This is a genomic window from Microbulbifer mixtoriginis (SeqCode) (genome assembly GCF_052466765.1).
Map to the genome: position 1 here is coordinate 3,650,243 of NZ_CP174289.1, position 115,343 is coordinate 3,765,585.

At 52.7% G+C, this 115,343-nt stretch carries 109 protein-coding genes, 3 tRNA genes and 1 other RNA gene (2 of these 113 running past the window's edge); 61 read left to right on the forward strand and 52 right to left on the reverse strand.

The window, feature by feature from the left end; translation table 11 throughout:
* From ACJJIV_RS15890 to ACJJIV_RS15905, 4 genes are all read left to right on the forward strand, one after another.
* Positions 1-179, forward strand: the 3' portion of a protein-coding gene (locus ACJJIV_RS15890) for an alpha/beta fold hydrolase (RefSeq protein ID WP_444889601.1). The gene continues 628 nt to the left of window position 1, outside the view; only the last 179 of its 807 coding nucleotides appear in the window; its start codon lies beyond the left edge, outside the window; it ends in the stop codon at positions 177-179.
* 140 nt (positions 180-319) lie between these two features.
* Positions 320-1,711, forward strand: a complete 1,392-nt coding sequence (locus ACJJIV_RS15895) for a S41 family peptidase (protein WP_444889602.1) — start codon at positions 320-322, stop codon at positions 1,709-1,711.
* Between the two features lie 346 nt (positions 1,712-2,057).
* Positions 2,058-2,765: a SapC family protein gene (locus ACJJIV_RS15900; protein WP_444884007.1), complete on the forward strand. Its 708-nt coding sequence runs from the start codon at positions 2,058-2,060 to the stop codon at positions 2,763-2,765.
* Positions 2,766-2,916: 151 nt separating this feature from the next.
* A complete protein-coding gene (locus ACJJIV_RS15905; protein WP_444889603.1) occupies positions 2,917-3,984 on the forward strand; it encodes a sulfite exporter TauE/SafE family protein in 1,068 nt (355 codons plus the stop codon).
* 138 nt (positions 3,985-4,122) lie between these two features.
* On the opposite strand, the gene ACJJIV_RS15910 is transcribed toward ACJJIV_RS15905, so the two are convergent.
* The 11 genes from ACJJIV_RS15910 to ACJJIV_RS15960 all read right to left on the reverse strand — a co-directional run bounded on the left by ACJJIV_RS15910 (position 4,123) and on the right by ACJJIV_RS15960 (position 12,910).
* Positions 4,123-4,197: transfer RNA gene (locus ACJJIV_RS15910), tRNA-Gln, on the reverse strand.
* Between the two features lie 39 nt (positions 4,198-4,236).
* Positions 4,237-4,313 (reverse strand) — tRNA-Met (locus ACJJIV_RS15915).
* 91 nt (positions 4,314-4,404) lie between these two features.
* Positions 4,405-5,358, reverse strand: coding sequence for a DMT family transporter (locus tag ACJJIV_RS15920; protein WP_444889604.1), 954 nt, complete (start codon positions 5,356-5,358; stop codon positions 4,405-4,407).
* A 63-nt stretch (positions 5,359-5,421) separates the two neighbouring features.
* On the reverse strand, positions 5,422-6,513 hold the full coding sequence (ychF, locus tag ACJJIV_RS15925; RefSeq protein WP_444889605.1) for a redox-regulated ATPase YchF: 1,092 nt from the start codon (positions 6,511-6,513) through the stop codon (positions 5,422-5,424).
* Positions 6,514-6,718: 205 nt separating this feature from the next.
* Entirely contained in the window at positions 6,719-7,315 is a 597-nt protein-coding gene (gene pth, locus ACJJIV_RS15930; protein WP_444884009.1) for an aminoacyl-tRNA hydrolase, read from the reverse strand.
* A gap of 5 nt (positions 7,316-7,320) precedes the next feature.
* A complete protein-coding gene (locus ACJJIV_RS15935; RefSeq protein WP_444889606.1) occupies positions 7,321-7,944 on the reverse strand; it encodes a 50S ribosomal protein L25/general stress protein Ctc in 624 nt (207 codons plus the stop codon).
* A gap of 190 nt (positions 7,945-8,134) precedes the next feature.
* A complete protein-coding gene (locus ACJJIV_RS15940) occupies positions 8,135-9,064 on the reverse strand; it encodes a ribose-phosphate pyrophosphokinase (protein WP_286037025.1) in 930 nt (309 codons plus the stop codon).
* Positions 9,065-9,427: 363 nt separating this feature from the next.
* A tRNA-Gln gene (locus tag ACJJIV_RS15945) sits at positions 9,428-9,502 on the reverse strand.
* A 10-nt stretch (positions 9,503-9,512) separates the two neighbouring features.
* Entirely contained in the window at positions 9,513-10,415 is a 903-nt protein-coding gene (ispE, locus tag ACJJIV_RS15950) for a 4-(cytidine 5'-diphospho)-2-C-methyl-D-erythritol kinase (RefSeq protein WP_444889607.1), read from the reverse strand.
* A 64-nt stretch (positions 10,416-10,479) separates the two neighbouring features.
* Positions 10,480-11,118 (reverse strand): lipoprotein insertase outer membrane protein LolB, encoded by a 639-nt coding sequence (gene lolB / locus ACJJIV_RS15955; RefSeq protein ID WP_444884011.1) that lies wholly within the window; start codon positions 11,116-11,118, stop codon positions 10,480-10,482.
* Positions 11,102-12,910, reverse strand: coding sequence for a tetratricopeptide repeat protein (locus tag ACJJIV_RS15960; protein WP_444889608.1), 1,809 nt, complete (start codon positions 12,908-12,910; stop codon positions 11,102-11,104). The genes lolB and ACJJIV_RS15960 overlap by 17 nt, the downstream gene beginning before the upstream one ends.
* Positions 12,911-13,144: 234 nt before the next feature.
* Between ACJJIV_RS15960 and hemA the strand changes: the two genes are divergently transcribed.
* Genes hemA through ACJJIV_RS15980 form a run of 4 tightly spaced genes read left to right on the forward strand, consistent with a single transcriptional unit; the run spans position 13,145 to position 17,315 of the window.
* Positions 13,145-14,422, forward strand: a complete 1,278-nt coding sequence (hemA, locus tag ACJJIV_RS15965) for a glutamyl-tRNA reductase (protein ID WP_444889609.1) — start codon at positions 13,145-13,147, stop codon at positions 14,420-14,422.
* Entirely contained in the window at positions 14,419-15,501 is a 1,083-nt protein-coding gene (gene prfA / locus ACJJIV_RS15970) for a peptide chain release factor 1 (RefSeq protein ID WP_252083027.1), read from the forward strand. Before hemA ends, prfA begins: the two co-directional genes overlap by 4 nt.
* Positions 15,502-15,539: 38 nt before the next feature.
* Complete coding sequence (gene prmC, locus ACJJIV_RS15975; protein WP_444889610.1) at positions 15,540-16,370, forward strand: peptide chain release factor N(5)-glutamine methyltransferase; 831 nt, start codon at positions 15,540-15,542, stop codon at positions 16,368-16,370.
* A 39-nt stretch (positions 16,371-16,409) separates the two neighbouring features.
* Complete coding sequence (locus tag ACJJIV_RS15980) at positions 16,410-17,315, forward strand: cation diffusion facilitator family transporter (RefSeq protein WP_252083025.1); 906 nt, start codon at positions 16,410-16,412, stop codon at positions 17,313-17,315.
* Between the two features lie 4 nt (positions 17,316-17,319).
* Here ACJJIV_RS15980 and ACJJIV_RS15985 read toward each other — a convergent pair whose 3' ends face one another.
* From ACJJIV_RS15985 to ACJJIV_RS15995, 3 genes are all read right to left on the reverse strand, one after another.
* On the reverse strand, positions 17,320-18,822 hold the full coding sequence (locus ACJJIV_RS15985) for a succinylglutamate desuccinylase/aspartoacylase family protein (protein ID WP_252083024.1): 1,503 nt from the start codon (positions 18,820-18,822) through the stop codon (positions 17,320-17,322).
* An 86-nt stretch (positions 18,823-18,908) separates the two neighbouring features.
* Positions 18,909-20,300, reverse strand: a complete 1,392-nt coding sequence (locus ACJJIV_RS15990) for an MATE family efflux transporter (protein WP_252083023.1) — start codon at positions 20,298-20,300, stop codon at positions 18,909-18,911.
* Positions 20,301-20,516: 216 nt separating this feature from the next.
* Positions 20,517-21,230 (reverse strand): alpha/beta fold hydrolase, encoded by a 714-nt coding sequence (locus ACJJIV_RS15995; protein WP_252083022.1) that lies wholly within the window; start codon positions 21,228-21,230, stop codon positions 20,517-20,519.
* Between the two features lie 126 nt (positions 21,231-21,356).
* On the opposite strand from ACJJIV_RS15995, the gene ACJJIV_RS16000 reads away from it, so the two are divergent.
* The 3 genes from ACJJIV_RS16000 (at position 21,357) to ACJJIV_RS16010 (ending at position 24,952) form a co-directional block, all read left to right on the forward strand.
* Positions 21,357-21,974: an HvfX family Cu-binding RiPP maturation protein gene (locus ACJJIV_RS16000; protein WP_252083021.1), complete on the forward strand. Its 618-nt coding sequence runs from the start codon at positions 21,357-21,359 to the stop codon at positions 21,972-21,974.
* 49 nt (positions 21,975-22,023) lie between these two features.
* Entirely contained in the window at positions 22,024-23,556 is a 1,533-nt protein-coding gene (rhlB, locus tag ACJJIV_RS16005; protein ID WP_444889611.1) for an ATP-dependent RNA helicase RhlB, read from the forward strand.
* A gap of 265 nt (positions 23,557-23,821) precedes the next feature.
* A complete protein-coding gene (locus tag ACJJIV_RS16010; protein ID WP_444889612.1) occupies positions 23,822-24,952 on the forward strand; it encodes a hypothetical protein in 1,131 nt (376 codons plus the stop codon).
* Between the two features lie 37 nt (positions 24,953-24,989).
* Here ACJJIV_RS16010 and ACJJIV_RS16015 read toward each other — a convergent pair whose 3' ends face one another.
* From ACJJIV_RS16015 to gatC, 6 genes are all read right to left on the reverse strand, one after another.
* Complete coding sequence (locus tag ACJJIV_RS16015) at positions 24,990-26,093, reverse strand: glycosyltransferase family 4 protein (protein ID WP_444889613.1); 1,104 nt, start codon at positions 26,091-26,093, stop codon at positions 24,990-24,992.
* Between the two features lie 148 nt (positions 26,094-26,241).
* Complete coding sequence (gene cysZ / locus ACJJIV_RS16020) at positions 26,242-27,075, reverse strand: sulfate transporter CysZ (protein WP_252083017.1); 834 nt, start codon at positions 27,073-27,075, stop codon at positions 26,242-26,244.
* 32 nt (positions 27,076-27,107) lie between these two features.
* Complete coding sequence (locus tag ACJJIV_RS16025; RefSeq protein ID WP_444884018.1) at positions 27,108-27,407, reverse strand: PA4642 family protein; 300 nt, start codon at positions 27,405-27,407, stop codon at positions 27,108-27,110.
* A 64-nt stretch (positions 27,408-27,471) separates the two neighbouring features.
* Positions 27,472-28,923 carry an Asp-tRNA(Asn)/Glu-tRNA(Gln) amidotransferase subunit GatB gene (gene gatB, locus ACJJIV_RS16030; protein WP_444889614.1) on the reverse strand — a complete coding sequence of 484 codons (1,452 nt, stop codon included), beginning with the start codon at positions 28,921-28,923 and terminating at the stop codon, positions 27,472-27,474.
* 11 nt (positions 28,924-28,934) lie between these two features.
* Entirely contained in the window at positions 28,935-30,380 is a 1,446-nt protein-coding gene (gene gatA / locus ACJJIV_RS16035) for an Asp-tRNA(Asn)/Glu-tRNA(Gln) amidotransferase subunit GatA (RefSeq protein WP_444889615.1), read from the reverse strand.
* 71 nt (positions 30,381-30,451) lie between these two features.
* Positions 30,452-30,739 carry an Asp-tRNA(Asn)/Glu-tRNA(Gln) amidotransferase subunit GatC gene (gene gatC, locus ACJJIV_RS16040; RefSeq protein ID WP_444889616.1) on the reverse strand — a complete coding sequence of 96 codons (288 nt, stop codon included), beginning with the start codon at positions 30,737-30,739 and terminating at the stop codon, positions 30,452-30,454.
* Positions 30,740-31,094: 355 nt separating this feature from the next.
* Here gatC and ACJJIV_RS16045 point away from each other — a divergent pair, with 355 nt between their 5' ends.
* The 7 genes from ACJJIV_RS16045 (at position 31,095) to msrB (ending at position 40,751) form a co-directional block, all read left to right on the forward strand.
* The gene (locus ACJJIV_RS16045; protein WP_020412569.1) at positions 31,095-32,129 is read left to right on the forward strand and encodes a rod shape-determining protein; all 1,035 of its coding nucleotides are present in this window, start codon (positions 31,095-31,097) and stop codon (positions 32,127-32,129) included.
* A 129-nt stretch (positions 32,130-32,258) separates the two neighbouring features.
* Positions 32,259-33,101: a rod shape-determining protein MreC gene (mreC, locus tag ACJJIV_RS16050; protein ID WP_444884021.1), complete on the forward strand. Its 843-nt coding sequence runs from the start codon at positions 32,259-32,261 to the stop codon at positions 33,099-33,101.
* Positions 33,088-33,567 (forward strand): rod shape-determining protein MreD, encoded by a 480-nt coding sequence (gene mreD / locus ACJJIV_RS16055; protein ID WP_252083011.1) that lies wholly within the window; start codon positions 33,088-33,090, stop codon positions 33,565-33,567. Before mreC ends, mreD begins: the two co-directional genes overlap by 14 nt.
* 96 nt (positions 33,568-33,663) lie before the next feature.
* Positions 33,664-34,275, forward strand: a complete 612-nt coding sequence (locus ACJJIV_RS16060) for a Maf family protein (protein WP_444889617.1) — start codon at positions 33,664-33,666, stop codon at positions 34,273-34,275.
* Positions 34,272-35,759 (forward strand): ribonuclease G, encoded by a 1,488-nt coding sequence (gene rng / locus ACJJIV_RS16065; protein ID WP_444886974.1) that lies wholly within the window; start codon positions 34,272-34,274, stop codon positions 35,757-35,759. The genes ACJJIV_RS16060 and rng overlap by 4 nt, the downstream gene beginning before the upstream one ends.
* 78 nt (positions 35,760-35,837) lie before the next feature.
* Positions 35,838-40,109, forward strand: coding sequence for a YhdP family protein (locus tag ACJJIV_RS16070; protein ID WP_444889618.1), 4,272 nt, complete (start codon positions 35,838-35,840; stop codon positions 40,107-40,109).
* A gap of 108 nt (positions 40,110-40,217) precedes the next feature.
* Entirely contained in the window at positions 40,218-40,751 is a 534-nt protein-coding gene (gene msrB, locus ACJJIV_RS16075; protein ID WP_252083007.1) for a peptide-methionine (R)-S-oxide reductase MsrB, read from the forward strand.
* A gap of 150 nt (positions 40,752-40,901) precedes the next feature.
* Here the strand turns inward: msrB and yjgA are convergent, their stop codons facing one another.
* The 12 genes from yjgA to ACJJIV_RS16135 all read right to left on the reverse strand — a co-directional run bounded on the left by yjgA (position 40,902) and on the right by ACJJIV_RS16135 (position 50,296).
* The gene (yjgA, locus tag ACJJIV_RS16080) at positions 40,902-41,411 is read right to left on the reverse strand and encodes a ribosome biogenesis factor YjgA (RefSeq protein ID WP_252083006.1); all 510 of its coding nucleotides are present in this window, start codon (positions 41,409-41,411) and stop codon (positions 40,902-40,904) included.
* A gap of 64 nt (positions 41,412-41,475) precedes the next feature.
* Complete coding sequence (mgtE, locus tag ACJJIV_RS16085) at positions 41,476-42,843, reverse strand: magnesium transporter (RefSeq protein WP_444889619.1); 1,368 nt, start codon at positions 42,841-42,843, stop codon at positions 41,476-41,478.
* Between the two features lie 106 nt (positions 42,844-42,949).
* Positions 42,950-43,219 carry an HPr family phosphocarrier protein gene (locus ACJJIV_RS16090; RefSeq protein ID WP_252083005.1) on the reverse strand — a complete coding sequence of 90 codons (270 nt, stop codon included), beginning with the start codon at positions 43,217-43,219 and terminating at the stop codon, positions 42,950-42,952.
* 20 nt (positions 43,220-43,239) lie between these two features.
* Complete coding sequence (rapZ, locus tag ACJJIV_RS16095) at positions 43,240-44,100, reverse strand: RNase adapter RapZ (protein ID WP_252083004.1); 861 nt, start codon at positions 44,098-44,100, stop codon at positions 43,240-43,242.
* 127 nt (positions 44,101-44,227) lie between these two features.
* Entirely contained in the window at positions 44,228-44,689 is a 462-nt protein-coding gene (gene ptsN, locus ACJJIV_RS16100) for a PTS IIA-like nitrogen regulatory protein PtsN (protein WP_252083003.1), read from the reverse strand.
* A 3-nt stretch (positions 44,690-44,692) separates the two neighbouring features.
* Positions 44,693-44,983: a ribosome hibernation-promoting factor, HPF/YfiA family gene (hpf, locus tag ACJJIV_RS16105; protein ID WP_252083002.1), complete on the reverse strand. Its 291-nt coding sequence runs from the start codon at positions 44,981-44,983 to the stop codon at positions 44,693-44,695.
* A 181-nt stretch (positions 44,984-45,164) separates the two neighbouring features.
* Positions 45,165-46,610, reverse strand: coding sequence for an RNA polymerase factor sigma-54 (locus ACJJIV_RS16110; protein WP_444889620.1), 1,446 nt, complete (start codon positions 46,608-46,610; stop codon positions 45,165-45,167).
* Positions 46,611-46,803: 193 nt separating this feature from the next.
* A complete protein-coding gene (lptB, locus tag ACJJIV_RS16115) occupies positions 46,804-47,529 on the reverse strand; it encodes an LPS export ABC transporter ATP-binding protein (RefSeq protein ID WP_252083000.1) in 726 nt (241 codons plus the stop codon).
* Positions 47,530-47,621: 92 nt separating this feature from the next.
* Positions 47,622-48,170, reverse strand: a complete 549-nt coding sequence (gene lptA / locus ACJJIV_RS16120) for a lipopolysaccharide transport periplasmic protein LptA (RefSeq protein ID WP_252082999.1) — start codon at positions 48,168-48,170, stop codon at positions 47,622-47,624.
* Complete coding sequence (lptC, locus tag ACJJIV_RS16125; RefSeq protein WP_252082998.1) at positions 48,157-48,723, reverse strand: LPS export ABC transporter periplasmic protein LptC; 567 nt, start codon at positions 48,721-48,723, stop codon at positions 48,157-48,159. The genes lptA and lptC overlap by 14 nt, the downstream gene beginning before the upstream one ends.
* Positions 48,723-49,262 carry a KdsC family phosphatase gene (locus ACJJIV_RS16130; RefSeq protein ID WP_444889621.1) on the reverse strand — a complete coding sequence of 180 codons (540 nt, stop codon included), beginning with the start codon at positions 49,260-49,262 and terminating at the stop codon, positions 48,723-48,725. The genes lptC and ACJJIV_RS16130 overlap by 1 nt, the downstream gene beginning before the upstream one ends.
* 62 nt (positions 49,263-49,324) lie before the next feature.
* Positions 49,325-50,296, reverse strand: coding sequence for a KpsF/GutQ family sugar-phosphate isomerase (locus ACJJIV_RS16135; protein WP_252082996.1), 972 nt, complete (start codon positions 50,294-50,296; stop codon positions 49,325-49,327).
* A 413-nt stretch (positions 50,297-50,709) separates the two neighbouring features.
* On the opposite strand from ACJJIV_RS16135, the gene ACJJIV_RS16140 reads away from it, so the two are divergent.
* The 6 genes from ACJJIV_RS16140 to ACJJIV_RS16165 all read left to right on the forward strand — a co-directional run bounded on the left by ACJJIV_RS16140 (position 50,710) and on the right by ACJJIV_RS16165 (position 56,214).
* The gene (locus tag ACJJIV_RS16140) at positions 50,710-51,363 is read left to right on the forward strand and encodes an MlaC/ttg2D family ABC transporter substrate-binding protein (RefSeq protein WP_252082995.1); all 654 of its coding nucleotides are present in this window, start codon (positions 50,710-50,712) and stop codon (positions 51,361-51,363) included.
* Positions 51,364-51,450: 87 nt separating this feature from the next.
* Positions 51,451-51,684: a BolA family protein gene (locus tag ACJJIV_RS16145; protein WP_444884033.1), complete on the forward strand. Its 234-nt coding sequence runs from the start codon at positions 51,451-51,453 to the stop codon at positions 51,682-51,684.
* A 42-nt stretch (positions 51,685-51,726) separates the two neighbouring features.
* Positions 51,727-52,989, forward strand: a complete 1,263-nt coding sequence (gene murA / locus ACJJIV_RS16150; protein ID WP_252082993.1) for a UDP-N-acetylglucosamine 1-carboxyvinyltransferase — start codon at positions 51,727-51,729, stop codon at positions 52,987-52,989.
* A 59-nt stretch (positions 52,990-53,048) separates the two neighbouring features.
* Positions 53,049-53,684, forward strand: a complete 636-nt coding sequence (hisG, locus tag ACJJIV_RS16155; protein WP_444889622.1) for an ATP phosphoribosyltransferase — start codon at positions 53,049-53,051, stop codon at positions 53,682-53,684.
* 16 nt (positions 53,685-53,700) lie between these two features.
* Positions 53,701-55,008, forward strand: a complete 1,308-nt coding sequence (gene hisD / locus ACJJIV_RS16160; protein WP_444889623.1) for a histidinol dehydrogenase — start codon at positions 53,701-53,703, stop codon at positions 55,006-55,008.
* A gap of 42 nt (positions 55,009-55,050) precedes the next feature.
* Positions 55,051-56,214, forward strand: coding sequence for a hypothetical protein (locus ACJJIV_RS16165; protein ID WP_444889624.1), 1,164 nt, complete (start codon positions 55,051-55,053; stop codon positions 56,212-56,214).
* Positions 56,215-56,238: 24 nt separating this feature from the next.
* Here the strand turns inward: ACJJIV_RS16165 and ACJJIV_RS16170 are convergent, their stop codons facing one another.
* Positions 56,239-56,673, reverse strand: a complete 435-nt coding sequence (locus tag ACJJIV_RS16170; RefSeq protein WP_444886960.1) for a nuclear transport factor 2 family protein — start codon at positions 56,671-56,673, stop codon at positions 56,239-56,241.
* Between the two features lie 27 nt (positions 56,674-56,700).
* Positions 56,701-57,843, reverse strand: coding sequence for a S1C family serine protease (locus tag ACJJIV_RS16175; protein WP_444884038.1), 1,143 nt, complete (start codon positions 57,841-57,843; stop codon positions 56,701-56,703).
* Between the two features lie 623 nt (positions 57,844-58,466).
* Between ACJJIV_RS16175 and sat the strand changes: the two genes are divergently transcribed.
* The gene (sat, locus tag ACJJIV_RS16180; RefSeq protein WP_444889625.1) at positions 58,467-59,657 is read left to right on the forward strand and encodes a sulfate adenylyltransferase; all 1,191 of its coding nucleotides are present in this window, start codon (positions 58,467-58,469) and stop codon (positions 59,655-59,657) included.
* A 90-nt stretch (positions 59,658-59,747) separates the two neighbouring features.
* Here sat and ACJJIV_RS16185 read toward each other — a convergent pair whose 3' ends face one another.
* Positions 59,748-60,188: a Z-ring associated ZapG family protein gene (locus ACJJIV_RS16185; protein ID WP_252082986.1), complete on the reverse strand. Its 441-nt coding sequence runs from the start codon at positions 60,186-60,188 to the stop codon at positions 59,748-59,750.
* 357 nt (positions 60,189-60,545) lie between these two features.
* Here ACJJIV_RS16185 and zapE point away from each other — a divergent pair, with 357 nt between their 5' ends.
* From zapE to ACJJIV_RS16230, 9 genes are all read left to right on the forward strand, one after another.
* Positions 60,546-61,670 (forward strand): cell division protein ZapE, encoded by a 1,125-nt coding sequence (zapE, locus tag ACJJIV_RS16190; RefSeq protein WP_444889626.1) that lies wholly within the window; start codon positions 60,546-60,548, stop codon positions 61,668-61,670.
* 127 nt (positions 61,671-61,797) lie between these two features.
* Entirely contained in the window at positions 61,798-62,226 is a 429-nt protein-coding gene (gene rplM / locus ACJJIV_RS16195; RefSeq protein WP_152454552.1) for a 50S ribosomal protein L13, read from the forward strand.
* Between the two features lie 15 nt (positions 62,227-62,241).
* A complete protein-coding gene (gene rpsI / locus ACJJIV_RS16200) occupies positions 62,242-62,634 on the forward strand; it encodes a 30S ribosomal protein S9 (protein ID WP_252082984.1) in 393 nt (130 codons plus the stop codon).
* A gap of 301 nt (positions 62,635-62,935) precedes the next feature.
* Entirely contained in the window at positions 62,936-63,535 is a 600-nt protein-coding gene (petA, locus tag ACJJIV_RS16205; protein WP_444884041.1) for a ubiquinol-cytochrome c reductase iron-sulfur subunit, read from the forward strand.
* The gene (locus ACJJIV_RS16210; RefSeq protein ID WP_444884042.1) at positions 63,532-65,733 is read left to right on the forward strand and encodes a ubiquinol-cytochrome c reductase; all 2,202 of its coding nucleotides are present in this window, start codon (positions 63,532-63,534) and stop codon (positions 65,731-65,733) included. The genes petA and ACJJIV_RS16210 overlap by 4 nt, the downstream gene beginning before the upstream one ends.
* Before the next feature lie 104 nt (positions 65,734-65,837).
* Positions 65,838-66,464 carry a glutathione S-transferase N-terminal domain-containing protein gene (locus ACJJIV_RS16215; protein ID WP_252082981.1) on the forward strand — a complete coding sequence of 209 codons (627 nt, stop codon included), beginning with the start codon at positions 65,838-65,840 and terminating at the stop codon, positions 66,462-66,464.
* Between the two features lie 25 nt (positions 66,465-66,489).
* On the forward strand, positions 66,490-66,885 hold the full coding sequence (locus ACJJIV_RS16220; protein WP_252086012.1) for a ClpXP protease specificity-enhancing factor: 396 nt from the start codon (positions 66,490-66,492) through the stop codon (positions 66,883-66,885).
* Positions 66,886-67,130: 245 nt separating this feature from the next.
* Complete coding sequence (locus ACJJIV_RS16225; RefSeq protein ID WP_444889627.1) at positions 67,131-68,231, forward strand: GGDEF domain-containing protein; 1,101 nt, start codon at positions 67,131-67,133, stop codon at positions 68,229-68,231.
* 106 nt (positions 68,232-68,337) lie between these two features.
* Positions 68,338-68,961 (forward strand): Yip1 family protein, encoded by a 624-nt coding sequence (locus tag ACJJIV_RS16230; RefSeq protein WP_444889628.1) that lies wholly within the window; start codon positions 68,338-68,340, stop codon positions 68,959-68,961.
* 19 nt (positions 68,962-68,980) lie between these two features.
* Here the strand turns inward: ACJJIV_RS16230 and ACJJIV_RS16235 are convergent, their stop codons facing one another.
* Positions 68,981-70,876, reverse strand: a complete 1,896-nt coding sequence (locus ACJJIV_RS16235; RefSeq protein WP_444889629.1) for a M48 family metallopeptidase — start codon at positions 70,874-70,876, stop codon at positions 68,981-68,983.
* A 3-nt stretch (positions 70,877-70,879) separates the two neighbouring features.
* Positions 70,880-71,476: a LemA family protein gene (locus ACJJIV_RS16240; protein WP_444889630.1), complete on the reverse strand. Its 597-nt coding sequence runs from the start codon at positions 71,474-71,476 to the stop codon at positions 70,880-70,882.
* A 178-nt stretch (positions 71,477-71,654) separates the two neighbouring features.
* Here ACJJIV_RS16240 and ACJJIV_RS16245 point away from each other — a divergent pair, with 178 nt between their 5' ends.
* Positions 71,655-72,845, forward strand: coding sequence for a thiolase family protein (locus ACJJIV_RS16245; RefSeq protein ID WP_444886954.1), 1,191 nt, complete (start codon positions 71,655-71,657; stop codon positions 72,843-72,845).
* A gap of 128 nt (positions 72,846-72,973) precedes the next feature.
* Here the strand turns inward: ACJJIV_RS16245 and ACJJIV_RS16250 are convergent, their stop codons facing one another.
* From ACJJIV_RS16250 to ACJJIV_RS16265, 4 genes are all read right to left on the reverse strand, one after another.
* The gene (locus tag ACJJIV_RS16250; protein WP_252082975.1) at positions 72,974-73,564 is read right to left on the reverse strand and encodes a BON domain-containing protein; all 591 of its coding nucleotides are present in this window, start codon (positions 73,562-73,564) and stop codon (positions 72,974-72,976) included.
* 3 nt (positions 73,565-73,567) lie between these two features.
* The gene (locus ACJJIV_RS16255) at positions 73,568-74,158 is read right to left on the reverse strand and encodes an SIS domain-containing protein (RefSeq protein ID WP_226645585.1); all 591 of its coding nucleotides are present in this window, start codon (positions 74,156-74,158) and stop codon (positions 73,568-73,570) included.
* 63 nt (positions 74,159-74,221) lie between these two features.
* Complete coding sequence (locus ACJJIV_RS16260; protein WP_252082974.1) at positions 74,222-74,584, reverse strand: YraN family protein; 363 nt, start codon at positions 74,582-74,584, stop codon at positions 74,222-74,224.
* Complete coding sequence (locus ACJJIV_RS16265) at positions 74,571-76,484, reverse strand: penicillin-binding protein activator (protein ID WP_444889631.1); 1,914 nt, start codon at positions 76,482-76,484, stop codon at positions 74,571-74,573. Before ACJJIV_RS16265 ends, ACJJIV_RS16260 begins: the two co-directional genes overlap by 14 nt.
* A 39-nt stretch (positions 76,485-76,523) precedes the next feature.
* On the opposite strand from ACJJIV_RS16265, the gene rsmI reads away from it, so the two are divergent.
* The 21 genes from rsmI to mutT all read left to right on the forward strand — a co-directional run bounded on the left by rsmI (position 76,524) and on the right by mutT (position 101,784).
* Positions 76,524-77,366 carry a 16S rRNA (cytidine(1402)-2'-O)-methyltransferase gene (gene rsmI, locus ACJJIV_RS16270; RefSeq protein WP_444889632.1) on the forward strand — a complete coding sequence of 281 codons (843 nt, stop codon included), beginning with the start codon at positions 76,524-76,526 and terminating at the stop codon, positions 77,364-77,366.
* Positions 77,367-77,435: 69 nt separating this feature from the next.
* Positions 77,436-77,803: RNase P RNA component class A (gene rnpB, locus ACJJIV_RS16275), an RNA gene on the forward strand.
* 465 nt (positions 77,804-78,268) lie between these two features.
* Positions 78,269-78,712, forward strand: a complete 444-nt coding sequence (gene mraZ, locus ACJJIV_RS16280; protein WP_252082971.1) for a division/cell wall cluster transcriptional repressor MraZ — start codon at positions 78,269-78,271, stop codon at positions 78,710-78,712.
* A 12-nt stretch (positions 78,713-78,724) separates the two neighbouring features.
* Complete coding sequence (gene rsmH, locus ACJJIV_RS16285; RefSeq protein ID WP_444889633.1) at positions 78,725-79,657, forward strand: 16S rRNA (cytosine(1402)-N(4))-methyltransferase RsmH; 933 nt, start codon at positions 78,725-78,727, stop codon at positions 79,655-79,657.
* Positions 79,658-79,661: 4 nt separating this feature from the next.
* Positions 79,662-79,937, forward strand: a complete 276-nt coding sequence (ftsL, locus tag ACJJIV_RS16290; RefSeq protein ID WP_444889634.1) for a cell division protein FtsL — start codon at positions 79,662-79,664, stop codon at positions 79,935-79,937.
* Positions 79,938-80,102: 165 nt separating this feature from the next.
* A complete protein-coding gene (locus ACJJIV_RS16295) occupies positions 80,103-81,863 on the forward strand; it encodes a peptidoglycan D,D-transpeptidase FtsI family protein (RefSeq protein WP_444889635.1) in 1,761 nt (586 codons plus the stop codon).
* Complete coding sequence (locus tag ACJJIV_RS16300) at positions 81,860-83,389, forward strand: UDP-N-acetylmuramoyl-L-alanyl-D-glutamate--2,6-diaminopimelate ligase (protein ID WP_444886948.1); 1,530 nt, start codon at positions 81,860-81,862, stop codon at positions 83,387-83,389. The genes ACJJIV_RS16295 and ACJJIV_RS16300 overlap by 4 nt, the downstream gene beginning before the upstream one ends.
* Positions 83,386-84,765: a UDP-N-acetylmuramoyl-tripeptide--D-alanyl-D-alanine ligase gene (locus ACJJIV_RS16305; protein ID WP_444889636.1), complete on the forward strand. Its 1,380-nt coding sequence runs from the start codon at positions 83,386-83,388 to the stop codon at positions 84,763-84,765. The genes ACJJIV_RS16300 and ACJJIV_RS16305 overlap by 4 nt, the downstream gene beginning before the upstream one ends.
* On the forward strand, positions 84,765-85,850 hold the full coding sequence (mraY, locus tag ACJJIV_RS16310) for a phospho-N-acetylmuramoyl-pentapeptide-transferase (protein ID WP_252082965.1): 1,086 nt from the start codon (positions 84,765-84,767) through the stop codon (positions 85,848-85,850). Before ACJJIV_RS16305 ends, mraY begins: the two co-directional genes overlap by 1 nt.
* A 7-nt stretch (positions 85,851-85,857) precedes the next feature.
* Positions 85,858-87,240, forward strand: a complete 1,383-nt coding sequence (murD, locus tag ACJJIV_RS16315; RefSeq protein WP_444889637.1) for a UDP-N-acetylmuramoyl-L-alanine--D-glutamate ligase — start codon at positions 85,858-85,860, stop codon at positions 87,238-87,240.
* Positions 87,237-88,469 carry a putative lipid II flippase FtsW gene (gene ftsW / locus ACJJIV_RS16320; RefSeq protein WP_444889638.1) on the forward strand — a complete coding sequence of 411 codons (1,233 nt, stop codon included), beginning with the start codon at positions 87,237-87,239 and terminating at the stop codon, positions 88,467-88,469. Before murD ends, ftsW begins: the two co-directional genes overlap by 4 nt.
* Positions 88,469-89,566: an undecaprenyldiphospho-muramoylpentapeptide beta-N-acetylglucosaminyltransferase gene (gene murG / locus ACJJIV_RS16325; RefSeq protein WP_444884055.1), complete on the forward strand. Its 1,098-nt coding sequence runs from the start codon at positions 88,469-88,471 to the stop codon at positions 89,564-89,566. The genes ftsW and murG overlap by 1 nt, the downstream gene beginning before the upstream one ends.
* Positions 89,567-89,621: 55 nt before the next feature.
* Positions 89,622-91,064 (forward strand): UDP-N-acetylmuramate--L-alanine ligase, encoded by a 1,443-nt coding sequence (gene murC, locus ACJJIV_RS16330; RefSeq protein WP_435583648.1) that lies wholly within the window; start codon positions 89,622-89,624, stop codon positions 91,062-91,064.
* 6 nt (positions 91,065-91,070) lie between these two features.
* Complete coding sequence (locus ACJJIV_RS16335) at positions 91,071-91,877, forward strand: cell division protein FtsQ/DivIB (RefSeq protein WP_444889639.1); 807 nt, start codon at positions 91,071-91,073, stop codon at positions 91,875-91,877.
* A gap of 112 nt (positions 91,878-91,989) precedes the next feature.
* Positions 91,990-93,225: a cell division protein FtsA gene (gene ftsA / locus ACJJIV_RS16340; RefSeq protein ID WP_444886942.1), complete on the forward strand. Its 1,236-nt coding sequence runs from the start codon at positions 91,990-91,992 to the stop codon at positions 93,223-93,225.
* A gap of 88 nt (positions 93,226-93,313) precedes the next feature.
* Positions 93,314-94,573, forward strand: coding sequence for a cell division protein FtsZ (gene ftsZ, locus ACJJIV_RS16345; RefSeq protein WP_252082958.1), 1,260 nt, complete (start codon positions 93,314-93,316; stop codon positions 94,571-94,573).
* Positions 94,574-95,001: 428 nt separating this feature from the next.
* Positions 95,002-95,913 (forward strand): UDP-3-O-acyl-N-acetylglucosamine deacetylase, encoded by a 912-nt coding sequence (gene lpxC, locus ACJJIV_RS16350; RefSeq protein ID WP_252082957.1) that lies wholly within the window; start codon positions 95,002-95,004, stop codon positions 95,911-95,913.
* A 201-nt stretch (positions 95,914-96,114) separates the two neighbouring features.
* Positions 96,115-97,050 (forward strand): M23 family metallopeptidase, encoded by a 936-nt coding sequence (locus ACJJIV_RS16355; RefSeq protein WP_252082956.1) that lies wholly within the window; start codon positions 96,115-96,117, stop codon positions 97,048-97,050.
* Positions 97,051-97,212: 162 nt separating this feature from the next.
* Positions 97,213-99,957, forward strand: a complete 2,745-nt coding sequence (gene secA / locus ACJJIV_RS16360; RefSeq protein ID WP_444889640.1) for a preprotein translocase subunit SecA — start codon at positions 97,213-97,215, stop codon at positions 99,955-99,957.
* 216 nt (positions 99,958-100,173) lie between these two features.
* Positions 100,174-101,376 carry a bifunctional glutamate N-acetyltransferase/amino-acid acetyltransferase ArgJ gene (argJ, locus tag ACJJIV_RS16365; protein ID WP_444889641.1) on the forward strand — a complete coding sequence of 401 codons (1,203 nt, stop codon included), beginning with the start codon at positions 100,174-100,176 and terminating at the stop codon, positions 101,374-101,376.
* Between the two features lie 9 nt (positions 101,377-101,385).
* Entirely contained in the window at positions 101,386-101,784 is a 399-nt protein-coding gene (mutT, locus tag ACJJIV_RS16370; protein ID WP_444889642.1) for an 8-oxo-dGTP diphosphatase MutT, read from the forward strand.
* Positions 101,785-101,836: 52 nt separating this feature from the next.
* On the opposite strand, the gene yacG is transcribed toward mutT, so the two are convergent.
* The 5 genes from yacG to pilB form a co-directional block, all read right to left on the reverse strand.
* Positions 101,837-102,052, reverse strand: a complete 216-nt coding sequence (gene yacG / locus ACJJIV_RS16375; protein WP_444889643.1) for a DNA gyrase inhibitor YacG — start codon at positions 102,050-102,052, stop codon at positions 101,837-101,839.
* 73 nt (positions 102,053-102,125) lie between these two features.
* Positions 102,126-102,722 carry a dephospho-CoA kinase gene (gene coaE, locus ACJJIV_RS16380; protein ID WP_444889644.1) on the reverse strand — a complete coding sequence of 199 codons (597 nt, stop codon included), beginning with the start codon at positions 102,720-102,722 and terminating at the stop codon, positions 102,126-102,128.
* 134 nt (positions 102,723-102,856) lie between these two features.
* Positions 102,857-103,735: a prepilin peptidase gene (locus ACJJIV_RS16385; RefSeq protein WP_444889645.1), complete on the reverse strand. Its 879-nt coding sequence runs from the start codon at positions 103,733-103,735 to the stop codon at positions 102,857-102,859.
* 12 nt (positions 103,736-103,747) lie between these two features.
* Positions 103,748-104,965 carry a type II secretion system F family protein gene (locus ACJJIV_RS16390; protein WP_252082949.1) on the reverse strand — a complete coding sequence of 406 codons (1,218 nt, stop codon included), beginning with the start codon at positions 104,963-104,965 and terminating at the stop codon, positions 103,748-103,750.
* Positions 104,966-105,121: 156 nt separating this feature from the next.
* Positions 105,122-106,834, reverse strand: coding sequence for a type IV-A pilus assembly ATPase PilB (gene pilB, locus ACJJIV_RS16395; protein WP_444889646.1), 1,713 nt, complete (start codon positions 106,832-106,834; stop codon positions 105,122-105,124).
* Positions 106,835-107,213: 379 nt separating this feature from the next.
* Between pilB and ACJJIV_RS16400 the strand changes: the two genes are divergently transcribed.
* Positions 107,214-107,639: a pilin gene (locus tag ACJJIV_RS16400; RefSeq protein ID WP_444889647.1), complete on the forward strand. Its 426-nt coding sequence runs from the start codon at positions 107,214-107,216 to the stop codon at positions 107,637-107,639.
* Positions 107,640-107,979: 340 nt separating this feature from the next.
* Here ACJJIV_RS16400 and ACJJIV_RS16405 read toward each other — a convergent pair whose 3' ends face one another.
* The gene (locus tag ACJJIV_RS16405) at positions 107,980-108,963 is read right to left on the reverse strand and encodes a Y-family DNA polymerase (RefSeq protein WP_444889648.1); all 984 of its coding nucleotides are present in this window, start codon (positions 108,961-108,963) and stop codon (positions 107,980-107,982) included.
* Between the two features lie 20 nt (positions 108,964-108,983).
* Entirely contained in the window at positions 108,984-109,691 is a 708-nt protein-coding gene (gene imuA / locus ACJJIV_RS16410) for a translesion DNA synthesis-associated protein ImuA (protein WP_444889649.1), read from the reverse strand.
* A gap of 204 nt (positions 109,692-109,895) precedes the next feature.
* Here imuA and dcd point away from each other — a divergent pair, with 204 nt between their 5' ends.
* Genes dcd through ACJJIV_RS16425 form a run of 3 tightly spaced genes read left to right on the forward strand, consistent with a single transcriptional unit; the run spans position 109,896 to position 111,889 of the window.
* Complete coding sequence (dcd, locus tag ACJJIV_RS16415; protein ID WP_152454498.1) at positions 109,896-110,465, forward strand: dCTP deaminase; 570 nt, start codon at positions 109,896-109,898, stop codon at positions 110,463-110,465.
* A 28-nt stretch (positions 110,466-110,493) separates the two neighbouring features.
* Entirely contained in the window at positions 110,494-111,702 is a 1,209-nt protein-coding gene (locus ACJJIV_RS16420; RefSeq protein WP_444889650.1) for a BaiN/RdsA family NAD(P)/FAD-dependent oxidoreductase, read from the forward strand.
* Position 111,703: 1 nt separating this feature from the next.
* A complete protein-coding gene (locus ACJJIV_RS16425; protein ID WP_252082943.1) occupies positions 111,704-111,889 on the forward strand; it encodes a hypothetical protein in 186 nt (61 codons plus the stop codon).
* Positions 111,890-112,031: 142 nt separating this feature from the next.
* On the opposite strand, the gene ACJJIV_RS16430 is transcribed toward ACJJIV_RS16425, so the two are convergent.
* The gene (locus ACJJIV_RS16430; protein ID WP_444886930.1) at positions 112,032-112,301 is read right to left on the reverse strand and encodes a YMGG-like glycine zipper-containing protein; all 270 of its coding nucleotides are present in this window, start codon (positions 112,299-112,301) and stop codon (positions 112,032-112,034) included.
* Positions 112,302-112,453: 152 nt separating this feature from the next.
* Between ACJJIV_RS16430 and ACJJIV_RS16435 the strand changes: the two genes are divergently transcribed.
* Positions 112,454-112,663 carry a DUF3820 family protein gene (locus ACJJIV_RS16435; protein WP_252082941.1) on the forward strand — a complete coding sequence of 70 codons (210 nt, stop codon included), beginning with the start codon at positions 112,454-112,456 and terminating at the stop codon, positions 112,661-112,663.
* A gap of 577 nt (positions 112,664-113,240) precedes the next feature.
* Here the strand turns inward: ACJJIV_RS16435 and ACJJIV_RS16440 are convergent.
* The 3 genes in view from ACJJIV_RS16440 to ACJJIV_RS16450 are tightly spaced (at most 12 nt apart) and all read right to left on the reverse strand, a layout consistent with a single transcriptional unit that may run on beyond the window.
* A complete protein-coding gene (locus tag ACJJIV_RS16440) occupies positions 113,241-113,789 on the reverse strand; it encodes a Tll0287-like domain-containing protein (RefSeq protein ID WP_252082940.1) in 549 nt (182 codons plus the stop codon).
* 12 nt (positions 113,790-113,801) lie between these two features.
* On the reverse strand, positions 113,802-115,154 hold the full coding sequence (locus ACJJIV_RS16445; RefSeq protein ID WP_252082939.1) for a cytochrome c3 family protein: 1,353 nt from the start codon (positions 115,152-115,154) through the stop codon (positions 113,802-113,804).
* A protein-coding gene (locus tag ACJJIV_RS16450; RefSeq protein WP_444889651.1) for an FAD-dependent oxidoreductase crosses the window boundary here: on the reverse strand, positions 115,155-115,343 show its 3' end. It continues 1,842 nt past the right edge of the window; only the last 189 of its 2,031 coding nucleotides appear in the window; its start codon lies off the right edge, out of view — the gene reads right to left on this strand; the stop codon is at positions 115,155-115,157. It lies immediately after the preceding gene.

The window sequence follows — 115,343 nt, forward strand, 5'->3', positions numbered from 1 at the left end:
TTCTTTTCTTTACTGATGAGGCTCGGGATAGGTGGGGGGAGTTACATTCAAATTGGGCCCATGCATTTCCACAGGGGCGGGTTGTTTTGACTGAGAAGAGCTATCACTATCCTCAAAATGATGAGCCGGATATGGTAGTAAATGAGGTTCTGGCACTTATTTCCAGGACCTATAAATAGATGGTGAAGTCAAATAAAAAGCAAATGTAGCCATATTGCATTTCATATTTGACAAATTGCAGTCTTATAAAGGTGGTCTGTATTGACCATCCATCCCCTAGCCCTAAAACAGAAGTCCTTGCATCTATAGGGCTTTTATTGTGCTAAAAAAATTTATATTGGCTTTTTCTCTAGCAACTTTCTCTGCTGGCATTGTATTTGCGAAGGGCATCAATAAAGTTCCAGAGAATTTATCTGATGCAGAAAAACTTTATGGACTCTCCCTTTATTGGAAGGAAGTTAGCTATAACTTTGCTTTCTTCGATCAGGTTCCCGAGTTGGACTTTGATACTAAATACCAGGAGTTTATTCCACGGGTTTTAGCAACACAAAACACCTATGAATATTACCGCGAGTTAAAGCGTCTCAATGCCTTTCTACAGGATGGACATACTAATATTTATTACCCAAAGGGTATGTCCTCCAGCTATGTAGACTGGCCAGCTATTCGCTTAGCTGAGGTCGGACGTAAAGCAGTAATCACAGGTGTTGAGAAGGGCTTGGAGTCACATATTCCTCCGGGTTCAATTATTGTCGCAATCAATGGGCTGCCCATAGAAGCTCATTTAAAAGAGCAGGTTATGCCATATATTGCCAGCTCTACCCAGCATATTCTCTGGAATACCGCGGTTCGGGATGCTCTTGATGGAAAGCCGGGCAGCATGGCCCAGCTCACTATTGAAACCCCTGATGGGGCGACCAAGAGTATTGAGGTTAAGCGGGATGCGCGGGGTAGGAAGATCGAATATGCCTCAATTAAACAGCCCGCCTCCAACGGTGAGCTGTTTGAGTTCAAATGGCTGGAGAATGATATTGGTTATGTAGCGCTAAATGGTTTTCATGATGAGGCGATTGTTGCGCAGTTTAAATCTCATTACGATGAGATTACTAAGTCTAAAGGGCTGATTATTGATCTGCGTTTTAATGGTGGAGGTAATTCTGCTTATGCCGGAGAGATAATCTCTTATTTGACTGATCGGGATTTACCAGGCTCTGTATGGAAAACTCCCAAACATGTTGCGGCTTATAAGGCCTGGGGCTCTTTTGCCGATCAGTTTGAAGATTTAGAAGAGTATCGGCCCTATGCAGAGGGTGCTTCGTGGGAATTTAGTGAGGACTCCGGGGATATAGTTGAGCCGAAATTGGATAGTAACCACATAGTGCCAACTTATGTACTAATCGGCCGAAATACCGCCTCTGCAGCCGAAGATTTCTTGGTGTATGCAGATTCTCTCGAGCATTTTACTACCGTCGGTGAGCCTACTTATGGCAGTACAGGTCAGCCAATGATTGTAGATCTTCCTGGAGGTGGTACTTTCAGGGTGTGTACCAAGCGGGACACTTACCCTGATGGGCGGGAGTTTGTTGGCTATGGTATCCAGCCAGATATTCTGGTGGAGCGCACCCTGGATATTGTGAGATCAGGTGAGGACAGGGTGCTGGATAGGGCTTTCATTGACTTGAAGAGCACAATCACTAGCTCAGCGCTCTGATTGCGGATTTATTGAACAATGTTGACTAACTTTCCCTGCTGTTACGGGTCCCTTAAATAATTCTACTCTGATGGTTCCCTGTACAAGCTTGGACTGTTATGCCTCACATTTCTATTATATGGCTGGAACCCAAGTCTTTGCTAGGAGAGGCATGCTCGCGGGATTTTGTCTTTAGATAATTTACTGGTGGTCGAGATTGCCTGTTGGCCCGCTTACCTGTTTAATGCTGACTTTGGTTTCCGGCGACTACAGGAAAGCGCTTGTCATCGTTTATAAGCCAATTAAGTGGTACGTTAGGGTATCTCTGAAAATTAAGTAACTATAAAAGTAGCTAGGAGTTGTACTTATGGCACAGATCAAAGCTTTGGATAAAAAGGCACACGCCAACCTGAAACTCACCCAGGACATCACTTTTGACCATGTGAGCAGCAATCATATTTTGCCGCTGGTGGTTCAGGAAATTGTTCAGGCGGCCCAGAGCTATCCGATCCTGTTCGTAAAAGACCAGAATACTGAGCAGTTTAAAGTGGTTGCCCTTACAGGCCTGCGTCCCGGTGAAAACCTGTTCTCTGGCGCTGAGGGTTGGAATGGCAGCTACATTCCTCTGCAGGTTCGCACCTACCCATTCGTGCTGGTGAAGAACCCGGAGAATACCGATCAGGCGGTACTGTGTATCGATGAAGACTCCAGCATGTTGAGTGAGTCCGCAGGTGAGGCTCTGTTTGACGGTGAGGGCGAGCAGACTGACTACCTGAAAAACCGCGCTCAGGCGGTGGTGGAAACTGCCCAGCGCGTATCTGTTACCGAGTCGTTTATCGAATTCCTGGTATCCAAAGACCTGCTGACCCAGAAGAAGCTGACTCTGCGTATTACCGAAGAGGATAAGCCCTACGATCTGACTGGTTTCTACGTGATTGACGAAGAGAAGCTGAACAAGCTATCCGATGAAGACTTCCTGGAACTGCGCAAGCGTGGCGCCCTGCCGGCGATCTATGCTTCCATGATGTCCTCCATGCAGGTCCAGAATCTGATTCGCAAGAAGCGTCTGAACTAATCCTGTATGGCCCGGCAATTGCAGTTGCCGGGCTGTCTGCGCGTATCAGTATTACGAGATGTAGTTATCAGCAGTCATTATCCCTCCTTGATCCCGCCTTACACTCGTACCACTATTAGCCCCTCTGACGTTTAAGTTCGCGAATAATAAAATGAAATACTTAGCGCGGCTCTCTTTCCGCTACTGGTTTGCCTGGTTGGCGTTATTTTACGGAGCTTGGCTGTTTCTCGTTGTGCAGGGCGATAACTTGGCCCTGGCACTGGAGCATTGGTCCATGGCGCTTGCCATGGCGCTCGGCAGCTATGCCGCCGGTTCCACGCCCATGGGCGGAGGCACGGTGGGCTTCCCCGTGTTGGTGCTCTTATTTGATATGCCTGCCAGTCTCGGCCGCGACTTCAGTTTTGCGGTGCAGTCGATCGGTATGGTTAGTGCCAGCCTGTTTATTCTCTGTCGGCGGCAGCCGTTAGCCTGGTCGATGCTACGTGGCGCCTTGCTCGGTTCTTTATTGGCTACCCCCGCGGGCATATTGCTGTTTGCGCCGATGATTTCCGAACTGTGGGTGAAGCTCTCTTTCGCGGTGCTTTGGGGTAGCTTTGGGATATTTCATTTGTATCGGCTCGCCGAGATCACCGACTGTGAGCACAAGGGTGATCCGCAGTGCCCAACGGATTTTCGTGTAGGTCTTCTGCTTGGGGCTTTTGCGGGCTTCTGTGTGGTCTCGGTAACCGGGGTTGGTGTGGATATGCTGGTGTACGCGGCTTTGGTGCTGCTGAGCCGTGTGGACCTGAAGGTAGCGATTCCCACCTCGGTAGTGATCATGGCCTTCTGCTCTGTTCTCGGTGTGCTGGTGAAGTCGCTGGCCGGCGACTGGCAGCCAGGGGTTTTTGGTAACTGGCTGGCAGCGGCGCCGGTGGTGGCCTTGGGGGCGCCCCTTGGTGTTTTTGTTGTGAGCTTGCTGGGGCGCAAACCCACCCTGCTAATTGTGGCTCTACTGTGTGTTGTACAGCTTGTGTGGACCTGTGCGTCGGAACGGCAAGCCCTAAGCGGCCTGGGAGGACCTCTAGTGCTATTGGCGTTATTGCTGTGCTTACTGGGGTTCGAGTGGCTGCGGGTATTGGGGTTGCGCCGAGAGCTCAGCCGTGGCGCGGCAGCAAATGGGTCTGGTGCAGAGATTAAGGCAGTTGCGATAGAGGAGAGTTTGATACCGGGGGTTAAATAAGGGAGCTTGGCGAGTGCTGGCGCGCGACTGCGTGCCGGCGGCAAAGACTAGATGTTTTGCGATAAAAAATATCAGCTGCTAAGTAATCTGGCTTCGAGTGCTGCCCTGATTCGGGCCTGCGGGATAAATTCTGGAAGATGGCTGGGGCGGAAGGATTCGAACCTTCGCATGACGGGATCAAAACCCGCTGCCTTACCGCTTGGCTACGCCCCAGTTTCAAGGTTCACAAAGAATAGTCTCTGTGATTTGAAATGGTAGCAAGGGGGAGACTCGAACTCCCGACCTCAGCATTATGAGTGCTGCGCTCTAACCGGCTGAGCTACCTTGCCATTTCTTTTGTTGTCTCGGCTGTCCCGAGGGCGCGCATTATTAATCGATGGGCTGGGTGTGTCAACACTTTTTTGTATTCTTTTCAGTTAGTTAGCGATTTTTTCCATCTGGAGCCGCGGAGCCCTTGGCGCGATGCCCGGAACGGATAGCGGCGAGGGCGGAACCCAACACCACCGCAGCGGCACCACTCCAGCTGATCCAGTTAAGCGGCTCCACCGCGATGTAATCGGGCCAGATACTGCTCACCAGGGTGCTGAACAGCAGCGTGATTACTGGTACCAGTGACAGAGTGGCACTGACACTGGAGGCTTCCCAGTGCGCCAGGGCCTTGCTAAAGGCGCCATAGGCGATCAGTGTATTGGCGGTAAGAAATGCAAGTAGCAGCCAGTCCAGCCAGCCCAGATGGGCGACATCCAGTGGATCTGCCATGGGCAGGAAGCACAGGGTGCCAGCAATATAAATCAATACCAGCAAGTCTTGAGGCGTGGCGCGGCTGAGGATTTTCTTCTGGAAAAAGCCATATACCGCCCAGGATACCGCGGCGATCAGGATCAATCCGAGCCCCAGCAGGTAATCACTATCGGCGCCTCTACCCAGCTCGGCGAGGCGCTGGTTGAAAAATAACAGTAGTCCCATCACCACTAGGGCCACACCGCACCACTGTCTCGGAGAAAAGCGTTCATTCAGCCACAGAACACTGGAGATCAGCAGTAGTAGCGGGGCCAGCTGGATCACGATCTGTGCCGCACCAGGGGTGATGTGATTTAGGCCGCTGGCATAGGTGAGGTAATTCAACAGCAGCCCGGCCACGGCGAGTAGGGTGAACAGCAGCAGGCTGCGGCTGAACAGTGCTTTTAATTTCAATTGCCGCGCACGCCCGTAGTAGAGTCCCGCCAACAACGCCGCGCCAGCAAAACGATACCAGGTGGCGGTCTCAGGGCTGATGTGTTCCAAAAGGCCTTTGAGGGCGATAGGCAGGGCTGCCCACATAAAGACGGTGGTCAATGCCAAAGGCAGGCCGACTTTCCAGTTTGATTGCGCCATGGATCTTACGCCGCAGAGACAGCCTCCCCGGGGTGGGGAGGCGAAGGATAGATAGCAGGGGGATTAGACGTTGAAGCGGAAGTGAATTACGTCACCATCAGCGACAACATAATCTTTACCCTCCAGGCGCCACTTGCCTGCGTCTTTGGCCCCAGCCTCGCCATTGTGATCGACAAAGTCACTGTAGCTAATCACTTCGGCGCGGATAAAGCCTTTCTCAAAGTCCGTATGGATCTTGCCGGCGGCATTCGGAGCGGTGGCTCCCAGCGGAATGGTCCAGGCACGCACTTCCTTCACTCCGGCGGTGAAGTAGGTGTGCAGGCCCAGCAGCTGGTAACCGGCGCGGATTACCCGGTTCAGGCCGGGCTCTTCCATACCCAGTTCTTCCAGGAATTCTTGCTTCTCATCGTCGTCCAGTTCGGCGATTTCCGCTTCAAGCTTGTTGCAGATGGGTACCAGTACAGCGTTCTCTTCAGCGGCAATGGCGGCAACGGCGTCCAGGTGCGGATTATTTTCGAAGCCGTCTTCGTGCACGTTGGCAATGTACATGGTGGGCTTCACCGTGAGCAGGCTCAGTTCACGCAGGTCCGTCAGTTCATCTTCGGACAGGCCAAAGGAGCGCAGCGGCCTAGCTTCGTTCAGGTGTGGCAGGATTTTTTCCAGCAGCGCTTTCATCTTGATGGCGTGCTTGTCCTGCCCCTTGGCAGCGCGGGTAAAACGTTGCAGAGCTTTCTCTACGGTGTCCAGGTCGGCGAGGGCCAGCTCGGTGTTGATCACCTCAATGTCGGATACCGGGTGTACCTGGTTGGCAACGTGGATAACGTTGTCGTCTTCGAAGCAGCGCACGACATGGGCGATGGCGTCGGTTTCGCGGATGTTGGCGAGGAATTTGTTGCCCAGACCTTCGCCTTTAGAGGCACCTGCAACGAGCCCAGCGATATCGGTGAATTCCATGGTGGTTGGAATCACTTTCTGGGGCTTGACGATCTCCGCTAACTTGTCGAGGCGGGGATCCGGTACAGGCACTACGCCGGCATTGGGCTCAATGGTGCAGAAGGGGAAGTTCTCTGCGTCGATTCCCGCCTTGGTCAATGCATTGAAGAGGGTGGATTTGCCCACGTTAGGCAGGCCGACAATACCGCAAGTAAAACCCATGGTGATATTTTTCCGTTTGCCTGAGGCGCGTAGCGCGCGCTCTGCTAATTGCGTTTGAAGTCCGGTAGTGATTACGCTGGCGGGAGTCTGGGCGGGCTGGGTAGCGCGGCCTCCGAATGATCCGGGCCAGCCGGGAAAATACCGGCAATTTGGCGCAGCACACTATCGAGATTTCCGGGGCAAAAGGCAAGCCGCCCGGTGGGATCTATTTGGCGGTGTGCAGCGTTTTCATGGCTGCGCCCCAGTCGCCGCTGGCGGCGGTGGGCAGCACGTCGATCGAGTGATCGATGGCGTCAGCCAGAGTTTCCTGTTCCGCCCTGGGGGCGCGCTGAAGGACAAAGCGCGCCACTTCGCTGGCGCTACCGGGGTGGCCGATGCCGAGTCGCAGGCGCATAAAGTCCCGGTTGTTGCCCAGAGCGGCAATAATATCCCGCAAGCCATTGTGTCCGCCGTGACCGCCGCCAGCTTTCAGGCGCGCGATACCGGGGGCCAGATCCAGCTCATCGTGAGCGACCAATATGGCTTCCGGGGGAATTTTGAAGAAGTTCGCCAGCGGGCCTACAGCCTGGCCACTGCGATTCATATAGGTGGTGGGAATCAGCAGCCGGACTTCCCGGTTGCCGATCCGCACACGGCCGGTGAGGCCGTGGTATTTGCTGTCGGAGCTGAGCTGAGTGCCGTGGCGGCGTGCCAGTTCGACAACAAAGTCGGCACCGGCGTTATGTCTTGTCCGGTCATATTCCGGCCCGGGGTTGCCCAGGCCGACAATCAACTGGATCGGAGTATCCGGTGCCGCAGCCAAGGTGATTACTCTTCGCCTTCGCCAGCTTCTTCGGCTTCAGCTTCAACAGCGCCGCGAGGCTTGTGAATAGAAGCTACAACCAGGTTGTGGTCTTCGCCGTGGCTCAGATCCGCAGACTCAACACCTTCCGGCAGTTTCAGGTCGGAGATGTGCAGGATGCCATCCAGTTCCAGGTCCGCCAGGTCCACTTCGATGAACTCGGGCAGTTTACCGGCAGGAGCATTGACTTCCAGCTCGGTCAGGGTGTGAGAAACGATGCCGCCGGCCTTAACGCCTTTACAGGTTTCTTCGTTGAGGAAGTGCAGGGGCACTTTCACATGTACTTTGGTGCTGGCGGAAACGCGCTGGAAGTCAATGTGCAGAAGCAGCTGCTTTGCAGGGTGACGTTGCAGATCGCGCAGAATAACTTTCTCTTCTTTGCCGTCGACGTTGATGGTCAGCATGGAGGAGAAGAAAGCTTCGTTTTCCAGGGCCTTGAACAGGTCCTTTTGCAGCAGGGATACTGACTGCGGCTCAACTTCGCCACCGTAAACGATGCCGGGTACACGGCCTTCCAGGCGACGCAGGCGGCGGCTCGCACCTTTCCCTTCATCGCTGCGGGCAATGGCGTTCAGTTTGATATCAGACATGGGTAAAACCTCGGGTTGTCTGTCCAGAGAGACCTGCGACCGGACCGCTCTGGCGTTAGTGTAAATTGGGCGCTTGCCCAGAAGTAATAGCCCGGCAGTGCCGGGCGGGCGCGTATTCTACGGGAATCAGTCCCAAACGCAAAGTGCCCCGCTGCTACGGGGCACTTTTCTATTTGCCGATAAGGAGTCCTTAGCGGAACATCGCAGAGAGGGATTCCTCATTGCTGATACGGCGCATGGACTCGGCCAGCATGGCAGACAAGGTCAGCTGGCGAATTTTTGGAGCCTTTTCCATTTTGTCACCCAGGGGGATGGAGTCGGTAACCACCAGCTCATCCAGAACGGAGTTGTTCAGGTTGCTGATGGCATTGCCGGACAGTACTGGGTGGGTACAGTAGGCGACAACTTTCTCGGCGCCGTGTTCTTTCAGGGCGTTGGCGGCGTTGCACAAAGTGCCAGCGGTGTCGACCATATCGTCTACCAGCAGGCAGGTGCGGCCACTAACTTCACCGATGATGTTCATCACTTCGGCAACGTTGGCGGCGGGGCGGCGTTTGTCGATGATGGCTAGGTCGCAGTCGAGGCTCTTGGCCACGGCGCGGGCACGAACAACACCGCCAATATCGGGGGATACCACAACTAGGTTCTGGTACTTCTGGCGCTCGATATCGTCGAGCAACACGGAAGAGCCGTAAACGTTATCCACAGGCACATCGAAGAAGCCCTGAATCTGCTCGGCGTGCAGATCGACAGTCAGTACGCGGTCGATACCCACGCTCACCATCATATCGGCAACCACTTTTGCGGAAATTGGTACACGCTGGGAGCGCACGCGACGGTCCTGGCGGGCGTAGCCGAAGTAGGGAACCACTGCGGTAACGCGGCCGGCTGAGGCGCGGCGCAGGGCGTCAACCAGTAGGATTAGCTCCATCAGGTTTCGATTGGTGGGCTGGCAGGTTGATTGCACTACGAAAACGTCGCGACCGCGCACGTTGTCGGTAATTTCAACTGCAATCTCGCCGTCGGAGAAGCGCTTGACCGTGGCTTCGCCCAGGGGGATCGCCATATGGTCGACAATTTTCTGCGCCAGTTCCGGGTTTGCGTTGCCGGTGAAGACCATTAAGTCAGCCACTGCGAGTTCCTTTAATTCTGTCTTGAAGTGAGTTTGAAGTGTAGAAGCCGGCATAGTTTGCTAGCAGTTAGGATGCGATAGCACCACTTTTTATAGGGGGTGAAAGAGCGGATCGCGAAGCTGTTAAGTGTACTAGCCGCCGCTTCTTGTCACCCAGGTGGTTGCTTTGATATTCGGAGAGCCTCCGGGTCGTCGGCAGTGAGTTGCATGCAAAGCTGCCTACGACATTATTCTTTTGAATTCGGGGGTAGGCTTTTAGTAGCCCGCTACGAATGGCCTCGGCCGGTTGGGTCAGTGTCGACTGAAACATGTCGGAACCGGTTTTTGTTGCTGCCACTGTATAAAAGAAAATGGCTGGGGCGGAAGGATTCGAACCTTCGCATGACGGGATCAAAACCCGCTGCCTTACCGCTTGGCTACGCCCCAGTATCTTTCCTCAATTGCTTGAGGTTAATTTCGCGAGCTGCTGATGTGTCGGTGAAATCTGTACACCGGCCGCAACAAAACCCTGCCATTTTCGCGGTAGCCTGGCAAGTGCCGATCGGGCTGCTTGCTCAGTTTCGAAGGCGGCAAAAACGCAACCTCCGGTGCCGGTGAGTTGTGCTGGCGCAAATTGCTGCAGCCACTCTCGGGCATCGCGAACTTCAGGGTAGAGACTCTCAACAAGTTCCTGGCAGTCGTTACCGGAAAAAGCTTCCAGTTTTTTACTGCTGAGTGGCGTTTCATTGAGCTGCCCCTCGCGAAGGGCCGCTAATGTAATTGCGTCGGAATCTCTTGTCAAACGGGAATCGGAAAAAATTTTTGCGGTACTCACCTGGCAACCGGGAGCAAGGACTAAATAGTGGCGTTTTTCTGTGCAAAGTGGTGTGAGTTTTTCTCCAACACCTTCGGCCCAGGCGGTGTGCCCTCGCACAAATACTGGAATATCTGCGCCGAGTTGCCGGCCAAGCTCGGCGAGGGTATCGATGGATAGATGGCACTGCCACAGATAGTTGAGACCGAGCAGAGTAGTGGCTGCGTCGCTACTGCCGCCGCCGATACCGCCACCGTGTGGCAACTTTTTACTCAGGCGGATATCTGCACCGGGAAGCGATTTATTCTGCCACTGCATATTTTGACGCAGCAGCAGAGCTGCGCGATAGACCAGGTTGTCCTGCTCGGGAACATCCAAAGCGCCTGCATCCACACGGATAATGCCGTCGTCCCGCAGGGAGAACTCAAGACTGTCGCCGTAATCGAGTATTTGAAAGAGAGTTTGTAGTTCATGGTAACCGTCGGGGCGACGGCCGAGTATACGCAGAATCAGGTTGAGTTTTGCGGGGGCGGGTAAGGTCAGCATGCGGGAATGTTGGGCCGGTTAATTCTGTTGGGCGCATCATACCCGCATGCCGGGGCTTCGGCATTTAAAAAGCCCAGTCCTTAATTACCAGAGTGACTTGTACCGGCCCGGCGGCACCGTTGGTCTGGGCTTTAATACGTGTGGGAAGTAAGTAAGGGCCGTTTTGGCGATAATCGCTGAACCGCAAGGACCAGCCGGATTGTTGCAGGCTCTGTAGCTCGCCCTGGCCGTTGTGTTTTTCAGCGCCTCTTGGCCCAGGCGCGGGAAGACCGCGTACCCAGTAGAACATTTCCCTAGCCGGCAGCGGCCAGCCCAGAGTTTGCTGAGTGAGTTGGGCGGCATCGCGGGCGACTACCGGCGCTTCATTGCCGCGCACCAGACTGACACCGCCAGCGGAACCGGAAATTATCGTGGTACCAGCACCCAAGGGGCCGCTTAAGTGAATACGAAAATTTTGCGGGCCACTCTGTTGCCAGGTCAAATTGGCACTGCCGTTATCTGCCGGAGAGCGCACGCCGAGTTTTCCTTTGATAGTCCACTGCTTAAGTTGGGCTACCGAAGTGGGAGCCGCAGTTTCGCCGGGGGGCTCCTGAGCAACGGGCTCTTTGGTCTTTTGGCCAGCACAAGCGGAGATCAACAGAGTCAATGCTGTTGCCAGGAGAAAATAAAACTTACGGGTAGCGGCGTCAGTTGTCGGATACATGTTGTTCCAGTGTTTCTTTGATTTGCAGTCGTTTCATCGCAGCCGGAATAATTTTGCTCTCTGGATTGGCGGCCAGCCCATCGTTCCAGACTTTGAGGGCCGCTTCGCGATCCCCCTGAACCCAGAGTACCTCACCCAGGTGGGCAGAGATTTCGTGATCCGGCAGTTTTTCCAGGGCTTTGCGCAAATATTTTTCCGCGTCGCGATAATTCCCCAGACGGTACTGCACCCAGCCCATACTGTCGATAATGGCTGGATCCTCCGGTTCCAGCTCCAGAGCCCGGCTGATAAGTTGCAGGGCTTCCTGGCGGCGGGTCTCATCGTCGATCAGTTTGTAGCCCAGTGCATTTAATACCGTGGCGTTATCCGGGTCGCGTTCCAGTAGTGTACGCAGGTCCTTCTCAAACGCTGCGGCATTGCCCAGCTGGTCGTTGAGCAGGGCACGGCTATACATCAGGCGGCCGCTGTTATTCAGTTTAGAAATGGCCTGGTCTGCCACTTGTAGGGCCATCTGTGGCTCACCATTCCTGCGCAGCAGTTCGACCTCCATCAGGAAAAAATGTTCTACCTGTCCGGGGTGCCGCTCTCGCAACTTGGCAAACCACAGGTTGTTCTCACGGTGTTTACCGCTGGCTGCGAGTAGCTTGGTGCCCTTGGTGATGGCCTCCACGTAATCGTTGCCGGGTTGCACTTGTTGGAAGTGAGCGGCGGCGGTGTCGTTGTCACCCCGCTTTTGCGCGAGTCCGCCCAAGTAAAAGTGTGCTGCCGATTCGTGTTGTTTTAGTTCCAGTAGGCGGTCGAGTAGGGGTTTGGCTTCACCGAGCTGGTTGGTTTCATAGTGAATCAACGCCAGGGATAAAATCAGGTTGCCGTCCTCTGGACGCTGTTTGACTAATTCGGCGAATTGTTGGCGAGCAAGATTGAGGTCTTCGCGAATAAGCAGGCGCGCGTATTGTAGGCGCAGGCGGGTTTCCTCTGGATAAATTTTGACTAAATTTTCCAATAATTGAATGGCTTCGTTGCGTCTATCCAAGTCCACCAAAAGATGGCTTTGTAGCAGCGGTGCATCGATTTGTTCGGGGTGTTGTTCCTGAATGTGGCGTACCAGTGCGAGGGCGCGCCTGTACTGCTTCGCATCACGCAATACCATGGCATAGGCCATAACGACTTCATCGTTATTGGGGTAAACCTCAGCCAGCCGGGCAAATTCTGCACGAAGTTGTTCATCGAGTTGTTGGTGGCCGATGGCGGTGGCGGCGAGGGATTGCATCGGTGCTTTGCCGCCGAGAGCGAGCGCTCTCTCTGCGTGTTTCATGGCCTCTAAAAACTCTCCAGACAAGGTGAGCTCTGCGGTCAGTGCCAGTTGGGCATCCGCATTGTCCGGCTCCAGCTCAGCCCACAACTGTGCCGAACGCAGTGCGGCCTGACGCGCATTGAGAAAGCGTGCGATGCGGGTTGCACGCGCTGCCACGCCTGCATCTTTAGTAACTTCAGCCTGGTGGTAGTAGTTGGCCAGGGCCACATCGTACTGTTCGCGTATACCGGCGACTTCGGCTACCAACAGTGTGTAAAACGTATCTATGGGGAAGCTGCGCGCTGCATCCTCCCCGGCGGCGGCCGCCCCTTCATCGCGGTGCTGCTCCCGAGCTGAAGGCTCGGTTTCCTCATTGGTTGCCGTTTCAGGCGGTATTTGGGCGCAGGCACTCAGTAGGTAGACGAAGGATAGGCAGAGCGCACCGAGTGATAGAGTTTGGTTTTTGAGGAGGGGGAGCGGACGACGGGGTGGAAGCATAGATCGTATCCATACATGGCTGCTACTGGGATGCAGTGTCAGAGTGGCGTGTTTTAAACGTTTATCGCCATATAATTCTAGCCGTGAATCCGCTTCTGGAGCACGGGCCCTGGGCCGGTTATTCAAATCAGCGCATAATTAAACCGCCTCATCAGCTTGCAAGCAAAGCGGTGGCCCGTGAAAATGCGCCCCGAATGCGGATGACGCGCCTCTAGATTTAGCCGACGGAATTCTATGCCAATTGTTACCCTGGGGATCAACCACGACAGTGCGCCAATCGAGGTGCGCGAACGGGTCGCTTTTGCACCCGAGGTGATGTCCGGTGCCCTGGGGGATGCGCGCAAGGCGCTCGACTGCCGGGAACTCGCCATTCTTTCCACCTGTAATCGCACCGAAATCTACGGCAATGTGGAGGCGGAGCCGCTGCTGCAGTGGCTGGCCGAGTACCATCAGGTACCGCTGGAGCAGCTGCGAGGTTGCAGCTATATCCACAGTGGTGAGGCGGCGGTGCGCCATATGATGCGCGTCGCCTGTGGGCTCGATTCACTGGTCCTTGGGGAGCCGCAAATTCTTGGCCAGATCAAGTCCGCCTATGCGGTGGCGCGGGAGTCTGGCAGTGTCGGCAGCGAGTTGCACCGGGTTTTCCAACGGGTATTTACCGTGGCGAAAAAGGTGCGCACAGAGACGGCGATTGGTGAAAACCCCGTCTCTGTTGCCTATGCGGCAGTATCCTTGGCTTCGCGTATTTTTACCGACTTGAAGCAACAGACTGCGCTGCTGATCGGTGCCGGTGAGACGGTGGAACTGGTGGCGCGCCACCTGTTAGATCAGGGCATTAAGCAGCTGATCGTGGCTAATCGGACTCTGAGTCGCGCGCAGTCTTTGGCGGAAAATTTCGGTGCTGAAGCGATACTGTTGGCAGATATTCCCGAGCACTTGTCCCGCGCCGATATCGTGATCAGCTCCACCGCCAGTCAGCTGCCGATTTTAGGGAAGGGGGCGGTGGAATCCGCGCTGCGCAAGCGCCGTCACAGCCCCATGTTTATGGTGGATATCGCGGTGCCACGGGATATTGAAACCGAGGTCGGTGAACTGGACGATGTCTACCTGTACAGTGTTGACGATCTGCGCGGCGTGATCGATGAGGGGATGCGCTCCCGCGAACGCGCCGCTGAGGCCGCCGGGGAAATTGTAGATAGCGCTGCGGCGGAATTTACCAAAGAGGGGCGTGCTCTCGGAGCGGTGGACACGATTCGCAGCTACCGCCAGCGCGCACAGCAGATAAGTGGCACCGAACTTGAGCGGGTACTGCTGCAGCTCGATAAGGGCGATGACCCCAGGCGTCTGCTGGAGCAGCTGGCCCGTTCACTGACCAACAAATTGATCCATGCTCCCACGATCAGCCTGAAAAAAGCGACTGCGGATGGCGATCTGGAGCGGCTGCGTATCGCCCGCGAAATGGTGGGGCTCGATGATCTCGCCGATACCGAATTAGAGAAAAAACAGAAATGAAAGAATCCCTATTGAACAAGCTGGAGAATCTGCAGGAGCGCCACGAAGAAGTTTCCGCGCTGCTTGGTGACGCCAGCATAATTTCCGATCAGGATCAGTTCCGTGAGCTATCGCGGGAGTACTCCGAGCTGGAAGAAGTGGTCAAGTGTTACGGCCGTTACAAACAGCTGAAAGAGGATATGGCTGCGGCGCGGGAAATGCTTGGCGAGAGCGACCCCGAGATGCGTGAAATGGCCCAGGAGGAGCTGCGTGAGGCAGAGGTCCAGGTGGAGCCCATGGAGCGCGAGCTGCAAACCCTGCTGCTGCCCCGGGACCCCAATGACCGCAAGAATGTCTTCCTGGAAATTCGCGCTGGCACCGGCGGTGACGAAGCGGCGATCTTTTCCGGCGATCTTTTCCGTATGTACTCGCGTTATGCCGAAAAACAGGGCTGGCGTATTGAAATTGTCAGTGAGAATGCTGGCGAGCACGGCGGTTACAAAGAGATTATCACCCGTGTGGCCGGTGAAGATGTTTACGCCAGGCTGAAGTTTGAATCCGGTGCACACCGTGTGCAGCGAGTGCCGGAAACTGAATCCCAGGGGCGTATTCACACTTCCGCCTGTACCGTGGCGGTAATGCCGGAGCCAGACGAGCGCGATGCGATCGAGATCAATAAGGCCGATCTGCGTGTGGATACCTACCGCGCTTCGGGAGCTGGTGGTCAGCACGTCAATAAAACCGACTCCGCTGTGCGCCTGACGCACCTACCCACCGGCATCGTGGTGGAGTGTCAGGACGAGCGTTCCCAGCATAAAAACAAGGCCAAGGCGATGGCACTATTACAGGCCAAGCTTTCCAGCGAGCAGGAGGCGGCTGCTGCACAGGAGATCTCTGATGCCCGTCGTAGCCTGGTGGGTAGCGGCGATCGTTCCGAGCGCATTCGCACCTACAACTACCCCCAGGGGCGTGTAACCGATCACCGTATCGGTCTGACCTTGTACAAGCTCGATGAAGTGATGCAGGGTGCCCTGGAAGAGGTGATTGAGCCGCTGCGTACCGAACACCAGGCGGATCAGCTGGCGGCGATGGGACAGTAGTTGCCGTGTTGTATGGCGATATTGGGTAGCGTTTTCCTATGAGCAGTGTGAAGGATAATCTCGCCCGTAGTATGGAACTTATCGACAGTGAGTCAGCGCGACTCGACGTAGAGGTCCTGTTGGCACATATTCTCGGTCGTGAGCGCAGCTGGCTGTATACCTGGCCGGAGTACGAGCTGAGCACGAGTGAGCAGAGTGAGTTCGATGGACTGCTGACGCGTCGTAAAGATGGTGAACCTGTGGCTCACCTGACCGGTGAGCGGGAGTTTTGGTCTCTCATCTTGAGGGTCGATACCTCTACATTAATTCCCCGCCCGGATACCGAACTGCTGGTGGAAGCCGCGCTGGAACTCTGCCCTCAAGAGAAATTGCGCGCACTCGACCTGGGTACTGGTAGCGGGGCAATTGCCCTGGCATTGGCCTCGGAAAAACCGGGATGGCAGATTATTGCGGCGGAGAAGTCTCCCGCTGCCCTGGCGTTAGCGGAGGATAACCGCAGGCGCCTCGGTTTCACCAATGTGCAGATCCTGGAAAGTGATTGGTTTGCCCAGTTGCCGCCCCAGCAATTTGGCCTGATCGTCAGTAATCCCCCCTATATCGATGCAGCGGATCCTCATCTGGCCCAGGGCGATGTGCGTTTCGAGCCACACTCTGCGCTAGTGGCTGAGCGCCATGGGCTGGCGGATATTGAAGAAATCGCCAATTGCGCGGGAAGTTTTCTGCAAGACGGCGGCTGGCTGATGGTAGAGCACGGTTGGCAGCAGGCAGAATCCGTACGGGAAATTTTTATTGCTGCCGGTTACAGAGCGGTGGAGAGTCGCAAAGACTATTCCGGCTGGGAGCGCATAACCCTGGGGCGAAAAAACTAGCCGGGCGGGTATTACTAGGATTTAAAAGGGAGGGAGCTCATGCACGATCACGTTCACCATCGCAATGGAAATGGCGCCCTCCGCCCGCTAATTATTGCTCTGATTCTGACGCTTAGTTTTTCAATTGTTGAGGCCATCGGTGGATGGCTGTCGGGCTCCCTGGCGCTACTCGGGGATGCCGCCCACATGCTCACGGATACTTTTGCCCTGGCACTGGGTGCTATTGCTGCGGTGCTGGCAAAAAAGCCCGCAGACCGTGAATTGTCGTTTGGCTGGGGGCGTGCGGAAGTATTGGCAGCAGTGACGAATGGCCTGATTATGTTGCTGATTGTTGTGGGAATCTCCTTTATGGCGATCAACCGCCTGCGCAACCCCCAACCGGTGCACGGCAGTACGGTGATGTTGATAGCTGCGGCGGGCCTGTTGATCAATATTCTGGCGGCTTGGGTGCTACTGCGTGGCGAGCGCACGCTCAATATTCGTGGCGCATTGCTTCATGTGATGGGGGATATGCTCGGCTCAGTAGCCGCCCTGGCTTCGGGTGCGGTGATTTACTTTACTGGCTGGGTGCCGATTGATCCGCTGTTATCGCTGTTGATCTGTTTTCTGATTTTGATTTCTTGTGTGCGTCTGCTGCGTGATGCGGTGGATGTGCTAATGGAGCGTGTTCCTCGGGAATTGAGCCTGCCAGTTGTGGGGGAAGCCCTGGCCGCGGAGGTAGGTGTGCGCTCAGTACACGATCTGCATATCTGGCGTCTGGATTCCAGCACCATCTCTCTGTCGGCACACATTGTGGTGGATGATTTAAGTGCTTGGCCCGCGGTGTTGGAGCGCTTGCGGAGGACCCTGACCAAGCGCTTTGATATCGAGCATATCACTTTACAACCGGAGCCCCTGGAGCAGCCCAGCCCAAGGGTTATCGATAAAGTGAGTGGCCCGCAGTAGCGGGCTAGTCCTCGTCCCCTTGGAGGTCCGCGGCGCTATTGTCGGATACTCTTGTTTTTTGGGCATCTGGAGATTGGGGTTTTTGTGCAGCCGTCTCTTCTGGGATGACCTCTTCGGGCGGGCTGATTTGTTCCTGCGGAGCCTGGATACCGATGTGGTAGGCGGCGAAGCCAGGTTGCACCACCTGATCCAGCGCCATGCCGAGAATACGGCCGTTGTGCTGCGAGCGAATTTCTGTGCGCACATTGGTGATGGGATTGGTCACTGTGCCCAGTAGATCTCCCTTGCGCACAAACTCTCCCAACTGAACCTCACTAAAAATAATGCCGCCAGTGGAGGCCCGCTGCCAGGTGGAGTTGTAGTATACGGGCTCGGGATCACCCCATAGGCGGAACTTGCTCACCATACCCAGTTGGTTAAGCAGGGTGCGAATCCCTTTCACACTGTGGCTAACGGAGCGCTCGTCCAGCACCATCGGCGCGCCGGCTTCCAGGGTTACGGTGGGGATACCCGCATCCACCGCGGCGCGACGCAGGGTACCTTTGGCCCCGGCGCTGTGCAGTACCACAGTGGAGCCAAAACCCTTGGTCATTTTCACGATTCTGGGGTTGGTGAGGTCGCCGCGTAACTGCGGCAGGTTGGTGCGGTAAAAAGAGCCTGTGTGCAGGTCTACCACTGCATTGCAGTGGCTGATGACTTCGTGGAAAAAGGAGTTGGCAATCCGTGAGGCAGAGGAGCCATTAGGGTCTCCGGGGAAGTGCCTGTTCAGGTCGCGGCGGTCGGTGAGGTAGCGTGAGCTGCGGTGGAAGCCCTGCAGATTAACGATAGGCACGCCGATTACCGCGCCACTTAACTGTTCAGCATCGAGGTCGTACATGACCCTGCGCACCGTTTCTACGCCGTTTAATTCATCTCCATGGACCGCTGCGGTCAGGCAGAGTACCGGTCCCGGTTTGGCACCGTTGACAACCAGGACGGCGGTGGGGCTGTAGACACCCTCAAAGTGTTGACTGGGAGACCAGGCCAGGCGGGTGGAGGTTGCCGGGGTTACCTCGGCACCGAGCAAGCGCAGGGGTTTGGCCTTTTCCACTTCTATAGAAATATTGCCGGTAGGGGATGATTCTGGCTGAGTGGATGTATCTACTGTAGGCCTGGTTTGCGGCTCTTTATTTGAAGGCGGTGCTTCCAGTTCATTGATGGGCTGGTCTAACTGCAGATTTTCCGCCTGGGGCAGTGATTTCTGAGGGGGGGCTTCCCCATTGGCCTGCGTATCAATAATTGGTTCCGCGGCGCCAGTGGGTGGGCCCAGCTCGGTAATCACCGGCTGGTCCAATTGCAAGTTTTCCGCCTTTGAGATGACGCCTTCCTGCTCTTTTTCCTGTGCCTTCACGTTGGGTTTTTCTTGCTCGCCGATGGTGGCACTCACTGCCCAGGCCTGGGCTGAGGCCAAAATCAGGGCAAGGCTCAACAGGCGCCGGGGCCTGCTGGGGAAAAGGCGCGGGATCATTGGGTAACTCCGATTAACTGCTTGTGCGGGCGGTGCCGGTTATTATTGTTGCCCGGCACGCTTGGAGACTTGGAGCGCCAGTATAGTCAAAGCGTTCCCTGGGAATGTGAACCAACCTGTATTCCCCAGGTTTTGGCAATGGCTTTGCGGCTGGTTCGGCGCAGTCGAAGCGCCAATAGGATCGAGGCGGTGCCCAGGCCGATACAGACACCAGTCCAATAGCCATAAACGCCCCAGAAGTTTTCGCCCAGCCAATAGGCACTGGAGAGCCCTACCAGCCAGTAAGAGAACAGCTGTATATACATGGGAACGCGGGTGTCTTTATAACCTCGCAGTGCTCCCCAGGCCATGGCTTGAGCGGCGTCTACCAATTGGTAGGCGGCACAGAGCAGTAGTAGGTTGGTTGCCACTGCGATAATTTCCGCATTGTTGGTATAAGCCTGCACAAACAGGTGGCGAAAGGTGATCAGTAGTACACCTGTTCCGAGGGCATACACGACGCCACTACCAATCCCCACCTTGCCGGCAAACAGTGCCCGCTTGGGGCGCTTCTGGCCGAGTAAGTGAGCCGTACGGATGCTCAGGGCCTGGGCTAGAGCCAGGGCTACCAGGTAAAAAATCGAGCCGATACTCATGCCGATTTGATGCGCTGCCACTATGGCTGCGCCATAGGGAGCGAGCAGAATCGTCAAGCTGGCAAAAAATGTGACCTCACTGGCAGCGCCGACACATACTGGCAGCCCTACAGCCAAAAGATGTTTCAAAATGGGCCAGTTGGGCCTGGGCGGTATCAGTTTTAGCTTGAGTTGGTGGTATACCGGATCTGTGGCGGCATGCCAAAACAGGGCGATAGCAATCAGGGTGCTTACCGCTGCGGTTGCCCAGCCACAGCCGGCACCGCCCATAGCTGGTATAGGGCCGGCGCCAAATACAAAGAGAATGTCCAGGGGGATATTGAGCAGGGCGGCGGCCAGATAAATACGCATGACTGGGCGCACCTGTCCCATACCCTCACAATAGCCGCGCAGTGCGGTTCCGAGGGCAAAGGGTAGGGTGCCTACCGTGAGTGCCAGGATATAACCCTGTAAAACCTGTCGAACAGGCTCCTCGGTTTTGATCCACTGGCTCCACACAGGCACGGCGAGCAGGGCGAGTAGCACTAATATGCCGCCGATCAAGCCAATCCAGAGAGCTTGGTGTAGCTGGGCAGCACAACCTTCCTCATCGCGACTTCCGCGCAAGTGGGCAACAACCGGGGATACTGCAGCGAGCAGGCCGATCAGGGTAACTGCGCATACAGCCCAAATACTTGAGCCCAGCGCCAACCCGGCCAGGTCTACCTCCCCAGCGTTACCGGCGACAATGGTATCCACAACGCCCATGCTCACCACTGCCAAGTTACTGACTACTAAGGGCCCCCCCAGAGTGGTGAGGTGGGAGAGTTCGGTGGAGATGGCGCGTCGGTAAATCTTGAGCAAGGGAAAAACCAAGTTTATTAAGGCAGAGCCTGTCGATGATTTTGGTATATCAGCCAAGTTCAGCCGGGGCTGGGCAGAAAATGTTATTGAGGCAGTCGGTTGTGCCAAATGATCTTTAAAGCAGAGCGGGGGAGCTGGATGGGAGCTGACAGCAAGAATTTCCCGTCGCCATAAAGGCGGAATATTCTACGGCTAAATCATGTTTTCTCCCAGCGGCTACAGAGGAATTTCCTGCAATAATCTGGCGACTTTGTGCGGTGTGAGAAAGATACAACCGTGGCTGACGGCAACTTCTCGGTAGTGCCAGCCGGGAATCTTTTGCGCGCGCTCACCGCTTACATTGGCTGGGGGGTAGTAGGGCTTGGTGCAGCGAATAAAAGTACAGCTCGGTCCTTGCTCGGGTGGGAGTCTCATTTGGATGGGATCCAAATAAGTTTTCACGGGGTGAGGGGTCATACGCCGGCGCAGCCAATTTTGAACATCCTGCTTCTTAATCCCCATTTGCGCCGGATCTATCGGTAAAAAACAGCGGGTGCCGTGAATTTCTTTTGCCTCTGCCAGGCGTTGTGTGAGGATATCTTGCGGTAGTTGTTCGGCAAAAGCGTGATCGGGATTGGGAATGGCACCATCCAGGTAAACGAGATGGCGAATGCGCTCGGGAAGTGCGTCAGCGGTGCCGGCGGCCGCCATGCCCCCAAAGCTGTGCCCCACTAAAATCACCCGGTTTAATTCCTCAAATTCGATTACGTTCACCAGGTCTTGGATAAAGGTATCCATACCTATTGTGGGTGAAAGTAAATGATGTCTCTCTCCCAGGCCTGTCTGGGTGGGGGTGAATACCCGGTGTCCGTTGGCAGTCAGCAGCCTGGCTACGGGGCCCCAGCACCATCCCCCGAGAAATAGGCCATGAACCAGTACGTAGGTATTCACTATGCATTTACTCCATTCCGCGATTCGGAAGAACAAGCTTAGTTGGAGGCAGTGTAAGAGATGCCTGGGCCGCTCGACTAAAGTGAACACATATACTGAAAAGAGAGTGAAAAGGATGGTTCTGTTATGAATACCCTGGGTCGTTGGTATGGCTGCTTTGTGCATTGGGTGCAGAAAATCGACTGGCTCGGGCCTCTGGCACTACGGATTTATTTGGCGCCGATTTTTATTTTGGCGGGCCTCAATAAAATGGGGGATATCAATAGTGTGGCCGCTTGGTTTGGTAACCCCGACTGGGGTCTTGGCCTGCCGGCACCACTGTTTATGGCTTGGGCAGCGGCATTGACGGAGTTTTTTGGTGGTATTGCCATCCTACTGGGGTTTGCCACTAGGTTGGTGGCGATCCCCTTAATGTTTGTGATGGCGGTGGCGGCGTTTACCGCACACTGGGAGAATGGGTGGTCAGCCCTGCCTGATAAAACTCTGGTTGCTCCTTGGGAGTGGCGCGAGGACCTGATTGATGAAGCCATCACTCGCAAAGAGAAGGCTATAGAACTCCTAAAAGAGCACGGCAACTATGAGTGGTTATCCGAGAAGGGTAGTTTTACTGTTCTGAAGAACGGCATAGAGTTTTCTGCGACCTACTTCATTATGTTGTTGGCACTGTTATGTAGTGGGGCGGGGCGCTTCTTTAGTATTGATTATTGGCTGTGCCGCCACTGTAGTGGGCGAGAATCCACCTAGAGTGGTGGTATACTCGCCGATTATTTGAACATTTGAGCGAGTATTTCACTTGATAGGAAAGTTGTTCCGCCGTTCCTCCTCCTCTGAGGAGAAGACTCCCCGCCAGGGAGACGAGCACTCCCAGCAGCGTAAAAGTGGCCAGAATCCCTCTAAAAAGCCTCGTGGGGGCCAAAAAGCCGAGGGGAAGTCTGGCCAGAGCGAGGGAGGTTCGCGCCGGAGCGGCGGCAAAAGTTCCCAGAGGGGACGTCAGCGTTCTCGCTCTCCTAAGGCGGAGGCCTCGGCAACGCCCTGGTCCTTGGGTGATTTCAAGGTTCCAGAGCACGAGGGCAAGGTCCGCTTCCATGACCTGGGCCTGCCGCCGGAGCTAATGCGCGGTATTCACGACCTGGGTTTCCAGTACTGCTCGCCAATCCAGGGCCATTCTCTACCTCACACCCTGAATGGCCACGACTTGGTGGGCAAGGCCCAGACAGGCACTGGCAAGACCGCAGCTTTCCTAATTACGGTCATTGATGATCTGTTGCGTCATCCCTTTGATGGTGAGCGCTACGCCGGTGAAGCCCGCGCCCTGATCATCGCTCCCACTCGCGAGTTGGTAATGCAGATCGCCGATGATGCCAAGGCGTTGTGCAAATACACCGACTTGGAAATCCATACCCTGGTGGGGGGGATGGATTACGATAAGCAACAGCGCAATCTGAATGAGCGATTAGTGGATATTCTAGTGGCGACACCGGGGCGCCTGTTGGATTTTGTCGGCAACCGCGATTGCTTCCTGGATCAAGTGGAAGTGCTGGTGATCGACGAGGCCGACCGCATGCTGGATATGGGCTTTATTCCCCAGGTTCGTAGGATTGTACGCCAGACACCTCGCAAGACTCATCGCCAAACCATGTTTTTCTCTGCCACCTTCACCCCCGAAGTCGATGACTTAGTGGAGCAATGGACCGAAGAGCCGGTAGTGGTAGAAATTGAACCTGAACGGGTTGCTACCGATTCCGTCGAGCAGCATGTCTATCTGGCCGCTAGTGAGGAGAAGTACGCACTCCTCTACAATATTTTGCAGCGAGATGAGGTGGACAGCCTGATTGTCTTTGCCAACCGCCGCGACCAGTGTCGCCGCTTGCATGAACACCTGCTCGCCCACGGCATTTCCGCCGGTCTACTCTCCGGCGAAGTGGCACAGAACAAGCGTGTACGCACTCTCGACGACTTCAAGTCGGGTAAAACCAAGGTGTTGGTAGCCACGGATGTCGCCGGGCGCGGTATCCATATCGATGGCATTAGTCATGTGGTGAACTTCACGCTTCCTGAAGAGCCTGAGGATTACGTTCATCGCATCGGCCGCACCGGTCGTGCTGGCAAGACTGGAACATCGATCAGCTTTGCCTGTGAAGATGATGCTATGCGTCTGGAGCCGATCGAGCAGTTACTGGGACAGAAGCTCAAATGTGAAGTCCCACCCGAAGAGCTACTACAGGAACCCCCGAGAGTCGAAGTGCGTCGCAGTGGTGGTGATAGGGACCATCGTGGAGGGCACGGTAACCGTCGCGGTGGTGGCCGGGGGCGTTCTCGCCATTGACTCCATTTAAGCTAATAGGCCGCTAAAGGCCTATTGGCGTTTCTAGTAATTGGAAACATACCTTATCTACTCAATAAGTAATGAGTGCATCAGTTTTTGCCTTTTTCCCTCTTCTGACCTCCCTTTTCTATCCTTGAACTACACTGGTATAGATTTTTCCTGTTGTTGGGATTTTCACTCCGTGGGCTGCCTCATTTGTTCAGATGTTTGACGCAGCCTTGCATTCGGATGTTTTTTTACCTATGTAAAATCAAAAAGTATTCGAATGCGAACTCTCTTCCTTCATATCGGTTTTCATAAAACTGGCTCCAGTGCACTGCAGCTTGCTCTAAAACAATCCACCAAACTATTAAGTTCAAAAGGTATAGAGTTTCTTTCCTTGGGGAAAAAGGGGAGTTCCTCTCGTACTGTCGATTTCCAGAAAAAAAATGGTCGAATGTCCTATCGTCTGAACCGGCGGCTTAGTGACTTACTGGCATCAAGTCGCGGTGATAATGTCGTTGTGTCTGCGGAGCACCTTTGTTTTCTGCATACGTTTGAAGATATTGACAGTCTCTACAAGGAGTGTCGAAGATTTTTTGACCGCTGCCAAGTCGTTGTTTATTTGCGACGGCAGGATTTACAGGCATTCTCATTTAAAAGGCAGGCTGCACGGGCGGCAGCACCTGATGTCAGCCCCTCCAGCTTGTTATTTGGGCATTGCGAAGGTGCTTTCCCACATCTCAATACTGACTTAATGATGTATTTTGACTATTTTTCAAAGTTAAAAATATGGGCTGCAGTTTTTGGGGGAACTGCCCTGAATGTGCGGGATTTCTCTGCTGAGTTCTTGCGTGAAGGCGATGTGGTTAGTGATTTTTGCTCATTGCTTGGAGTGAATTTTTGCATCCCATCTGTTCGTGTGAATGAGGGAGTCGGTCGAAAGGAATTTCTGTTAACTAATAAGCTAATAGAGCTTGGCGTTTCTAAGTCGGAGATTAAAAAAATCAAGCCGATGATGAGGTTGGAAGTTTCAGAGCCTTTCCCTGCAAAAGTTGAGGCAGAGCGCTTCTTTAGACGATTTGAGTGCTGTAATAAATCGCTTAACAGTCATTTCCTCAAACATTCTTCGGGTTTGGCATTTAGTGATGATTTTTCTGGATATCCCGAAGAGGGAAATGACTATTTAACCCTGCAGGATTTATCCTCTTGGTTACCGCAGATTCTATCTGCCGGTGTGAGGCATCCCCAACAGTTGCGCGATGCTCTGTTAAGAGAGTCTCTGCAAAGCCTGATGGGAGAGTACCTCGAAAACCCATTGTTATTACGTGAGCTAGAAGGAATTATGAGATGCTTGTCCCCCGTAATTAAGGATAAGCCAGTTGATGTGCCCCGGTTGTGGTCTCTTCGCAGCTGATTTCTACTAAAAGTGCTTTCTTATACCAGCTGGTTTTCTATTTGCGAGTCAACTGTTTGTAGTGAGAGAGTACTTGGTTGGCAACTTTCTCCCAGCTGAATTTCTCTTGTACCACGGCAAGTGCGGCATTCCCCATGCGATTACTCAAATTTCGGTCATTCATTAGTTGCTTAATGGCTCCTTGTAGATCTTCCACAGAGCCAGGCCTTGTCAAAATGCCTGTAATGCCATCGTTGACAATATAAGGCGTGCCGCCAACATTTGAGGCTATCAGGGGGAGTTCCGAGGCCATTGCCTCCAGGCCGGCGATACTCATTCCCTCCATAAAAGAAGGTAGCGAAGAGGCGTTTGCGGCGCGGTAAATGTTTGACATCTCCTTGTTGCTGACATTACCGAGAAAGTGTGCGTGTCTTGAGCTTATTTTATCTTTTAGTAACTCTTTAATTTCTGCTGACTCTTTACCCTCGCCAGCAACAACCAGATACAGTTGGGGGTCATCAATCGCTGCAACTGCCGCAGCTAAAAAACGCACACCTTTTACCCGTTCGAGTCGGCAGCCGATAGCAATAACATAAGCACTTTCTGGAATCGATAATTGTTCTCTGAGAGAGGATTCTCCCGGATGAAATACAGAAGTATCTACACCATTACAGGTAAAGCTTATCGGTTTTTGGTAACCCGTTTCTCTAGTGTTGGCAATAAGGGTTTCACTGACAGCAAGTATGCTAGAAGTAATATCCAATTGTTTGCGCATCTTCTTGAGCGCTTTCTTCCCTTTTTGTGCTCTTTTGACAAATGAAGAGGTGTGATTGGTGAAAATAACGGGAACATCTAGCCCCTTGCAGGCATTTAAAGGACGCATGCCGTGCACATGCACAATGTCAACTTTACGTTCACGTACTTGTTGGCGAATTTTTCTGCGTAATAGCCAGTCGTAGAGTAGGTGACTGTCTGGCAACTTCAGGCGCTCAACAGTTACATCGTCAAAACAGTCAGTTTCGGGAGTGTTCTCATAAGGCTTTCTGGTCAGTACGTGTACTGAGTGATTAAGCTTGGCAAGCGCTCTAGAGAGTTCGAGCACATGAGTCTGAACCCCACCGATGGAGGGTGGGAATTCATTGGTAATCATTAAAATATTCATTAACGCTTGTACTAATAATTAGGTGGGTGAGTAACTGCCTAGCCAGTGTGATGCATTTTTAGTGAGAAGCAGACTCATTCTGCCACTCACTGGAGTCAAAGAAACATTCATCTAGAGATCAAGAGACAGACAATTACCTTGTTTCTATCTAGGCTGGGTATTGGTGAGAGTTTGTGCCAGGATCTCCCTCCCTGCGCAGTCGCTCTACCCAGAGTGCGGTACCCCCTGCCACTGCCGCAGGCATTACGAAGATATTCAAAATGGGCACCATCTTGGCCAGCATTACGCTTCCACCAAAGGCGAGGCTGGTTAGTTTGCGCCTGCGTAGTACGCTCTTTAGTTCGTCAAAAGGACGCTGGTGGTTATCGAGAGGGTAGTCAACATACTGTATTGCCATACACCAGGCACCCCAAACTGCAGCTAATACGGCAGGGATAATTATGGTCCAGCTGGTTACTGTGGATATCAGAAAAATGATCACTCCCCAGAAAATAAAATAACCTAACTTGCGCAGTTCCCGTCCCAGTGTGCGCCATACCATCTGTATCATTGGTTCAGCAGGAGGTGCTTTACCGGTGAGAAGTTCTTCAACTTTCTCGGCCAGGAGGCCATTAAAAGGAGCCGCAATAATATTGGTGATTATCCCAAACAAATAGCCATAGGCGAGGAAAAATAAAAACAACACCAGAATTGCAATGATCCAGGCGAGCCAACGAAAAACGCTGGCGGTCCAGGCGGCACCTTTGGCCATCACGGCTTCCCACCAGGACATATTGGTAGTGTCCACTGGGGTGTGTGACAGCAGACTGCTGATAAACTCACTGAGACCACCGAGCTGGGTAATCATGATGCCGCTGATCACGATAAATAACACTAGGTTGATCAGCAGGGGGACCAGGATAAAGGGGCGTAGTTCACGCTTGGTTAATAGGCGGGCGCCGCGCATTAGCGCGTCAATACCATGGACTGGATTTGAAGTCATAAAGTTACCTCTCGCAGGTGCGCGGCGGCCAATCAGTGTTTAGCACCGGCGGCTTTTAGTATTTCTATGTACTCGTTGCTCTGGCGGTGTTCACTGATGCGGGTTAATAAGGTTTTTCCATCCGGATCCATACTGTTGAGGTCGTGACCTTCGGCGAGAAATAGTTGTACAAAAGTGGCAAAACTCTCCGCTTTCATACTGCGGTAGGCGCGCTCAAGCAAATGGAAATCCCGGTTGGTATTTTTTGGTGCTTCTCCCACCAGGAAGCCGGCAATTCGCTCCTCGTCAAATACTTCACCGAGGACTTTTTGTTTGTCTTTTTTTAGGCTCAAAATCTTTTCCTTAGTTCTGTGAAAAAAGCCAGGTAGGTTGAACCTGGCCGCAGGTTAAAAAGGTTTAAAGGAGAGCGTCGAGCTTATCCTTGAGGATCTTGTTGATCATCTGTGGATTCGCCTGGCCCTTCGAGGCTTTCATGATTTGGCCGACAAAATAGCCCATCATCTTGGGCCGCTTGGATTCGTCGGCTTTGCAGTAGTTATCTACTTGTGCGCTGCTGGCAGCAATAACTGCCTCTACCATCTTTTCTATGGCGCCGGTATCAGATACCTGCTTGAGACCACGCTTTTCGATAACTTCATCCGCACTACCCTCTCCCTGTGCTATAGCTTCAAAAACCTGTTTGGCAATCTTGCTGGAGATGGTGTTGTCTTTGATACGCATGATTAACCCGGCGAGTTGCTGGGCGCTAACCGGGGATTCCTGTATAGAGATTTCCTGACGGTTCAGCAGTGCGGCTAACTCACCGGTAATCCAGTTAGCGGTCAGTTTGGGTTCCCCGCAGGATTTACATACTGTTTCAAAGTAGTCGGCGCTGGCGCGCTCCTGAGTGAGTTGGTCAGCGTCGTAGGCAGATAAGCTGTACTCTGACTGGAAGCGCTCGGCTTTGGCATCGGGCAGCTCAGGAAGTAGTTCACGCAGTTGCTCGACATAGTTATCGGTGAGCACTACGGGTAGTAGGTCTGGGCAGGGAAAATAGCGATAGTCATTGGCAACCTCTTTACTGCGCATGGAGCGGGTTTCATTTTTATCCGCGTCGTACAGTCGGGTTTCCTGCACTATGCTGCCACCATCTTCGAGAATATCGATCTGACGCTCGGCTTCAACTTTGATAGCTCGCTCAACAAAGCGGAAGGAGTTGATGTTTTTAAGCTCGGTGCGAGTGCCCAGCTTTTCCTCTCCCTTTAATCGCACAGAGACGTTGGCATCACAGCGGAGGGAGCCTTGAGACATATCTCCATCGGAGATACCCAAATAGGTGACGATACTGTGGATTTTTTTCAGGTAGGCAACCGCTTCGGCGGCGCTGCGCATATCGGGCTCTGAGACAATTTCTATCAGAGGTGTGCCCGCGCGGTTTAAATCGATTCCAGACATGCCGTGGAAGTCTTCATGCAAGGATTTGCCCGCATCTTCTTCTAGGTGGGCGTGGTGCAAGCGTACTTTTTTACTACTGCCATCCTCTAGATGAATTTCAACTTCGCCAGCCCCAACGATAGGTTGCTCCAACTGGGTTGTCTGGTAGCCTTTGGGGAGATCTGGGTAAAAATAGTTTTTACGCTCAAAAACAGAGCGTTTACCAATATCCGCATTCATCGCTAGGCCAAACATAACCGCGTAACGAAAGGCTTCCTCATTAGGGACAGGCAGGGTACCGGGCATGGCCAAGTCTACGGCGCAGGCCTGGCTATTCGGTGCCGCACCGAAACGGGTACTAGCGCCAGAAAAAAGTTTGGATTGGGTGGATAACTGCACGTGAATTTCCAGCCCGATAACGATTTCCCATTCCACGATAGATCTCCTTATACGGCGCTGGCTTGGTGCCAGTCGGTAACCTGTTGGTATTGATGCGCAACATTGAGCATGCGGGATTCGTCCAGATAGTTACCGGTAATCTGAAGTCCTACAGGCAAATTGTTTACCAATCCACAGGGGATAGACATGCCTGGTAGGCCCGCCAAATTGGTGGCGATGGTATAGATATCTTCCAGGTACATGGCTACCGGATCAGCCCCCTTGGCTCCCAGCTCAAACGCAGGGGAGGGTGTGGTAGGCCCCATAATGACATCGACTTTTTCAAAGGCCTGTACAAAATCCTGCTTGATCAGTCGGCGCACCTGCTGGGCCTTGTTGTAATAAGCATCGTAATAGCCAGCGGATAGCGCGTAGGAGCCAACTAGAATGCGGCGCTGGACTTCTTCGCCAAAGCCCTCACCGCGGGAGCGCATATATAAATCTCGTAAATCTTTGGGGTTTTCACAGCGATGGCCATAGCGCACCCCGTCGAAGCGGGATAGGTTGGCGGAGGCCTCGGCTGGGGCTATGACGTAGTAAGCCGGAATAGCCAACTCAGTATGTGGCAGACTGATATCCACCAGCTCGGCCCCGAGTTTTTCAAACTCCTTAAGGGCATCTTGTACGCGGGCGGCTGTTTCAGCATTCAAGCCTTCCCCAAAGTATTCTTTAGGGACTCCGATTTTGAGGCCGACGATAGAGTTGCTCAGCCCTTCAGTGAAGTCTTCATGCGGACGGTTCAGGCTGGTGGAATCTTTTGGGTCGTGGCTGACCAAAGCAGACAACAGATAAGCGGCATCCTCAGCATTGCGCGCAATAGGGCCTGCCTGATCTAAGCTGGAAGCATAGGCGACAATACCCCAGCGGGATACACGGCCGTATGTAGGTTTAAGGCCGGTGGTATTGGTCAACGCGGCGGGTTGTCGAATGGAGCCGCCGGTATCTGTGGCCGTGGCTCCAGGTACTAGCAGCGCCGCTACTGCTGCAGCGGAACCTCCGGATGAGCCGCCCGGTACACAACGGGTATTCCAGGGGTTTTTTACTGGGCCGTAATAGCTGCTTTCGTTGGAGGAGCCCATGGCGAACTCATCCATATTGGTTTTGCCCAGAGTTACGGTGCCGGCGCCGTTGAGGTTTTCCACTATGGTGGCATCGTAAGGCGGAATAAAATTGTCCAACATCTTTGAAGCACAACTGGTGCGTATGCCATTGGTGCAGATGATGTCTTTATGAGCAACTGGCACTCCGCACAGGGTGGGTGCTTCGCCTTTGGCAATACGTTGATCGGCGGCTTCGGCCTGCGATATGGCGAGTTCTTCGGTTACGGTAATAAAGCTGTTATAGCTGCTGTCTAGTTGTTGAATTCGTGCAAGTAGATGGCGAGTTAACTCCATACTGGAGAATGCCTTGCTCTGCAGGCCGCGGATCATCTCGGCGATAGTAAGCTGGTGCATGTTATTCCCTTAAAGGCTTTGGGCGGGCTCAGGGCGAAATCGAATAATTGGGTGCTTGCCTGGGGGCCTGTTCAGTCGATGACTTTGGGGACTAGATAAAGCCCTTCTTCAGATTGGGGGGCCAAGTTTAGGAAACTCTGGTGCTGGTCAGTTTCTGTTACTTTGTCGGCTCGCAGGGTCTGCACTTCATCAAGTGGGTGCGCCATGGGTGCGACCCTATCGGTGTTGACGGCCTGTAACTGGTCCACCAGTTGAAGAATATCGCCGAGGCGGCCGCTGACTTCCTCAATGGTTTCTTCGGATATGGCGATGCGAGCGAGTTCCGCCAGCTTCTCTACGGTTTGCGTATCCACAGCCATGGCAATAGAGCTCCTCCGGCTTCAGTTGCGAATCTGGGTTGCTCCGTATAAGGACGGGGCAGGGCCGGCAAATTTAGCACAATAGGCCGCTATTCTCACCGGCTCAGCTGTAGGGGGAAATCTGCAATCGATTAGCCGGGCTTCAGCCTTGCCCTGAACCGGTGCCGTTGTTAGAGTTTGCCCAATCCTGCCGGGCGCTCAGAGACTCCGGCGTATTGCGTAAATTCCGATTCGAAATGCGGCTCGGAACTCAGAATTATTTGCGCGGACTAACTAGGATTTGTATCCATAAAATAAGCCGCGCCCGCAGTGCCCGATCTGGGGGCTGACAATTAGTACAAGGTAATTGAATTCCATGTTTAAACGTTTGCGGGGCATGTTCTCCAGTGACCTCTCCATTGACCTGGGAACCGCCAATACGCTGATTTACGTTCGCGATCGCGGCGTAGTACTCGACGAGCCCTCTGTCGTCGCAATCCGTCACTACAATGGCCAGAAAATCGTTGAGGCAGTTGGAGTGGAAGCCAAACGTATGCTCGGCCGCACCCCCGGTAATATCACAGCGATTCGCCCACTGAAGGACGGGGTGATTGCCGATTTCCAAGTGACTGAAAAAATGTTGCAGCACTTTATCAAGAAAGTGCATGAAAACAGCTGGATGCGCCCAAGCCCCCGTGTGCTGGTATGCGTACCCTGTCAGTCCACCGAGGTGGAGCGTCGTGCAATTCGCGAATCTGCTTTGGGTGCCGGTGCCCGCGAAGTATCCCTGATCGAAGAGCCGATGGCGGCGGCGATTGGAGCTGGCCTGAACGTGGAGGAGGCCAGCGGTTCAATGGTGGTGGATATCGGTGGTGGTACGACTGAGATTGCTATTATCTCCCTCAATGGCGTGGTCTACTCCGACTCTGTGCGTATCGGTGGCGACCGCTTTGATGAAGCCATCGTTAACTATGTACGCCGCAACTACGGCAGCGTAATCGGTGATGCCACTGCTGAGCGTATTAAAGAAGAAATAGGCTGTGCCTACGCGGGCAGTGAAGTTCGTGAGATCGATGTACGCGGCCGCAACTTGGCGGAAGGGGTGCCCCGTAGTTTTACCCTGAATTCCGATGAAATTCTTGAGGCCTTACAAGAGCCGCTAACTGGTATTGTACAAGCGGTGAAAAGTGCCCTTGAGCAATCTCCCCCCGAGCTGGCTTCGGATATCGCTGAGCGCGGCATGGTATTGACCGGCGGTGGAGCCTTGCTGCGGGACCTGGATCGCCTACTGATGGAAGAGTCAGGTCTGCCAGTGATCGTTGCTGATGACCCCCTTACCTGTGTTGCCCGCGGTGGCGGCAAGGCCCTGGATATGTTGGATCGCAGCCGTTTGTACCTGATGTCCAACTGAGTGAATTGAAGCTGGCGGGTTTTCCTAACAATTAGTGAGGTAGCCCTGCCGGCGGTTAGTTTCACGTTTCAGTGACATCCGATATATTGTGAGATCAATAATCATTGACCTGTACAAAGGTGGCTGCCCTTGAAACCGCTTTTTACCCGCGGCCCCTCCCCTGAGTTCCGCCTTCTATTATTGGTGCCGCTAGCAATCGCCTTGATTGTTGCAGACCACTACACCAATTGGTTCCAGTCTACTCGCGAGCGTCTTTCTGGTGTTACAGCGCCTCTTTACTGGATCACTGGTGCTCCAGAGCGTGTTGGCGATTGGGCTGGTGAGCAGTTTCGCTCTCGCGAGGAGCTGCTTGAAGAAAATGACCGTCTCAAGCGTCAAGTATTGCTGTTGGAGCAGCGCAGCCAATTATTGGCTGCGGTCAAGGCGGAAAATACGCGTTTGAAGGAGCTGATGAATTCGGCAGAAATGGTTGATGACCGGGTGCTGGTGGCCCAGGTTATCGGTGTCTCACCGGACCCCCTTGAGCATGTGCTGTTGATCGATAAAGGGCGCGATCATGGTATTGATGTGGGCACACCGGTGATGGATGCGAGTGGTTTGCTCGGGCAGGTGATTGAGGCTGGGGATGCGTTCAGCCGGATTCTCCTGATCACTGATTCCAGCCACGCAATTCCTGTCCAAGTGTTACGCAACAGTATGCGTGCCGTCGTTGAGGGCACCGGTGATCTCTATCGCCTCAAGCTCAGGCATCTTGCGAATACCAGCGATATCCGCGAGGGTGATCTGCTACTCAGTTCCGGTCTTGGTGGACGTTTTCCCGCAGGCTACCCAGTGGGCGAGGTTATGTCTATCTCCCGAGACCCGGGTCAACCATTTGCCGAGGCGGAAGTGCTCCCGCGCGGGCGTATGAGTCGCAGCCGCTTTGTTTTGGCGGTAATCGGGAGTGGGGGGCAGGGCCTTGCAAGCGAATAATCGCTGGTTTATCACGCTCACGCTTTTTCTCTCGATGTTACTTGTGGTTATGCCCTTACCACAGCAGTGGCTGTGGTTCCGCCCCGCGTTTCCTGCGCTATTGGTTATTTTCTGGGTTACCCGTATGCCTCAGGCCTTGGGCGTTGGTTTTGCCTGGCTGGTGGGTATCCTGGAAGATCTGATCAGCGGAGCCAGTCTCGGTACCCATGCATTGGCTCTGGCAGTTTTGGCCTATTTCAGCCTGTTAACCTACCAGCGTACCAGGGCCTTTAATCCAGCTCAGCAGCTTCTATGGGTGTTCGTTTTGGTGGGTATCCACCAGGTTGTGGGTAACTGGGTACATGGTTTGGAGGGAAAAACCGTTCCCGGCCTGACTTTCTTATGGCCGGCACTCACCACGGCCCTGCTATGGCCTTGGGTTGCTCCGCTATTGCATCGCCTCTGCAGTCGGCTGCAGGTTCGTTGAGCGTCTCGTCAGTCTGTAAATCAATGTAAAATTCTGATCATTTTTCGATCAGTATCGCTATAATCAGCCGCTGGCCCACAGGGAATATGTAGTACAGTGACAAATATCACCTCTTCGAATCGTCTTCTTCTTGCTTCGGGGTCGCCACGTCGAGCCGAATTGCTGGAGCAAATAGGCGTTGTGTTTTCCCAATGCCCGTCCTCGGTGCCTGAGCAGAAAGAAGCTTCAGAGACTCCCCAAGAATATATTCAGCGCTTGGCGCAGGAAAAATCTGTGGCCGGGTTATTGGCGACACCAGAACAGGCCGGGCTCTGGGCCCTGGGGGCCGATACAGTCGTACTTTGTGGTGAGCGTCTCCTGGAGAAACCGCGGGATTTTACTGACTTTGAGTCCATGATGTCGGCCCTATCGGGTAGAGAGCATTCTGTGCTGACTGCGATTTGTCTTCGCAGTCAGCACAGGCAATTCAGCTGTCTGGTGGAAACCCGGGTGCGCTTTCGCCAATTATCAGTCCAGAGTATTCAAGACTACTGGCACACCGGTGAGCCCGCCGATAAAGCTGGAGGATACGGTATTCAGGGAATGGGAGCCGCGTTAGTGGAGTCTATCAGCGGCAGTTATAGCAATGTGGTTGGCCTGCCCTTGGAGGCGTTAGTTCCGATGCTGGAACAGGCCGGGATTTCTTACTGGCAGGAGGCCAAGTCTTGAGTGAAGAATTGCTGATCAATGTTGCCCCAACAGAGACCCGAGTGGCACTGGTAGAAAATGGTGTGCTACAGGAGGTCTACCTGGAGCGCAGTGCGCGTCGGGGCATTGTTGGCAATATCTATAAGGGCAAGGTGATTCGGGTATTGCCGGGGATGCAGGCGGCTTTTGTGGATATTGGCCTGGAGCGCGCCGGGTTTATCCATGCCTCTGATATCGCCCCCCTGGATGATGATGGGATGGAATCCAGGGATGCTGAAGTTGCAGATATTCGCGCTCTTGTGCGGGAGGGGCAGCCCCTGGTCGTTCAGGTAGTAAAAGATCCTATTAGCAGTAAAGGCGCGAGACTGACCACCCACTTGTCAGTATCTGCCCGCTATCTCGTCTATATGCCGCAAACCCGTCATATCGGGATCTCCAATCGCATCGAGGATGAGGGCGAGCGCGAGCGCTTGCGTAAGCTGGTGGAGGCCGCCTCGTCACGTCTCGCCGAAGATGGCCTTTCCGCTGATGGAGGCTTTATTTTACGCACCGTGGCTGAGGGTGTTAGCGAGGAGGAGTTGTTACGGGATATCCCCTTTCTTTACAAACTTTGGGGGGAGTTGGAGCAGCGCATCAAGGAGCGGGTAGTGCCCTCCGTAATTTACGAGGATTTGCCGCTATTTATGCGTGCCCTACGTGATCTTGCGCGCCCTTATACCGAGAAGATTCGTATAGACTCCCGCGAGGCGCACGGTCGCGCGGCAGAATTTGCAGGCAAGTACGCACCAGAAATAGCTGGACGACTCGAGCACTATCCCGGTGAGCGTCCTCTGTTTGACCTGTATGGGGTTGAGGAGGAAATCCGCCGCGCCCTACAGCATAAGGTGACGCTAAAGTCCGGGGGGTATTTAATTGTCGAGCAAACCGAGGCGATGAGTACTATTGACGTCAATACTGGCGCATTTGTAGGTCACCGCAACCTGGAAGAGACTATCTTCAAGACGAATTTGGAGGCGGCAACGGCAATCGCCCGCCAGCTGCGCCTGCGCAACCTCGGGGGAATCATCATTATCGATTTTATCGATATGAAAGATCCTGAGCACCAACGTCAGGTATTGCGCACCCTGGAGAAGGCCCTCGAGCGGGATCACGCTAAGTCGAGTATTACCGGGGTTTCCGAACTCGGTTTGGTAGAGATGACCCGCAAACGTACGCGGGAATCTCTAGGGCAAATCCTGTGCGAGCCCTGCCCTGTGTGCGAGGGGCGCGGCACCTTAAAGAGTGCGGAAACAGTTTGCTTTGAGATCTTCCGGGAAATTATCCGTGAGGCGCGCGCCTACGATAGTGAAAAAATCATGGTTTTGGCCAGTCAGGTGGTAATCGATCTGCTGCTGGATGAAGAGTCGGCGAATGTCGCCGATCTGGAGGAATTTATTCGCAGGCCCATACAGTTCCAAGTAGAGCCCATTTACAACCAGGAGCAGTACGACATTGTTCTTGTGTAAATCATTATTAGCCTCCTCGCAGTTTTTCGATGCTGGTCGTTGCGATGCCTACGACAGCACCGTGGAAGAGTGGGGGTGATGATGATCTTATTGCGCTGGCTTGCGCGAAAGTTTTGGCTGTTATCGGTAAGCTTGGTGATTGCCCTGGCAATCCTTGTACAAACCGGGCGCCTGCTATCGCCTCAAGTTGAGGAATATCGCCCGCAGATCAGCCGCTGGCTCAGCGGTCAGCTGGGGGTTCCGGTACAGATGGATCGTATCTCCTTGCGCTGGGAAGCTCTGCAAGTCTCATTACAGCTCGATGGCCTACGCCTTGGGCAGAAGGGCGAGTTGCGTATGGGACACGGCCTGTTCCAACTGGATTTGCTCGCCAGCCTATGGAATCGTGAGTTGGTGTGGAAAGACCTGCAAATGCATGCCTTTTCGGCTGGACTCAGCCGAGATGAGCAGGGCGAGTGGCGTCTGGACGGCTTCCCCGATATCTCCCTAAAGCCTGACGGCAGGGTTGTGTCCAATCCCAAGGCAGCGGACCCGGCACGACTTTTCCAGTTGAGCCCCAAGGTCTGGATTAGCGATGCGGCAATCACTGTCAGGCTGCCTGATGAGCAGGTTGCCGAGCTCAACTTGCCACAAATTTCTCTGGAAAACCGAGGTGATTTTCATCGTCTTACGGCCCGCGCTTTTATCTCCCGCGAAGGCGAAGAGCAGGCTAGCAACACTGAGACTCTCCGCCTGGTGCTGGAGGGGCGTGGTAACCCGCGCAGTAAAAAACAATTTTCACTGCGAGGTTATATGCAGCTTAATGAGCTGCTGTTGGACCAGGATATTGTGTCACTACTCCATCAGTTGACCCCGCTACCCGACCGATTTCATTGGAATGGGCGCAAGTGGGCGGATGGACGCCTGTGGCTGCACAGCGATGCGAGCAGTGGTTATCGGTTGGTCGGACGAGTAGACCTTGCTCAGGTATCAAACTTGGATCAGCCAGAAGAGGCGCCGGAGAAAAGCAGTCAGGGTAAAAGTCAGCATGAAAGTAGTGATCTGGTACAAAACAGAGATCACATAATGGCACCTTTACGGGCGCTTTCTGGAGATATTTCTGGTCGCTGGCTGCCCGGTGAACATTGGCGTTTGGCTTTACAGGATACCCAAATCGATTGGCAGGGCTTGCAGATGCCGCCGCTAAACCTGCAGGTTAGTAACGACCTTCAGGGAGTAGCACTGTCCGCAGATGTGATCGATTTAGCGGGATGGAGCGATATTCTCACTCGGTTGGATGTTTTGCAGGGTGCTGCAGGCGAGTGGTTGACGTCCCTGAAGCCTTCGGGCCAGTTGCGACGCTTGCAGCTGCGCAAAGAAGCGCAAGGTGCGGTGAGCCTAAGTGCCAATTTGCACAATATCAGCACGCAGGCATTCCGCGGTGCGCCATCAGTGGCCGGCTTGAGTGGCTACATGGAGTTTGCCGGTAACGATGGCCGGGTGGAATTGGATGGCTCGAACTTGCAAGCAGGGTTTCCAAATCTTTACTCCGAGGCATTCTCTTTTGAGCAAGCCAGCGGTACTTTGGCCTGGAGCCTTAGTAAGGATTCGAATGAAATCAATGTCTTCTCTGGCCCTTTGCTATTAGATGGAAATCTGGGCGAAGTTCGCGGGCAGTTTTTGTTGTCCCTGCCTTTCCGTCCTCAGAGCCGTCCAACGGATTTACTCCTGTCGCTTTCTCTGCGTGATGCGGATATTGGCGCTCAAGAGAAGCTGGTGCCGACAAATGTCAGTGAAGACTTGCGCAGTTGGTTGAATGAGGGGCTGGGCAACGGAAATCCTGGTCGGGTTGAGACTGCCGCATTTATTTACCGTGGCAGCAGTTATCGCAAAAATGGCAAGGATGAGTCTCTACGTGCGCTGGGGGCTCACAATAAGCGTCAAACAGTACAGTTGGTTGCAGACTTTTCTGGCGCCAATCTTAAGTATGCCGACGAATGGCCTAAGGTTCAGTCTGTTGATGGCCTACTCAGGCTGGATGATGGCAATGTTTCTGTCAGCGCAGACAAGGCCCGTGTTTGGGGAGTGGATGCGCATAAAGTTTTAGTGGAAGTAACCCCACAAAGAGATAAAGGCTCACGTCTGGATGTGACCGCCCAGCTTCAGGGGCCGGCTGCTGATGGTTTGCGCTTGTTGCGCGAATCCCCTTTGCGCAAACAGCTCGGCAATGCTTTTGATGAGTGGTTGTTGTCGGGAGATATTCGCGGGCAGCTGAACCTCACTCAGCCCCTGGGTGGCGCTTCAGTATCACCAGCTCAAAGAGTTGAATTGCAGTTGAGTCGTGGTGATTTACAGCTGCAAAATCTGCGCTTGCATGCTGAGGCTCTGGCTGGTGATGTCATTTTTGACAGCGATACTGGCCTCGAAGGTACTAAACTGAAAGGTCAGCTCTGGGGGCGGCCAATAAATGCGAGCATCCGTCATATAGGTGATGCCGATGCGCGCGATACGCAGGTGGTCGTGGATGGCAGTGCCAGTACTGAGTCGATCTATAGCTGGAGCCAGCGTCCTGAGCTGAGATGGCTTGAAGGTACCATGGGTTACCAGGCACTTATTACTATCCCAGCAAAATCCAAAGAGGCTCCCTATGCTGCAGTTTTCGAGCTGACCTCAAATCTTGCTGGTGTGGCGGTAAACCTTCCGGAGCCCCTGGCTAAGCCCTCTGAAAGTAAAACGAATTTTGTATTGCGAGCTCCCATTGGTGATCAGGGCAGCTTATTTCACCTGAACTACGGTGAGCACCTGCAAGGGCAGTTTTGGCTGGTGGACGGAGCTCTTGAGCGAGCGGCTATTGCGCTCAATGCCGAGGCAAAATTACCTGAAGAAAGAGGGGTGAGTATCCTTGGCGACATTTCCAATGTTGATTTACCCCGCTGGGAAAAGCTATTGGGCGTTTACCAAGATGACTCATCGGTTGTTGAAGAGTCATCCTCTCGGCCCGAACAAGCACCATCACTGATTCATAAGGTGCAAGCAAGCAACCTGGATGGCCTGACTGCACTTCCCCAAAGTGGACAGACAACTGACAATGTTTCCAGTCCACTGCCGATTAGTCTCGACCTAAGCACAGATAGCCTGCAATTGGGAACAGTGGCTATTGAGCATATTCATGTCACTGGTGGAGGAGTGGGTTCAAAGTGGCAGTTAGATTTTGATAGTGAAATGGCGGCGGGAAGACTTTCGGGAACGTTCGGTGGGCAAAAACCTCTGCGTTTAAAGTTGGCGCATTTACGCCTTCCTGCTCCTGAAGAAAGGCAGACTATTTCCGGCGCTACATTGGCTGAGCAGCCCTTTGCGGAAGAGTTGTTGGACCCCTGGGCAGATTTTAATTTTCAGACGCTGCCAGCTCTGGATTTCAGCACGGAAAGCCTGCGAGTGGGGGGTGAGGAGCTCGGGCGCTGGTCTTTTGAAGTTCGGCCATCCGAAGACCGCCTGGTTCTAAGCGATATTCGCGGTAGTGTCCGCGGGTTTCATCTGCAGGGACGTGGTGGTGGTGAAAAAGCCTTGGGAGCGCAATTGATGTGGATGCGCGATGCGGAGGGCAATAATTCCTCTCAATTTATTGGGCGCCTGGCAGCCGATGATCTCGCTGATATTCAGCGTGAGATGGGGCATGAACCGCTTATTGAAAGTAAGTCTGCGACCTTTGATACAGCCTTGCGCTGGGATGGGTCTCCGGCCATGGCCAAGGGTAGTTTGCTCTCCGGAGATTTGAAAATAGATATTCGTGATGGCCGCTTCCTTCGTTCCACCGGTACTGCTGGCTCAACGGTCTTGCGGTTGTTATCGCTGTTTAATTTCGATACCTGGGCGCGCCGCTTGCGCTTGGATTTCTCCGACCTTTATAAGAGTGGTATGGCATTCGACCGGGTGCGAGGAGAGGTCGTGTTCGAAGGGGATGGGCAATTGTTGATTGCAGTGCCTATTCAGGTTGAGGGGCCAACCAGTGAGCTGCAGATGGCGGGAAGGGTCAATTTATTGCGGGAAGATTTGGATTTGACCCTGGTGGCGACTTTGCCAGTAAGTAACAACCTAGCCCTGGTTGCCGCTCTTGCTGGGGGATTGCCGGCTGCGGCAGGCGTTTATCTCATTAGTAAAGCGTTTAAAAAGCAGGTGAAGAAGATGGCCAGTGTGAGTTATCGCATCAGCGGTGACTGGGCTGCCCCTCAAATGCGTTTTGAGAGACTCTTTGATGGAGATGGTGCAGAGCGTCAGGGGGCCGCCTCTGAGGCTGCGGGGAAACAGGCAAAACCGGATCAGGGAATCAGTCGTGCACCAACGCCTCTTTTGGCGGATGAAGCGGGCTCTTAGCCTGCTTATTGGGAGGATACACTTCCAGAAAGAGCTCACAATTGCATGTGCATCTAGTTCTCTATCCTATTAGGTAGGTATAACTGAGTGAGGACAGGAGTTTGCAAGATGGTGAGGTCCCCGGCCTTATGGCCCCTGTTGGTGTTTGCCCTGGTTCTATCGGCCTGCTCTGAGGCTGATGACCAAAGAATCCAGAATATGACAGTGGCGGAAGCCAAATCACGTATAGCCGAAGGCAAAGGGCTAGAGCAGATCCCCAAGTCGGTATGGAAGCAGCTACTCCCCGAGGACCGTTACAAGGTTCTCTGGCAGGGAGATACGGAGCGGGCTTTTAGTGGCAAATTGTTATACAACGAAAAAGAAGGTGTTTATGTCACCGCAGGCTGCCGTCTGCCGGTTTTTAGTTCAAAGCACAAGTTTAAATCGGGTACTGGTTGGCCCAGCTTTTGGGATGTGGCCTATCCGCAGAATATCGTATTAAAGGATGATTTCAGTTGGGGACTCAGGCGCACAGAGGTATTGTCCAAATGTGGAGAGCACCTGGGGCATGTGTTTAAGGATGGTCCACCACCGACAAACCTACGGTATTGCTTGAACTCGCTGGCCTTGGATTTTGAGCCGGCCGGGGATGTCAAACAATAATCGCTAGATCTCATACTGTCTTTGTCTGATTTTTGGTTTGAGCGAGTCTCTTTTGTAGTTTTAATTGATGCAATTTGGCTTTGGTATAAGTCAATGGAGTTTATGGGCGGAGCAGGGCCGCCCGTGTGATATGCGCTGGGTGAATGAGAACTACTGTGATGCCTGAATAAAGAAATCACGCAGGTAGCGGAACAGCTTGCGCTGATTGCTGGGTGGTTTGCTGTTTTTGATCTCGCGCAGGGAGTCGCGTACCAATTGTCGTAAATGCTGATGATCTATCTGAGGGTACTGGTCAAAAAAGGTACCCTGGGCACTATTACCTTCTTCGAGTAGGCGTCTGCGCCAGTCTTCGGCCATTTTGTCGAAGCGCAGGTGCTGCTGGTCTCGCTCTTTAAATTTATTCAGCACGGCTTCTATCGCTTCGTGATCTGCACTGCGCATCAGCTTGCCAATATATTGCATTTGGCGACGGCGAGCCTCGTTGGACTTGATTCGTCCCAAGGTGTCTATTGCCTCGCGCATATCCTCATCAATGGGCACCTCGGCGAGCTGGGCTTTAGATAGTTCGGTTAATTGCTTCCCCAGGGCCTGCAGCTCGTGCATCTCCTGTTTTACCTGCGTTTTGCTCTTGGGCAGGTCTTCATCGTCGTATTCGTACATCTTCAGTTCCGTATAAAAGTTCCGGATTGTACCGGCTCTGTTTGAGCGGGGAGTGTATTGCCTTTCAGCCAAAATACCAGGTGGCGAGGCCAAGGAAGGACATGAACCCCACCACATCGGTGACGGTTGTCAGTGCGACACTACCGGCTAATGCTGGATCGATTTTTATTGCCCGCAATACAACCGGTAGGATTGCTCCTGCCATCGCTGCCACAATCAAATTGATTACCATGGCCGCAACAATAATGACCGCAATGGTAATGTCGTCAAACCAGAGTGCAGCGATTAGCCCCATCACCAGAGACCAAAGCAGGGCATTAAGGCATGCAGAGCCGAGCTCCCGCGAGAGTAGCCAACTGAGGTTACTTTTGCCAATCTGGCCCAGAGCCATACCCCTGATCACCACGGTGAGTGTCTGGCTGCCGGCCACCCCCCCCATACTTGCGACAATCGGCATCAATACCGCCAGGGCAACGACCTTTTCCAGCGTATTCTGGAACAGACTGATTACCCATGAGGCGAGAAGGGCTGTGAGCAGATTGATACCGAGCCAGAGGGCGCGCCGGCGCGCAGTGCGCCTTACCGGAGCAAAGGTGTCCTCTTCTTCATCGAGGCCCGCCATACTCATCAGGGAGTGGTCGGCGTCTTCGCGGATAACATCGACGATATCGTCGATTGTAATTCGACCCAGCAGGCGGTTGTGCTCATCCACTACTGGTGCGGTGATCCAGTCATACTTTTCAAACAGCCGGGCTACCTCTGTATCGCGCATATCGGCGGGAATTGGCTCCACATCAGTATTGACGACCTCGCGTACCGTGACAGAGGGGTCTGTGGTGAGAAGCTTTGAAAGCGGTAGCAGCCCGATATACTGGCCACGTCGGTTGACTACAAATAAGCTATCGGTGGATTCCGGCAGCTGCTCATGGCGGCGCAGGTAGCGCAGCACCACATCCAAGCTTAAGTTGGGGCGCACCGAGATAGTATCGGTGTCCATTAAGCCGCCAGCGGTATTCTCATCGTAAGCGAGTACGCTTTCCACCCGCAGGCGGTCGGTTTCGCTCATTGCTGAGAGGACTTCAGAGACGACGCGTTCGGGGAGCTGCTGAAGGATATCGGCGATATCGTCCGCATCCAGCCCCTCCATAATCTCCACCATCTCCATGGTATCCATGGTATCGAGGATTTGACTGCGCACTTCATCGGTGAGCTCTTGCAGTACCTCACCTTCGACATCCCGATCGATCAGATTCCACAGAACCTGGCGAATACGCGGGGGGGAGCTTTCCAATAGCTGCGCAATACTCTGCGGGGTCAGGGTTTTGAGCATGCGCCGGACTTCCTGCCCGGTGCCACTATCGAGGGCGGCGAACAACTCGCTGAGCTGGTTTTGCGCGCGGAACTTGATTTCGGCTTGGGGTGGGCTGGACACGATAAATCCTTACTGCTCAGCGGTGTTTAGGGAGTAGAGACCATAAGAAAGTCGCGGCGTTATTACGCCATGGCGGACTCTATCCAGAGCCGCTCGCCTTTGCAAATTACTCGGCTTCTCCAAAGCGCTCTGAGACGAGAGTGCTGATAGCTCCGAGTGCGTCACTCTCATCACGGCCCTCAACCTCCAGCTCCAACTCTGTGCCCTGCCCGGCGGCAAGTAACATAAGCGCCATAACACTCTTGCCATCCACCGATCTATCGCCACAGTGAACTTTGATGTTGGAGGAAAAGCGGGCAGAGGTTTGGGCAAACTTACTGGCTGCGCGAGCGTGCAGCCCGAGCTTGTTAATGATGGTGAGGCGCTGTTTTTGCATAGGTAGCGGATTTGTATGGACTATCTCTGTTGTTCGCGGTGACGGACTTGAATATTGCCAAATTTGTGGAGAAAAGTGCGTGCCAGTTGTTCAACCATATAAACTGAGCGGTGTCTTCCACCGGTGCAGCCAATGGAGATACAGGTGTAGCTGCGATTGCTCTCTTGGAAAGAGGGTAGCCAGTTCTCTAAGAAACCGGTGATATCTGCTTCCATCTTGTTAGTTTTAGGGTGGGAGCGTAAAAATTCGGCTACTTCATGGTCCAATCCGGTTTTTTTCCTAAGATTGGGTTCCCAGTAGGGATTTGGTAGGCAGCGTAAGTCGAACATCAGGTCGGCATCCACTGGCACCCCATATTTAAAGCCGAAAGACTGGAAAAGTATTGCCATCCCTTCCGAATGTCCGCCCACCACGCGGCTTCTAATCAGCTCCCGTAACTCGTGCAAACCGAGGCTACTGGTATCTATCACCATATCCGCTATGGCTGAGACGGGTGTTAGCAGCTCTCTTTCTTGTTTCAAGGCTTCGAGTAAGTGGGTGCAATCATTGCTCAGGGGGTGTTTGCGGCGGGTCTCGCTGAAGCGTTGTACCAGTACAGGTTCGCGGGCGTCCAGGTAGATTACATCACACTCTACGCCGGTACTGCGCAGGGCTTCAATAACACGGGGAGCCTGTTTGATATCCTGCCAGAGGTTGCGAGCGTCTATTCCCAGGGCAAGGGGGGTGTCCCCTTTAGTCGTTTGTTGCTCAGCCCGCTTGATGAGTTCGGGTAGTAGGCTAATCGGCAGATTGTCGATGCAGTTAAAGCCCGCATCTTCGAGCAGTTGAAGTGCGGAGCTTTTACCAGAGCCGGAGCGGCCGCTGATGATAATCAAGCGCATGGGGACCCCCTCTTTTTAGCTCTTTATACCATTTAATCGTGGATTAAACGGTGTTTATATTCCTGGCGGTAATTTATAAGTCGTGACTCCGGAATCGGATTACCAGGATATGAGCGCAAAGCTAGAATCAGGCTGCTGCGGCTGAGTCTATAGCTAGGGCATAGAGTGCGTCGCTAGTGTCAGCCTGCCTCAACTTGTCCCGGACCTGGCTGTTAGAGAAGAGCGCAGCGATTTCTGCCAGTGTATCTAGATGTTGTTGTTCCGAATCTTCAGGAACAAGCAAGACAAAGAGCAGATCGACAGGCTGTCGGTCGATAGCGTCGAAATCTATGGCGGGTTCTGTAGTGCAAAGTACGCCAATGGGGTGCTCACATCCAGGAAGACGGCAGTGGGGGATAGCCACACCTTCGCCAATTCCTGTGGAGCCTAGACGCTCGCGCGCGATCAGTTGGTTGAATATGATGTCAGAGTCATGCTGTGGATATTGTTCGGCTACAGCCTGGGCGATATTGAGCAGCAATTTCTTTTTGCTGCTCCCCGCCAGATGGCAAAGGCTGAGGCGGGGAGAGAGTAAAGCTTCCAGTGTCATAGTTCAGCGGTGGTTCTGCAACTTCTCTTTGTGTTTTTTCAGTTGGCGGTCCAGCTTGTCTGTAAGCGAATCAATGGCCGCATACATGTCCTTGTCTTCCGAACCCGCGCAAAGGTCGTGACCATTGATATGTACCCGGGCTTCGGCTTTCTGGATCAGCTTGTCTATGGATAGGATGACTTGCGCGTTGGTTATATTGTCATAATGCCTTGAGAGCTTTTCCAGCTTGTTCTCACAGTAGCTGCGCATTGGCGAGGTAACGTCAACGTGGTGACCACTAATATTGATCTGCATGGATTTCTCCTTACCAGGTGCATCACATTACGGCGAGCCTCCTTTCGGGTCGCAACCCTACTAGGAAGTGGCCCAGAATGGAAGGATACACTCAAAGTTTGGAGTTCGGTTGCGAAGGTGTAGTAATTGGTGTCAGGTTATGACTTGGCCTACCTCATGAGTCGAAACCCAAGTGGCCCCTTCAGACCAAGCGTTTTCGCTCGCTGGAGGAGGGAATTCCCATTGACTCGCGGTATTTCGCCACAGTGCGGCGGGCTACTTTAATACCCTGTTTATCGAGCTCTAGGGTAATTTTGTTATCTGAGAGCGGCTTGCGCGGGGTCTCTGCATCAATCAGCTTGCGGATCAGTGCACGGATAGCAGTTGAAGAGGCATCCTCACCGGAGTCTGTGCTGACATGGCTCGAAAAGAAATACTTGAGCTCAAACACGCCGCGAGGCGTGAGCATGTACTTCTGGGTGGTCACCCTAGATATGGTCGATTCATGCATGCCAATAGATTCAGCAACATCTGCCAGCACCATAGGTCGCATGGCTTCCGGGCCTTCCTCAAAAAAACCTTGCTGTTTTTCGACAATACAGTTGGCTACTTTCAGTAAAGTCTCGTGGCGACTCTGCAGGCTTTTCATAAACCAGCGTGCTTCTTGCAGGTGATCCCGCAAAAAATTGTTATCTCTGGAGTTGTCGGCACGCTTGACCAGGGAGGCGTAGTGGTCATTGATACGGATCTTTGGGGTGATCTCTGCATTCAATTCTACGTGCCAGCTAAGGGTTTTGCGGGAAACGACAATATCTGGAATTACATAGTCCGGCTCTTGCCCACCATAGCTCTCTCCCGGACTGGGGTTTAAGGTCTGGATTAGGCGAATGGCCTCGCCTAGCTGGGCTTCAGTGAGTCGTGTGCGTCGACTCAACTGGCGAAAATCCCTTTTGCCAAGTAAGTCCAAGTGTTTCTCAATAATGTTTTGCGCTTGGCTTAGCCAAGGGGTATTTCGTGGCAACTGCTGCAGTTGTAATTGCAGGCATTCTTTGAGATCTCGAGCCCCGCAGCCAGCGGGATCAAACTGCTGAATAGCCTTCAGAACCGCGAGCACCTCATCTTCATCGATCGATAAAGAGGTGGCGACATCCTGCACAGAAGTACCAAGGAGGCCGCTGGGGGCTATGCCATCAATTAAGTTTTCACCGATCCACTTATCCTGCTCAGATAAGGGGGTCAAGTTCAGCTGCCAGCGTAGATGATCCTGAAGGCCGATGGAGGTGGAGTTACGCTCATAGCTGGAGGAATCTAACTCGTGGCTGCCGCTGTTATTGGTGTAGATATCATCCCAGCGTGAGTCGACGGGCAACTCATCAGGAATTGCCTGGTCCCAGTCCCCCTCGGCCAGTTCGCGCTCTTCTACCGGCTGTGTTGTGTTTTCCGGTGTTTGTTCAGACTGTGGTTGATTTTCATCCACCTTGACGGATTGCTCTTCGCTATCCGCTTCCAGCATTGGGTTGTTGTCCAGTGCTGCCTGGACCTCCTGCTGCAGATCGAGTGTGGAGAGTTGCAGTAGGCGAATTGCTTGCTGCAACTGGGGGGTCATGGTCAGCTGTGTGCCGAGCTTGAGCTGGAGAGACTGCTTCATAGTGGAGCGCCGCAGGCCGATAAGACAGGGTGTCGATCAAATTGTCCTAAGATGGCGCAGACTACCCCTCTCTTCAATCTATTACAAGCAATAAGCGTGCCGGTCCTGGCGTGATAGCTGGTGCTATGTTTCCAGAATTATGATTATTCCCGTCTTAAGTGAAGAATTTAAGGACAGAAATTGGTGGTTAGCCTCAAATAGTGAATTCGTGTCCCAAATAAACTTCGCGCACCTGTTGGTTGGCGAGAACCTCATCCGGCGTGCCTGCAGCGATGATATGACCTTCACTGACAATGTAAGCGGTCTCACAGATATCCAGCGTTTCGCGAACATTATGGTCTGTGATTAGTACGCCAATATCGCGATCACGCAGGTGGCGGATGATCTCCTTGATATCGTTCACCGATATGGGGTCTACCCCAGCAAAGGGCTCGTCCAACAGGACGAAGCCGGGGTTGGTGGCCAGAGCACGGGCAATCTCAACTCGGCGTCGTTCTCCACCAGAGAGGGCCATACCCAGGCTTTGCGCGATATGGGTTATATTAAATTCCTCAAGTAGTGCTTGGGCCTGTTGTTGCCGCTCGTCTCTTGAGAGGTCCTTGCGGGTTTCAAGGATTGCTAAGATATTGTCTTTTACCGTCAAGCGGCGAAATACAGAGGCTTCTTGGGGGAGATAACCGATACCTTTGCGTGCGCGTCCGTGCATGGATAGCCGGGTTATATCTTCATCGTCGATCATCACCCTGCCAGCGTCGGCCTGCACCAGCCCGGCAATCATATAAAAGCAGGTTGTTTTGCCGGCACCGTTGGGGCCGAGGAGGCCGACAACCTGTCCACTGGAAACACTGACGGTGACATCCTGGACAACTTTTCTTTTTTTATACTGTTTCGCGAGATGTAACGCTTTGAGCGTTGGCATAGTGTGTACCGAATCTATCCATGCCGCGGGCAGAGTGATGCCCGCCGGTGCAATAATATTTGTTATTTATGATGAGCTATTAAGTAGAGGGTTTACTGGCCTTGATTATCATTGGCGTCTTGCGAGCTCTCTTTCTTCTCGGGTTTCCAGGTCATCTCTACACGCCCTTTCCCAGTTTGGCCCTTGGCGCTCATTTGCTCGGTAGTGAGGTCGTAGTCAATTTTTTCCGCTGTCAGTGTGTTGCCTTCCCGGTCAACATGGGCTTTACCGGTTAGTTGCAACTCCTCAGAGCCCACTTGATATACAATGCGTTGGGCTCTGGCTTTTACGGGGTTCTCGCCCTGGAGGATCTTTTGCTGGAAATGTGCGGGTTTGCCCACGGCCACTACACGACTAATCTCCTTTTCTGGAGTGAAATAAACCTCAACGCGGTCTGCCCGTATTTTTAAAGAGCCCTGAGTTATAACAACATTATTGCTATATACCACCAAGTTATTATTTAGACCTGCATTCATTGCATCAGAGCTGATATTGATCCGCTGTTGGCGGTCCTCAGGCAGTGCAAAAGCTGATGAGGCTGTGAGCAGGAGCGCTGCGATGGTGGAGACTTTTAACAGGTGGCGGTAATTAGTCAGTGTCATAGATGCTCTTTACATCGGATAGGATTTCCATCCGGTCTTCATTCAAGTAAGCACGCATGCCTTTGCCGGTGGTGCGGTTTGGGCCAGAGCTTATAGTAACAACTTTGTCTGTCTCGGCGAATTCCTTCGCGGGGAGAATCGTAATACTGGACGTTTCCAATTTGATGCCACCTGGGGTGGGTAGTTCATCAATTTCTACATCGCCACTCAGGACTACTCGTTCACCGCGATTGTGTGCCACCCCTTCTCGGGACTCGGTACGCCATTTAGGCTGGTCATCTTGGTAAAAAACCATGCGAGGTTCGGTCAGGTCTGCCCGGTCACGGCGTTTAAACTGGTAGTAGGTTATCTGGTCCGCGTCCACGCGATAGGCTAGATTTCCTTCCTCATTAAAGTGGCGTGTTTTGGCATTTCGGATGATTAGCTCTGCCGCTTTGTCATGCTGCTGGGGGGTAGGTCGAACCCCCAGCAGCTGATCAGGTGGGCTCTCTGAAAGCCATAGGCCAACACTGATTAGCGATATTACTAATAGCAGCGGTAGCCAGGTGCGCATTATTTCTCTCCAATGTAGGGGGCGAGGGCAGAATCAAATGTTCCCTGGGCCAGCATAATTCGATCGCAAGCTTCGCGCACTGCACCTTCACCACCGCGGGCTCGAGTTATCCACAGGGCACGTTCCATGACTGGAGGAGCTGCATTGGGAGGAGCTATGGGGCAGCCGATACGGGTCATAACCAGTAGGTCAGGATAGTCGTCGCCAATATAGGCGATATCTTCCAGGCGGCATGACTCGTCGGACAAGAGTTCCTGCAGTGCAGTAAATTTGTCCTCGCGCCCTTGGATCAGTTTAGTGATGCCAAGATCGTGAGCGCGGCGTTCCACTACTGAGCTGCGTCGCCCTGTAATAATGGCTACGCGAACCCCGGAATTTTGCAGCATTTTAATGCCGTGCCCATCGAGTGTATTGAAGGTCTTCAGCTCATTGCCGTTATTGTCGAAATAGAGCTTGCCATCGGTAAGGACGCCATCTACATCCAATACCAACCAGCGTACCTTCTGCAGTGCAGAGTTTATTTCTTCTTCTGAAACCACCAGGTTAATCCTTCCGAAATGTCTGTGAGGTGCTAATTTGCGCCGTCATTTATTTGATTATCTCAGATTACGCCGGCGCGTAATATATCGTGCATATGTAAAACACCTACGGGGTGGTGGGCTTTATCCTCCACGACGAGTGCGGTGATTTTGTAGTCTTCCATAATTCGCAGTGCTTCAGCAGCCAGGGTTTCGGCAGATACCGTTTTGGGAAGGCGGCTCATCACTTGATCCATTGTGGCCTTACCCAGCTCGATTTTATGGTCGATCACTCGTCGTAGATCCCCGTCGGTGAACACACCGAGCAGCTCACCTTTGGAATCGACAATAGTGGTCATACCAAACCCTTTACTGGTCATTTCTAGTAGGGCCTTAGATAGCAAAGTATCGGGTTGGACCTGGGGTAACTCCTCTCCTGCGTGCATAACATCTTCGACCTTGAGTAACAGACGTCTACCGAGGGCTCCTCCTGGATGAGAAAATGCGAAATCTTCAGCTGTAAAGCCTCTCGCTTCCAGTAGGGCTACAGCTAGAGCATCACCCATAACCAGTGTGACAGTGGTTGATGAGGTTGGTGCTAGATTAAGAGGGCAGGCTTCCGTTTGCACCGAAATATCCAGGTTTACCTCTGCAGCTTGTGCTAATGGCGAATCCGTCTTCCCTGTCATGCTGATCATGGGGATACCCAGGCGTTTCAGTAATGGCAGTAGAGTAAGTACCTCTGCGGAAGAGCCTGAATTAGAGATAGATATCACTAAGTCGTCGCGAGTGATCATTCCCAGGTCGCCATGGCTCGCTTCCCCTGGATGAACGAAAAAACTTGGGGTGCCAGTACTGGCAAGGGTGGCCGCTATTTTGCGTCCGATATGCCCTGATTTACCCATGCCAGTTACGATGGTACGTCCGGGGCACTGTAGGATCATTTCGCAGGCGCGCTGGAAGTCGCCGTTGATCCGGTGTTCCAGTGCGGCAACAGCTTCCGTTTCCATTCGCACGGTGCGCTGCCCGGCCTGCAATATCAAATCCTGGGTCATTGGGTGCCTCTGAATTACTGACTTCTAATTTAATAGTTTCTAATTTTATAAGGTAAAAAAGTGATGACTTATCTTCGTCCGGTTTTATGGTGAGCTCTTTGAGCGTTAGGGGCAGACTTTATCAACTATGTTTGACGCAGTTGTCCCTGCGATTGTCGTGCTAATCTAAATACGAACACCCAACAGGCATGTAGGAAAACCGGTCGCCTGCCGGAGTGTCAAATGACACGCTCGTACACTGCCACACCACCGGGCGCGGTCATGGTATAGTCTGCCGCCGCTGCTGTCAGCTATGTCACTCAGCGGATGAACGACAAATTCCCATTTACTGGGACTGATTGCCAGCAGCTTCGTCATGGCACTTATTTACGCTGTGTGCGTCCAAGGAATGATTTGCTAATTGGAGAGTATTTGTGAATACATCATTTTGGATTGGTCGGTACGGTTTTTCCCGGTGGCTAAGATTTGTACTTTGCGCAGTATTGGTATCTGCTGTGGTCCCCGCTGCGAATGCCGATCAAAACCCCTATGTAATGATTGAAGGGGTTTCCCAAAAACTGTTGAGTGTGATTCGCTCAAATGCTCAATATGCCAACTCTGATCCGCAGAGATATTACAGTGCTATTGAGGGGGTCCTGACGCCGGTTGTGGATTTTGATTTTATCGCGCGCGGTGTTATGGGGCGTTATGCCAAACAGGCGACTGCATCCCAGCGCTCCCGGTTTTCCAGTGCTTTTCGTCGAGATCTGGTGGCAACATTTGCTCGCGGTGTAGCAAATTTTGGCGACCTCGATGTGAAAGTGGTCAACCCGGGAACTTTGCCCAGTGGGAACCGGGTTAATGTTTTGCAGGAAGTGCGCAGCAAAGAGGGTATTACCAAAGTTTCTTATACTCTGGTGCGTAACCGCGCGGGAGAGTGGAAGCTGATTAACGTTATCTTAAATGGCGTTAATTTGGGTAAAACTTTCCGCAGTCAGTTTTCTCAATCTATGCAGTCTTATGGGGATATCGACAAGGTAATCTCCAACTGGTCCGCAGGACAGGATGTTGCCGATAAAGTGAGCTAGTCGGCGAACTTCAGGGTGCGCAGCTGCGCACCCTCCATGATTCAAGTACACTTGCGTGATGTTTTTTAACTAACGCAAATCCCACCTATGCAACCAGATGAAATCAAAACCCTCATTGAGGGTCATATCCCCGAGAGTAATGTCGACGTCGCCTTTGAAGGTAGCCACCTGATGGTGACTGTGGTGAGCAGCGCCTTTGAAGGCCTAAGCCGCTTGAAAAAGCAACAGCTGGTTTATGCGGCGCTAAATGACAAAATTGCCGACGGCACTTTGCACGCCGTGCAAATGCAGACCCTTACTCCAGAAGAAGCCAGTCGATAACCTGTCGCCTGTATTCAGGCGACTCCCGAAATACGAGACCGAATGGATAAGTTAATAATAGAGGGTGGTAGCCCAGTTTCCGGCACCCTGCGAATTTCTGGTGCGAAGAATTCCGCTCTGCCAATTTTGGCCGCAGCACTTTTGGCCGATGGTCCGGTACATATTCATAACCTGCCACACCTTAATGACATCACCACGATGATCACTCTGCTGCGCTGTATGGGGTGTGATGTCACAATTGATGAGAAGCTGGGTGTTGAAATAGACCCCCGTTCGGTCAACGATCTGACGGCGCCCTACGAGCTGGTGAAAACCATGCGCGCCTCTATTTTGGTTTTGGGCCCGCTACTGGCCCGCCACGGTGTAGCCAATGTCTCTTTCCCTGGCGGCTGTGCGATCGGCAGTCGTCCGGTGGATATCCATCTGAAAGGGCTGGAGGCGATGGGTGCAGAAATAACCATTGACGGTGGTTTTATCCGGGCCCGCTCCAATGGCCGCCTTAAAGGCGCCAATATCGTTATGGAGAAGGTTACTGTCGGTGGTACAGAAAACCTGCTGATGGCGGCAGTTTTGGCAGAGGGCACCACGGTATTGCACAATGCCGCGCGCGAACCTGAGATCGTCGACCTGGCAGAATTCCTAATTGCCATGGGGGCACAGATAGAGGGTGTTGGCACTGACACTATGCGCATCCACGGCGTCCCCAAGTTGACCCCTTGCACCTTTACCGTTATGCCGGATCGCATCGAGACGGGCACTTTTCTTGCCGCTGCGGCAGCAGCTCGTGGCAAGGTTCGGCTTCTGCATACCCGTGCGGACATCCTCGATGCGGTATTAGTGAAGTTTGAGGAGGCTGGCGCACACCTGAGCTGTGGTGATGACTGGATTGAGCTGGATATGAAGGGCAACCGCCCTAAGGCGGTGAGTTTCCGCACCGCACCTTACCCAGCTTTCCCCACCGATATGCAGTCGCAGTTTACCGCTATGAATGCCGTAGCTGAGGGTAAAGGGGCTGTGGTGGAGACTATTTTTGAGAATCGGCTGATCCAGGTTCATGAGTTGAACCGTATGGGTGCTGATATCACGCTTGAGGGTAATACGGCTTTCGTCACAGGTGTCGAGAAGCTTAAAGGAGCACCCGTGATGGCCTCGGATCTACGCGCTTCGGCAAGTCTGGTGATTGCAGGTATGGTTGCTGAAGGCACTACCACAGTCGACCGTATCTACCATATAGACCGGGGTTATGAATGTATTGAGGAAAAATTACAGCAACTGGGGGCGAGTATTCGCCGAGTACCTGGTTAGCAAGTTGAGACAGCCGCCCCTTTGGTCGGGGCGGCTCTCGAAGAAGAGCCGGCTTAATAATGACTATTCAAATCACGATCGCCTTGACCAAGGGGCGTATCCTGCAAGAAACCTTACCTCTACTCGCAGCGGCGGGTCTGGAACCACTTGAAGACCTAGGGAAAAGCCGCAAGCTGATTTTCCCCACCAACTGCGAGGGAGTGCGCCTGCTTCTCTTGCGTGGTGTTGATGTCCCTACGTATGTGCAGCATGGCGCTGCGGATATGGGGGTTGCTGGTAAAGATACTCTGCTGGAACATCATGCTGACGGTATTTATGAACCTCTTGATCTCGGTATTGCGCGCTGCCGTCTGATGACCGCAGGGGTGAAGGGGGCCGCTCTGCCGAAGGGGCGGATAAAAGTGGCAACAAAATTTGTTGAGAGCGCCAAGCGACATTATGCCGCTCAAGGGCGGCAGGCGGACATTATCAAGCTGTATGGCGCAATGGAGTTGGCTCCATTGATGGATCTTGCCGATGAAATTGTAGATATAGTCGATAGTGGCAATACCTTAAAAGCCAATGGCCTTGAAGCTCGTGAAATGATTGCGCATATCAGTAGTCGCTTGATTGTCAATAAGGCCGCCATGAAGATGAAGTATCAGCCAATCAGTGAGCTGATTGAAAAATTGTCGACAGCTGTCGCGCAGAACTAGAAGATTTTTAGACGTTATGACTCGCAAGTTTATTGGTCGGCTAAGTGCCGCTGACACAGATTTTGATGGGCAATTAAAGCAGTTGCTCGCTTGGGAGGCGGTAGCCAATAAACAGATCGAGGAGACAGTTGCAGAAATTCTGCAACAGGTGCGCAGTCGAGGGGATGCTGCGGTTATTGAGTATACCAACCGTTTTGATCGCCGTAATCTTACTGGAGCAGAAGACTTTTGTTTAACTTCACAAGCGTTGACTGAGGCTCTTGCCCGTATTGGAGTCGAGGAGCGTGAGGCCCTTGAAGTCTCCGCCCGGCGCGTACGTGAATACCATGAACACCAAAAGCAGGGCTCCTGGCGCTATACCGAGGCAGACGGCACAGTACTGGGTCAGCAGATTACTCCAATGGAGCGTGTTGGCATTTATGTACCTGGGGGTAAAGCCAGTTATCCTTCATCGGTATTAATGAATGCTATTCCGGCAAAGGTTGCTGGCGTGGATTCAGTGGTTATGGTGGTTCCGGCTCCCGAGGGCGAGATCAGTGATTTGGTTCTGGCTGCGGCAGCGATTGCCGAAGTGGATCAAGTGTTCACTATTGGTGGTGCACAGGCGGTGGCCGCACTGGCTTATGGCACCGAAACGATTGCCTCGGTAGATAAGATCGTTGGCCCCGGTAATATCTTTGTGGCTAGTGCCAAGCGCGCGGTCTTTGGCCATGTGGCAATAGACATGATCGCCGGGCCCTCGGAAATACTTGTTATTTGTGATGGGGCCACCGATCCAGATTGGATCGCGATGGATCTGCTGTCTCAGGCCGAACACGATGAGCAGGCGCAGGCGATTCTGCTATGCCCTGACGCAGAATTTCTCGATGCGGTGGAGTCATCCCTTGAGCGGCAGCTGGCGGAGTTGCCTCGCGCAACAATAGCAGCCAAGTCACTAATGGATCGCGGTGCTCTGATTCTGGTGGACTCTCTTGAGCAGGCAATAAAAATCTCTAATCGTATTGCTCCCGAACATCTGGAAGTTTCTGTGGCTGATCCTGAACCTTTGTTGCCGCAAATTCGTCATGCCGGTGCGATTTTCCTGGGCCGCTATACTGCAGAAGCTCTGGGGGACTATTGCGCGGGCCCCAACCATGTGCTGCCTACCAGTGGTACCGCGAGATTCTCCTCACCCCTGGGTGTTTACGATTTTCAGAAACGCAGTTCGATTATTTATTGTTCCCCACAAGGTGCCGATCAGCTTGGTCGTGTAGCTGCCACTCTCGCTTGTGGTGAAGGGTTGGAAGCCCATGCTCGCTCTGCCGCCTTTCGGATCAAGAAATAAACGAATACCTTATCGCGGTAACTGGCACCAGTAAGGCACATCATGCGTAAATTACTTCTGTGTTTAGCTGCTCTTAGCCTGGTTGGTTGTGCGACGACTGATGAATATAGCATTGAAAAATATTCAGGGTTTGAGCAGAGCCTTCCCGCCCTATCCCTATTCGCCAAGATGCCTGGTGAGGATTTTGAACGGCGCTGTAACGACTATTCCGAAAGTTCTCTGCTCAAATATTGTCAGTATGGTGTAGTGGACTACACGGAGCTATTGGGGCAGCTGGAAGCCTCCACAGCCTTTAGTTCTGTACACTCTGGTAACGACGATATTCCTTACCAATTACTGGTAACTTCTGCCGGTTATTCTGAGGAGGGGATAGAGGATATCGGCGAGGCGGTTATAGCCGGTGCCACCTTGATGTTGGCTCCTGTGCGTACCACGCAGGATATCCATATCGATGCAATCCTGACTTGGCACGGCCTTCCCTTGAAACGCTACCAATTAGAGTTTCCGTTCACAACAACAATAAGTCTGTTTACTTCTCCGCTCACCGCAAAGCGGGATTTGGCCAAAGTGGTAGCAGGGGAGCTGATAGCTTTACTGCAGGAAGATAGGGTTATGGCTCCGGAGTATCTCTATCAATCCATTGGAGCGAGTGACTACCACTCGGCTCTGAATTTACCGGAGTCTGTTGGTGAGTATGTGAGCAACCCTCTTGTGCTTGCAAGCCACCCGTTATTTGGGGCTCAAACGCGCTACGTGCACCGTCAGTTTCAGTTCGATTCTGTAGATGTCTTTGTCTACCCAATCCCCAATTGGGAGTGGGGAGATTTGAAGCAGACGCAGGTTGAGGAGCTGAATAGGGTTCGCGAGGAACTTGAGCTGGTGGAGAGGGAAGCTCAGTGGCAGGCGTTGGATCTCAGCGAGGAGGCTTCAGAAATATGGCGCGTACAGGGGCGGGATATGCCCGTGACCAGGCTTTCTGGTTATTTCCTCGCCGCAGATGGGGAGCGCTTTGATACCCACACCTATTTATTTGTACGCAAGGATAAATTTATTAAGGTACGAGCTTCTTTTTCTGGAGAGGGGAGAAGTAGGGAGGAGGTAGAGACTTTTGCTAGGGGGCTAATTGCCCAGGCGAATGTACCCAGTGAATCTCGATTTATGGCTAATGTTCGCGAGAATTGGCGCGAAAGGCGGGCCGGGGACTAGCCTGGCCCACGCAATATCCTATTTCTACTGGCTTCCTTCTCTGGGAATTTGGGTTGCCTGCCAGGCGATTACAAACCAATCTCCCTGGCGTTTCACAAAAGTGCCTGTATTTAAATAATAGTTTTTCTTTCCTTTGACACTATCGTTGGCGACTAATTTGAAAGCTACTACTGCCGTATCTCCAAGTAGGCGAATATCGATATCCTCTGCGGCGTAGTTCACTGTTATGGGCTCATCGCCAGCTGTCTCCATGCCCTGCATGATTTTTGCTTTGCCAAATCGCTTTCCCGCGGAGCTGGTATAGACAAGGTCATCAGCCCAAAAGCGCTGATGGGCCTCGGCACTGCTGGCAGCATTATCGATAAAATAATGTAGTAGTTTTTGGAGTTCCTCTTTGTCATCGGCCCAGCATTGCCCGGCAACAAGAGTCGCGAGGATGGAAAGGATGATTGTGCGCATAGGTTGTCTTCCTTGTTCCCCGGCAGGCTATTCCACAGGGGTTGTTGTATCTGGTTTGACTGACACGGTAGCTTCCACCGTATGAGACTGCCCCTCTCGAGTAAAGGTAATGGAGATGGTGTCTCCAGGACGCAGGGTTGCCATGGTGGCCTCACCTTGCTTTCCGTCGCCAATGGGGAGTCCATCGATATGGGTGATCACATCTCCAGGTTTGAGTCCGGCGTTATGAGCTGGGCTCTCATTGTAGATGGCAGTAATCATGACGCCACCGGTGGAGAGGAGATTGAATTCTTTAGCCATCTGCGGGCTGATTGCGCTGGCTTCGATGCCTAGCCAGCCAGGTACAACGCGACCGTAAGCAATAATGTCCTGCATTACTTTAAAAGCGATATTGGCGGGAATGGCGAAGCTGATCCCGCCGGAGTAGCCGGACTGGTTGAGAATAGAAGTGTTAATACCGAGCAGGCGCCCGCGAGAGTCCACCAATGCGCCGCCGGAGTTACCCGGATTCACGGCAGCGTCAGTTTGCAAGAAATTCTGTAGGTGGCTTCCGGTGCCGGAGTTTTCCAAGTGGCGTCCCTTGGCGCTAATGATGCCTTGGGTGACCGTCTGGCCAACCCCAAAAGGGTTGCCAATAGCCAGAACTACATCGCCTACTTGAGCGGATTCGGGCTCACCAACTGAGATAGAGGTTAGGCTGTCGAGTTCGATTTTCAAAACGGCCAAGTCAAAGTCGGCATCGCTACCGACCATGCGAGCCTGTGCCTCGCGGCCATCAGCGAGCAGAATGACAATAGCGTCTGCCTGGTCGACCACATGGTGGTTGGTGAGAATATAGCCGTTGTCACTGACAATAACCCCAGAACCGAGGTTCGACTGCATGCGTTCCCTCTGTGGGACATTCATATTGTCGAACAAACGGCGAAAAAGGGGGTCATTAAATAGTGGGTGTTGCCGCTGTGGTAGTGCCATGCGGGTATAAATGTTAACTACAGCGGGACCAGCCATATTGACTGCCTGGGCATAGGAAACTGGCCCCTGCCAATCCTCCTGGGGAGGTGTGGGGTTTGTGCCGCGCAACTGCGGAAATATGACCAACAGTAGTGCGGCCATAGCCAAACCTATCAGGGCAGGCAGGGCCCAATCCTGTAAAAAGCGATTTTGGGACACTCGAGACTCCTCATTTGCGCTGATTATACACACCTCTTGCTGGGGATTCGCCGAGTACAGCCTTGCTGCTGTTTCAGTGGCTAGTTCAAGGTGAGTTAGGGGTTCTGCGAGGAGTTTTCTATCCCTCTAGTGACTATTGAGGGTGCGTTAGTGGGGGTATTTAAAAGATCAGCATCAATGACTTCTGTTTAGAGGCCTTCAAGGCAGTCCATTCATATGCTTGCCAGTGCTTATAGTTACCCTGTGGTCCCCAGAAGGCTTATTGAGCTTGATCGGGGGTGGTAAGCCGACTTTTCTCGCCCCAGTTCTTATATCTATGCCCTATTGATGTTGACAGCCCCAAACGGATATTCGGGGATATTTTCCCAGTGTTTATTTCCTGGCTAGATTAACCGCAGCCTTTACTTCGAATAGCAGCCTTTACTTCGAATATATGTACGATCTGTAAAAACTGTGTTTAGGTAGAGCATCAATTTCTTAGAGCAGTATTGTTGTTTAGTGGGCTATAGGGAGAGCTATACTCCCCCACTCTGTATAGGTTTGACATTGGTCAGCCTTTATAGATGCGTATAATGGCCAGCCGATAATTGACTAACCGGCAAATTTTGTATTTGGAGACCAAAATGTCCTTAGTTCGTCCCCACGGCAGTGTTGAGCTGCAGCCTCGCTTTGTTTATGACAGCGAGCGGCATCACCAGCTGATGCATGAGGCGGAGTCGTTGCCCTCTATTGTGGTTAGCTCTGCCGCTGCCGCCAACGCAGTCATGCTGGGAGCGGGCTATTTCAACCCCTTACACGGTTATATGAGCTTGGCTGATGCGCTGAGTGTTGCTGCCACCTTGCGCACAGTCGACGGCCTCTTTTGGCCTGTGCCTGTGTTGAATGTTGTTGAAGACACCAGTGCTATTGAGGGGGCATCTCGAATTGCCCTGCGGGACCCGAATGTTGAGGGTAACCCGGTGCTGGCGATCATGGATGTGGAATCGATTGAAACCGTATCCGATGAGCAGATGGATGCTATGGCCGAGCAGGTCTTTGGCACCCTGGATGATAAGCATCCCGGTGTAGCCACCTTTAAATCCGCTGGTCGCCAGTTAATTTCTGGCCCTATCGAAGTACTGAACTTTAGTTATTTTATTAACGACTTCCCGGATACCTTCCGCACAGCGGTAGAAATTCGCAACGAATTTGCCGAGCGTGGTTGGAGCAAAGTGGTGGCCTTCCAAACCCGCAATCCTATGCATCGCGCCCATGAAGAGCTGTGTAAGATGGCTCTCGAAGCGGTAGAAGCGGATGGTGTTCTAATTCATATGTTACTGGGGCAGTTGAAGCCCGGTGATATCCCTGCGCCGGTACGCGATGCCTCGATTCGCAAGATGGTCGAGCTTTACTTCCCTGCTAATACCGTAATGGTGACCGGTTATGGTTTTGACATGCTCTATGCTGGTCCCCGCGAAGCCGTGCTGCACGCGTTGTTCCGCCAGAACTGTGGTTGTAGCCACCTGATTGTAGGCCGAGATCATGCTGGTGTTGGAGATTACTACGGTGCCTTCGATGCGCAGACTATTTTCGATGAGAAGGTGCCTGAGGGTGCTTTGGAAATCGAAATCTTCCGAGCCGATCACACGGCCTACTCAAAGAAGCTCAATAAAGTTGTGATGATGCGTGATGTACCAGATCACACTAAGGAAGACTTTATTCTGCTGTCTGGAACCAAGGTACGTGAAATGCTGGGGGATGGCATTGCGCCGCCTCCGGAGTTCTCCCGCCCGGAAGTGGCGCAGATCCTGATGGATTATTATCAGAGTCTGTAAGTTTACAACTTAATGAAAAAGGCGGGATATCCCGCCTTTTGTGATTTTACACCGTTGTGAAAAATAGAGCTTATTGGGCTTTGTTACTTGTTAACTGCCTGCGTGGGCTTCTTTCTCCAGGCCATAATCTTCATCGAGGGTGCCTTTGGCGCCGGGCTCTTTTGGTGCCCAGTCTTTCGGTGGTTCCATCTCTTGAAGTTGCTTGTCGTCTTCTTTCAGTTTGCCGCTACCGGCTTCAAGCATTTGTCGGCCTATATCCTGGTTGGAGAGGCGTAAAGCGCTATTGGATAGATACTCGTGAACGTCTTTGTAACTTTCGGTCAGGTTGTGAACCAGCTGAGAAGTTTGGTCAAAGTGTTCATTGACCTGTAGCTGGAAATCCTCGAGCTTGCTATTGGCCTCTCGCAGGCGCTGTTCCAGCTCTTGGGTGCGGTCAATACTGGAGCGCCCGCGAATCGCCAGGTAGGCTAAAAAAGCACCCAGCGTCATTCCGAGAATGCCAACTAAAATTAATACCGATGTAGAGTGCACTTCCTACCTCCCGAACTTGCTCTTATATGGCACTGGCGATCCCTGGTGCATGATTATGGATGGCGGTTATTTGGACCGCGATACTGTCTGAGGCCCTGGATGGTCAATGTTAAGTGACTGTCGCCCAATGTTAGCGGGCCCAGTATACGCGATTATTAATCTGACAATTAAGGTTGTTAGTTATTTGCGACACGCCAATTTACCGCCAGTTCCGAATTGCCGGTATAGGCTGGCGAATCGGACACGGGTAGGGCCTGGCTGGGTTCACTGATGTTGTACCTTTGTCGCCTAGGCGGCTTTGTGGTGAATTTGGTAGAGTGCGCGCCTGTGATTTAGCTGTTGAAGAAATTTTCATCTATGTTGCCCGCCAAACCTCTCTTACTTTCCCCTCTTGAGCGCTATGAGAATGACCTGCAGCGCCCTGAATTTTTGGAGGACTCGTCCCAGAGGGCAGCGGTTCAGGAGCTGCAAAATCTGCATCTGCGCCTGGTGGCAAGGGCTGAGCGAGGGTTTCTTGCCGGGCTAGTCTCACGTCTGCGCGGCGCCGATGTTGGGCCTGAGCGCGGGCTCTACTTCTGGGGTGGGGTGGGACGCGGTAAAACCTATCTGATGGATGCCTTCTATGAGTCCCTGCCGTTTGAGCAGAAGCAGCGCACTCATTTCCACAGGTTTATGCGCCAGGTTCACCAGGATCTGAAGGAGTATGCCGGGGAGAAAAACCCGCTGGAAAAGGTAGCCGACAAGATTGCGCGAAGGGCGCGTGTGCTCTGTTTTGATGAGTTCTTTGTCTCCGATATCGCTGACGCTATGATCCTGGCGGGCCTTTTGGATGCCTTGTTCCGCCGTGGGGTGGCTCTAGTGGCCACCTCTAATATCGTGCCGGAAGGGCTCTATAAAGATGGTCTGCAGCGAGCCCGTTTTCTGCCAGCTATAGAACTCCTGCAGCAACACACCAAGGTGGTGAATGTCGATGGTGGCACCGACTACCGGCTGCGCACCCTGGAGTTACTGGAGCTTTACCATGCTCCACTCGACAGAGCGGCAGACGAAAACCTGTCCAACAGTTTCTCCCGTCTGATCGTGGATGGTTGTGAGGTGCGCAGTGATGTCGACTTGCAGGTTGAGGGGCGTCCTATCCGCGCACTGAAGGTGGCAGATGATGTTGCCTGGTTCAATTTTGCAGATCTGTGCGATGGTCCTCGCTCACAAAATGACTATATAGAGTTGGCGCGGGAATTCCATACGGTGCTGTTGGCGGCGGTACCGCGGTTTGATGAGCGCATGGATGCCCAGGCGCGCCGCTTTATCAATTTGGTAGATGAATTCTACGATCGCTGCGTCAAGTTGGTGATCTCTGCAGAGGTACTGGCCGAAGAATTATATAGAGGGCAGCACCTGCGTTTTGAGTTTGAGCGCACGGTCAGCCGGTTATTGGAAATGCAGTCCAGGGAGTACCTGGAGAGGGCACATCGCCCGGAATAGCCTCGCTTGCCGAGATGGGTGGGCGCCCCAGAAATCGCTTGAAAAGCGAGCACTCCTTTTGTACTATCCGCGCTCTTTTGTGGGACGGCCCCTAAAACCAAGGGGTCATATTACAGGTGTTTATAACATGAAGACATACAGTGCCAAGCCAGAAGCGGTAAAACGCGACTGGTACATTGTTGACGCTGCGGACAAGACCCTCGGCCGTATTTCTGCCGAGATCGCCCACCGCCTGCGTGGCAAGCACAAGCCTGAATACACGCCCCACGTGGACACTGGCGATTACATTATTGTGATCAATGCCGAGAAGGTTCGCGTGACCGGCAATAAGGCCAAAGACAAGATCTACCACAGCCACTCCGGCTATCCCGGTGGTCTCAAGTCCATCAGCTTTGAAAAGCTGATCGAGAAAGCGCCCGAGCGTACCATTCAAAGCGCCGTTAAAGGCATGCTGCCGAAGGGTCCTCTGGGTCGCGCCATGTTCAAGAAGCTGAAAGTATACGGCGGTAGTGAACATCCTCACGCGGCACAACAGCCGATTGAACTGGCGATCTAAACGGGAAGAAATCTGATGGCAACTACTCAATACTACGGTACCGGCCGCCGCAAGACCTCCACCGCTCGTGTATTTATCGTGCCCGGTGAAGGAAAGATCAGCGTAAATGGTCGCGACCTGGACGAATACTTTGGCCGCCAGGTGGCTCGCATGATCGTGCGTCAGCCGCTGGAAAAAGTAGACATGGTCGAAAAATTCGACATCATCGCAACTGTAAAAGGTGGTGGTTCCTTTGGTCAGGCGGGTGCAATCCGTCACGGCCTGACCCGCGCCCTGATGCAGTACGATGAGGAGCTTCGCCAACCGCTGCGCGCCGCTGGTTTTGTTACCCGCGACGCCCGTGAGGTTGAGCGTAAGAAAGTGGGTCTGCGCAAAGCGCGTAAGAAGCCGCAATTCTCCAAGCGTTAAGCTTTCTTTTGGGCCCGGCAATTGCCGGGCTTTTTTCTATCCGGTAGTTGTGACTTTGAATACCCATTTGGGAATTGTTCAATTTCTCGCAATTTCACCGCGCAATTCCAGACGTTCCCCAGGTCTTTGCCTTGTATCAAAATGGCATTTTCTTTAACATTGCGCGGATTTGTATCCGCTTGATTTGTGGGGTTTATTCGCGCGGGCAATCTGCCGGAGCGGGACTTCTTTCAAGACTTTTTGGGTTTGGGCCAGCGCATTTCCGGTCTGTCCGGGATCGCTGTGATGGGAGAACTACGTCATGAGTGATGACGGTGTAAATGTAGGACGGCGCCGTTTTTTAACCGCTGCTACCTCTGTAGTTGGTGGTGCGGGTGCGGTTGGGGTGGCCGTGCCTTTCGTCGCTTCCTGGAAGCCGAGTGCCAAGGCGAAAGCTGCGGGCGCTCCGGTTAAGTACAACATTAGCAAACTTGAGCCGGGTCAGATGGTCACCGTTGAGTGGCGCGGCAAGCCGGTATATGTGGTCCGTCGTACTGACGAGATTTTACAGGACCTGGAAAAGGTGGAGCCGCTATTGCGCGATCCCAATTCCGAAGAGTCTATCCAGCCGGCTTATGTAAACCCGGAAAACCGCTCTATCAAGCCGAAGTTGTTGGTTCTGGTCGGTCTGTGTACACACCTGGGCTGTGCGCCTATGTACCGTCCCGAAGTCGGTGCTGCCGACCTGGGTGGTGACGAATGGATGGGCGGTTTCTTCTGTCCCTGCCACGGTTCTAAATACGATATGGCTGGCCGTGTATACGCCGGTGTTCCGGCACCTACCAATCTGGAGGTTCCGCCTTATTCCTATGAGAGCGATGCTGTAATCGTGATTGGTGTAGACCAGGAGGGCGCTGCATGAAATGGCTAGCAAATTTCGGTGACTGGGTTGATCAGCGTTTGCCGATCTACCAGGCCTGGGATAAGCATATGGGCAAGTACTATGCGCCCAAAAACTTTAACCTCTGGTACTTCTTCGGCGTATTCTCCCTGCTCGTACTGGTCAACCAGTTGTTGACCGGTATTTGGCTGGTAATGAGTTTTAACCCCTCTGCAGAGGGCGCCTTTGCCTCCGTTGAATACATCATGCGTGATGTGGAGTGGGGCTGGTTGATACGCTATCTCCACTCGACAGGTGCGTCTGCCTTCTTCGTGGTGGTGTATCTGCATATGTTCCGCGGCCTGATGTACGGCTCTTATAAGCCGCCCCGCGAGCTGGTGTGGATCTTCGGTATGTGTATCTACCTGGTGCTAATGGCCGAAGCCTTTATGGGTTACGTACTGCCCTGGGGTCAGATGTCCTACTGGGGTGCCCAGGTGATCGTGTCCCTGTTTGGTGCGATACCCGGCATCGGTGACACCCTGGTGGAGTGGATTCGTGGTGACTACCTGATTTCAGGTATTACTCTGACCCGATTCTTCTCTCTGCACGTCATTGCATTGCCGTTGGTGCTGGTATTGTTGGTGGTATTGCACATTCTTGCGCTGCACGAAGTGGGCTCTAACAACCCAGACGGTATCGAGATCAAGAAGAACAAAGACGAGAACGGTATTCCCAAAGACGGCGTGCCTTTCCACCCTTACTACTCGGTTCACGACTTGGTGGGTATTGCGGTATTCCTGTTTATCTTCGCAACCGTGGTGTTCTTCTTCCCGGAGATGGGTGGCTTCTTCCTGGAGTACGCTAACTTCGAAGAGGCAAACCCGCTGAAGACACCGCCACATATTGCCCCGGTTTGGTACTTCACACCCTTCTATGCAGTTTTGCGCGCAGTAACTATGGATATTGGCCCTCTACCGGCTAAGTTCCTCGGTACTGTTGCTATGGGTGCTGCTATTGCGGTGCTGTTTGTGCTGCCCTGGCTGGATAAGAGCCCGGTGCGTTCCATCCGCTACAAAGGCTGGTTGCCCAAGGCATTACTGCTGGTGTTCGCTGCGGTATTTATTATCCTCGGTTATCTTGGTGTTAAATCTCCGACCCCTGAACGCAACTTCCTGTCTCAGGTGGCGACTCTGTTCTACTTCGCCTTCTTCCTGACCATGCCGGTCTGGACGAATCCGAAGAGCAAAAAAGGCATTGGTTCCTGGGTTGTAAGCATCGGTTTCGGTGTGCTGTTCCTGTGGATGGCCGTTGCCAATCTCTCTGTGAATACTTTCATGGCTGTGGTAACCCTTCTACTGGCGGGCTTCTTTGCCGCTCTGCCATGGATTACTAACCGCGATGACGTATATCCGGAGCCTGAGCGTGTAACCAGCCCGTCTGGCGCCAAGACTTTCGGTATCTTGTTTATTGGTATCGTGGTTGTTGGACTGCTGACCCTTATCCCGATTAAGGCCGTAGGTGCCGAGTCCAGTGTTGAGCTGGACCACATCAATATCGACCTGCAGGACAAGCCGTCTCTGCAGCGCGGTGCCAAGTACTTCGTCAACTACTGCATGGGTTGCCACAGTGCCAACTACTCCCGCTGGGAGCGCGTTGCCACCGATCTGGATATCCCCAACGAGTTGATGATGCAGAACCTGGTTCTGGGCAACGATAAGATTGGTAATCTGATGGAGATCTCCATGCGTCCGGATGACTCGAAGGTGTGGTTCGGTGCCACACCTCCGGACCTGACGCTGGTAGCCCGCTCCCGCTCACCGGAATGGCTCTACACTTATCTCCGCAGTTTCTACAAGGATGACAGCCGGGCTACTGGTGTGAACAACCTGGTATTCCCCAGTGTCGCTATGCCCCATGTTTTGATGGAGCTGCAGGGTTTACCGGAATGTGCCCCGGGTCCTAAGCGCGACCACGGCAAGATTGTGCGCGATGAGTTGGGCAACCCCATTATGGATGCCGATTGTGGCAGCCTGAAAGTCGGTAGTGTGAAGGGCTCCATGAATCCTGAAGAGTTCGACCAGGCTATGTATGACTTGGTCAACTTTATGGAGTACATTGCCGAGCCTATGGCTGAAGATCGCAAGCGCATTGGTTTCTACGTGCTGGCGTTTATTTTTGTATTCTTTATCTTCGCCTGGCTGTTGAACCGCGAGTACTGGAAAGACATACACCACTAAGTTTCGCCGGTTTCTCTTTGATGGGTGGTGGAGTTGCTCCGCCACCCTTTTATATTTTGAAAAGGTTGGCGCTCGCCGACCAACTAGTTTGAGGTAGATTGAACATGGGTGTGCCTACCAACAAGCGCTCCTCGATGACCTTCTTTTCCGATGGTCGCAGCCACTACAGCCACCGCGTGCGCATTGTGCTTGCAGAAAAGGGAGTTTCCGTCGACATCATTGATGTTGATCCCGATGATAAACCAGCCGAGCTCGCTGACCTCAACCCCTATAATTCTTTGCCCACCCTGGTAGATCGCGATTTAGTATTGTTCGAAACCAAGGTGATGATGGAATATCTGGACGAACGTTTCCCGCATCCGCCGTTGCTGCCTGTGTATCCGGTTGCCCGTGCACAGAGCCGCCAGATTATGCACCGCATCGAGCGTGACTGGTGCCCGCTGGTAGATAAAATCTTGGCCGGCGGCAAAGATGTAGCTTCTGCGCGTAAAGAGCTGCGCGATAGCTTCGTTGGTATTGCGCCGATGTTTACCGAGTTGCCCTATTTCTTTAATGAAGAGTTCTCTCTGGTCGATTGCTGCATGGCCCCGCTGCTGTGGCGTCTTGAGCAGTTTGAAGTCAGTTTGCCTAAAACCAAGCAGGTTAAGCCGTTACTGGATTATATGGATCGCCTATTTGCTCGCGAAGCCTTCCAGCAGAGCCTGACTGAGTACGAACGGGAAATGCGTTGAGGACACTTTTGTGAGTAAGCCGGCTATGACATCCAATCGCCCTTACATTTTACGGGCGTTCTATGAGTGGATAACCGATAACCGGTGCACTCCCTATATTCTGGTGGATACCCATTTGTCTGGAGTCTTGGTGCCTCAACAGCATGTTAACGACGACGGCCAGATTGTGCTGAATGTCTCGGAAAGTGCTGTGGTTGGCCTGACCATGGATAACTATGCGATCAGATTTAATGCGCGTTTTGGTGGCGTGCCTACCGATATACAAGTCCCGGTAGGGGCGGTTATCGGTATCTATGCCCGTGAAAATGGGCAGGGCATGGTGTTCGAGCCTGAAGAGACCCCGGAGCCGCCGGAGCCGACACCGCCTACCAGTTTAGGCAAAAAGTCGGTGAAAAAGCCCTCGCTAAGGGTGGTGAAGTAATCGCATCAGGATTTCGAAGGGGGCGGTTTTGCCCCCTTTGTTGTTTTTACTCTAGCTTATTTTCGCTCCTCTCTTTTTCTGTGAGTTACTTCTGAGAATACGTGCTTGCTAGTTACGTAAAATTGCCTGTTATTTTTTAGTTTCTATTCATCACCATGCCGTCGTACTTGCAGTGGCTGCGTTTTAGCTGGATACCTGGGCTGCTTCTGGGTTTACCGCTTGTCCAATACTTACCTTGGCTTGATTTGGCCTTTCTGCACAATGCCCAGCTGCCATTTCTCCTGTTGGTAGGGGCGCTGCTACTCAGCTTTTTTTATCACTCCAGCCGGGTTGGTTTGGCTGCATTGCTACTGATGGCTTTCTATGGGGCGACTCGCCTGGACTGGTTATTGGGGTGGGAGCAGGACCTACCCATTTACCTGGGATTGATAGCTCTCAATCTGATGCTATTTGGTTGTAGCCGCGATCGTAGTATCTGGGGCTATTTGGGTGGTGTCTGGCTATTGGCGCTTCTCGGGCAGGGGATGGGGCTCTTTTGGATGCAGCAGAACTTTGGTCCACTGTTGCAGCAGTTCTCGTTGCCACACTTGCCGGCTTGGTCGTTAGCCTTTGAATCGTTCAACTCTCCGCTACCACTTTTGGCCTGTATGGCGGCTTCAATGGGGGCATTCGCTCTATTGATCCTTTACCCAGGACCAACAGCCATGGGGTTGCTAAGTTGCAACCTGCTTATGCTTTATGGGGTTTGGAGTGGTATGCCCTTGGTTCCTCTGATGTCTGTAGCGGGCTTACTTCTTCTAACTTCGTTGCTTGGGAGTAGTTATGAGTTGGCTTTTCGCGATGAACTGACCGGGGTTAAGTCTCGGAGGGCGTTTCGCTATCAAATGCTTACACCGGGGTGGCACTATTGCATTGCGATGATTGATATCGATCATTTTAAAAAGCTGAACGACCGCTTTGGGCATCAGCTTGGAGATCAGGTATTGCGGATGGTGGCTACCCAAATTGCCAGATATGCACCGGGGCAATTATTTCGCTACGGTGGTGAGGAATTTGTGTTGCTGATACCGGGGCGTGACCGGGAAGCGGCAGAGAAACAGCTGGAATTTATGCGGGAGAAAATTGCCTCTTACCCTATGCATCTGCGCTCAGGAAAACGTAGCTCTGGGAATAAATTTTGGCGTTCTGAGAACCGTACGGGCCAGCAAGTCAAGGTAACCGTTAGTATCGGCCTTGCCCAGAAAAGCAGGAGATTGAGAAGGGCTGAGGAGATTCTAAAAGCTGCGGACCAGGCACTTTATAAAGCTAAACGCAGTGGTCGAAATCGCATGAGTATCCACCATTGATATAAATCAACCTAATTTGAAAGTGGCGCTTAATTTCTTATTTGCATTGGTTATTTTCACGCCGACCCCCGATACTGCAAAGCAGGGTATTAAAGGGAGAATAAGCGTGCGGTTACTCAGTCACACTATTGGTATTCTGACCAACCCAGAGAAAGAGTGGAAGGCTATACGGGCGGACAGGCATTCTTTCTTCCAGGTATTCATGACCCATGTGCCATTTCTAGCTTTGATACCTACAGTTGCCGGTTATTTTGGTGTAACTAGGGTAGGGTTTGAAGTAGGCGGGCACTTGGCGAAGCTGACCCCTGAGAGTGCGGCGGTTTTATCAATCGTTACCTATTTTGCTCTTTTGGTTGGTGTTTATTTCCTAGGGGAATTTATCAACTGGATGGCCAGGTCCTATGGGGTCGAGGGGGATGAGCCCACTAGGCACTATGAAGGTACAGCACTCGCCGTTTTTATCACCACACCGATTTTTCTTGCCAGTATTGTCGTGCTTTTCCCACACCCCTGGTTGACCATGGCTGCGGTCGGAATTGCGGGTATGTATTCCATCTATCTGGTGTTTGCAGGCATCCCCATTTTGATGAATATGAATAAAGAGCGGGCCTTCCTTTATGCTTGCGCAGTGTTGACCGTGGCCTTGGTGTTGATGGTCACAGTGCTAATCACCTCCGTTATTTTATGGAGTGTGGGCATAGGTCCAATCTATCAGCACCACGCGCCTTAAGAGTAAATAATTTGCCAGGCTAGTTTTCTTTTAATACTAGGGGCGGCATAGGGCAATCCAGGCTGTCCGCTACCGCTCTGAGCAACTCAATCTCTACCGCCTTGATAATGCCATTGTGGTTTAGAGTGTAAACCAAAGCTTTTAGCAGTAAGGGCTTTTCTAAAGGCTTCATTTGACTGGCTATAGCGATCGCTTTGTCCAGATGCTGCAGATCGATATCTTTGCGGCTTGGCAGCGGGGTGACCTCTAGCTGTAATAACTTTAGCCCCTGCTCGTAGGCGCGTTTTGCCGGTAGGTACTCGCTATTACCCGCATGGGCAATGGCTGCGATCAGGAAACGAGAGGCATCGGTACCAGCGCCTTTCTTGCTGGAAAGGCGCTGCCGATCGGGACTCTCTTCCAGGGCGTGTATCAATACTCGATACAGGGCCCACTCCCAGATCTCAATCTTTCCATCGCTGCGCAATAGTTTAATCAGGTTTCTCTTGAATACCTGGTATTGCTGTGGAACCAGTACTTTGAGTGCGGGTACGCAGAGATCTAAAAGCGGCAGGCGCGCATTGTCGGGCAGAGCTTTTAGTTGTGGAGCTAACTTGTGCATTTCTCTTACTACCGCGGGATGGGCGATTTTCTTCAATAGCACCATCTGGGCCTCGCGCTCGCTCTCTCCGCTGTGCAGCAGCAGATGATAAATCAGGGCACGAGCGATGAAGGGGTCGTGAGCAGCCTGCAGGATAGCGGAGGGGATAGATTCCAGTAGCTGACGGCCGTATTGCACTTGTTGTGCACTGGGGCAGGCAATACTGTTGTCCACCGCTTCCAGGGCGACCTGGAAGGGGGCTGAGTCGACGAAACGGATAGTTGACTCGGAATTTGTTTCTTTAATTTGCGTTTGTGCAGTGGAGCTTCGCTCATTGAGGTAGAGGCCATTCCAGCTAGGTTCTAGCCGCGCTATGCGTTTACTCAGGGGAGGATGACTGGCGAGCAGGTTGAAAAATGAGCGCTTTAGGCCACTGCTAAAAAACATATGACTGAACTCAGCCGCTCTGCCACTGCTGAGGTTTGAGCCAGTGCTGTAGCCGCCAATTTTCTTGAGGGCGTTGGCAATACCTGCCTTGTTGCGGGTGAACTGGACCGCAGAGGCGTCTGCAAGATATTCCCGTTGCCGACTCACAGCGGATTTGATTAGGTTGCCGAGTAATGTGCCTGCATAGCCCAATACCATCAGGGCTAGGCCCAAAGCAAACAGGGGTATACGGCCGCGGTTATTACTACTGTTGGGGTAGATACCACGTACCAGCCAGTGCCCCAATAGGCCAATAATTAGGATGCCATTTAACAGGCCGACGATGCGGATGTTCAAGCGGGTGTCGCCATTGAGGATATGGCTGAATTCATGGGCCACCACACCCTGCAGCTCGTCTCGGTTGAGATTTTCAATGCAGCCGCGTGTAAGACCGATCACCGCATCGCAGGGCTTGTAGCCAGCGGCGAATGCATTGATGGCTTGATCTTCAATCAGGTAAACATCCGGCACCGGGGTGCCGGAGGCGATGGCCATCTCCTCCACCACATTCAGGGCGCGCTGTTCGGCAGGGCCCTGAGGGGCGATATTGAGTTTGCGCCCGCCCAGCGACTCCGCCACCACTTTACCGCCGGCGGCCAGCTGCTGCAGTTTGTACAAGCTGCCCAGGGCCACGATAGTTACTATGGTAAGTGCTATGTAGCCCACTGTCTGCCAGCCGAGCAGCTGCTCGATCGCCAGTGGGGAAAAAGCCTGGCCGCGGGAATACGAAACCGCAGCGGCAGCCACCAGGGTGGTCAATCCAACCAGCAGAATTAACGCCAACGTAAAGAGTCCGACTAACAAGCCGCTGTTGCGCCTGGCCTTATCCTGGTACTCGAAGAAGTTCATCGTTTAAAACTCGATTCGCGGCGCTACCTGGACAGCTTCGCTGTCGGCAAACTCCAATAAGTGGCCGTCGGCGCGGTGGCCAAAGAATCCCGCCAGTAGAACGGGGGGAAAGCTCTGTTTGTAAATGTTGTAATTGGTGACTGCGTCGTTAAAGGCTTGGCGGGCAAAGGCAACCTTATTTTCGGTGCTGCTCAGCTCCTCGTTGAGCTGCATCATATTCTGGTTGGCCTTGAGAGCTGGATAGGCCTCCATAACAGCATTGAAGCGGCCCAGAGCGCTGTTTAGGGCACTTTCAGCACGGCCGAGGTTGTCTATCACGCTGGCGTTGGAAGGGCTGGCTGCCGCGGCTTTCAGGTCGCTAATGGCAGTGTTGCGTGCACTGACCACCGCTTCAAGGGTATCCCTCTCATGCTGTAAGTAGCCCCTGGCGGTTTCCACCAGGTTGGGGATCAGATCGTGGCGGCGCTTAAGTTGCACCTCAATCTGAGCGAAGGCATTCTCGTTGCGATTTTTTAGGGATACCAGCCGGTTGAAGATGCCGATCCCGTAGAACAACAGTGCGGCCAAAACAACCAGAACGACGATGCTTGAAATCTCCATAATCCCCTCGCCACTTTTTCTTGTGATTGGCGTCGATAGTAACATGCCCCCGTGGCGATCGAGACGTATTGCCCCGGGGTTCTGGCGGAACGGGGTATGGCTTCGGCTATAATGCCGCGACATTAAAAACAATTGCCGCCACGACAGGGATGGCGGCGCTGAACTGGGAGCAGACAGAATGAGCGATGTAACCTCAGATCCAGTAGTGATCGTTGGAATGGCACGCACCCCAATGGGTGCTATGCAGGGGAGCCTGTCGGCGTTGAGCGCGCCGCAACTGGGCGCCGCGGCCATTCGCGCGGCGCTGGAAGACGCCGGCGTGTCTCCTGCCGATGTCGATGAAGTACTGATGGGCTGTGTGCTTCCGGCTGGTGTTGGGCAGGCGCCTGCCCGCCAGGCTTCCCTGGCTGCGGGTATTCCCGAAGGCACGCCCACTACCACAGTTAATAAGGTCTGCGGCTCCGGTATGAAGACCGTGATGATGGCCCGCGACGCACTACTCTTGGGTGAAGGCAAAGTTATCGTTGCCGGCGGTATGGAGAGCATGAGTAATGCCCCGTACCTGCTGGCCAAAGCTCGCTCCGGCATGCGCTTGGGACACGGCGAGGTCAAGGATTCAATGTTTCTTGACGGCCTGGAAAACGCGGCAGATGGCAAGTTGATGGGCACCTTTGCCGAGAGTACGGCCGAAAAATACGGCTTTACCCGTGAGGAGCAGGATGCTTTCGCACTGGAATCCCTGGCTCGGGCCCAGGCAGCCATCGAGAGTGGCAGTTTCGCTCGTGAGATCGCCCCAGTGACCATCGCTTCTCGTAAGGGCGAGGTAAAGGTTGATACGGATGAGGCTCCCGGCAATGCCCGCCCAGATAAGATTCCCCAGCTGAAGCCGGCCTTCCGCAAGGATGGTACTGTCACCGCGGCCAACTCCAGCTCTATTTCTGACGGCGCCGCCGCTCTGGTGCTGATGCGCAAGAGTGAAGCGGAGAAGCGCGGTCTCAAAGTGTTGGCAGTGATCAAGGCACAGGCTCAGTTTGCCCGCGAACCCGAGTGGTTCACCATCGCTCCGGTGGGCGCCATGCACAAGCTGCTGGAAAACTCTGGTTGGTCCGTCAGCGATGTAGACCTGTTTGAAATCAATGAGGCCTTTGCTGTGGTGACCATGTCGGCCATGCGCGAGCTGGATCTGCCCTGGGAGAAGGTCAATGTGAATGGCGGCGCCTGCGCATTGGGGCATCCTTTGGGCGCGAGCGGTGCCCGCATCCTGACCACCCTGCTGGCGGCGATGGAAAAGCGCGATGTGAAAAAAGGGGTGGCGAGCCTCTGCATCGGTGGCGGTGAGGCCACAGCAGTAGCGATTGAGCGAGTATAGGTCCCGCGCGATAGTTAGAAATAAAAAACGGAGGCTTTTGCCTCCGTTTTTTTGCGCTTGTTCTTTTTGACCGATATCACCAGGCTCTTATTAAGGCCTAGCTGCAGTAGCGTGCAGTGGATGTGTTGTTAGTTGATATATTCCACCGCTTTCACCACTTTCTGAACCCCGCCAATCGAGCGGGTGAGGTCAGCAGCGCGCTCGGCCTCGGCTGGGGTGAGCAGTCCCATCAGGTAAACGACTCCGTTTTCCGTCACGACTTTAATGCGCGCACCATCAATTTCTTTGTGAGCGAGTAAGTTGGTTTTTACTTTGGTGGTCAGCCAGGTATCACTGGTAGAGGCTAGAAAAGTAACTTTACCGCGAACCTGAGTTTCATTGTAAACCTGGCGAACATTTTGTACTTGGCTGGCAGTGCGCCCGGCGAGTAGGCGCAGTTCCTGATCGGGCACCTGTCCAGTGAGTAGCACGACTCCGTTAAAGGAGGTCACATCGATATTTGAGGTCTTCAGATCCGGATGTGCCTTGTTGATATTGACCGTCACTATCGTTTCGATTCTCTCGTCATCGATATAGGTGCCCAGTGAACGCTTGCCGGGATCTTGTTGAATGGGGCCATCGTGGGTAGCCTCCATAACGGTGCTGCAGCCACCGAGTAATGCGGTTGCGGCAAGGGCAGAGAGAAGGCGTTTTCCCAAGGAAAGTTGGTTTTTTTTCATGGTTCAGTCCTCGTAGCCACCAAAAAGGCTGCTGTCGATTAGATCACACAGGCAAAAAATAGTCAGAAGGTGCACCTGGTGTACCTCTGCTGCGACATCAGAAGGCACTCGCAGTTCAATATCGTGTGTGTCTAGCAGGGCTGCACAATCGCCACCGTCGCCACCGGTCAGCGCCAGTATGCCCATATCGCGATCCCGTGCAGCGCGCATGGCTTGAACGAGATTTGAGTCGCGACCATCACTGCTGATAATTACCAAAAGGTCGCCGGGTTGTCCCAGTGCGCGCACTGGGTGCGCAAAGGTATCGGCGCTGCCGTGATTTTGCGCAACGGTGCCCATGGAGACGCCGTCACTGTTAAGGGCCATGGCGGGCAGGCCTGGGCGCTCGCGCTGGAACCCCCCGGTAAGTTGAGAGCAAAAACTCTGTGCCAGGGCGCCGCTGACCCCATTGCCGCAGAGCAGCACCTTGCTCTCTGCCAGCAGTGTGTGCACCACCATCTCACTGGCTTCCGCAATCAGGGGCGCCAGTATCTCACCGGCGTTCATGGTGGCTTCCAGGCTGTGGTGAAAAAGGGTTACGACTCGCTGTTCCATTGTGTCCTTAATACTGGCGAACTGGGGTTCGCCATACTTGGCAAGGTAAATCTCGGTTTTGCCTCAAGCTTCGAAGGCGTTTTTAATCCACTGAATGTTTTGCGCATCGCCCTCTATAGCAAGGACATCGAAGCGGCAGGGACAGTCCAGTTTGTGTTGTTGCAAATAGCCGTGAGCAGTGGCGAGCAGTTTCTGTTGCTTGCGAATATCCACACTGGCTCCGGCGCCGCCGAAACGGTTGTTGCGGCGGAAGCGCACCTCCACAAACACTACAGTATCGCTTTCACGGGCGATAAGGTCTATCTCTCCGTGGCGACTTCGGTAATTTCGTTCGATCAGGGTGAGTCCGGCGCGCTGTAAATAGCGTGCCGCGGCGCCCTCCATGTGGGCGCCGATACTGCCTGCGGAGCCTTTAAAAAGTTTCACTATTATCCGCTTGCAGGCTGGGTTGTCGCGCTGGTATCGGGGGTTCTATGGTTGTAATCGGTACCGGTACACCTTTTTCAATTTGAGCCCACATCTGCTCGCGCACTATGCGCCCGTCGGTGCTTAGGCTCAGTGCACCGGTGAGGCCGTGTACTTTTTGCTCTGGGAACTGGCGCAACATTGGCAGACGCGGGTAGAGGCGGAAAGCATCTGCGCCCAGAGCGTAAAGGCGGGCGAATGCTGCCTGCGGGGCTACCTGCTCTTCGATATTCCGTTTGGTTTCACTGTCTTCAAACAGCCAGGGCAGTGCGGTAAAGCGTACGCCATTGATATCTCGATCGCGATTTGGGTTAGCCTGGCCGGCAAAAACATGTGAGGTCGCATAAACCGGCAGGTCTCCAGCATAGAAGTAGGTCAACATGGGGTTGAGCTGTCGTGCCTGCTGTGGCAGGGCGGTAACAAAGATCATGTCGATATCACCGCGCCGGCGAGGGGTGAACTCCAGTGGCGCCGACAGGCGTCCCTGGAGTGCCTTCTTGCGTGCCTTACTGTCGGGAATGAGTAGGACATCGCTGACCAGGTCAGAAAATTTGCTGTTATTAGTGAAGGTTTCATTGATGCTTACAGAGCCGCCGAGTTGCTGCCATTCCTCCACGAACGTTTCGGCACCACGCCGTCCCCAGCTGCTATTGGTGCTCAAAACCATCGCTTGGCGATGTCCCTGGCGATAGGCGTGACGAGCAATCTGGCGAGCTTCATCCTCAACTGCCAGTCCAAATTGGACCAGGTCGCCAGTAAGTCGGCCCCTGTCACCATAGTTCAGTGCGAGTGTGGGGACGGGTAACTTTTCAGTGGCCAGTAAGTTAGCGACCTTACTTTTATCGAGTGGGCCGACAATAAACTGCGCTCCCGCGTCTACAGCATTTTGATAAATCTCCTCGAAAGGTTGCTCGGTACCCGTGTCGTACACCAATACCCGAGGCGTTGCTGCACCAGCTTTTAAGGCGGTGTAGTGGGCGGCCATAAAACCATCGCGAATCGCGCGGCCGGCACTGCCCAGTGAGCCACTGATAGGCAGTAATAAGGCAATATTATCTGCCCGCTGCGCAGCTAGGCGTTCCAGTAGTTGCAGTGCCTCGGGTGGGTGGGAATTGGCACTGTGTGCTGGCCAGCGCTCCCGCCAGCGGCTCAGGGCGGTGAGTTGAGAGCTGATATCGGCCTGGGTATCGCGCCCCAGCAGGGCGAGCTGATACCAGCCGCGCATCTGGGTATCGCTGCTACTGTTAGCGCGCTGCTGAAGTTCGCTGGAGGGCAGCTGGGTTAACAGCTGCCAGAAACCGTTGTTGTTCTCGGTGATGCTTTCATCAGATTGGGCCAGGTAGGAAATCTCGCGGCGCTCAGATATAGCGCTATCCAAGTCTCCCAAAAGCCCCCATAGGTCGGCACGCAGGTTTCGCAACGGCAGGGCGGTATCGCGGGGTAGTTGCCTCCAGACACTGTCGAGGCGCGTCGAGGTTGCTAGGTCTAAAGCCTCGAAGAAATCGTCATTATCAACCAGTAGATGGCCGAAAACCTGGGCGTAGCTGGCAAACAGAGTGTCGTCGAGCTGCTCGGGAATTATTTGGGTTACTGCGTCTTTGGCCGTCTCTTTGTCGCCCAGCTCGTATAGAATAGCCGCCGCTTGCAGACGCTGTTGGTCCCTAGCGGGTGCCGGCAGGGTATCTGCGCGGCGCAGCAGCCGCAGGGCATCACTACGGCTGACTTGGTGGTTTGCCGGATAGGAGGGCTGGTAGCCCCCAGGCCGTGAGGCTGGAGTCTGGCAGGCAGCTAAGGCCAGTGTCAGGGCGGCGGCTGCCACGCTGGTGATCACAGTAGAGGTACGCCGGGAAGAGGCGAACATATTCTTCTCCCGCAATATTTATATTTGGAGTGAACAGCTATGGGGCCGGATCAGGCGCTGCTATATATTGTTGCTACGCCCATCGGTAATTTGGCCGATATGGTACCGCGAGCGATTGAAGTTCTACAATGCGCCGATCTGGTTGCGGCAGAGGACACACGTCACAGTCAGAGACTCTTTTCCCATTTCAATATCGATACGCCGCTAATGGCCTATCACGATCATTCTGATGGCAAGCGTACGGGACAGATTCTACAGCGCCTGGAGCAAGGGCAAACGGTGGCGCTGATCTCCGATGCTGGTACCCCACTAATCTCCGACCCCGGCTATCGTCTGGTGCGCGAGGCGCGAGAAAAGGGTATTCGCGTGGTGCCTATCCCAGGCGCCTGTGCCTTTGTCGCCGCGCTGAGTGCTGCCGGCTTGCCCAGTGACCGCTTTAGCTTTGAGGGTTTTCTACCCGCCAAATCCGGCCCCCGGGAGCGAGCATTGCAGGAGTTATCATCAGACAGTCGCACTCTGGTTTTCTATGAGGCGCCCCATCGGGTCGCAGATACCTTGCAGGCGATGGCAGAGATTTTTGGTGCTGAGCGCGAAGCGGTCATAGCGCGGGAGGTGAGCAAGGCCTTCGAGACATTCCAGTTGATGCCTTTGGGTGAGTTGGTAAATTGGGTACGTTCCGACAGTAATCAGCAGCGAGGAGAGATTGTATTGTTGGTGCGTGGTGCTGAGCGTCGCCGCGACAATGCGCTGGATGGAGAGGCGCAGCGAGTGATGACTCTGTTGCTGGCCGAGTTACCACCAAAAAAGGCCGCCGCTATTGCTGCGGAGATTACCGGTGCTAATAAGAAGGTCCTGTATAACTGGAGCCTGGAGCAAAAATAAGGCGCTGTCTTTCGCGGTTTAGGGAAAATGCCTGTTGCATTCCGGCTGTCGCCTCATTACTCTTCGCCGCGAGCTGGCCGGGCAATCGCTGTCGCCTTGTGCGATGGAGGAAAGTCCGGGCTCCATAGGGTGGAACGCCAGGTAACGCCTGGGGGGCGCGAGCCTACGGAAAGTGCAGCAGAGAGTAGACCGCCGATGGCTTCCCTCGATTTTGGTCTGGGGAAGCACAGGTAAGGGTGAAAGGGTGCGGTAAGAGCGCACCGCGCGGCTGGTAACAGTCCGCGGCACGGTAAACCCCGTTCGGAGCAAGACCAAATAGGCCCTCTATAGGTGTGACCCGCACTGAGGGCGGGTAGGTCGCTTGAGGTGTCTGGTGACAGGCATCCCAGATGAATGGTTGTCCTCGACAGAACCCGGCTTACAGGCCAGCTCACACATTTCTAAAGCCCGGCATTCGCCGGGCTTTTTATTTTGTTCCCTCTAGCTTGGCATAGCCTTTGGCGGAGAATGGAACGGATGTACCTCTGTTTTTGATCGTGGCGCGCTTACTCGTGCCGTGGCGGCTAGTTTAATATGGTTGACTATTTTGTAAGTGGGTGCCCACTCCATTTTGTTACTTTGTGACAGTGATTTATATGTCATTACTCCCATCTTTGCTGTAGACCCCGATTTTACTGGGGTTTATGCGGACTTTGCGGTCGATTTCCTTGACTTTGTGTCGACCAGTTTTATAGTGTCGAGAGTGGGTAAAAGTGGAAATTCGTGGAACTTTGTGGTTTATTCGTCGCCGGTAAGTGGGCATTTACACAGTGCGGCGTAAGTTTAAATTTTTCCCGCTATCGGCCCGCTGGATGAAGGGGTCTACCGCGACAATCGCCTAGCAGAGCGAGTGAACTCACAAAGTGTATTTAGGCAGCCATGCAATCAATATGGACGCCAAGGGGCGTCTGGCGATACCGGCGAAGGTCCGCGACCGTTTGCTGGAGGAGTGCGCCGGTAGCTTGGTGATCACAGCTCATACAGAGGAGCGTTGCCTGCTGGTCTATCCGGCGCCGCAGTGGCAGCAAATTTTACCTAAAGTCGAGGCTCTTCCCAGCTTTAATAAGGTGGCGCGCCGGGCCCAGCGATTACTGATTGGTTATGCCTGTGAGCTGCAGGTGGATGGCAATGGCCGCGTTTTGATCCCTCCTACTCTGCGCGAATATGCGGGGCTGGAGAAAAAGCTGATGCTCGTGGGGCAGGGTAAGAAATTAGAACTTTGGAGCGAGGAACGATGGATGTCCTGGCTCGATAATAGTGACGACGAGGAGGGAATGCCCGAGGAAATGGCTTCCCTTTCTTTATAAGGAGTACACCGAGTGTCTCAAGAATTGCATCGCAGTGTGTTGTTGCGCGAGGCCGTGGACGCTCTGGTGACTGACACCGAAGGTTTCTATGTGGATGGGACCTTTGGGCGCGGTGGACACAGCGCTGCGATCCTCGAACAACTGGGCCCCAAGGGGCAATTGTTGGCTGTGGATAAAGACCCCCAGGCGATTGACTATGCGCAGCAGCGTTTTGCTGCTGAGCCGCGCTTTTCAATTTGGCACGGCTCCTTTGCCGATATGGATCTCGCTGTTGGCGAGAGGGCGGGAAGTGTTAACGGAATCCTGTTGGACTTAGGGGTTTCATCGCCCCAGTTGGATCAGGCTGAGCGCGGCTTTAGCTTTATGCAGGACGGGCCGCTGGATATGCGTATGGATACTAGCCGTGGTATCAGCGCAGCGCAGTGGGTGAATACCGAGGCCGAGGATGAGATGGTCCGGGTGTTTAAAGAATATGGCGAGGAGCGTTTCGCGCGGCGAATGGCCGCAGCCATCGTTCGCCGCCGCACTGAAAAGCCCTTCGAGCGAACTTTGGATTTGGCTGAGGTAGTGAAGGCAGCCAACCCAGCTTGGGAAAAGGGCAAGCACCCGGCTACTCGAGTCTTCCAGGCTATTCGCATTCATGTGAATGGTGAGCTGGATGACCTGCGGAGCACATTGGAAAAGTCTCTGCAGCTGCTCGCGCCGGGAGGCCGGTTGGTGATTATCAGCTTCCATTCGCTGGAGGATCGCATGGTCAAGCGCTTTATCCGCGAAAAAGAGCGCGGACCCAAATTGCCGCGCGGACTTCCGGTAATGGATAGCCAAATCGCCAAGCCCCTGCGTTCAGTGGGCAAAGCGGTCAAGGCTAACACCATTGAGGTGGATGAAAACCTGCGCTCGCGCAGTGCGGTGATGCGGGTTGCCGAAAAGCAGGGTGGGTGCTGATTCTGTGCCTATACGGTCGTTTCTTAGCATTGCTGTGCTCTGGGTGGGTGCAATTGCCTCGGCGTTGGCAGTGGTGTATTCGACTCAGCGCAGCAGAGAATTGACCGCAGAGCTAGGCCGCGCACAAAAGACCCGCGATGAATTGCGTTATGAGCAGGAGCGCCTGCTGCTTGAGCGGGGGGCCTGGTCTGCCTATAGCCGTGTGGAGAAAGTGGCCCGGGAAGAATTAAAAATGCGCATGCCGAGCCCTTCAGAGCAGATCTTGGTGCCACTGGAGTGATTGGCTTGGTCGGAGTGTAGGCGGCCCTTTTAGGCAGTGTACACCGGAAATTGACTTAATAAGCATAAGAAAATTTGTTTATCGATGCGCTGCCGGGGTACCGGTTAAATCGCCCCGCTAAGAGGTTTGCCCTCAGGATGACAATATAACGCCAATTGGAAAATTATGGGCGCAGTAAAGAAAAAGCAAGTTCAACCGGGAATCGCTCGCTGGCGCTTTGTGCTGGTAGCGGTTCTGTTGTGCCTGCTTGCCCTGGCACTGGTGTCTCACTTAGCGCGTTTGCAGGTGGTTCCTGCAGCAGAGCGGGGATATCGCTTCCTGCAGGATCAGGGGCGCGCGCGCACCATCCGTACCGAGGAGATAGCCGCCTATCGGGGTTCCATTGTCGATCGCAACGGAGAGCTGTTAGCGGTTAGCACCCCGGTGCACAGCCTCTGGGCCAATCCCAAATTATTGCGCGAGAGCAGTCCCGAACAAGTAAAGCAACTGGCTAAGACGCTGAGGTTAAAGGCGGATAAGTTGACCGCGCGCCTGGAAAAATACCGCAATAAGGAATTTATGTATCTGCGTCGCCACCTGACCCCAGAGCAGGCGGAGCGGATCTTGTCTCTCGATTTGCCCGGTGTCTACAGCAAAAAGGAATACCGCCGCTTCTATCCCGCCGGGGAGGTGGTTGCGCAGCTATTGGGCTTTACCAATATCGACGATCGCGGTCAGGAGGGCATTGAGCTTGCTTACGATAACTGGTTGTCCGGAGAGCCAGGTGCGCAGCAGGTGGTTAAGGACCTGAAAGGTCGCACGGTGCAAGAACTGGCTATTCAGAGAGAGGCTCAACCCGGTCAGGAGTTGCGCCTCTCGATTGATATGCGTCTGCAATACCTCGCCTATCGGGAATTAAAAAGTGCTGTGGCAGAAAATGGTGCCGCTTCCGGTTTTATGGTGATTTTGGATATCCACAGTGGTGATGTCCTCGCCATGGCTAACCAGCCCTCTTTTAACCCCAATAACCGCAAGGGAGTTAGGGCGGCGGCCATGCGCAATCGCGCCCTGATTGATCAGTTTGAGCCGGGCTCTACGGTAAAGCCTCTGACGGTATTGGCGGCGCTGGAGACAGGTCGCTACAAGCCCCATACCCAAATAGATACAAGCCCGGGTTATATCCGCGTGCCCGGTAAAACTTTGGTGGATCCGGTCAACTACGGCAAGTTGGATCTAACCAGCATTATCACTAAGTCGAGTCAGGTGGGTATTACAAAAATTGCCCTGGATTTGGAACCAAATACGCTTCGAGAACTCTTTTACCGCCTGGGTTTGGGGGAGGCGGTTGGCAGTGGTTTTCCTGGTGAGACGCCGGGAATCCTACCTAGCCGCAGCCGCTGGCACCCAATCGAGCGGGCTAATTTTGCCTTCGGCTACGGTTTAACCGTGAATGGGGTGCAATTGGCCCAGGCCTACAGCGTGTTGGCTAACGGTGGGCTTAAACGTCCGGTTTCCCTGATTCTATCTGACGATAAGCCCGATTCTGAGGCGCAGCGGGTAGTCGAAGGGCCGCTCGTTAAGGATGTGAGCGCCATGCTGGAGACCGTAATTGGCAGCCGCGGCACTGGCCGTCAAGCCGCTGTAGAGGGTTACCGAGTGGCGGGCAAGACTGGCACTGTTCACAAGGTTGGTAGTGGTGGTTATGCGGATAATCGCTACCGCTCAGTATTTGCGGGATTTATTCCCGCTGACAAGCCGCGCCTTGCCGCGGTTGTAGTAATAGACGATCCCAGCCAGGCGAAATACTACGGCGGTGAAGTGGCAGCGCCGGTATTTGGCGCTGTGATGGCTGGGGCTATGCGCCTGCTGCAAGTACCGCCAGAGCTTAAAGAGGCGGCGGAACGGCAGCTGGCCGCGCAGTTAACCGGAAGGGGTTCAAAGTCGTGACTCAGCGCGAACAATCATTTATCTCCCTGCAGGAATTGGTGCCCGGATACGCGAGCATACCCGATGTACCTGTTAGTGGTGTAGCTCTGGATAGCCGCAAGGTGAAAGCTGGCGATGCTTTTATGGCGTTGCGCGGCTCTGTCGTGGATGGGCGGGAATATATTGATGCCGCAATAGAAGCTGGCGCTGCCGTAGTTTTGGCGGATGGGGACAAACTGGAATGTAAAACCCACAAGGATATCCTTGTGGTTACCGTACCCGGGCTTGCTAAGCGGGTGGGGGAAATAGCCGCGCGTTTCCACGATAATCCCAGCGGAAAAATGCATTTGGTGGGAGTGACCGGCACCAATGGTAAAACTACCTGCGCTTATCTCACCTCCCAGTTATTGGCTCGGCATTTTGGCAGCGCTGCCCTGATCGGTACCATTGGTAATGGCATATGGAATCACGGGGTGATTGAGCTGCATGAGACGGGGCTCACAACTCCTGACCCTGTGCGGCTACAGGAGGATTTTGCCGATTTTTGCCGACGCGGAGTGGGTGCTGCGGCGATGGAAGTTTCCTCCCATGCCCTGTCACAGGGCCGAGTACATGGTCTTATTTTTGATACCGCAATTTTTACCAATCTTTCCCGCGACCACCTGGATTATCACGGCAATATGGCAGCCTACGGGGCTGCCAAAGAAAAATTATTTGGCCTGCCAAAATTAAAGCGCGGCATTATAAACCTGGATGACCCTTTCGGCGCTCAACTGGCGGAGCGTTGCAGATTGCGCGGGTTGCGTGTATTGACCTATGGCCTGCAGGCGGGCGACCTGCATGTGACAGATTTACGCCGTCATGAAAAAGGCTTTTCTGTCCAGCTAAGTTCTCCCTGGGGGAGCGGTGAACTCAATGCATCGCTGATTGGCGATTTCAATATTTATAACGCACTTGCCGTTATCGCTGCTGCTGCTTCGGCGGGTATGCCGTTCGAGGAAATTCTCACGGTTTTTCCCTCTATTCAGGGGGTGCCCGGTCGTATGGAGCGGGTTCAAGTCGAAGGTGTCTATGAAGTGGGAGTGTTGGTCGATTACGCCCATACTCCAGATGCATTGCGAGCGGCGTTGGCCGCTGCACGCCCTTATTGCCGTGGGAAATTGTGGTGTGTATTTGGCTGTGGCGGTGATCGTGATACTGGCAAGCGCGCTTCAATGGGGCGTATAGCTTCGGAAATGGCCGATCGGGCCATTGTTACCAGCGACAATCCCCGCAGTGAAGAGCCGCAAAAAATTATCGACGATATCCTCGAAGGTGCTGCCAGTAATATTGAAGTAGAAATTGATCGGGCCAAGGCTATTGGCCAGGCAGTGGCTGCGGCACAGCCGGGAGATATAGTGCTGATCGCTGGTAAGGGCCATGAGAATTACCAGATTATCGGCAGCGAAAAAATTCATTTTTGCGATCGCGAGCAGGCTGCTTCTGCGTTGCTTCGGCGTATGGGTAAGCCCCTCAAGGTTGAAGGGATGAAGGGGGAAGCCCAGTGATTGGGTCGTTATCTCTTAAGCAACTGCAAGAGCGCTTCGGTGGTGAGTTGATCAATGGCTCGGTCGAATTTTCTGAGGTGTGCACAGATACTCGTAAATTAAACCCCCAAGCACTGTTTGTTGCATTGGTTGGTGACAATTTCGATGCTCATGATTTTGTCGGAGAGCTTGATGGTCAGGCACTTGGCTTAGTTGTTGATCGGGAGGTTCGGGGTTGCAGCCTGCCTCAGTGGCGGGTGAAAGATACTACCGTAGCACTCGGACAAATTGGTCTGCTGTGTCGTGAGAAATTCTCTGGTCCAGTAATTGCGATTACTGGTTCCTGTGGCAAGACCACGGTTAAGGAAATGCTATCGGCGATTTTTTCCCAACGCCACACACCTTGTGTGACTGCAGGCAACCTAAACAACCAGTACGGTCTGCCGATAACTCTTTTCGGCCTCAGCGAAGAGCACGATGTACTGATTTTGGAGATGGGGGCGAATGGCCCTGACGATATTGCTTATCTGTGTAGTATCGGCAAGCCACAAGTGAGTGCCGTCAATAATGTTATGCCCGCTCATGTTGAAGGGTTTGGTTCTATTGACGCCATCGCCAAAGCCAAAGGTCAAATTTATACAGGGTTGGATGTCGGTGGAACCGCAATTATCAATGCCGATGATAATTACGCAGACTATTGGCGCGGGCGAATGCCCGAAGGTGTGCGCACTTTAGAGGTGGGGCTTTCCAGCCAATGCGAAATCTTTGCGGAAAATATTGTCCTGAATAATAGTGGCTGTGCCGGATTTGACCTAGTGATTGAAGGGCTTAGCTACCCGTTGCAGCTTCAGCTACTTGGAGAGCACAACGTGCACAACGCTCTAGTAGCGGCAGCCTGTGCTTTTGCCGCGGGGATATCGGCAAAAGAAATTGTTCAGGGGCTATCAAGCCTGAGAGGTGTCAGCGGCCGCTTGCAGGAGCAGCGCGGTATTTTGGGAGCCACAGTTATCGACGACAGCTACAACGCGAATCCGGGTTCTGTGGGTGCGGCTATTGAGCTTTTGGCACAACGACCAGGGAAACGAATCCTGGTGCTTGGGGACATGGCGGAGTTGGGGCCGGATGCTGAGGATATGCATCGAGATGTGGGTGATCTGGCGCGAGAGCGTGGGCTTGATGCGCTGTTTACCCTGGGACCATTAGGCACTGCTGCCAGCTTGGCATTTAGCCATGGGGGCAATGAGCCCCTGCAGAATTATCGGGAGCGGGAGCCGTTGATCGCGGCTCTGACCCATGAATTAGATAACAACACCACTGTTTTGGTGAAGGGTTCTCGTAGTGCCCGTATGGAACTGGTCGCTCAGGCCCTGCTTGGCAACAGCAGAGGGGAGTCGTAATGCTGCTTTGGCTGGCGGAATTATTACAACAACATGTGAGCACCTTTTCGGTGTTCAATTATTTAACTGTCCGCGCAATTCTTGCGGCCCTTACCGCACTGGGAATTTCCCTGATTGTTGGACCACGCATGATCAACTGGCTGAACCATTTACAAGTGGGGCAGGCGATTCGCGACGATGGCCCTGAAACACATTTGAGTAAATCCGGTACGCCCACTATGGGCGGCACCCTGATTCTCGCCTCAATCTTTGCTTCGGCGCTGCTATGGTCGGATCTTGGTAATCGCTATGTGTGGGTCACATTACTGGTGACCTTTGTCTTCGGCGCGGTAGGTTTTGTCGATGACTATAAAAAAGTTGTACATAAGAACCCTCGTGGCCTCATCGCGCGCTGGAAATATTTTTGGCAGTCCATTGCCGGTTTAGGGGCGGCCATATATTTATTTATGAGTGCGACCAGCCCGGCGGAAACCCAGTTCTTTGTGCCTTTCTTTAAAGACGTCGCTATTAACCTTGGGCCAGTCACCTTTATTCTGCTGACCTATTTTGTAGTGGTGGGTTCCAGTAATGCGGTTAATCTGACCGATGGTCTTGATGGCCTGGCAATTATGCCTACGGTGATGGTAGGCGGGGCACTGGGAATTATTGCTTATTTATCTGGACATGCGGAATTTGCCGATTATCTACATATTCCTGCGATTGCTGGTGCAGGGGAACTCGCTGTATTTTGTGCGGCTCTGTGCGGTGCAGGCTTAGGGTTCCTATGGTTTAACACCTATCCGGCGCAGGTGTTTATGGGGGATGTGGGTGCCCTGGCCCTGGGTGCGGCACTGGGCATCATTGCGGTGATCACTCGCCACGAGATTGTGCTGTTTATTATGGGAGGCGTATTCGTGATGGAAACCGTTTCAGTCATCCTGCAGGTTGCGTCCTTCAAGTTGACGGGTAAGCGTATTTTCCGCATGGCCCCGCTGCACCACCATTTTGAATTGAAAGGTTGGCCCGAGCCGAGGGTAATTGTGCGTTTCTGGATTATCACGGTAATTCTGGTTCTGGCTGGACTGGCAACACTGAAACTCCGATAAAAATACAATGAGCCTGATCGCGACTTCTTCGCAGCACAAAGTGGTCATTGGACTGGGCGCTACCGGGCAATCGGTGGTGCGCTATCTGCTGCGTCATGGTCATACCCCGGTGGTGGTGGATAGCCGTGATAACCCTCCAGGGCTTGCGGCTTTTCAAGGGGAATTTCCCCAGGTCGCGGTGGAAACCGGCCCACTACGTGCAAACACTTTACTTGCGGCCAGTTTAATTATTGTCAGCCCTGGTGTGCCCTTAGCGGAGCCGGTTTTGCAAAAGGCCGTTGCCGAGGGTATTCCGGTTGTTGGTGATATTGAATTATTTGCCCAGGCTTTACTGCGAAAGCAGTCCAAAACGAAATTGGCCGCGATTACTGGTTCTAACGGCAAAAGCACGGTCACGACATTACTTGGCAGAATGGCTGAAGCAGCCAACATTTCTGTGCGGGTGGGTGGCAATATTGGCGTACCGGTGCTCGATTTATTGGATGACCCCTTACCGGAGTTGTTTGTACTGGAGCTTTCCAGTTTCCAATTGGAGACAACTTATTCCCTCACTCCAACAGTAGCGACTGTTTTGAATATGAGTGCGGACCATATGGACCGCTATCCCAGTATGTTGGAGTATCACCGGGCGAAGCAACGGATTTATCGCGGTGCAGAAGTATTTGTGGTTAATCGCGAAGATCCCCTGAGCCAGGGACCTCTGTCGCGAGAGCGGCGTGAGTGGACTTTCGGCCTTGATCGACCGGACTTAAAACAGTTTGGTGTGTGCTTATCTGGGGGGCGTGAGTGGTTGGCTCAAGGAAGTGAGAAGTTATTGCCGGTCGATGAGCTGGCGATGGTGGGCAAGCATAATATTGCCAATGCTCTGGCTGCATTGGCCATGGGTACTGTAGTGGGGCTGCCTGTGGCGGCAATGCTGTCGGTGCTGCGTAGTTTTCCTGGCTTGGCACATCGCTGTGAGCGCGTGGCGGATTTACATGGCGTAACTTATGTCAACGACTCTAAGGGCACTAATGTAGGTGCAACTCAGGCCGCGCTGGATGGATTGGCGACCTCAACCCGTAAAATAGTTTTAATCGCAGGTGGAGATGGTAAAGGTGCAGACTTTTCCGCATTGAAGAAAAGCGCAGGCTCCCTGCGTGCAGTGGTTTCAATCGGTGTTGATGGCGACAAAATTGCCAGCGTGTTTGCTGGCCAGTGCAGCACACTCAGCGCTGATTCTATGGCGGATGCTGTGAGTAAGGCCCGAACTTTGGCGCATAGCGGAGACTACGTGTTGCTCTCCCCGGCGTGTGCCAGCTTTGATATGTATCGCAATTTTGAAGCGCGTGGTGAAGACTTTCGCAATATTGTAGCGACGCTGTGTGAGTGCTCACGGGAGGGACAATGAGTGAATTGCCCTCCCTAAATAGCAGGCGTGATTTTCTCGATGCTCTTTTACCTTTTAGCGTTTTGGCGCTGGTGAGCATCGGCGTTGTGATGGTGGCTTCAGCGTCGATCGCTTTTGCTACAGATATTTATGCAGACCCTTGGTATTTCCTGAAGCGTCACTTGGTATTCTTGTTAATTGGGGCAATTGCGGCGTTATTGGTAAGCCAGATCCCATTGGCTATTTGGTCGCGCCTATCTTGGCCACTGTTACTGTTTTCCTGTCTGCTTTTAATCGTGGTATTGGTGCCAGGTATTGGTCGAGAGGTAAATGGTAGTCGACGCTGGTTGGTGTTTGCGGGAATTACTATCCAACCTGCAGAAGTGGCGAAGTTTTGCATGCTGGTATTTTTTGCCAGTTTTCTAACCCGGCGCAGCAAGCAATTACACCACTGGAGCAGCTTTATGGTACCGGTGGTTATTCTCACGATGGTTGCTTTTTTACTGTTATTGCAACCGGACTTCGGCTCTGTGGTAGTACTTTCCGGCACAGTGCTGGCGATGGTGTTTTTGGGTGGTGCACGCTTACCCCACACGTTTTTACTCGTGGCGGCAGCGGCTTGCGGTTTGGCCTTGATGGCGCTGATGAGCCCCTATCGTTTGCAGCGCCTGCTAACGTTTCTAGACCCCTGGGGAGACCAATTTGCCAGTGGCTATCAGTTGACCCAATCGCTTATCGCTTTTGGTCGTGGTGAATGGTTTGGTGTGGGGCTGGGTAATAGCGTGCAAAAACTGTTTTATCTGCCCGAGGCCCATACCGACTTTATTTTTGCCATCCTCGCCGAGGAGTGGGGCATGTTTGGTGGCTTGGTTGTTGTTGGGCTTTTTGTGCTCCTGACATGTTCGCTATTGCGTTTGGTACGTGAAGCCCTGGTGCAACAAAAATTTTTTGCGGCTTTACTGGCATTTGGCATGGCAATACAGATTGCTGGCCAGGCTTTTGTGAATATGGGAGTGGCTTCAGGGTTATTACCAACTAAGGGGCTGACCCTGCCGTTTGTTAGCTCCGGTGGTAGTAGTTTGATTATTTGCTGTGCCCTACTGGGGTTGGCTTTGAGGGTTCGCACTGAATTGCGAGGGCAATTTGGGCAAGCCGGGGATAGTGAGGAAAGTCCTGGTTTGTTTGGGAAGTTGCCAATTTTTGCCCGGCGCCGCACCAGTGCTGGTGTTGGTAGTGGGGAGGTAGTCTGATGTCCCATGAAGAAAAAATATTCGCCAATAAGAAGTTTTTACTGATGGCCGGAGGTACCGGTGGCCACGTATTTCCAGCACTGGCAGTGGCAAAAGCCTTGCAGGAGCGCGGTGCCAGTGTTGAGTGGCTGGGTACACAGCGCGGTATCGAAGCGCGTTTAATTCCCGAGGCGAATATTCCACTGCACTGTATTCGTGTGGAGGGCGTGCGTGGCAAAGGCAAATTGGCCCTGTTCAAGGCACCTCTGCAGATTTTTCGCGCGGTGGTCCAAGCCCGTGCCGTGGTAAGGGCGGTAGCACCAGATGCGGTGCTCGGGTTCGGTGGCTTTGCCACCGGTCCCGGTGGTGTAGCAGCACGACTCAGTGGAATTCCGCTAATTATTCACGAGCAAAATGCGGTTGCCGGCACCACTAACCGCCTGCTTGCTCGAATCGCGAGTAGGGTATTGGAGGCTTTCCCTAGTGGTTTGCCTGGTGCTAAGCAGGTTGGCAATCCGGTGCGCACTGAGATTGCGAGTTTGCCTGAGCCGCAACAGCGTATCGGAAATGAGGCACCACTGCGCCTGTTGGTGCTCGGTGGCAGTCTCGGCGCTGTGGCAATTAATGAGCTGGTGCCAAAAGCTGTGGCTCTTCTGCCATTATCCCTACGGCCGAAAGTGGTTCATCAGGCGGGTGAACGTCATGCAGCGTTGGCCCAAGAAGCTTATAAGGCTGCGGGAGTAGAGGCAGAGGTTGTACCTTTTATTGCGAATATGGCCGATGCCTATAGCGTTGCAGATTTGATCATTTGTCGCTCCGGGGCGCTGACTGTGTCGGAAATCGCTGCCGCTGGTGTGGGCGCAATTATGGTGCCTTTTCCCTTTGCGATTGATGATCATCAGACACGCAATGGCGAGTGGTTACAGAATGCCGGTGGTGCTGTGGTAATTCAGCAGAGCGCCATGGATGCACAGAGTCTGTCAGAATTATTGCAGAAGCTTCTCTCGGACCCTCAAGCGTTGCTTGAGATGGCGAAAGCTGCGCGCAGTGTGGCAAAAATTGATGCAACCGAGCAGGTAGTAGGTGCCTGCGCTGAACAGCTGGCTCTTGTCAGATAGCAAATAAAAAATGAGTGGATCAAGGTTAGAAAGTATGGCTTCTGAGCGTGCCAATATGGAAAAAAGTTATGCTGTACCGACGATGCGCCGCATTCGTCGCATCCACTTTATCGGTGTGGGTGGTGCAGGCATGAGCGGCATTGCTGAAGTGCTACAGAATCAGGGTTACGAGGTTTCTGGTTCCGATTTGCGCGAATCAGCTGTAACAGACCGCCTGCAAAAGCTCGGTGTTAGGGTTGAAATTGGACACAGTTCGGAAAATATCCGCGGTGTCGATGTGGTTGTTAACTCTTCGGCCGTGCATGACGACAATCCAGAGTTGGTCGCCGCCCACGAAAACCGAATTCCGGTGGTGCGCCGTGCGGAAATGCTCGGGGAACTGATGCGTTATCGCTACGGTATTGCCGTGGCGGGTACACACGGAAAGACTACAACTACCAGCCTGATAGCCTCGATTTTTGCTGCGGATAAAAAAGATCCGACGTTTGTGATTGGCGGTTTGGTCAATTCGGCAGGTGCCAATGCGGCATTGGGCGAAAGTCGTTATCTAATCGCCGAGGCAGATGAAAGTGATGCATCTTTTATTCACCTGCAACCAATGGTGACGGTGATCACGAATATTGATGCGGACCATATGGAAACCTATGGTGGGGACTTTGAAAAGGTCAAACAGATCTTTATTGATTTTGTCCATAACCTGCCTTTTTATGGCCTTGCTGTGGTCTGTGGCGATGATGCCAATGTGCAGGAGGTAATTCCCAAGTTTTCCCGGCCGGTGCTGACTTATGGGTTTGCTGAGGGCAATGATTTCCGCATTGTCGAGGTTAAACAGGAGCCGTTGCGAAGCCATTTTAAAGTGCAGCGCCCGGCGGGTGATCTGCTTGAGGTCTCGGTAAATACTCCTGGTATCCATAATGTATTGAATGCTACTGCGGCAATTGCTGTCGCTACCGATGAGGGTATCGGTGATGAAGCTATTCAAAAGGGATTGCAAGGTTTCCAAGGAGTCGGTCGTCGCTTCCAAATTTATGGAGATTTCTCTATTAGTGACGACAGTAACGCAGAAAAAGTGATGCTGGTGGACGATTATGGCCACCACCCAAGGGAAGTGGCAGCAACCATCAGGACTGTACGCGACGGCTGGTCCGATCGGCGCTTAGTGATGGTTTACCAACCGCATCGCTATACCCGAACCCGCGATCTGTTTGAGGATTTTGTTCAGGTGCTGTCCGAGGTGGACAAATTAATTTTGCTGGATGTTTACAGTGCTGGGGAGGCACCGATAGCCGGCGCGGATGGGCGGACTTTGGCTCGTAGCCTGCGCAATCGAGGCCAGGTCGATCCCATTTTTGTCGAAACCGTTGATCAGGTTCCCCCGATCCTGGCTGATCTACTGGAACCCGGCGATGTGGTTCTGACTCAGGGCGCGGGTAATGTTGGGGCTCTTTCACAGAGGTTGGCGGAATGGCGCCTGGGTGAGAAAGACCTCGAGGCTTGAGTGGTAGTGAGGTCTGCACAAAAAAAAAATACAGGGACTCCCCGGGCCCCGGTTCGTGGTGCCAGCCCTCTCAAAGAGAGAGAGAAGCGGGGATTCCACTGGCGCCCCTGGTTATTTACCAGTGTCTTTATGTTCTTGCTTGGTGGGCTGCTTAGTGGGGGCTACTGGTTGTGGCAGCACCTACCGGCGATTCAGCTCAGTCGAGTTGATGCACTGGAGCAAGTTGAGGTTCGCGGAACCTTTAATGCTGTAACTGAAGAGCAGATTAAAGAAATTTTACTGCCGTATTTGCAAGCGGGTTTTTTTTCTGTTGATATCCGCGCGATGCGCGCAGCATTGCTGGAGAAATCGTGGATTACCAAGGTTTCCATAAGTCGTCGCTGGCCCAAAGGCGTTGTTGTTGAAGTCAGCGAGGCGCAGCCACTTGCCATCTGGGGCCGTGATCGTTTGTTGGTTGCCAGTGGTGCACTGCTGCCACGGCCGAAACAAATGCAGGTGGGTACACTGCCCGAGCTCGCCGGGGATGAAGAGTTGGTTGGGCAAATTATGTCCCAATACCAAGCGCTTGCAGGGCTTTTGACTACGCGGGATATGGAAGTGAGGCGCTTGTCATTTGATGACCTTAGTGGCTGGCATCTGGAGTTGATGTCGGGAATTGAATTAAAACTCGGTCATGAGGCACTGCTGGAGCGTGTTAACCGCTTTCTCACTTTGAGTCGCGGGTTACTTGCTCCTTATTTACAAAAAGTAGCCGAGGTAGATACTCGTTACGGTAACGCGGTAGCGGTTCAGTGGAAGAACGAGCAAGAGTAAACAGGGACGCGGCAGTAGCCGCTGTGGAAAGATAAAGTTTAAAAGCGAAGGCGCTGATCCGGTTGATAATGAAAGGAAAGCCGGGGTATGGCCTAGCGAGGTTGGCACAAAAATGACACAAGTATCCGATCAGCGCATGATTGTTGGGCTGGATATCGGCACCTCCAAGGTGGTTGCCATCGTTGGTGAGGTATCTGCTAACGGGGAGCTTAATATTGTTGGTATTGGCTCCCATCGCTCCACCGGGATGAAAAAAGGTGTGGTGGTAAATATTGAATCCACCGTGCAATCTATTCAGCGTGCCGTGGAGGAAGCAGAACTCATGGCGGGGTGTGAAATTCACTCCGTTTATGCCGGCATTGCAGGCAGCCATATTCGCAGTCTCAATTCTCACGGCATTGTGGCTATTAAAGATCGTGAAGTAACCCAACAGGATTTGGATCGGGTAATTGATGCGGCTCGTGCAGTTGCTATACCCGCGGATCAGAAAATTTTACATACGCTGCCGCAAGAATACCTGATCGACAACCAGGAGGGGGTAAAAGAGCCTCTGGGGATGTCAGGTGTGCGCCTCGAAGCAAAGGTGCATTTAGTCAGTGGTGCCGTCAATGCGGCACAAAATATTGAGAAGTGTATCCGTCGCTGTGGTCTTGAAGTGGAGGATGTGATTCTCGAACAGCTGGCTTCCAGTTACGCGGTACTGACTGAAGATGAGAAAGAACTCGGAGTATGTATGGTGGATATCGGTGGGGGCACCACCGATATTGCCGTTTTTACCGGTGGCTCAATTCGCCATACTGGAGTGATTCCCATCGCCGGGGATCAGGTGACTAACGATATTGCAATGGCATTGCGTACCCCGACACCGCATGCCGAAGATTTAAAAATAAAATATGCCTGTGCTCTGGCAAAACTTGCGCGGGAAGGTGAAACCATAAAAGTACCGAGTGTCGGAGATCGGGAGCCCCGGGATTTGTCCCGTCAGGCCCTGGCTGAAGTAGTAGAGCCGCGCTATGACGAGCTGTTTACTCTGGTGCAGGCGGAATTGCGCCGCAGTGGATTTGAAGATCTGTGCGCAGCAGGAGTGGTTTTAACAGGAGGCTCTTCAAAAATGGAGGGTGCGGTAGAGCTGGCTGAGGAAATTTTCCATATGCCGGTACGTCTCGCAGTACCTCAAGGAATTTCTGGATTGAGCGATATCGTGAGCAATCCAATTTACTCCACCGGAGTTGGATTATTGATGTACGCAATGCAGCAAGAAGAGGCTGCAGAGGGAAAAACTCAGCCCGTGCGTAACGATAATCAGTGGTGGGACAAAGTAAAGCACTGGTTTCGTGGAAATTTGTAATAGCATGCAACCAGAATTAGCCGTCCCATAAGGGATTTTTTTTAGGCGTGGCTGTAAAATTCGACATGAGCAAGAAAGGGGAACAGCGATGTTCGAGCTAGTTGATAGCGTACAGGATAAACCTGTCATCAAGGTAATAGGAGTCGGCGGCGGCGGTGGCAATGCTGTTAAGCATATGATTGCCAGCGACGTGGAGGGCGTAGACTTTATCTGCGCGAACACTGACGCTCAGGCGCTGAAAGATATTGAAGCGCAAACTATCCTACAGCTTGGTAATACGATTACCCGTGGACTAGGTGCTGGGGCCAATCCCGATATCGGTCGCCAGTCCGCTCTGGAAGACCGCGATCGCATCGCTGAAGTCTTGGGCGGTGCTGATATGGTGTTTATTACCGCTGGCATGGGGGGCGGCACTGGTACCGGTGGAGCGCCGATTGTAGCCGAGATTGCCAAAGAGCTCGGCATTCTCACCGTGGCTGTTGTTACTCGCCCGTTCAAAATTGAAGGCCGCAAGCGCACTGTCGTAGCCGAAGAGGGTATTCTCGAACTGCGCGACAAAGTGGACTCCCTGATTACTATCCCTAACGATCGCCTGCTGGAAGTATTGGGTAGCAAAATCACCATGAAGTCTGCCTATAAAGAGGCTGACAACGTGTTACTCGGAGCGGTGCAGGGTATTGCCGATCTGATGATCCGCCCCGGCATTATGAATGTGGACTTCGCCGATGTACGCACGGTGATGTCTGAAATGGGTATGGCGATGATGGGCTCCGGCTCTGCCATTGGCGAGAATCGCGCTCGTGAAGCGGCGGAGAAGGCTGTACGCAGTCCGCTGTTGGATAACGTTAACCTTGCTGGTGCACGCGGTATTTTGGTCAACATTATTACCGGCAGTGAAGAAGCTGGCTGTCAGGAGTTGACCCTGGGTGAATACTCCGAAGTGGGTGAGATCGTGCAAGAGATCGCCTCTGATGAGGCCACAGTGGTTATTGGTACGGCGGTGGATGACAAGCTGGGTGATGAAATGCGGGTGACTGTAGTAGCCGCTGGCCTGGGTGAGGGAACTCCTGCGGCTCGCCCGGCTAAGGTGGTAGATAACACACGTCGTCCAGAAGTGCGTGAATCCCGCGATGTTCGCGAGACTCGAGACATGCGTGAGAGCCGGGATATGCGCGATATGCGTGAAAGCCACGGTGCTGCAGGGCTAGTCTCTCGTGAGAGTGCGGCCGACACCCGTCCTCGGGTGGATGTAGAGCGCCCCAAGCGCCCCGCTCCGTCGCTCAGCTCTGCTGATGCCGATATGGAATATTTGGATATTCCGGCCTTCCTGCGCCGCCAGGCAGACTGAGAGTAGCCGCCGCAGAGGCAGTACACCGCTCATGTCCACCCAGCTTATTGTTGGGTGTCGCCTCTGCGGGGCGGCTTATCGCAGAATTTTGTATTTGATATCACTTTTGGTATTGCTAAATCAGAAGTTTGCCCAGTTCCATAAGACCTGCTATCAGAGTTACTCTCAGCTATGAGGGGTAAGGAAATAGGCAAGTAAGAGTTTAATTAACAATTTTTTACAGTGATCCCGGCGCTCATGGTCTTAAAATGCTGTCTCAGCGACTGAGATGTGGCGCTCCAATCTTTATTTAAACTATCCTTAGAAGGACGGTGGCGGTGTGTTAAGTTGACCACACGCCCACAATTGGTATTGGCGTCGCAATTGTGCTAATATCGGCGGCTTGCTGCGCGTTTTGCGTAGACCACCGACTGGGAAAAGATAGTTTCATGATCAAACAGCGCACGCTTAAAAATGCTATTCGCGCCACTGGCGTAGGTCTGCACACTGGCAAAAAGGTCATCCTGACCTTGAAGCCGGCTCCCGTAGACACCGGCATCGTGTTCCGTCGAACGGACTTGGACCCGGTGGTCGAAATTGAAGCCCGCGCAGAGAATGTGGGCGATACGCTACTTTCCACTACCCTGGTCAAGGGTGATGTTCGTATCGCTACCGTGGAGCATTTGCTCTCAGCGATGGCGGGCCTGGGTATCGATAATGCGATTGTCGAACTGTCCGCCCAGGAAGTACCGATTATGGACGGCAGTGCCGGTCCTTTTGTGTTCCTGATCCAGTCCGCTGGTATTCAGGAGCAATCTGCGCCGAAGAAATTCCTGCGTATTAAGAAGCCGATTACCGTGGAAGAGGGCGATAAAGTAGCCAGCTTCCTGCCTTTCAATGGTTTCAAGGTCTCCTTTACCATCGACTTTGACCACCCGGTATTCCAGGGGCGTAACCTAACCTCTTCCGTAGACTTCTCTAGTACTTCTTTTGTGAAAGAGGTGAGTCGTGCGCGTACATTTGGATTTATGCACGAAATTGAGTACCTGCGCTCTAAGGGTTTGGTTCAGGGTGGTTCTGTGGATAACGCCATCGTGATTGACCAGTATCGCATTCTGAATGAAGGTGGATTGCGTTACGAAGACGAATTTGTGAAACATAAAATTCTCGATGCCATTGGCGACCTTTATCTTCTGGGTACCAGCCTGATCGGTGAGTTTAAAGCCTTTAAATCCGGCCACTCCTTGAACAATAAGTCTCTGCGTCATTTGATGACCCAAAAGGACGCATGGGAGATGGTGACATTTGAGGGAGAGCAAGAAGCTCCAATCTCCTACGTTAAGCCAATACTGGCAGTTTAAACTCTCAATAAAAAAGCCGGCATTATATTGCCGGCTTTTTTACGTGACAGATTCGCCAGAGAGGGTTGGGGTAATTCTGGTAACCTTGTTTCCCTTTCAGTATTTGGATGACCGGTCTTTTAGTGTGAGGTATTGCACTGGAGCCTCGTCTCACTTACAGAGACAGCAAAATTACAAGATATCGGACTTCTCCTGCTTGTTATGAAAGTAATTCTGGTCAATGAGCGCGGTGCAACCCGCAGCTTCAACTTTGGTGGGCTGAGCAAGGCGCTATTGAGCTTGTGCCTCTTGGGCCTCCCGGTTGGTGCCTTCTTCCTGGGTGCCAATCTTCCCGTGACCAAAACGGATTTATTTGATGCGCGTACAGCCAAGGCTTGGGAGCGCGCTTTACGTAAGCAGCAGCAGGAAATTGAGGAGGCCGATCGCGAGGCTCACGAGCAACTTGCTGCGCTCACGGTAAAACTGGCTGAATTGCAGGCGCGCCTTACCCGATTGGATGCTGTGGGTGAGCGCCTAACCGCAGCGGCCAATCTCGATCAGGGCGAGTTTGAATTTAGCGCTGTGCCTGCAGTGGGTGGTCCGGAAGATCCCGGCATCGCCGGAGCTTCAGATTTACCCTATCAACCCCCCGAGTTTCTCGAAGTGATTGGTGACTTGTCTCACAAAGTAGATGATCGCCAAATGCAGCTCAATACGCTCGAGTCCCTGATGGCAAACCTGCAGCTCGAGGATGAGCAATTTATTGCCGGGCGTCCGATCACCAAAGGCTGGATGTCCTCGCGCTATGGTTATCGCACCGACCCTTTCACAGGGCGCCGCACTTGGCATAAAGGTGTGGACTTTGCCGGTAAGATGGGGTCAGACGTAGTATCTGTAGCCGCCGGTGTTGTTACCTGGGCTGATGAGCGTCACGGCTACGGACATATGGTGGAAATCAATCATGGTAATGGTTATTCCACCCGCTACGGCCATAACAGTGAGCTCAATGTTGGGCTCGGTGATGTAGTTAAGAAAGGGCAGGTGATTGCCCAAATGGGGTCCAGTGGGCGCTCCACTGGTCCCCATGTACACTTTGAGATCTTTAAGAACAATCGCACGGTCGACCCGGCCAGCTATATCCGCCGTACAGGCAGATAACAACTATCCTTCCTTTACGCGTAATTGCTGGCAGCTTGGCATAAGAGTTGCCAGCGCTTACGCCTTCCTGTTTACTTGCACCCCTCGCATAAAGGAGTATCGGTGCAATATCTGCCCAGCATTAGCGCCGATAGCGCACATAAGATAAGTGGTTTCTAGATAATGATTGGCAAACTGATTAAATCGGTCTTTGGTACAAAAAATGACCGCGAGCTGAAGCGCATGCGACGCGTCGTGGAAAAAGTCAACGCGCTGGAAGAGGATTTCCAGAAGCTGGATGATGCAGCTCTTCGTGCCAAAACAGAAGAGTTTAAAAAGCGTATTGCAGATGGGGAAACTCTAGACCAGCTGCTGCCGGAAGCTTTCGCTGCAGTGCGTGAAGCGGGTCGGCGCACAATGGGCATGCGTCACTTCGATGTACAGCTAATCGGCGGTATGACGCTACATGAAGGTCGTATCGCGGAAATGCGTACCGGTGAAGGTAAGACTCTGGTAGCGACCTTACCGGCTTATTTGAACGCGCTCGAAGGCAAGGGCGTACATATTGTTACGGTCAACGATTACTTGGCATCCCGCGACGCCAATTGGATGCGCCCAGTCTATGAATTTCTCGGCCTGACTGTTGGAGTGATTGTCTCCCAGCAGCACCCGGACGAGAAAAAGGCCGCCTATCAGGCCGATATTACTTACGGCACCAATAACGAATTTGGCTTCGATTATCTGCGTGACAATATGGTGTTACGCAAGGAAGATCGTACCCAGCGCCCACAAAACTTTGCCATCGTGGATGAGGTGGACTCAATCCTTATCGATGAGGCACGTACCCCGTTGATTATTTCTGGTGCGGCGGAAGATTCCTCTCACCTTTACTTGGCCATGAATAAGCTGATTCCACAGCTGGAACGTGCCGAAGAAGGTGGTGAGGGACACTACACCGTAGATGAGAAGACCCGCCAGGTAGAGCTGACCGAGCAGGGGCATCAGTTGGTGGAAGAGCTGCTGTCTCGCAGCGGCTTGATGAAAGAAGATCAATCTCTCTACGCCCCTGGTAACCTGGGCCTGCTGCACCATGTGCATGCCGCATTGCGTGCCCAGGTACTGTTTAACCGGGACGTGGACTATATCGTGCAAAACGGTCAGGTTGTCCTGATTGATGAGCACACCGGCCGTACTATGCCGGGCCGTCGTCTCTCCGAGGGTTTGCATCAGGCGCTGGAAGCCAAGGAGAATGTTCAGATCCAGTCTGAAAGTCAGACGCTAGCCTCCACTACCTTCCAGAATTTATTCCGTTTCTATCCAAAGCTCTCTGGTATGACAGGTACCGCAGACACTGAGGCGTTTGAATTCCAGCAGATTTATGGTCTGGATGTGGTAGTAATCCCCACTAATAAGAATATTCAACGGGATGACCTCAACGACCTGGTCTACCTGAGTAAAGAAGAAAAAATGGACGCCATTATCGAGGATATTAAGTTCTGCCGTGATAAGCAGGCACCGATCCTCGTAGGTACCGCCTCTATCGAGACTTCTGAAGAGATGTCACGCATGCTGCAAAAGGCGGGCATCAAGCATCAGGTACTAAACGCCAAATATCATGAGCGTGAAGCACAAATAATTGCTCAGGCTGGCCGTCCCGGTACTGTCACCATTGCAACCAATATGGCCGGTCGCGGTACTGATATCGTGCTGGGTGGTAACTGGGAGGCTGAGGCCGAGGCGCTCACTCAGGAGAAAGGTAGTGACTTGAGTGAGGCCGAAGTGGCCAAGGTGAAGGAGCAGTGGAAGAAGCGCCACGAGCAGGTGATCGAGGCTGGCGGCTTACATATTATCGGCACCGAACGTCACGAGTCGCGTCGTATCGACAACCAGCTGCGCGGCCGTGCCGGGCGTCAGGGTGACCCCGGTGTAACCCGCTTCTACTTGTCTCTGGAAGATAATCTGATGCGTATCTTCGCCTCCGACCGGGTGAAGAACTTTATGCAGATGTTGGGAATGGAGCGCGGCGAGGCTATTGAGCACCGCATGGTCTCCAATGCGATTGAAAAAGCCCAGCGTCGCGTTGAAGGGCGCAACTTCGATATTCGCAAGCAGTTGCTGGAATATGATGATGTGGCCAATGATCAGCGCCAGGTGATTTACAGTCAGCGTAATGAGCTGCTGGAGGCCGGTCAGATCAGCGATACCATCAACGCTATTCGCGAAGATGTTGTGAATGAAATTATCTCAGCTTCTGTACCGCCACAGAGTGTTGAGGAGCAGTGGGATATCCCGGCACTGGAACAGCAATTGGCCGGTGAACTGGGCATTGAGCTGCCTATTCAGAAATGGTTGGATGAAGACCGCAATCTGCACGAGGAGACGCTGCGCGAGAAGGTTGTTGCCGAAGCTCAAGCTGCTTACGCCACCAAGGTGGAGCGCATCAGTGAATCTTCTGGCGATGCCAATCTGATGCCGACAGTGGAACGCCAGATCATGCTGCAAGTGCTGGATCAGCTATGGAAGGAGCACCTCTCCAGCATGGACCACCTGCGAGCGGGTATTGGTTTGCGTGCCTATGCCAACAAGAACCCCAAGCAGGAGTTTAAACGCGAGTCTTTCCACCTTTTCCAAAGTATGCTGGAAAACCTCAAGCACGAGGTGGTACGTATCCTGGCCCATGTGGAACCAATGACCCGCGAGCAAATGGACGAGCTGGAGCAGCGTCGCCTGGAAGAGCAGCGTAAGCAGCAGCTGGAGCTCCAGCATGCCGAGGCCTCCGCGCTTCCTGAAAGTCAGCCGCAGCAGCAGGCGGCACCTGTGCCAGAGCGCCGCGGTCCCAAGGTTGGCCGTAATGACCCATGCCCCTGCGGTTCTGGCAAGAAATACAAGCAGTGCCACGGTAAGCTGGCTTCCTCTACCCAGAGCTAAGGCCTTCAGACTTTAGTGCCTAAGTTAGAAAATACCCCGCTTTGTGTGGGGTATTTTTTTGTCTTACAAGGAAATATTCTGCGGAATTTATATTTTGATCCGCATCAAGTGCGGATATTTGTTGATTCGAAAGAGGGAGGATCTAATAATGGCGCTTTTCTACCTACAGCTAGCTTTAACTAATAGAGCCGAAGCTGGTGCTAGAGTCGAACAGATATGCCTGAATCATTACTTCCTCCCGTAAAAGGGATTCGCCTTGCCAGTGTGCCAGCCAAGATCAAAGATTGGTCCCGTGATGACCTGTTGTTAATAGCGGTCGCTGAGGGTGCATCGGTCTCGGCCACCTTCACCCAGAACAGCTTCTGTGCGGCGCCGGTACTGGTAGCCAAAGAGCATATCGCACAGGGCAATATCCGTGCCCTGCTGGTTAATGCGGGTAACGCCAATGCAGCCACAGGCGCGCGTGGTCTCAGCGACGTCAGGGCCTGTTGTTCAGTAGTGGCTGCAGCGATGAATGTTCGAGCAGAGCAGGTATTGCCATTCAGCACTGGAGTGATTGGTGAGCACCTGCCTTTGCAGCGTTTACTGGATGCTATCCCCACTGCTGCTGCAGAGCTAATCGAAAGCGGATGGGAGCGGGCAGCAAAAGCCATTATGACAACGGATACCCGTCCGAAAAAAGCCCAGCGCCTCCTAAAAATTGGCAGTGAAGAAATTGCAGTAGTGGGAATCGCCAAAGGATCCGGCATGATTCAGCCAAATATGGCGACCATGCTGGCCTATGTCGCCACTGATGCCAGCATCGCCCAGCCTTTACTGGATCAAATGGTGAAGGAGGCCGTAAATGCCTCCTTTAATCGCGTTAGTGTAGATGGCGATACCTCTACCAATGATGCCTGTGTGCTCATTGCCAGTGGAGTAAAAGGTAAGCCTATCCATTCCCCTGCTGATGAAGGTTATAGCGCATTGATGGAAGCTATTACCCAGGTGCATATCGAGCTGGCCCAGGATGTGGTTCGGGATGGTGAGGGGGCCAACAAATTTGTCACGATTCAGGTGGAAGGTGCGGAGAGTAGTGAAGAAGCTCTTAAAGTCGCTTTCGAAGTAGGTAATTCCCCTCTGGTAAAGACTGCACTCTACGCTTCAGACCCCAACTGGGGGCGTTTAGTGATGGCTGTTGGCAATGCAATAACTCATGATCTGGATACTGAAAAGGTTAATATTTACTTGGATACTGTGCAGGTAGTACAGGCCGGAGGTCGCGCGGTGGACTATCGGGAAGAGTTGGGCGAGCAGGTGTTTTCTCAGCCTGAATTCACCATTCGTATAGAGCTGGGCCGTGGCAACACCAGTGAGCATATCTGGACCTGTGACTTCTCCCACGAGTATGTCACCATCAACGCCGAATATCGCACCTGAGGAGTTGTTGTGAGCCGTGTTATTCATGTTGCTGTTGGTGTAGTCCGTCGCAGCGATGGCAAAATTTTAATTGCCCGCCGCCCCGATCACTTGCATATGGGCGGGCGCTGGGAATTTCCTGGTGGCAAGGTGGAGCTTGGGGAAACCGTACAGCAGGCTCTGACTCGTGAGCTGCTTGAGGAAGTGGCAATTGAGGTTGAGCAACTGCAGCCTCTGATGGAAATCCAGCATGAGTATGTGGAAAAGACCGTATTGCTGGACACCTGGCAGGTAACGGCATTTTCCGGTGAGGCTCAGGGGCGTGAGGGGCAGGAGACCGCCTGGGTGGCGGTGCAGGAATTGGAGCAATACCAGTTCCCCGATGCCAACCAGGCGATTATTACAGCCATCAAGACCGCGGAAGTATAAATTGAGCATGCCTATGCAGGGCTTGTGCATAGGCTGTCATCATAAGCGTGGCTTAATGGCGCTGCTTGCTCGGGTCCAGGTCATCACTTAAAACGTCGTCGTAAATAGATTCCCCCGGTATTTTGTGCCCCTCACTGGCCCACTCGCCAAGATCTATTAATTTGCAACGCTCGCTGCAAAAAGGTTTAAAGGGAAACTTATCGCTCCACTCTATCGGATTTTTACAGGTGGGGCAGTTTAGGCTTGGGGCTTCTTTTGGCTTGGGCATATTAGGTTTGGTACAGCTTCTTCGATGTTTGGGGTAGTCTCAGGGTCTATTATTTTACATTAGTAGAGTCGTGCTAAGACTTCGCTAATTGCAAATATTTCTGATGCAAAGCTTGTACCTGGCTGCGTAACTCTTTCAATCCTATAGAATTGTCCAGCACATCATCAGCCTTGGCCAGGCGTTCCTGTCGGTTAAGCTGCGCCGCCATAATTTTGCGTATTTGTTCTGGGTGATTTTCATCCCTGCTACTGGCCCTCTCCAGCTGTAAGCTTTCCGGCAAATCCACCACGCAGATTCTATCTACCAGCTGATATTGGCCGGATTCGATCAATAGTGGTGACTCCAGTATCGCGTAAGGGCTAGAACTTTGTTCCAGCGAGGTAATGATTTCTTCGCGTATCAAAGGGTGTAGTAGTCTTTCCAGCCAGGCCCGCTCTTCATCATGATTAAACACCAAGACACGCAGTTGCGCTCGATCCAACTCACCATTTTCTAGTAATACATTTGCGCCAAAGTGACGGGCTATCTGCTCCAACGCAGGTCTGCCAGGTTGTACCACTACCCTTGCGGCCCAGTCCGCATCCACCACGTGAATGCCCAGCTCGCGAAAGTACCCCGCGGCGGCTGACTTGCCACTGCCGATACCTCCAGTTAAGCCTACTCGAAACAATGGCTTGTCTCCCTGTAATAAAAAGTTTGGAGCTAAAAACAAGAAACCCGGCCAATGAGTGGCCGGGTTAATGGTAATTCACTTGCCTCAAATGGGCTAATCGGGTCCTGAAAGTAGCTGGTATGGCTGGCTACCTATAGGCCGGAAATACTCAGGTACCAAGTAACAATCTGCTCACCCCACAGCATAGCAATCCAGCCGGCACCGGCCAGATAAGGACCAAAGGCGATTGGTAGGCTGCGATCCCGGCCAACCGCCAGGCTCCAGGAAATACCCGCTATAGCACCAACTGCAGCAGAGAGCAGAATTACCAGAGGCAGCATTTGCCAGCCAAACCAGGCCCCGATAGCTGCGAGTATCTTGAAGTCCCCAGCTCCCATACCTTCCTTGCCGGTAACCAACTTAAAGATATGAAACACCAGCCACAAAGAAAGATAGCCAGCGATAGCCCCAATAACGGCATCTTGCAGTGGAACAAAAATACCCCATAGGTTTATTAGTAAGCCGCCCCAGAGTAACGGCAGGGTAATGCTGTCTGGTAATAACTGCTTATCGAAGTCGATACCGGTTAATGCGACCAAGGCCCAAGTAAAGACGCAGCCCGCCAGCGCCTGCCAGGTAAAGCCCAGTTGCCAAACCACTACTGCGGTGAGAATTCCAGTAGCCAACTCAATTAAAGGGTAGCGCTTGGAAATCGGCGTGCCACAGGAGCTACATTTACCGCGCAAAAATAGATAGCTGATGACAGGAATATTTTGCCAGGGCTTAATTTCAGTTTTGCATTTAGGGCAGTGGGAGTGTGGCAACACCAGGTTGAACGGTTTATTCAGCTCCTTTTGCTCGGCCTTGTTAGGCTTTGAGTCAAAATAGCTATAAAAATCCCGTTTGTATTCCCGCTCCATCATTACAGGCAGACGCAGGATAACGACATTGAGGAAGCTGCCTATAAGTAAGCCTAAAATAAAGGTACTACTAATAAGTAGCGCTGGATATAAAGATAAATACTCAAACATCTTTTTAATTATTTATTTTATTACTTGGCCCATTTGGAATATAGGTAGGTACATGGCTATCAATAGCCCCCCGACCAGTACCCCGAGGATAGACATAATCATTGGTTCAAGAAGTGTGGTTAAGTTATCTACATCATTGTCTACTGCTTCTTCATAGAAAGTGGCGGCCTTACTCAGCATTTCATCTAGCGCTCCTGATTCTTCGCCGATGGATGTCATTTGGACAAGCATTACAGGATATAGTCCGGACTGGCGCATAGCGGCATTTAGTGGGATGCCTGTAGCAACAGAGTCACGAATTTTGAGTGTTGCCTCTTCATAAATATAATTGCCTGTTGCCCCAGCTACTGATCGCAATGCGTCGATCAGGGGGACACCGGCTGCAAAGGTTGTAGAAAGAGTTCGAGCAAAACGAGCAGCAATAGAGTTGTAAGTTATTTTGCCAATAATTGGTAGCTTTAAAGCTAGCTTCCCAAAAAAACGATCAACTGTTTTATTTCTCTTTTTTGCTTCGAGGATGCCGCCAACTGTAAGGGTAGTGCCAATTAAGGCAATGAACCAATAAGCCTGCATCCACTCAGAAATACCAACTACAAACTGGGTAAATGCAGGGAGCTCTGCTCCGAAACTTTCAAAAGTATCTGCAAATTGTGGTACGACCTTGATAAGAAGTATAGAGGTAACAATAACTGCTACGACGATAACCGCTAGCGGATAAGTCATCGCTTTTTTAATTTTTGCTTTTAGGGCTTCGGTCTTTTCCTTATACGTGGCGATGCGGTCGAGCATCACTTCTAAGGCGCCCGATTGCTCTCCTGAGGCGACTAAGTTGCAAAATAAATCATCAAAAAAGAGAGGGTGCTTACGAAGGGCATCAGCGAATGCGGTACCAGAGGCCACATCGTCACGGATCTTTAAAATTAGTTCCCTAACCCCTTCGTTGTCTAAGCCATCGGCAACGATCTCAAAGCTTTGTACAAGAGGCACCCCTGCTTTCATCATTGTGGCTAGCTGCCGAGTAAATAGGGCGATATCTGCAGGTTTTACCTTCTTCTTGCCACCACCAAATAATGGTTTGGGCTTTTTCTGTACACGGTTGGCTATAATACCCTGCTTACGCAGTTGCGCCTTAACTAGTGCGGGGCTAGTACCGCTTATCTCACCTTGAACCTTAGCCCCTTTGCTATCTACACCTTTATAGATATATGCGACTGCTGCGGCATTGGCCATACTTTTTATCCTGATTCTTTCATTCGTTGGCTGGTCTGACGCCATGCCTAGTATCTATTTTACTTTGGGGGGCTCCAGAAACTCATGTGCAGGCTGAGCACTGTAGTTTGTTGGCATCACTGCAGGCGTCCCCTTTAAGAGGTTAGCTGTACGAGTTTAATCTTTGGTTACTCGGTTGGCTTCCTCCAGGCTGGTAACGCCCATTACCACTTTGCGCAATGCAGAAGTCCTTAGATTATTAAAACCCTCTTTGCGCGCCTGATCGGCGATCTGAATGGAATTGCCGCCCTCCATTATAATTCTGGAGATGCCATCAGTGATGCGAACCACTTCATACACACCCACGCGGCCCTTGTAGCCTTTTGAGCAGTGCTCGCAGCCAACAGGCTGGTAAATGGCCCAGTCGTTCCTTGGAATATTCACTGCAGAGAAACCCTCGGCTTCCAAGACCTCATTGGGAAGGGTAGTAGCCTTTTTGCATTCATTACACAAGCGCCTTGCCAAGCGCTGGGCGATAATAACACTGACGGAAGTCGCAATATTAAAAGTGGGAACCCCCATATTCATCAGGCGCGTAAGGGTTTCTGGAGCTGAGTTGGTATGCAGGGTTGAGAGTACCAGGTGTCCAGTTTGCGCTGCTTTGATAGCAATTTCTGCGGTTTCCAAATCCCTAATCTCTCCTACCATGACGATATCAGGGTCTTGTCGCAGGAAAGAGCGTAGGGCTTCAGCGAAATTTAGCCCAACTTTGTTAGAGACATTAACCTGATTGATCCCTTCCAGGTTGATTTCTACCGGGTCTTCAGCGGTAGAAATGTTGAGCTCAGGAGTGTTGAGAATATTGAGGCCGGTGTATAAAGAAACTGTTTTACCTGAACCAGTGGGGCCGGTAACCAGGATCATCCCTTGGGGTTGTGCCAGGGCATCCATGTAGATCTTTTTTTGTTCCTCTTCATAGCCGAGGGCATCAATTCCCATTTTTGCTGAAGAGGGGTCGAGAATCCGTAAAACAATCTTCTCTCCCCATAGGGTTGGCAAACTGTTTACCCGGAAGTCGATAGCCTTGGTCTTGGACAGCTTCATTTTAATCCGGCCGTCCTGGGGTACTCGCCGTTCCGAGATATCCATCTTCGACATTACTTTCAAGCGGGCAGATAGGCGTGTTGCTAACTGAATCGGAGGCCTGGCAATTTCATGCAATACGCCATCGGTGCGAAAACGAACCCGATAAGATTTTTCGTAGGGTTCAAAGTGAATATCGGAGGCACCAGTGCGAATTGCATCTAGAAGAACCTTGTTGACAAACCTTACAACGGGCGCTTCATCCCCACCCGGTTCGCTTTCATCGTCGGATTCAGATTCGCTTTCGCCTACATTGAGCGAGTCCAGCTCTTCATCATCAATACCCTTCAGGCCTCCCCCGATATCTTGGCCATCAGAGAGGTAGCTCTCAATAGCCTTTCCCAGCTTATCGGTTTCTACTAAAACCGCATCAGTACTGAGGCCAGTATTAAAATTGATCTCGTCCAACCCTGCCAGGTTGGTGGGGTCTGCGACAGCGATAAATAAGCGATTACCACGCCTATAGAGGGGGAGCGTAAAATGTTTGCTGATTAATTTTTCGTCGATGATGCCCTTGGGGATCATCTCGAAATTGTAACTGCCAAAATCAAATAACGGTGTGCCGAAGGCTTGGGAAGCAATATTGGCGAGCTCCCGGCTTTTTACTAGCTTGGCTTCTACCGCATGTTGGGCGAAACTCTGGCCTGAACGATGGGCAGCCTTAAGTGCAGAAATTGCTGTGGCTTCGTCGAGAATTCCATCTGCTACCAAGCGTTTTGCCAGGCCGTTAAGGGAGGGGCTAGTCATGGGTGAAACCGCTGCTGTTACTGAGTACTCGCGTGAACGAGAGATCTTGTTTGTTTTTTGAGCTGACGATATTTAAGTCAAATGAGCTAAGAGTGAAGCAAATATAGCGAATAAAGTTAATGGAGCCAATAAAGGTATAAGAAGAGACTTGCACAGTATTGTCAGCGTCTAAAGGTGACACTTTTTGTCAGATACTTGAGTAGGGCGTCAATAAGTTTTGATGGCACATTATTAAAATTGAGTGGCATTACTTGTTGGTAAGGTTGTTTGTATAAAGGCTGGAGTCATGTCTTGCCAAACTTGGCACGAACCTTGTATCTTGTCTGGCGACTTCCTCACGGGATTCACTTTTTTAAAAGTCTGTATGGAGACGGTTACAATGAAAAAGCAACAGGGTTTTACTCTTATCGAACTGATGATCGTAGTTGCGATTATCGGCATTCTGGCTGCGGTAGCAATTCCCGCTTATCGTGAATATCTGACCAGTGCACACGGCAGTGCTGCGATGAAATCTGTTCAGGGTCATATCACCAATGGTGTTTTGTGTGTTCAAACCGGAGGTGATGTTTGTGGTCGTTTAGAAGATGAAGCGGCAGCGGCTAATCTTACTTTGACCCCAGCAACCCCTGCAATTGGTACAGCGCTGACAATCACCGCTGCGGGTGATACTTGTCAAGTGCATGCTATTATCGATAATAACGGACTCTTGACCTACGAGGCAGAAAAAGCAGCAGGCGCAAATTCCAGTGTAACTAATGCGAAATGTGCTGCGGCCGCCGGTCCAAACGTTGCTGAAAAATCGTAGCTTTAGCCTGCAAAAGAATCTCTGCGTTAGCGGAGGTTCTTTTGAGTATAAAATTCTTCGGCTTGGATTCTTGTCTACACACTTCCAAACGTGTTTTTAGTTGGCTTCAAATGGTAGTAGTGATAATTTGATCTGGGGATTGTTCCCTTTTTTAGAGTGTTCTGGAAAATTTTATTTTTGCTGCTCTCCTCTCAATCCGTAATTTTAACGGACGCCATTTTTTAACAGATTTGCGCACGCAGCTTTCATTGGGTGGATGTCATACATAGGGTTCCTGCTTTGGAATAGATTTGTTGTCCTGAAGAGAGCTGTGCAACAAAATTTGATTTTATTGTGTGATTTATTTTATGGTAATGCCTGAAAGGGCTTGCTGACCAAGTCGTGTATTTAATTTATTTATAAGTTTCTGGCTTTTTGTGTAATTTCTTTTTCGGTTGAGAGCTATTTTTTTTTGCGCTTGCTCTTCCCGTTGTGACAAAAAGATATCCACGCTAAAAGATGCTGTTTTTTTCTCCGCACCCCCTGTCTGCCAATATGATTTTTTAGCATTTAGTTTGCGGCACTGAATTTGCTTACCGTGCTCCTGAAATAGATTGCAGGTGGTGGTTTTCTGTTGGCTGCTATTGAGCCGAGCTAGGTAATCGATAAAAGAGCGGCCAAAGTGGCTTTCAATCTCCGATAAGGGCGCCGATAGTAATTGGCTAACTTGCTTAAACCCACAGTAATAAAGCTGCTCTATTGTTTGCTTATTACATTCCAGCAACTTGCTAGGGGCGTGTTTCAGCCACTGTTTCCATTGTTGTGGAGTGGGTGGCATATGGGTTTGTTGTTGCCACTCGTGGTGCTCAGGTAGCTGGCTAAGTAGCAGCGCTGCGCTGGGGTTATGGCCAACTCCAAGGCGATAGCTTATACCCATCTTCTTAAGTTCTTGCGGTATCTGGTCCAGCAGAGCCCTAAGTCTACCGAAGGCTTTTAAGCTGCTATCTAGTTCAAGGTAAAGCTGTGGATGACTACAGCCTTCTTCATGTTTTGCAGTTTTTATAGAAATCATCGTTGAAAAACTGAGCCCCCATTGCGCCAGCTCCTCCATTTGCCACTGTTCCCTACGCCTATCGCGCGAAAGTATCCGAAGATCCGGGCATAGATTAAGAGCGGCGGCAGAGCTCAAACCAGCAATAACTCCACACTCGAAGGCGACTTTATTTGCCTCCACTATGATTTGCTTTTCCACTATCGCCAATGGCTGGCTTCTCTCCTCTGTCGTCTGAGCTCGGATGAGCACCTCTAGGGGAAGTTTAGGGAATCGTATACAGAGCCAAAGCATGAGGATTCCTTAGATGCCGCCTAGTGCAGGGCTTGGTGATGCCTATTTGATGTATTGTTCGGCTGGAGGTTTATTTGAAGGTGCTGACCACTAGGGCCGCCCACTTGTTTCAGTAGTCTGAGGGCAAGCTGTTCTGGCTTGCTATGCAGCTGTAGCCGTAGCGTGGCAGGTGAGGGCTGGGGGGCTTCTGACTGGGGGCGGAAGTGGAAGTGCAGGCAGCCGCTTGCTTCGGCGGATTGTTGCAGGCGCTGCAGCTCTCGATAACTTATCGCCTGTTCACCTTGCCAGCTCAAGACTGCGCTACAGCCACCAGATTGCAGGGATTGCTCTATGGCCCAGAGGCAGTCTCGCTTGTCGCGGGGATGGACTAATAACAAGTGCTCCAGCTTGACATCATACTGGGTAAGCTCTGTGGCGCAGGGAGTAAATGGGGGTTTGATGAGAATCACCATCTCTCCCTTTTGGGTCAGCTCAGCGAGTAGAGGTAGTAGGAGGCTCAATGCGTTGGAGTTTGCCTGGGCTACAAGCAGCTCAGTAGTGCTACCGTGCGGCCAGCCGCAGTATTTGAGAAGGGCGTCCAAGCTGGTGAAACCGGTAGTGGTCCCTGCGTTTTGGGGTTCATTGGCTGCTTGGCAGGCCTTCTTGTCTCTAAAGTGTCGCAGTCTGATTGAGGAGCCGGCTTGGTTTCCCAAGTGATTGTTTTGTATGAAGTTTTTAGCTTTGTTCACATTGCCACCCCGAATTCTTGTCTCGGTCTTCAATCGGATCTAACCAGGTAGCTGTATATATATACAGTTTACTGTGAGTTTATACAGTAGTTAGTGGTTGGCGACAAGGTCGAAAGGCGTCGATTGGCACTTTTTTGCACAGTCTAAACCGGCTATGATTCCGCCTCTTTTGTTGAGCACTGATTATTCTTTTAGGGGGACGGAGTGAGTATCAAGTCCGATAAGTGGATTCGCCGCATGGCTGAGCAGCACGGCATGATTGAGCCTTTTGAGCCGGGCCAGGTGCGCCATGGCAATGATGGCGAGCGACTCATCTCCTACGGTACTTCGAGCTATGGTTACGATGTGCGCTGTGCTGGCGAGTTTAAGATCTTTACCAACGTGCATTCGGCTACCGTGGACCCCAAGACCTTCGATGAAAACAGCTTTGTCGATGTGGAAGGGGAGTACTGTATTATCCCGCCGAACTCCTTTGCCCTGGCGCGCACAGTGGAGTATTTCCGTATTCCGCGCTCAGTACTGACTATCTGCCTGGGTAAATCCACTTATGCACGCTGCGGCATTATCGTCAATGTAACGCCGCTGGAGCCGGAGTGGGAAGGGCATGTGACCCTTGAGTTTTCAAATACCACCAATCTGCCGGCGAAGATCTACGCCAATGAAGGTATCGCGCAGATGCTGTTCTTCGAGTCTGATGAAGTCTGCGATGTGTCCTATGCGGATCGCGGTGGTAAGTACCAGGGGCAGCGCGGCGTGACCCTGCCTCGTACCTGATACTTGGGTGATTGCGCAGCCCTAATTCATGAGTGATGTATCCAACAGCCAGCTGCCCAAAAGTGTCGATGTACTGATTATCGGCGCCGGGGCAGCGGGTTTAATGTGCGCCGCCACTGCCGGCCAGCGCGGCCGTAACGTGCTGGTATTGGATCATGCCAATAAAGTTGGCAAGAAGATCCTGATGTCTGGCGGTGGCCGCTGTAATTTCACCAACCTCTACACCAGTGCGGAAAATTTCTACAGCCGCAATTCCCACTTTTGTAAGTCTGCCCTGGCGCGCTATAGCCAATGGGATTTTATTGCATTGGTGGAAAAGCATGGGGTTTCCTACCATGAGAAAACACTGGGCCAGTTGTTTTGCGACAACAAGTCCAAGGATATTCTCGACCTGTTATTGGCGGAGTGCCGTGCAGCCAAAGCTCAGATTCGCACCCGTTGTGCCATATCCTCAATAGAGTCGGGGCAGGGTGGTTATCGTGTTGAAAGCAGTCTGGGGACAGTTCACTGTGAGTCCCTAGTCGTGGCTACTGGTGGATTGTCGATACCCACCATGGGGGCTACGGGCTTTGGCTATGATATCGCTCGGCAGTTTGGGCTCAATATCATCCCCACTCGTGCGGCCTTGGTACCCTTTACCCAGCACAAGCGCCAGTTGGAGCGGCAGGATAGCCTACCGGGCAGCTCGCTTAGTGTGACGGCTTCCTGTGGTGAGGGCAGCTTTCACGAGCAGATGCTATTTACTCACCGAGGTTTGAGTGGACCGGCGGTATTACAAATATCCAGCCATTGGTGCGAAGGTGAAAAGGTGACTTTCGATCTGGCCCCCGATCGCGATCTGGCCGATTGGCTGCAACAGCGCCGCCGGGAGAGCCCGGAGATTCACTTGCACAGTGTTTTGTCTGAGCTTTGGACTAAGAAGCTTGTACAGTTTTTCCTACAACGGCAGCATATCGACAGCCGTCCCCTTAAGCAGTTTACAGAAATAGAGTTGCGGGAACTCGGAGCCAAGTTGCAAACCTGGACGCTGGTTCCCGATGGCACCGAAGGCTATCGCACTGCAGAAGTTACCCTCGGCGGCGTGGATACAGATCAGATTTCTTCGCGTACTATGGAATGCAAAACCCAGCCAGGGCTTTATTTTGTGGGTGAAGTACTCGATGTGACTGGCTGGCTGGGGGGCTTTAATTTTCAGTGGGCCTGGGCTTCTGGGCACGCGGCGGGGGAGGTCGCCTGATATGGGAGATGTGATTCCTTTTAAAAGAAAAACCACCTGGCAGAAACACAAGGGCAGCACTCTTTGCCGGGAAGGTTTTCACAAGTGGAAAGTGGTTACCGAGCGCAAGTTTGATGTAAAGCAGGGCAAGCTCGTCACAGAGTATTGCTGTGAGCGCTGCGGAAAAACCAAGACTAAGTTGCTTTAGAGTGGCTCGCTAGAGAACATGCAGCTACCTGAATTTTGCTCATTTTCCTAGTAACTCTTTTCCCAGATCACCCCTGGTGCGTTAGGCGCACCAGGGGTTGCGCCATGCATTAACTCTGAGCCTGACGATTCTCCATTAAACACTAATAGCGATAGTAGCGTCCGCGATAGCGATAATAGTCTCTGCGTTTTCTTTCTCTATCGTAGAGATAGCCTGCCCCTGCGCCAATCACGGCGCCTGCTGCGGTGCCACCGGGCCGACCTCCACTGATTAGGGCGCCGGTAACGGCACCGACGCCGATGCCGGTTCCGATGCGACGGTCGGTATCGCTCATATTGGCACAGCCTTGCCCGCCGAGGCCTAGGGCCAATACTGCGGTTAAGCTGAGGTATTTAATCGCTTTGATACGCATAGTCACCCCTTTCAGTGATGCTTGAGGGATAGAGGTTCGGTAAGACAGACCGAATAATTTCGCAGCCAGTGTAGGGTGGAGATAAGTCAGCAACAAATATCTAAGCTGTGGGCTGCGTATAGCACAAAATAAGAGATTTGAAGGATTTTGCGATGTTTGAAAAGCAGCAGTTGATTGATATTGCCCAAACTCCAATGCCATTCGGTAAGTATGCGGGTAGGGTACTTATCGATCTTCCTGAGGAGTACCTGCTTTGGTTTGCCAAAGAGGGTTTTCCTACTGGGAAGCTGGGGCAGTTGATGGCTCTGACGTTGGAGATCAAAATTGAAGGGCTGGAAGGGCTGATTGCGCCGTTAAAATAATCTGAAGGTTTTCATCTTTGTTCTCTTGGTAAAAATCAAAAAAATCTAAGCAAGAGGCCACTCTATAAACTTCTAGGCTGCTCTTTTCTTTGTTTCGTTTTTCATGATTTCTTGTGGAAAAAATGCCTACTAGCTCGGTTTAGAGCATGTTATACCAGTACCTTGATTTTGATTTTCTAGGTTGCGAGTCTAGTATGTAATTGCCTAGGTGAGCTTTGCGGAGCAAAGCGTTAACAACAAGCGGTCCGTAATGGAGACTGGACTAACCCGGAAATAGGCCCACAGCGGGTGACCACTGGTCTGAATGATTTCAGCGAGGTTAAAGCGGGAGTGGAGCCAGTCATATTAAAGAGGGAGCGGTCGAAATGAATTCGGCCGCTAATTAATTGTATTTACTCAAAATATTTTCTTAATTTTTTCTGATTTTTATCGGTAAATATTGAATTTTTGAGGGATTTTGCAATTAGCTCTGCGGGATAAAAGGCAATCGTTGATTATTAAATGTAGAGAGCATTGGGGAAAACCCCGGCAGTGGATTTGCCGGGGCTGGGTCAGCTAAGGAAGCTCAGGCGATAGATTAAAGTGGTATACGAACAACTACACCACCCATAGTTTCGCCTAGCTCAAAATTATCACGTGGACTATCCGCGTGATCATTGTGACAGCTGACACAAGCTGGGGATACACCCACATCGGCATAAACTGCGGTAAAGTATTCGGTATCACCGAGTGTCTCACGACCGTAGAAATTTTTACCTGGGTTGTCGATCACAAATTGCAAACCTTGCTTTTCCATTTCGGTGCGCGGCTTGTTCTGTTTGTTTACCGGCCATAGGGACAGCAGGGCGTAGCTGAAGCCGGATTCTTTTTCCGCGACTCGCTCAGCACCCATTCGCATCATTTGTGCGGGCAACGGCAGCAATTTTTTATCCTGCCAGTGCTCGTCGGCATCCAGAACTTTTTCCTCATTTTGCAAACGGTTAACTACCTTGTTGGTGTAATTGGCTCTGTCTGCCTCAATCACGGCAAAGATAGCATCCGCCATTCGCTCCGGTGCCACGCCCTGGTTTTTTTCACAGCCAGTGAGTAGGGCCAGTCCGGCGATAAAACAAGCGGCAATACGCATAGTGTTCCCCTCCTATTGGGATTGTGTTTGCTTATTTTTGCTTTTGGAAATTCTTGCAATGCGGTCGCGGATTAAGTCAAACGTTTCATGCTTATCCGCAGGCTTATGCTTGAAATTCTGAGAGATCAGTTTTTCGTCCGCCATGGCTGCCAGGGAAAACTCTGCTCCATGGCAGTTCAGGCAGACAGGCAACATTTTTTCATTGGGGCGGAGATTGTGGTTCTGATTATGATTGACCACAACCTGTTCTCCGTGGGTTTCCCGCGGCAAGTGACAGCTTGCACAGCTAACGCCGTTTTCTGGATCTGCTTGCCAGGTATTGAAGTGCGGCGATTCCTTGTAGGCCAAGCTGTGCTCATCGCTGTGGCAGCTGAGACAGGATTCCACAGCAGCGAACTGCAAGTCGACATCGTGCGGGCCGTGACAACTGGTGCAACTGAGTTCCCCGGAAGCGTCAGACTGCATGGGTATCCAGGCCTGGTGTGGTGTCATGGCACCAACCTGTTGAACAAATTCCTGTGGCAACTTGGATGAGAGGCGCATTCCGTGTTTACCTTGGGTAAAAGATTCCCGTTGCTCGCTGTGGCAGCTTGCACACTGTTCCACAACCTCAGCACTAGTAAATTGCATTTGTCCATTGGCGTGGCAACTGCTGCAGTTCACGTCCACTTGAGCATGGGGGCTTTGCGCCCAAGCCGCAGCGATTTCTGCAGCTGCAGTTTCTTCCTGTATATCGGCCTGCTGCACCTGTAGGGGGTGGGTATCGGGATGTTCCTGTAACCAGGATTGCATGGCGGTACGGGTCGGAAGCTTTGCCTCCTCGAGCAGATCGGGTTGTCCGACATGAGCGATTAAGAAATCTTCATAAAGGGTGCCGTTATCGTGGTAGTTGTGGCAGCCGGCGCTGGCACAGGTCTCGAAGCCCATACCTTCATGGCTACTGCGCTCTTCGGCAATTTCGCTGTGGCAATGAAAGCAGAAATCCCCGGCCAGGCTGACACCCATTTCTCGAGTAATTTGCTGTTTGTGTTCTGTGTGGCAGCTGATGCATTGACGCGCATCCAGGGTTTCCAGTAATTGGGCGTTACGGGGGTCGAGAAATTTTTTACGCGGATGGGAATCATCGGCCAGCTCTAATTCTTCTGCGTGACAGCTTAGGCAGGATTGCTGAATAGATTCCTCCCCTGAAAACCCATCGGTATGACAAGAAGTGCAAGCGAGTTCTATCTGATGATGGCCATGTGTGGGCTCGCCAGTTATAAATAAAGACTTGTCATCTGCCGTTAGGTTATAGGAAGCGTAGGCACCTACAACCAGGGTCAATAGCAGTCCGTAATGCCAAAATTTAAATTGATAAGATTTCATTTAGAAGTAATAAACCGCAAGAATGTGATAGGCAAGGAGTACCGGCAGTGCCCAAAGTAAGGCGTAGTGAACGCGTGACCACCACTTGCGATGTTCGCGTAGTCTGAGATCGGTCCAGTGATGGTTGCGGGCCATAAAAACACCAACAAGGGAGCCAGTAGCAGTAACCCCAAGGAAGACCAGCATGAG

Bases quoted from the DNA above. Each gene is read 5' to 3' on its own strand.
- ACJJIV_RS16090 (WP_252083005.1), bottom strand. From the start codon at position 43,219: ATGCAAAAACAGCGCCTCACCATCATTAACAAGCTCGGGCTGCACGCT.
- lptA (WP_252082999.1), bottom strand. From the start codon at position 48,170: ATGACACTGACTAATTACCGCCACCTGTTAAAAGTCTCCACCATCGCA.
- ACJJIV_RS16015 (WP_444889613.1), bottom strand. From the start codon at position 26,093: ATGAATATTTTAATGATTACCAATGAATTCCCACCCTCCATCGGTGGG.
- ftsA (WP_444886942.1), top strand. From the start codon at position 91,990: ATGACACAAGTATCCGATCAGCGCATGATTGTTGGGCTGGATATCGGC.
- rapZ (WP_252083004.1), bottom strand. From the start codon at position 44,100: ATGCGCTTGATTATCATCAGCGGCCGCTCCGGCTCTGGTAAAAGCTCC.
- ACJJIV_RS15940 (WP_286037025.1), bottom strand. From the start codon at position 9,064: ATGGTCTTCACCGGCAACGCAAACCCGGAACTGGCGCAGAAAATTGTC.
- ACJJIV_RS16445 (WP_252082939.1), bottom strand. From the start codon at position 115,154: ATGAAATCTTATCAATTTAAATTTTGGCATTACGGACTGCTATTGACC.
- ACJJIV_RS16420 (WP_444889650.1), top strand. From the start codon at position 110,494: ATGAGTGATGTATCCAACAGCCAGCTGCCCAAAAGTGTCGATGTACTG.
- zapE (WP_444889626.1), top strand. From the start codon at position 60,546: ATGTTGCCCGCCAAACCTCTCTTACTTTCCCCTCTTGAGCGCTATGAG.
- ACJJIV_RS16000 (WP_252083021.1), top strand. From the start codon at position 21,357: ATGAATACCCTGGGTCGTTGGTATGGCTGCTTTGTGCATTGGGTGCAG.
- ACJJIV_RS15980 (WP_252083025.1), top strand. From the start codon at position 16,410: ATGCACGATCACGTTCACCATCGCAATGGAAATGGCGCCCTCCGCCCG.
- yacG (WP_444889643.1), bottom strand. From the start codon at position 102,052: ATGCCCAAGCCAAAAGAAGCCCCAAGCCTAAACTGCCCCACCTGTAAA.
- ACJJIV_RS16110 (WP_444889620.1), bottom strand. From the start codon at position 46,610: ATGAAGCAGTCTCTCCAGCTCAAGCTCGGCACACAGCTGACCATGACC.
- hpf (WP_252083002.1), bottom strand. From the start codon at position 44,983: ATGCAGATCAATATTAGTGGTCACCACGTTGACGTTACCTCGCCAATG.
- ACJJIV_RS16425 (WP_252082943.1), top strand. From the start codon at position 111,704: ATGGGAGATGTGATTCCTTTTAAAAGAAAAACCACCTGGCAGAAACAC.
- lpxC (WP_252082957.1), top strand. From the start codon at position 95,002: ATGATCAAACAGCGCACGCTTAAAAATGCTATTCGCGCCACTGGCGTA.
- ACJJIV_RS15985 (WP_252083024.1), bottom strand. From the start codon at position 18,822: ATGATCCCGCGCCTTTTCCCCAGCAGGCCCCGGCGCCTGTTGAGCCTT.
- ACJJIV_RS16145 (WP_444884033.1), top strand. From the start codon at position 51,451: ATGCAACCAGATGAAATCAAAACCCTCATTGAGGGTCATATCCCCGAG.
- ACJJIV_RS16045 (WP_020412569.1), top strand. From the start codon at position 31,095: ATGTTTAAACGTTTGCGGGGCATGTTCTCCAGTGACCTCTCCATTGAC.
- ACJJIV_RS16245 (WP_444886954.1), top strand. From the start codon at position 71,655: ATGAGCGATGTAACCTCAGATCCAGTAGTGATCGTTGGAATGGCACGC.
- hemA (WP_444889609.1), top strand. From the start codon at position 13,145: ATGCCAATTGTTACCCTGGGGATCAACCACGACAGTGCGCCAATCGAG.
- prmC (WP_444889610.1), top strand. From the start codon at position 15,540: ATGAGCAGTGTGAAGGATAATCTCGCCCGTAGTATGGAACTTATCGAC.
- murD (WP_444889637.1), top strand. From the start codon at position 85,858: ATGAGCCTGATCGCGACTTCTTCGCAGCACAAAGTGGTCATTGGACTG.
- ACJJIV_RS16390 (WP_252082949.1), bottom strand. From the start codon at position 104,965: ATGGCCAATGCCGCAGCAGTCGCATATATCTATAAAGGTGTAGATAGC.
- ACJJIV_RS16430 (WP_444886930.1), bottom strand. From the start codon at position 112,301: ATGCGTATCAAAGCGATTAAATACCTCAGCTTAACCGCAGTATTGGCC.
- secA (WP_444889640.1), top strand. From the start codon at position 97,213: ATGATTGGCAAACTGATTAAATCGGTCTTTGGTACAAAAAATGACCGC.
- ychF (WP_444889605.1), bottom strand. From the start codon at position 6,513: ATGGGTTTTACTTGCGGTATTGTCGGCCTGCCTAACGTGGGCAAATCC.
- murG (WP_444884055.1), top strand. From the start codon at position 88,469: ATGTCCCATGAAGAAAAAATATTCGCCAATAAGAAGTTTTTACTGATG.
- murA (WP_252082993.1), top strand. From the start codon at position 51,727: ATGGATAAGTTAATAATAGAGGGTGGTAGCCCAGTTTCCGGCACCCTG.
- ftsW (WP_444889638.1), top strand. From the start codon at position 87,237: ATGAGTGAATTGCCCTCCCTAAATAGCAGGCGTGATTTTCTCGATGCT.
- cysZ (WP_252083017.1), bottom strand. From the start codon at position 27,075: ATGACTTCAAATCCAGTCCATGGTATTGACGCGCTAATGCGCGGCGCC.
- rpsI (WP_252082984.1), top strand. From the start codon at position 62,242: ATGGCAACTACTCAATACTACGGTACCGGCCGCCGCAAGACCTCCACC.
- ACJJIV_RS16255 (WP_226645585.1), bottom strand. From the start codon at position 74,158: ATGGAACAGCGAGTCGTAACCCTTTTTCACCACAGCCTGGAAGCCACC.
- ACJJIV_RS16440 (WP_252082940.1), bottom strand. From the start codon at position 113,789: ATGCGTATTGCCGCTTGTTTTATCGCCGGACTGGCCCTACTCACTGGC.
- ACJJIV_RS16070 (WP_444889618.1), top strand. From the start codon at position 35,838: ATGATGATCTTATTGCGCTGGCTTGCGCGAAAGTTTTGGCTGTTATCG.
- ACJJIV_RS16295 (WP_444889635.1), top strand. From the start codon at position 80,103: ATGGGCGCAGTAAAGAAAAAGCAAGTTCAACCGGGAATCGCTCGCTGG.
- ACJJIV_RS16010 (WP_444889612.1), top strand. From the start codon at position 23,822: ATGCGAACTCTCTTCCTTCATATCGGTTTTCATAAAACTGGCTCCAGT.
- rplM (WP_152454552.1), top strand. From the start codon at position 61,798: ATGAAGACATACAGTGCCAAGCCAGAAGCGGTAAAACGCGACTGGTAC.
- gatC (WP_444889616.1), bottom strand. From the start codon at position 30,739: ATGGCTGTGGATACGCAAACCGTAGAGAAGCTGGCGGAACTCGCTCGC.
- ACJJIV_RS16170 (WP_444886960.1), bottom strand. From the start codon at position 56,673: ATGCGCACAATCATCCTTTCCATCCTCGCGACTCTTGTTGCCGGGCAA.
- ACJJIV_RS16210 (WP_444884042.1), top strand. From the start codon at position 63,532: ATGAAATGGCTAGCAAATTTCGGTGACTGGGTTGATCAGCGTTTGCCG.
- mraY (WP_252082965.1), top strand. From the start codon at position 84,765: ATGCTGCTTTGGCTGGCGGAATTATTACAACAACATGTGAGCACCTTT.
- argJ (WP_444889641.1), top strand. From the start codon at position 100,174: ATGCCTGAATCATTACTTCCTCCCGTAAAAGGGATTCGCCTTGCCAGT.
- rsmI (WP_444889632.1), top strand. From the start codon at position 76,524: ATGGGGCCGGATCAGGCGCTGCTATATATTGTTGCTACGCCCATCGGT.
- ACJJIV_RS16355 (WP_252082956.1), top strand. From the start codon at position 96,115: ATGAAAGTAATTCTGGTCAATGAGCGCGGTGCAACCCGCAGCTTCAAC.
- ACJJIV_RS15960 (WP_444889608.1), bottom strand. From the start codon at position 12,910: ATGCTTCCACCCCGTCGTCCGCTCCCCCTCCTCAAAAACCAAACTCTA.
- ACJJIV_RS15905 (WP_444889603.1), top strand. From the start codon at position 2,917: ATGAAATACTTAGCGCGGCTCTCTTTCCGCTACTGGTTTGCCTGGTTG.
- ptsN (WP_252083003.1), bottom strand. From the start codon at position 44,689: ATGACACTGGAAGCTTTACTCTCTCCCCGCCTCAGCCTTTGCCATCTG.
- yjgA (WP_252083006.1), bottom strand. From the start codon at position 41,411: ATGTACGAATACGACGATGAAGACCTGCCCAAGAGCAAAACGCAGGTA.
- ACJJIV_RS16250 (WP_252082975.1), bottom strand. From the start codon at position 73,564: ATGAAAAAAAACCAACTTTCCTTGGGAAAACGCCTTCTCTCTGCCCTT.
- lptB (WP_252083000.1), bottom strand. From the start codon at position 47,529: ATGCCAACGCTCAAAGCGTTACATCTCGCGAAACAGTATAAAAAAAGA.
- murC (WP_435583648.1), top strand. From the start codon at position 89,622: ATGGAAAAAAGTTATGCTGTACCGACGATGCGCCGCATTCGTCGCATC.
- ACJJIV_RS16220 (WP_252086012.1), top strand. From the start codon at position 66,490: ATGACATCCAATCGCCCTTACATTTTACGGGCGTTCTATGAGTGGATA.
- hisD (WP_444889623.1), top strand. From the start codon at position 53,701: ATGACTCGCAAGTTTATTGGTCGGCTAAGTGCCGCTGACACAGATTTT.
- ACJJIV_RS16435 (WP_252082941.1), top strand. From the start codon at position 112,454: ATGTTTGAAAAGCAGCAGTTGATTGATATTGCCCAAACTCCAATGCCA.
- lptC (WP_252082998.1), bottom strand. From the start codon at position 48,723: ATGCGCACCTGGCTACCGCTGCTATTAGTAATATCGCTAATCAGTGTT.
- ACJJIV_RS16235 (WP_444889629.1), bottom strand. From the start codon at position 70,876: ATGAACTTCTTCGAGTACCAGGATAAGGCCAGGCGCAACAGCGGCTTG.
- petA (WP_444884041.1), top strand. From the start codon at position 62,936: ATGAGTGATGACGGTGTAAATGTAGGACGGCGCCGTTTTTTAACCGCT.
- sat (WP_444889625.1), top strand. From the start codon at position 58,467: ATGTCCTTAGTTCGTCCCCACGGCAGTGTTGAGCTGCAGCCTCGCTTT.
- ACJJIV_RS16240 (WP_444889630.1), bottom strand. From the start codon at position 71,476: ATGGAGATTTCAAGCATCGTCGTTCTGGTTGTTTTGGCCGCACTGTTG.
- ACJJIV_RS15900 (WP_444884007.1), top strand. From the start codon at position 2,058: ATGGCACAGATCAAAGCTTTGGATAAAAAGGCACACGCCAACCTGAAA.
- prfA (WP_252083027.1), top strand. From the start codon at position 14,419: ATGAAAGAATCCCTATTGAACAAGCTGGAGAATCTGCAGGAGCGCCAC.
- ACJJIV_RS16215 (WP_252082981.1), top strand. From the start codon at position 65,838: ATGGGTGTGCCTACCAACAAGCGCTCCTCGATGACCTTCTTTTCCGAT.
- ftsZ (WP_252082958.1), top strand. From the start codon at position 93,314: ATGTTCGAGCTAGTTGATAGCGTACAGGATAAACCTGTCATCAAGGTA.
- ACJJIV_RS16405 (WP_444889648.1), bottom strand. From the start codon at position 108,963: ATGCTTTGGCTCTGTATACGATTCCCTAAACTTCCCCTAGAGGTGCTC.
- gatA (WP_444889615.1), bottom strand. From the start codon at position 30,380: ATGCACCAGCTTACTATCGCCGAGATGATCCGCGGCCTGCAGAGCAAG.
- ACJJIV_RS16385 (WP_444889645.1), bottom strand. From the start codon at position 103,735: ATGTTTGAGTATTTATCTTTATATCCAGCGCTACTTATTAGTAGTACC.
- ACJJIV_RS16265 (WP_444889631.1), bottom strand. From the start codon at position 76,484: ATGTTCGCCTCTTCCCGGCGTACCTCTACTGTGATCACCAGCGTGGCA.
- ACJJIV_RS16135 (WP_252082996.1), bottom strand. From the start codon at position 50,296: ATGACCCAGGATTTGATATTGCAGGCCGGGCAGCGCACCGTGCGAATG.
- ACJJIV_RS16165 (WP_444889624.1), top strand. From the start codon at position 55,051: ATGCGTAAATTACTTCTGTGTTTAGCTGCTCTTAGCCTGGTTGGTTGT.
- ACJJIV_RS15920 (WP_444889604.1), bottom strand. From the start codon at position 5,358: ATGGCGCAATCAAACTGGAAAGTCGGCCTGCCTTTGGCATTGACCACC.
- lolB (WP_444884011.1), bottom strand. From the start codon at position 11,118: ATGTATCCGACAACTGACGCCGCTACCCGTAAGTTTTATTTTCTCCTG.
- pilB (WP_444889646.1), bottom strand. From the start codon at position 106,834: ATGACTAGCCCCTCCCTTAACGGCCTGGCAAAACGCTTGGTAGCAGAT.
- hisG (WP_444889622.1), top strand. From the start codon at position 53,049: ATGACTATTCAAATCACGATCGCCTTGACCAAGGGGCGTATCCTGCAA.
- ACJJIV_RS15935 (WP_444889606.1), bottom strand. From the start codon at position 7,944: ATGTCTGATATCAAACTGAACGCCATTGCCCGCAGCGATGAAGGGAAA.
- msrB (WP_252083007.1), top strand. From the start codon at position 40,218: ATGGTGAGGTCCCCGGCCTTATGGCCCCTGTTGGTGTTTGCCCTGGTT.
- ispE (WP_444889607.1), bottom strand. From the start codon at position 10,415: ATGCTGACCTTACCCGCCCCCGCAAAACTCAACCTGATTCTGCGTATA.
- ACJJIV_RS16400 (WP_444889647.1), top strand. From the start codon at position 107,214: ATGAAAAAGCAACAGGGTTTTACTCTTATCGAACTGATGATCGTAGTT.